The sequence below is a fragment of the Catonella morbi ATCC 51271 genome (assembly GCF_000160035.2).
Taxonomy (GTDB): Bacteria; Bacillota; Clostridia; order Lachnospirales; family Lachnospiraceae; genus Catonella; species Catonella morbi.
Genome location: NZ_KI535366.1, coordinates 593,125 through 708,467, shown reverse-complemented (window position 1 = coordinate 708,467; position 115,343 = coordinate 593,125). Strand labels below are relative to the sequence as shown.

At 37.7% G+C, this 115,343-nt stretch carries 120 protein-coding genes, 2 tRNA genes, 4 pseudogenes and 1 other annotated feature (2 of these 127 only partly in view); of the genes and pseudogenes, 116 read left to right on the top strand and 10 right to left on the bottom strand.

The genetic code is table 11. The features are described from left to right. Positions 1–11, top strand: the 3' portion of a protein-coding gene (locus tag GCWU000282_RS03255; protein WP_051384110.1) for a DEAD/DEAH box helicase. It extends 1,165 nt beyond the left edge of the window; the window shows 11 of its 1,176 coding nt (coding positions 1,166–1,176); its start codon lies beyond the left edge, outside the window; the stop codon is at positions 9–11. Further along, the gene (locus GCWU000282_RS03250; protein ID WP_023353576.1) at positions 1–309 is read left to right on the top strand and encodes a tetratricopeptide repeat protein; all 309 of its coding nucleotides are present in this window, start codon (positions 1–3) and stop codon (positions 307–309) included. Before GCWU000282_RS03255 ends, GCWU000282_RS03250 begins: the two co-directional genes overlap by 11 nt. Before the next feature lie 218 nt (positions 310–527). On the opposite strand, the gene rpoD is transcribed toward GCWU000282_RS03250, so the two are convergent. Beyond that, positions 528–1,757: an RNA polymerase sigma factor RpoD gene (gene rpoD, locus GCWU000282_RS03245; protein ID WP_023353574.1), complete on the bottom strand. Its 1,230-nt coding sequence runs from the start codon at positions 1,755–1,757 to the stop codon at positions 528–530. A gap of 166 nt (positions 1,758–1,923) precedes the next feature. On the opposite strand from rpoD, the gene GCWU000282_RS15735 reads away from it, so the two are divergent. From GCWU000282_RS15735 to GCWU000282_RS03010, 49 genes are all read left to right on the top strand, one after another. Beyond that, positions 1,924–3,057, top strand: a complete 1,134-nt coding sequence (locus tag GCWU000282_RS15735) for a P-loop NTPase (RefSeq protein ID WP_023353573.1) — start codon at positions 1,924–1,926, stop codon at positions 3,055–3,057. A gap of 114 nt (positions 3,058–3,171) precedes the next feature. Further along, positions 3,172–4,041: a class II fructose-1,6-bisphosphate aldolase gene (fba, locus tag GCWU000282_RS03235; protein WP_035039164.1), complete on the top strand. Its 870-nt coding sequence runs from the start codon at positions 3,172–3,174 to the stop codon at positions 4,039–4,041. Between the two features lie 104 nt (positions 4,042–4,145). Beyond that, a complete protein-coding gene (locus GCWU000282_RS03230) occupies positions 4,146–5,009 on the top strand; it encodes a class I SAM-dependent methyltransferase (protein ID WP_023353571.1) in 864 nt (287 codons plus the stop codon). Further along, entirely contained in the window at positions 4,999–5,118 is a 120-nt protein-coding gene (locus GCWU000282_RS16985; protein ID WP_023353570.1) for a S26 family signal peptidase, read from the top strand. Before GCWU000282_RS03230 ends, GCWU000282_RS16985 begins: the two co-directional genes overlap by 11 nt. Before the next feature lie 59 nt (positions 5,119–5,177). Next, positions 5,178–5,768, top strand: a complete 591-nt coding sequence (gene lepB, locus GCWU000282_RS03225; protein WP_035039161.1) for a signal peptidase I — start codon at positions 5,178–5,180, stop codon at positions 5,766–5,768. 14 nt (positions 5,769–5,782) lie between these two features. Next, complete coding sequence (locus GCWU000282_RS03220) at positions 5,783–6,562, top strand: SGNH/GDSL hydrolase family protein (RefSeq protein ID WP_035039158.1); 780 nt, start codon at positions 5,783–5,785, stop codon at positions 6,560–6,562. 34 nt (positions 6,563–6,596) lie between these two features. Next, entirely contained in the window at positions 6,597–7,433 is an 837-nt protein-coding gene (locus GCWU000282_RS03215) for an SGNH/GDSL hydrolase family protein (RefSeq protein ID WP_023353567.1), read from the top strand. 339 nt (positions 7,434–7,772) lie between these two features. Then, complete coding sequence (rpsJ, locus tag GCWU000282_RS03210; RefSeq protein ID WP_023353566.1) at positions 7,773–8,090, top strand: 30S ribosomal protein S10; 318 nt, start codon at positions 7,773–7,775, stop codon at positions 8,088–8,090. A 117-nt stretch (positions 8,091–8,207) separates the two neighbouring features. Continuing rightward, a complete protein-coding gene (gene rplC, locus GCWU000282_RS03205; RefSeq protein WP_023353565.1) occupies positions 8,208–8,843 on the top strand; it encodes a 50S ribosomal protein L3 in 636 nt (211 codons plus the stop codon). A gap of 29 nt (positions 8,844–8,872) precedes the next feature. After that, the gene (gene rplD, locus GCWU000282_RS03200) at positions 8,873–9,493 is read left to right on the top strand and encodes a 50S ribosomal protein L4 (RefSeq protein WP_023353564.1); all 621 of its coding nucleotides are present in this window, start codon (positions 8,873–8,875) and stop codon (positions 9,491–9,493) included. Then, positions 9,493–9,792: a 50S ribosomal protein L23 gene (rplW, locus tag GCWU000282_RS03195; RefSeq protein ID WP_023353563.1), complete on the top strand. Its 300-nt coding sequence runs from the start codon at positions 9,493–9,495 to the stop codon at positions 9,790–9,792. The genes rplD and rplW overlap by 1 nt, the downstream gene beginning before the upstream one ends. 75 nt (positions 9,793–9,867) lie before the next feature. Beyond that, positions 9,868–10,710, top strand: coding sequence for a 50S ribosomal protein L2 (gene rplB, locus GCWU000282_RS03190; RefSeq protein ID WP_023353562.1), 843 nt, complete (start codon positions 9,868–9,870; stop codon positions 10,708–10,710). A gap of 22 nt (positions 10,711–10,732) precedes the next feature. Further along, entirely contained in the window at positions 10,733–11,005 is a 273-nt protein-coding gene (rpsS, locus tag GCWU000282_RS03185; protein WP_023353561.1) for a 30S ribosomal protein S19, read from the top strand. A 36-nt stretch (positions 11,006–11,041) separates the two neighbouring features. Continuing rightward, positions 11,042–11,428, top strand: a complete 387-nt coding sequence (rplV, locus tag GCWU000282_RS03180; RefSeq protein ID WP_023353560.1) for a 50S ribosomal protein L22 — start codon at positions 11,042–11,044, stop codon at positions 11,426–11,428. Between the two features lie 23 nt (positions 11,429–11,451). After that, a complete protein-coding gene (gene rpsC / locus GCWU000282_RS03175) occupies positions 11,452–12,114 on the top strand; it encodes a 30S ribosomal protein S3 (protein ID WP_023353559.1) in 663 nt (220 codons plus the stop codon). Continuing rightward, on the top strand, positions 12,114–12,542 hold the full coding sequence (gene rplP / locus GCWU000282_RS03170) for a 50S ribosomal protein L16 (protein WP_023353558.1): 429 nt from the start codon (positions 12,114–12,116) through the stop codon (positions 12,540–12,542). Before rpsC ends, rplP begins: the two co-directional genes overlap by 1 nt. After that, positions 12,542–12,742, top strand: coding sequence for a 50S ribosomal protein L29 (rpmC, locus tag GCWU000282_RS03165; RefSeq protein ID WP_023353557.1), 201 nt, complete (start codon positions 12,542–12,544; stop codon positions 12,740–12,742). Before rplP ends, rpmC begins: the two co-directional genes overlap by 1 nt. 35 nt (positions 12,743–12,777) lie before the next feature. Next, complete coding sequence (gene rpsQ / locus GCWU000282_RS03160) at positions 12,778–13,035, top strand: 30S ribosomal protein S17 (RefSeq protein ID WP_023353556.1); 258 nt, start codon at positions 12,778–12,780, stop codon at positions 13,033–13,035. 37 nt (positions 13,036–13,072) lie between these two features. Further along, positions 13,073–13,441, top strand: coding sequence for a 50S ribosomal protein L14 (rplN, locus tag GCWU000282_RS03155; protein ID WP_023353555.1), 369 nt, complete (start codon positions 13,073–13,075; stop codon positions 13,439–13,441). Between the two features lie 12 nt (positions 13,442–13,453). After that, positions 13,454–13,759: a 50S ribosomal protein L24 gene (gene rplX / locus GCWU000282_RS03150; protein ID WP_023353554.1), complete on the top strand. Its 306-nt coding sequence runs from the start codon at positions 13,454–13,456 to the stop codon at positions 13,757–13,759. A gap of 21 nt (positions 13,760–13,780) precedes the next feature. Beyond that, positions 13,781–14,320: a 50S ribosomal protein L5 gene (gene rplE / locus GCWU000282_RS03145; RefSeq protein ID WP_023353553.1), complete on the top strand. Its 540-nt coding sequence runs from the start codon at positions 13,781–13,783 to the stop codon at positions 14,318–14,320. Between the two features lie 13 nt (positions 14,321–14,333). Beyond that, positions 14,334–14,519, top strand: a complete 186-nt coding sequence (locus tag GCWU000282_RS03140) for a type Z 30S ribosomal protein S14 (RefSeq protein ID WP_023353552.1) — start codon at positions 14,334–14,336, stop codon at positions 14,517–14,519. Between the two features lie 22 nt (positions 14,520–14,541). After that, on the top strand, positions 14,542–14,943 hold the full coding sequence (rpsH, locus tag GCWU000282_RS03135; RefSeq protein WP_023353551.1) for a 30S ribosomal protein S8: 402 nt from the start codon (positions 14,542–14,544) through the stop codon (positions 14,941–14,943). 56 nt (positions 14,944–14,999) lie between these two features. After that, positions 15,000–15,542: a 50S ribosomal protein L6 gene (gene rplF / locus GCWU000282_RS03130; RefSeq protein WP_035039146.1), complete on the top strand. Its 543-nt coding sequence runs from the start codon at positions 15,000–15,002 to the stop codon at positions 15,540–15,542. A gap of 18 nt (positions 15,543–15,560) precedes the next feature. Further along, complete coding sequence (gene rplR / locus GCWU000282_RS03125; RefSeq protein ID WP_023353549.1) at positions 15,561–15,929, top strand: 50S ribosomal protein L18; 369 nt, start codon at positions 15,561–15,563, stop codon at positions 15,927–15,929. A 17-nt stretch (positions 15,930–15,946) separates the two neighbouring features. After that, positions 15,947–16,453 carry a 30S ribosomal protein S5 gene (gene rpsE, locus GCWU000282_RS03120; protein ID WP_023353548.1) on the top strand — a complete coding sequence of 169 codons (507 nt, stop codon included), beginning with the start codon at positions 15,947–15,949 and terminating at the stop codon, positions 16,451–16,453. A 40-nt stretch (positions 16,454–16,493) separates the two neighbouring features. Next, positions 16,494–16,676: a 50S ribosomal protein L30 gene (rpmD, locus tag GCWU000282_RS03115; protein WP_023353547.1), complete on the top strand. Its 183-nt coding sequence runs from the start codon at positions 16,494–16,496 to the stop codon at positions 16,674–16,676. 19 nt (positions 16,677–16,695) lie between these two features. After that, the gene (gene rplO / locus GCWU000282_RS03110; RefSeq protein ID WP_023353546.1) at positions 16,696–17,136 is read left to right on the top strand and encodes a 50S ribosomal protein L15; all 441 of its coding nucleotides are present in this window, start codon (positions 16,696–16,698) and stop codon (positions 17,134–17,136) included. Further along, positions 17,136–18,470, top strand: coding sequence for a preprotein translocase subunit SecY (gene secY, locus GCWU000282_RS03105; protein WP_023353545.1), 1,335 nt, complete (start codon positions 17,136–17,138; stop codon positions 18,468–18,470). Before rplO ends, secY begins: the two co-directional genes overlap by 1 nt. A gap of 123 nt (positions 18,471–18,593) precedes the next feature. Further along, positions 18,594–19,235 carry an adenylate kinase gene (locus tag GCWU000282_RS03100; protein WP_023353544.1) on the top strand — a complete coding sequence of 214 codons (642 nt, stop codon included), beginning with the start codon at positions 18,594–18,596 and terminating at the stop codon, positions 19,233–19,235. Positions 19,236–19,260: 25 nt separating this feature from the next. Next, a complete protein-coding gene (gene map / locus GCWU000282_RS03095; protein WP_023353543.1) occupies positions 19,261–20,010 on the top strand; it encodes a type I methionyl aminopeptidase in 750 nt (249 codons plus the stop codon). Between the two features lie 10 nt (positions 20,011–20,020). Next, the gene (locus tag GCWU000282_RS15730) at positions 20,021–20,326 is read left to right on the top strand and encodes a KOW domain-containing RNA-binding protein (protein WP_023353542.1); all 306 of its coding nucleotides are present in this window, start codon (positions 20,021–20,023) and stop codon (positions 20,324–20,326) included. Beyond that, complete coding sequence (gene infA, locus GCWU000282_RS03085; protein WP_023353541.1) at positions 20,319–20,537, top strand: translation initiation factor IF-1; 219 nt, start codon at positions 20,319–20,321, stop codon at positions 20,535–20,537. The genes GCWU000282_RS15730 and infA overlap by 8 nt, the downstream gene beginning before the upstream one ends. A 160-nt stretch (positions 20,538–20,697) precedes the next feature. Then, a complete protein-coding gene (locus GCWU000282_RS03080; RefSeq protein WP_023353540.1) occupies positions 20,698–21,915 on the top strand; it encodes an ATP-binding protein in 1,218 nt (405 codons plus the stop codon). A 232-nt stretch (positions 21,916–22,147) separates the two neighbouring features. Continuing rightward, positions 22,148–23,500: a WG repeat-containing protein gene (locus GCWU000282_RS03075; protein WP_023353539.1), complete on the top strand. Its 1,353-nt coding sequence runs from the start codon at positions 22,148–22,150 to the stop codon at positions 23,498–23,500. Between the two features lie 163 nt (positions 23,501–23,663). Continuing rightward, positions 23,664–24,974 (top strand): alpha-amylase family glycosyl hydrolase, encoded by a 1,311-nt coding sequence (locus GCWU000282_RS03070; protein WP_023353538.1) that lies wholly within the window; start codon positions 23,664–23,666, stop codon positions 24,972–24,974. Positions 24,975–25,161: 187 nt separating this feature from the next. Beyond that, positions 25,162–25,275: a 50S ribosomal protein L36 gene (gene rpmJ, locus GCWU000282_RS16220; RefSeq protein ID WP_023353537.1), complete on the top strand. Its 114-nt coding sequence runs from the start codon at positions 25,162–25,164 to the stop codon at positions 25,273–25,275. 254 nt (positions 25,276–25,529) lie between these two features. Beyond that, the gene (gene rpsM, locus GCWU000282_RS03065; protein WP_023353536.1) at positions 25,530–25,898 is read left to right on the top strand and encodes a 30S ribosomal protein S13; all 369 of its coding nucleotides are present in this window, start codon (positions 25,530–25,532) and stop codon (positions 25,896–25,898) included. Positions 25,899–25,919: 21 nt separating this feature from the next. Further along, positions 25,920–26,321, top strand: a complete 402-nt coding sequence (gene rpsK, locus GCWU000282_RS03060; protein ID WP_023353535.1) for a 30S ribosomal protein S11 — start codon at positions 25,920–25,922, stop codon at positions 26,319–26,321. Between the two features lie 32 nt (positions 26,322–26,353). Further along, positions 26,354–26,950: a 30S ribosomal protein S4 gene (gene rpsD, locus GCWU000282_RS03055; RefSeq protein WP_023353534.1), complete on the top strand. Its 597-nt coding sequence runs from the start codon at positions 26,354–26,356 to the stop codon at positions 26,948–26,950. Between the two features lie 38 nt (positions 26,951–26,988). Further along, the gene (locus GCWU000282_RS03050; protein WP_023353533.1) at positions 26,989–27,948 is read left to right on the top strand and encodes a DNA-directed RNA polymerase subunit alpha; all 960 of its coding nucleotides are present in this window, start codon (positions 26,989–26,991) and stop codon (positions 27,946–27,948) included. A gap of 17 nt (positions 27,949–27,965) precedes the next feature. After that, complete coding sequence (gene rplQ, locus GCWU000282_RS03045; protein WP_023353532.1) at positions 27,966–28,502, top strand: 50S ribosomal protein L17; 537 nt, start codon at positions 27,966–27,968, stop codon at positions 28,500–28,502. A gap of 243 nt (positions 28,503–28,745) precedes the next feature. Next, positions 28,746–29,441, top strand: a complete 696-nt coding sequence (locus GCWU000282_RS03040) for an N-acetylmannosamine-6-phosphate 2-epimerase (RefSeq protein WP_023353531.1) — start codon at positions 28,746–28,748, stop codon at positions 29,439–29,441. Between the two features lie 140 nt (positions 29,442–29,581). Further along, positions 29,582–30,436: an energy-coupling factor transporter ATPase gene (locus tag GCWU000282_RS03035; protein WP_023353530.1), complete on the top strand. Its 855-nt coding sequence runs from the start codon at positions 29,582–29,584 to the stop codon at positions 30,434–30,436. Continuing rightward, positions 30,424–31,284 carry an energy-coupling factor transporter ATPase gene (locus GCWU000282_RS03030; protein WP_023353529.1) on the top strand — a complete coding sequence of 287 codons (861 nt, stop codon included), beginning with the start codon at positions 30,424–30,426 and terminating at the stop codon, positions 31,282–31,284. The genes GCWU000282_RS03035 and GCWU000282_RS03030 overlap by 13 nt, the downstream gene beginning before the upstream one ends. Before the next feature lie 107 nt (positions 31,285–31,391). Next, entirely contained in the window at positions 31,392–32,213 is an 822-nt protein-coding gene (locus GCWU000282_RS03025; protein WP_023353528.1) for an energy-coupling factor transporter transmembrane component T family protein, read from the top strand. A gap of 4 nt (positions 32,214–32,217) precedes the next feature. After that, positions 32,218–32,967: a tRNA pseudouridine(38-40) synthase TruA gene (gene truA / locus GCWU000282_RS03020; protein WP_023353527.1), complete on the top strand. Its 750-nt coding sequence runs from the start codon at positions 32,218–32,220 to the stop codon at positions 32,965–32,967. A 19-nt stretch (positions 32,968–32,986) separates the two neighbouring features. Continuing rightward, positions 32,987–33,937: an ROK family protein gene (locus GCWU000282_RS03015; RefSeq protein ID WP_023353526.1), complete on the top strand. Its 951-nt coding sequence runs from the start codon at positions 32,987–32,989 to the stop codon at positions 33,935–33,937. Positions 33,938–33,992: 55 nt separating this feature from the next. Next, positions 33,993–34,065, top strand: a tRNA-Thr gene (locus GCWU000282_RS03010). 52 nt (positions 34,066–34,117) lie between these two features. On the opposite strand, the gene GCWU000282_RS03005 is transcribed toward GCWU000282_RS03010, so the two are convergent. After that, complete coding sequence (locus GCWU000282_RS03005) at positions 34,118–35,035, bottom strand: DMT family transporter (RefSeq protein ID WP_023353525.1); 918 nt, start codon at positions 35,033–35,035, stop codon at positions 34,118–34,120. A gap of 151 nt (positions 35,036–35,186) precedes the next feature. On the opposite strand from GCWU000282_RS03005, the gene GCWU000282_RS03000 reads away from it, so the two are divergent. From GCWU000282_RS03000 to GCWU000282_RS02955, 10 genes are all read left to right on the top strand, one after another. After that, positions 35,187–35,750, top strand: coding sequence for a TetR/AcrR family transcriptional regulator (locus GCWU000282_RS03000; protein ID WP_035039137.1), 564 nt, complete (start codon positions 35,187–35,189; stop codon positions 35,748–35,750). A 185-nt stretch (positions 35,751–35,935) separates the two neighbouring features. Beyond that, entirely contained in the window at positions 35,936–36,580 is a 645-nt protein-coding gene (locus GCWU000282_RS02995; protein WP_035039134.1) for a hypothetical protein, read from the top strand. 223 nt (positions 36,581–36,803) lie between these two features. Then, positions 36,804–36,939: a sequence feature (ribosomal protein L10 leader region), on the top strand. Between the two features lie 92 nt (positions 36,940–37,031). Beyond that, complete coding sequence (rplJ, locus tag GCWU000282_RS02990) at positions 37,032–37,532, top strand: 50S ribosomal protein L10 (RefSeq protein WP_023353522.1); 501 nt, start codon at positions 37,032–37,034, stop codon at positions 37,530–37,532. A gap of 66 nt (positions 37,533–37,598) precedes the next feature. Next, on the top strand, positions 37,599–37,964 hold the full coding sequence (rplL, locus tag GCWU000282_RS02985) for a 50S ribosomal protein L7/L12 (RefSeq protein WP_035039130.1): 366 nt from the start codon (positions 37,599–37,601) through the stop codon (positions 37,962–37,964). A gap of 232 nt (positions 37,965–38,196) precedes the next feature. Next, on the top strand, positions 38,197–39,294 hold the full coding sequence (locus GCWU000282_RS02980; protein WP_023353519.1) for a hypothetical protein: 1,098 nt from the start codon (positions 38,197–38,199) through the stop codon (positions 39,292–39,294). A 107-nt stretch (positions 39,295–39,401) separates the two neighbouring features. After that, on the top strand, positions 39,402–40,493 hold the full coding sequence (locus GCWU000282_RS02975) for an HD-GYP domain-containing protein (protein ID WP_023353518.1): 1,092 nt from the start codon (positions 39,402–39,404) through the stop codon (positions 40,491–40,493). A gap of 448 nt (positions 40,494–40,941) precedes the next feature. Further along, on the top strand, positions 40,942–41,601 hold the full coding sequence (locus GCWU000282_RS02970) for a response regulator transcription factor (protein WP_023353516.1): 660 nt from the start codon (positions 40,942–40,944) through the stop codon (positions 41,599–41,601). Continuing rightward, positions 41,602–43,158, top strand: a complete 1,557-nt coding sequence (locus GCWU000282_RS02965; RefSeq protein ID WP_023353515.1) for a sensor histidine kinase — start codon at positions 41,602–41,604, stop codon at positions 43,156–43,158. A 5-nt stretch (positions 43,159–43,163) separates the two neighbouring features. Next, the gene (locus GCWU000282_RS02960; protein WP_035039127.1) at positions 43,164–44,036 is read left to right on the top strand and encodes an ATP-binding cassette domain-containing protein; all 873 of its coding nucleotides are present in this window, start codon (positions 43,164–43,166) and stop codon (positions 44,034–44,036) included. Next, a complete protein-coding gene (locus GCWU000282_RS02955; protein ID WP_023353513.1) occupies positions 44,033–44,794 on the top strand; it encodes an ABC transporter permease in 762 nt (253 codons plus the stop codon). The genes GCWU000282_RS02960 and GCWU000282_RS02955 overlap by 4 nt, the downstream gene beginning before the upstream one ends. A gap of 31 nt (positions 44,795–44,825) precedes the next feature. Here GCWU000282_RS02955 and gpmA read toward each other — a convergent pair whose 3' ends face one another. Both gpmA and GCWU000282_RS17480 read right to left on the bottom strand, forming a co-directional pair. Beyond that, positions 44,826–45,572 (bottom strand): 2,3-diphosphoglycerate-dependent phosphoglycerate mutase, encoded by a 747-nt coding sequence (gene gpmA / locus GCWU000282_RS02950; RefSeq protein ID WP_023353512.1) that lies wholly within the window; start codon positions 45,570–45,572, stop codon positions 44,826–44,828. Between the two features lie 280 nt (positions 45,573–45,852). Further along, a pseudogene (locus GCWU000282_RS17480) lies at positions 45,853–45,981 on the bottom strand (5-methyltetrahydropteroyltriglutamate--homocysteine methyltransferase); the annotation flags it as partial. A 216-nt stretch (positions 45,982–46,197) separates the two neighbouring features. Between GCWU000282_RS17480 and GCWU000282_RS02945 the strand changes: the two are divergent. From GCWU000282_RS02945 to GCWU000282_RS02925, 5 genes are all read left to right on the top strand, one after another. Continuing rightward, a complete protein-coding gene (locus tag GCWU000282_RS02945) occupies positions 46,198–46,428 on the top strand; it encodes an acyl carrier protein (protein ID WP_035039124.1) in 231 nt (76 codons plus the stop codon). Then, positions 46,418–47,833: an SLC13 family permease gene (locus GCWU000282_RS02940; RefSeq protein WP_023353509.1), complete on the top strand. Its 1,416-nt coding sequence runs from the start codon at positions 46,418–46,420 to the stop codon at positions 47,831–47,833. Before GCWU000282_RS02945 ends, GCWU000282_RS02940 begins: the two co-directional genes overlap by 11 nt. Positions 47,834–47,842: 9 nt before the next feature. Then, a complete protein-coding gene (locus tag GCWU000282_RS02935; protein ID WP_023353508.1) occupies positions 47,843–49,309 on the top strand; it encodes a class I adenylate-forming enzyme family protein in 1,467 nt (488 codons plus the stop codon). A 152-nt stretch (positions 49,310–49,461) separates the two neighbouring features. Continuing rightward, positions 49,462–51,171 carry a M3 family oligoendopeptidase gene (locus GCWU000282_RS02930; protein ID WP_023353507.1) on the top strand — a complete coding sequence of 570 codons (1,710 nt, stop codon included), beginning with the start codon at positions 49,462–49,464 and terminating at the stop codon, positions 51,169–51,171. 9 nt (positions 51,172–51,180) lie between these two features. Beyond that, the gene (locus tag GCWU000282_RS02925) at positions 51,181–51,822 is read left to right on the top strand and encodes an epoxyqueuosine reductase QueH (protein WP_023353506.1); all 642 of its coding nucleotides are present in this window, start codon (positions 51,181–51,183) and stop codon (positions 51,820–51,822) included. A gap of 4 nt (positions 51,823–51,826) precedes the next feature. Here the strand turns inward: GCWU000282_RS02925 and GCWU000282_RS02920 are convergent, their stop codons facing one another. Continuing rightward, entirely contained in the window at positions 51,827–52,255 is a 429-nt protein-coding gene (locus GCWU000282_RS02920; RefSeq protein ID WP_023353505.1) for a hypothetical protein, read from the bottom strand. Positions 52,256–52,509: 254 nt separating this feature from the next. Between GCWU000282_RS02920 and mreB the strand changes: the two genes are divergently transcribed. The 17 genes from mreB to GCWU000282_RS02835 all read left to right on the top strand — a co-directional run bounded on the left by mreB (position 52,510) and on the right by GCWU000282_RS02835 (position 68,047). After that, positions 52,510–53,508, top strand: coding sequence for a rod shape-determining protein MreB (mreB, locus tag GCWU000282_RS02915; protein WP_023353504.1), 999 nt, complete (start codon positions 52,510–52,512; stop codon positions 53,506–53,508). A gap of 76 nt (positions 53,509–53,584) precedes the next feature. After that, positions 53,585–54,361 carry a flagellar hook-basal body protein gene (locus GCWU000282_RS02910; protein WP_023353503.1) on the top strand — a complete coding sequence of 259 codons (777 nt, stop codon included), beginning with the start codon at positions 53,585–53,587 and terminating at the stop codon, positions 54,359–54,361. Between the two features lie 18 nt (positions 54,362–54,379). After that, positions 54,380–55,204 carry a flagellar hook-basal body protein gene (locus tag GCWU000282_RS02905; RefSeq protein ID WP_023353502.1) on the top strand — a complete coding sequence of 275 codons (825 nt, stop codon included), beginning with the start codon at positions 54,380–54,382 and terminating at the stop codon, positions 55,202–55,204. Positions 55,205–55,206: 2 nt separating this feature from the next. Continuing rightward, positions 55,207–55,590 carry a hypothetical protein gene (locus GCWU000282_RS02900; RefSeq protein ID WP_023353501.1) on the top strand — a complete coding sequence of 128 codons (384 nt, stop codon included), beginning with the start codon at positions 55,207–55,209 and terminating at the stop codon, positions 55,588–55,590. 118 nt (positions 55,591–55,708) lie between these two features. Next, the gene (gene recD2 / locus GCWU000282_RS02895) at positions 55,709–57,940 is read left to right on the top strand and encodes an SF1B family DNA helicase RecD2 (protein WP_207637272.1); all 2,232 of its coding nucleotides are present in this window, start codon (positions 55,709–55,711) and stop codon (positions 57,938–57,940) included. Next, complete coding sequence (locus tag GCWU000282_RS02890) at positions 57,927–58,658, top strand: acyl-[acyl-carrier-protein] thioesterase (protein ID WP_023353499.1); 732 nt, start codon at positions 57,927–57,929, stop codon at positions 58,656–58,658. The genes recD2 and GCWU000282_RS02890 overlap by 14 nt, the downstream gene beginning before the upstream one ends. 12 nt (positions 58,659–58,670) lie before the next feature. Continuing rightward, positions 58,671–59,522, top strand: a complete 852-nt coding sequence (locus GCWU000282_RS02885; protein ID WP_023353498.1) for a CvfB family protein — start codon at positions 58,671–58,673, stop codon at positions 59,520–59,522. Positions 59,523–59,601: 79 nt separating this feature from the next. Next, positions 59,602–59,865, top strand: coding sequence for a barstar family protein (locus GCWU000282_RS02880; RefSeq protein WP_035039116.1), 264 nt, complete (start codon positions 59,602–59,604; stop codon positions 59,863–59,865). Further along, on the top strand, positions 59,862–60,377 hold the full coding sequence (locus tag GCWU000282_RS02875; protein ID WP_023353496.1) for a YqeG family HAD IIIA-type phosphatase: 516 nt from the start codon (positions 59,862–59,864) through the stop codon (positions 60,375–60,377). Before GCWU000282_RS02880 ends, GCWU000282_RS02875 begins: the two co-directional genes overlap by 4 nt. Position 60,378: 1 nt before the next feature. After that, a complete protein-coding gene (gene aroE, locus GCWU000282_RS02870) occupies positions 60,379–61,239 on the top strand; it encodes a shikimate dehydrogenase (RefSeq protein WP_035039113.1) in 861 nt (286 codons plus the stop codon). A gap of 18 nt (positions 61,240–61,257) precedes the next feature. Further along, positions 61,258–62,019: a type I 3-dehydroquinate dehydratase gene (aroD, locus tag GCWU000282_RS02865; protein ID WP_023353494.1), complete on the top strand. Its 762-nt coding sequence runs from the start codon at positions 61,258–61,260 to the stop codon at positions 62,017–62,019. Beyond that, positions 62,016–62,525, top strand: a complete 510-nt coding sequence (locus GCWU000282_RS02860) for a shikimate kinase (RefSeq protein ID WP_023353493.1) — start codon at positions 62,016–62,018, stop codon at positions 62,523–62,525. Before aroD ends, GCWU000282_RS02860 begins: the two co-directional genes overlap by 4 nt. Before the next feature lie 172 nt (positions 62,526–62,697). Further along, on the top strand, positions 62,698–63,138 hold the full coding sequence (gene rplM, locus GCWU000282_RS02855) for a 50S ribosomal protein L13 (RefSeq protein ID WP_023353492.1): 441 nt from the start codon (positions 62,698–62,700) through the stop codon (positions 63,136–63,138). A 24-nt stretch (positions 63,139–63,162) separates the two neighbouring features. After that, the gene (gene rpsI, locus GCWU000282_RS02850) at positions 63,163–63,555 is read left to right on the top strand and encodes a 30S ribosomal protein S9 (RefSeq protein WP_023353491.1); all 393 of its coding nucleotides are present in this window, start codon (positions 63,163–63,165) and stop codon (positions 63,553–63,555) included. A gap of 237 nt (positions 63,556–63,792) precedes the next feature. Further along, a complete protein-coding gene (locus GCWU000282_RS02845; protein WP_023353490.1) occupies positions 63,793–64,521 on the top strand; it encodes a TraX family protein in 729 nt (242 codons plus the stop codon). 262 nt (positions 64,522–64,783) lie between these two features. After that, entirely contained in the window at positions 64,784–66,433 is a 1,650-nt protein-coding gene (locus GCWU000282_RS02840) for a hypothetical protein (RefSeq protein ID WP_156913105.1), read from the top strand. A 102-nt stretch (positions 66,434–66,535) separates the two neighbouring features. Beyond that, positions 66,536–68,047: a DUF438 domain-containing protein gene (locus GCWU000282_RS02835; RefSeq protein ID WP_023353488.1), complete on the top strand. Its 1,512-nt coding sequence runs from the start codon at positions 66,536–66,538 to the stop codon at positions 68,045–68,047. On the opposite strand, the gene GCWU000282_RS02830 is transcribed toward GCWU000282_RS02835, so the two are convergent. After that, the gene (locus GCWU000282_RS02830; RefSeq protein WP_023353487.1) at positions 68,025–68,693 is read right to left on the bottom strand and encodes a Crp/Fnr family transcriptional regulator; all 669 of its coding nucleotides are present in this window, start codon (positions 68,691–68,693) and stop codon (positions 68,025–68,027) included. The two genes, GCWU000282_RS02835 and GCWU000282_RS02830, sit on opposite strands and share 23 nt — an antisense overlap. Positions 68,694–68,798: 105 nt before the next feature. Between GCWU000282_RS02830 and GCWU000282_RS02825 the strand changes: the two genes are divergently transcribed. The 7 genes from GCWU000282_RS02825 (at position 68,799) to GCWU000282_RS15725 (ending at position 76,060) form a co-directional block, all read left to right on the top strand. After that, positions 68,799–69,380, top strand: a complete 582-nt coding sequence (locus GCWU000282_RS02825) for a hypothetical protein (RefSeq protein WP_035039107.1) — start codon at positions 68,799–68,801, stop codon at positions 69,378–69,380. 326 nt (positions 69,381–69,706) lie between these two features. Next, positions 69,707–71,134 (top strand): aspartate ammonia-lyase, encoded by a 1,428-nt coding sequence (locus GCWU000282_RS02820; protein ID WP_023353485.1) that lies wholly within the window; start codon positions 69,707–69,709, stop codon positions 71,132–71,134. An 18-nt stretch (positions 71,135–71,152) separates the two neighbouring features. Continuing rightward, the gene (gene fliB, locus GCWU000282_RS02815) at positions 71,153–72,283 is read left to right on the top strand and encodes a flagellin lysine-N-methylase (RefSeq protein ID WP_023353484.1); all 1,131 of its coding nucleotides are present in this window, start codon (positions 71,153–71,155) and stop codon (positions 72,281–72,283) included. Positions 72,284–72,389: 106 nt separating this feature from the next. After that, a complete protein-coding gene (locus GCWU000282_RS02810) occupies positions 72,390–73,229 on the top strand; it encodes a hypothetical protein (RefSeq protein WP_023353483.1) in 840 nt (279 codons plus the stop codon). A gap of 201 nt (positions 73,230–73,430) precedes the next feature. Next, positions 73,431–73,910, top strand: a complete 480-nt coding sequence (locus tag GCWU000282_RS02805) for an S-ribosylhomocysteine lyase (protein ID WP_023353482.1) — start codon at positions 73,431–73,433, stop codon at positions 73,908–73,910. Between the two features lie 16 nt (positions 73,911–73,926). Continuing rightward, positions 73,927–74,769: a tRNA 2-thiocytidine biosynthesis TtcA family protein gene (locus GCWU000282_RS02800; protein ID WP_023353481.1), complete on the top strand. Its 843-nt coding sequence runs from the start codon at positions 73,927–73,929 to the stop codon at positions 74,767–74,769. Beyond that, positions 74,753–76,060: a threonine/serine exporter family protein gene (locus GCWU000282_RS15725; RefSeq protein ID WP_169730260.1), complete on the top strand. Its 1,308-nt coding sequence runs from the start codon at positions 74,753–74,755 to the stop codon at positions 76,058–76,060. Before GCWU000282_RS02800 ends, GCWU000282_RS15725 begins: the two co-directional genes overlap by 17 nt. Positions 76,061–76,243: 183 nt before the next feature. Here GCWU000282_RS15725 and trpS read toward each other — a convergent pair whose 3' ends face one another. Together trpS and GCWU000282_RS02785 are read right to left on the bottom strand one after the other, a co-directional pair. Beyond that, on the bottom strand, positions 76,244–77,326 hold the full coding sequence (gene trpS, locus GCWU000282_RS02790) for a tryptophan--tRNA ligase (RefSeq protein WP_023353479.1): 1,083 nt from the start codon (positions 77,324–77,326) through the stop codon (positions 76,244–76,246). 45 nt (positions 77,327–77,371) lie between these two features. Further along, positions 77,372–77,884, bottom strand: a complete 513-nt coding sequence (locus GCWU000282_RS02785) for a hypothetical protein (RefSeq protein ID WP_023353478.1) — start codon at positions 77,882–77,884, stop codon at positions 77,372–77,374. A 247-nt stretch (positions 77,885–78,131) separates the two neighbouring features. Between GCWU000282_RS02785 and GCWU000282_RS02780 the strand changes: the two genes are divergently transcribed. The 22 genes and pseudogenes from GCWU000282_RS02780 (at position 78,132) to recQ (ending at position 111,800) form a co-directional block, all read left to right on the top strand. Beyond that, positions 78,132–78,202 (top strand) — tRNA-Gln (locus GCWU000282_RS02780). 85 nt (positions 78,203–78,287) lie between these two features. After that, positions 78,288–78,758 (top strand): transcription elongation factor GreA, encoded by a 471-nt coding sequence (greA, locus tag GCWU000282_RS02775; protein WP_035039104.1) that lies wholly within the window; start codon positions 78,288–78,290, stop codon positions 78,756–78,758. An 18-nt stretch (positions 78,759–78,776) separates the two neighbouring features. After that, on the top strand, positions 78,777–80,687 hold the full coding sequence (lysS, locus tag GCWU000282_RS02770; RefSeq protein WP_023353476.1) for a lysine--tRNA ligase: 1,911 nt from the start codon (positions 78,777–78,779) through the stop codon (positions 80,685–80,687). Between the two features lie 1,518 nt (positions 80,688–82,205). Beyond that, a complete protein-coding gene (locus tag GCWU000282_RS16215; RefSeq protein WP_084295321.1) occupies positions 82,206–82,346 on the top strand; it encodes a helix-turn-helix domain-containing protein in 141 nt (46 codons plus the stop codon). A 29-nt stretch (positions 82,347–82,375) separates the two neighbouring features. After that, complete coding sequence (locus GCWU000282_RS02765; protein ID WP_023353474.1) at positions 82,376–84,289, top strand: AAA family ATPase; 1,914 nt, start codon at positions 82,376–82,378, stop codon at positions 84,287–84,289. Then, a complete protein-coding gene (locus GCWU000282_RS02760) occupies positions 84,286–87,678 on the top strand; it encodes a DEAD/DEAH box helicase family protein (protein WP_023353473.1) in 3,393 nt (1,130 codons plus the stop codon). Before GCWU000282_RS02765 ends, GCWU000282_RS02760 begins: the two co-directional genes overlap by 4 nt. A 4-nt stretch (positions 87,679–87,682) precedes the next feature. Further along, complete coding sequence (locus GCWU000282_RS02755; protein WP_023353472.1) at positions 87,683–89,581, top strand: hypothetical protein; 1,899 nt, start codon at positions 87,683–87,685, stop codon at positions 89,579–89,581. A gap of 2 nt (positions 89,582–89,583) precedes the next feature. Further along, entirely contained in the window at positions 89,584–91,164 is a 1,581-nt protein-coding gene (locus GCWU000282_RS02750) for an NERD domain-containing protein (protein ID WP_023353471.1), read from the top strand. Positions 91,165–91,177: 13 nt separating this feature from the next. Further along, positions 91,178–94,516, top strand: coding sequence for a helicase-related protein (locus GCWU000282_RS02745; protein ID WP_023353470.1), 3,339 nt, complete (start codon positions 91,178–91,180; stop codon positions 94,514–94,516). Further along, positions 94,517–96,940 (top strand): helicase-related protein, encoded by a 2,424-nt coding sequence (locus GCWU000282_RS02740; protein ID WP_023353469.1) that lies wholly within the window; start codon positions 94,517–94,519, stop codon positions 96,938–96,940. Further along, on the top strand, positions 96,941–97,738 hold the full coding sequence (locus GCWU000282_RS02735; RefSeq protein ID WP_023353468.1) for a hypothetical protein: 798 nt from the start codon (positions 96,941–96,943) through the stop codon (positions 97,736–97,738). A gap of 4 nt (positions 97,739–97,742) precedes the next feature. Then, positions 97,743–100,889 (top strand): ATP-binding protein, encoded by a 3,147-nt coding sequence (locus tag GCWU000282_RS02730; protein WP_023353467.1) that lies wholly within the window; start codon positions 97,743–97,745, stop codon positions 100,887–100,889. Beyond that, the gene (locus GCWU000282_RS02725; protein WP_156913104.1) at positions 100,886–101,542 is read left to right on the top strand and encodes a hypothetical protein; all 657 of its coding nucleotides are present in this window, start codon (positions 100,886–100,888) and stop codon (positions 101,540–101,542) included. Before GCWU000282_RS02730 ends, GCWU000282_RS02725 begins: the two co-directional genes overlap by 4 nt. A gap of 99 nt (positions 101,543–101,641) precedes the next feature. Beyond that, the gene (gene dndB / locus GCWU000282_RS02720) at positions 101,642–102,724 is read left to right on the top strand and encodes a DNA sulfur modification protein DndB (RefSeq protein WP_023353465.1); all 1,083 of its coding nucleotides are present in this window, start codon (positions 101,642–101,644) and stop codon (positions 102,722–102,724) included. Beyond that, positions 102,724–104,337 (top strand): DNA phosphorothioation system sulfurtransferase DndC, encoded by a 1,614-nt coding sequence (gene dndC, locus GCWU000282_RS02715; protein WP_023353464.1) that lies wholly within the window; start codon positions 102,724–102,726, stop codon positions 104,335–104,337. The genes dndB and dndC overlap by 1 nt, the downstream gene beginning before the upstream one ends. Continuing rightward, positions 104,334–106,286, top strand: coding sequence for a DNA sulfur modification protein DndD (gene dndD / locus GCWU000282_RS02710; protein ID WP_023353463.1), 1,953 nt, complete (start codon positions 104,334–104,336; stop codon positions 106,284–106,286). Before dndC ends, dndD begins: the two co-directional genes overlap by 4 nt. Next, complete coding sequence (gene dndE / locus GCWU000282_RS02705) at positions 106,283–106,663, top strand: DNA sulfur modification protein DndE (protein ID WP_023353462.1); 381 nt, start codon at positions 106,283–106,285, stop codon at positions 106,661–106,663. Before dndD ends, dndE begins: the two co-directional genes overlap by 4 nt. A gap of 2 nt (positions 106,664–106,665) precedes the next feature. Continuing rightward, the gene (locus tag GCWU000282_RS02700; protein ID WP_023353461.1) at positions 106,666–107,814 is read left to right on the top strand and encodes a cysteine desulfurase family protein; all 1,149 of its coding nucleotides are present in this window, start codon (positions 106,666–106,668) and stop codon (positions 107,812–107,814) included. A 261-nt stretch (positions 107,815–108,075) separates the two neighbouring features. Then, positions 108,076–108,216 carry a DUF6756 family protein gene (locus tag GCWU000282_RS17620; protein ID WP_408605477.1) on the top strand — a complete coding sequence of 47 codons (141 nt, stop codon included), beginning with the start codon at positions 108,076–108,078 and terminating at the stop codon, positions 108,214–108,216. Positions 108,217–108,454: 238 nt separating this feature from the next. Then, complete coding sequence (locus GCWU000282_RS02695; RefSeq protein ID WP_023353459.1) at positions 108,455–109,252, top strand: HEAT repeat domain-containing protein; 798 nt, start codon at positions 108,455–108,457, stop codon at positions 109,250–109,252. A 71-nt stretch (positions 109,253–109,323) separates the two neighbouring features. Further along, positions 109,324–109,668, top strand: coding sequence for a nitrous oxide-stimulated promoter family protein (locus GCWU000282_RS02690; RefSeq protein ID WP_035039408.1), 345 nt, complete (start codon positions 109,324–109,326; stop codon positions 109,666–109,668). A 59-nt stretch (positions 109,669–109,727) separates the two neighbouring features. Continuing rightward, positions 109,728–111,800, top strand: a pseudogene (gene recQ, locus GCWU000282_RS17475) (DNA helicase RecQ). 73 nt (positions 111,801–111,873) lie between these two features. Here the strand turns inward: recQ and GCWU000282_RS16560 are convergent. After that, positions 111,874–112,014: a hypothetical protein gene (locus GCWU000282_RS16560; RefSeq protein WP_023353455.1), complete on the bottom strand. Its 141-nt coding sequence runs from the start codon at positions 112,012–112,014 to the stop codon at positions 111,874–111,876. Between the two features lie 241 nt (positions 112,015–112,255). Here GCWU000282_RS16560 and GCWU000282_RS02680 point away from each other — a divergent pair, with 241 nt between their 5' ends. Then, a complete protein-coding gene (locus tag GCWU000282_RS02680) occupies positions 112,256–112,942 on the top strand; it encodes an ABC transporter ATP-binding protein (RefSeq protein ID WP_023353454.1) in 687 nt (228 codons plus the stop codon). Positions 112,943–113,206: 264 nt separating this feature from the next. Here GCWU000282_RS02680 and GCWU000282_RS02675 read toward each other — a convergent pair. Beyond that, positions 113,207–113,564 (bottom strand): annotated as a pseudogene (locus tag GCWU000282_RS02675) (IS30 family transposase); the annotation flags it as partial. A 13-nt stretch (positions 113,565–113,577) separates the two neighbouring features. Between GCWU000282_RS02675 and GCWU000282_RS16210 the strand changes: the two are divergent. The 3 genes and pseudogenes from GCWU000282_RS16210 to GCWU000282_RS02670 form a co-directional block, all read left to right on the top strand. After that, positions 113,578–113,922 (top strand): integrase core domain-containing protein, encoded by a 345-nt coding sequence (locus GCWU000282_RS16210; RefSeq protein WP_408605479.1) that lies wholly within the window; start codon positions 113,578–113,580, stop codon positions 113,920–113,922. 342 nt (positions 113,923–114,264) lie between these two features. Then, positions 114,265–114,495: pseudogene (locus tag GCWU000282_RS16205) on the top strand (type II toxin-antitoxin system YafQ family toxin). Positions 114,496–114,592: 97 nt separating this feature from the next. Further along, positions 114,593–115,343, top strand: the 5' portion of a protein-coding gene (locus GCWU000282_RS02670) for an alpha/beta hydrolase family protein (RefSeq protein ID WP_023353452.1). The gene runs 452 nt beyond the window's last position; only the first 751 of its 1,203 coding nucleotides appear in the window; it begins with the start codon at positions 114,593–114,595; its stop codon lies beyond the right edge, outside the window.

Below are 115,343 nucleotides of genomic sequence, written 5' to 3'. Positions count from 1 at the left end.
ATGACGGCTGAACTTTATGTAACAAAAGCATCATTGCAGATTTCCAAAGGTGAGATTGAGAATGCTTTACATAGTATGGAAAAAGCCATTGAGATTGATGATGATATTGCTTCAGTGGTTCAGGCTCGTTGTTTTCTGGGAGAGTATTATTTTGTTAATCAAAACTATGCTTTATCAAAAGAAAATTTAGAATGGATTGTTGAAAGGCAGGAGGAATTTGAAGCTGATTATGATGATTTGCTAAATGATGAAATTGATAAAGCAAATATGCTCTTAGAGATGATGGGGAAATTTGGTCTGGAAAAATAGGTGTGCATATCATATGCCATTGTTGTTTTCATAAAATGAGGTAAAAAATAGGACATTTTCAAATTGAAGATGTCCTATTTTTTTAATGGGAAATTTCTCCAAAATTTCCTATTAAATAAAAATCTCTCCGAGGGATGCGTAGCTCGCAGCAGAGAGAGTTTGCCTTACGGCACCGCTCGCGCGCGAAGTGTGTGCAAGCACACACTTTTTATTAAAATTTAATAAGAATCAAATCCTCTTAGCATCCTTGCCCTGTTTGGATGGCGGAGTTTTCTGAGAGCCTTGGCCTCTATCTGTCTGATACGCTCTCTGGTTACATTGAATTCCTTGCCTACTTCCTCAAGAGTTCTGGTTCTTCCGTCAAGAAGACCGAATCTGAGTATGAGTACTCTCTGCTCTCTTTCGGAAAGGGTGGTGAGGAGTTTTTGTATCTGGTCTTGTAACATAGTGTAGGCCGCAGCATCCTCAGGCCCCATAATGGTATCATCCTTTATAAAATCACCGAGATGACTATCATCCTCTTCTCCGATTGGTGTATCGAGAGAAATCGGATCGGCGGAAATTTTCATAATCTCACGTACCTTTTCAACAGGAAGATTCATTTCCTTGGCAATTTCTTCCTCGGTAGGTTCGCGTCCCAATTCCTGAAGCAGACTTCTGGAAATTCTGTAAGCTTTATTTATTACCTCAGACATATGAACCGGTATACGTATAGTTCTTGACTGATCTGCTATAGAACGTGTAATAGCCTGTCTTATCCACCAGGTAGCATAAGTACTGAATTTATATCCTTTTGAATAGTCAAATTTGTCTACAGCCTTTATAAGCCCAAGGTTTCCTTCCTGAATCAGGTCAAGAAACGAAAGTCCGCGTCCGACATATTTCTTTGCTATACTTACCACAAGTCTCAGATTGGATTCGGTGAGCCTATCTGTAGCATACTGGTCACCCTCCGCAATTTTCTTTGCGAGCTCAACCTCTTCATCCATGCTTAAGAGCGGATAGTTACCTATTTCCTTAAGATAAATTTTGACAGGATCATCGGACATAATTGAAAGTGTTATATCATCGCCTATCTCAAGGTCAGCCTCATCATCTACTTCAGGAAGGGTATCATCAAAAAGATCGTCATCAATATCATTGATGTTCATTATTGTGATACCGTTGCTTTCGAGGTAATCATATATTTTTTCGTAGTGACCGGAATCGATATTCAGGCTTTTAAAATAATCATTTAATTTGTCTGACTCAATTACGTCTTTATTTTTTCTTGCAATTTCAACCAATCCTTCTAATTTTGTAAGAAAGTCGTCCTTGGGTACGGTCGCATTATCAGTCTTAGAATTTTCGGCTGTTTTAGCGGTTTTTTTTGATGTTTTCTTTACAGAAGTTTCTTTTTTCAGAGCTTTTTTGTCTTTATCTTTAGCGTTGGAAGCCATTAGCACCATTCCTTTCAAATCATTCTCTTGTTAAAGAGCGTAAACTTTTGTAATTATATCATAAATACAAATTAAAATCTATTGTAAAATTTTAAAATTGAGCAGGAAAAATTGAATATTTTGTACAAAAGTGGTAAGATATAAAAGATTAGTGAAATTATGCTTGGAGGTATAAATGAGTAGAAACGATGATAACAGTCAGATTATTGACTTAAAAAATGAAGGTTCGGTAAAACGAGTGATAGGTGTAGTCAGCGGTAAAGGAGGAGTGGGTAAGTCATTTGTAACTTCAAGACTAGCTTCTATCTTCTCTAAAAAAGGTTACAATTCAGCGGTTCTTGATGCGGATATTACCGGTCCTTCCGTACCCAGATGTTTTGGAATGAAGGAAAAGGCTGAAGCAAATGAAAATGGCATACAGCCTGCAATAAGTAAGGGCGGGGTACAGGTTATGTCTGTGAATCTGCTCTTAGATGATGAGTCTACACCTGTAGTTTGGCGAGGCCCTATTATAGCCGGTACTGTAAAGCAGTTTTGGTCTGAGGTGGACTGGAAAGATGTAGAGTATATGTTTGTGGATATGCCACCCGGAACAGGTGATGTGCCTCTTACAGTATTTCAGTCACTTCCGGTTGACGGAATTATCATAGTTACGTCTCCTCAGGAACTGGTATCTATGATAGTTGAAAAGGCCGTAAATATGGCAAATGCGATGGAGATTCCCGTACTGGGCATAGTAGAGAATTACAGTTATATTAAATGCCCGGATTGTGGCAAGATAATCTATCCTTTCGGAGAAGGAAAAACAGATGATGTAGGCCTTAAGTATGGGATTCCGGTACTTTCGAGACTTCCTATGGATAACAGGATTGCCGATGCTATGGATAAAGGCCTGGTAGAAGAACTTGATATGGATGTTCTCGGTGAGACTGCCGATACAATAGAGTTTTTGCTCAGAAATGTGGATCACAGTGTAGACAACAATGATTATGGAGAAGCTCACAAGGTAGCAATAGCTCTTGATTCAAATGAGAAGATGATAGGAAAGCTTGCTTCTGTCGTGAAGTTTGTAATTGCGGATACCAAGGGCAGAAAGATTTTAGACAGAAGTTATTTGGAGGTAAAATCTGTAGATGAGGCAATTTCTCTGCTTAAAGAAGCCGGTGTGGATATGGTTATAAGCAACGGAATTGATAAAAAACTCAGGAACCTGCTTCTGGAGAAAGAAATAGCGTCCATTCCTGTGCTTAGAAGCAGTGTAGAAGATGTAATTGCAAATTTCTTGGATGGAAAGTACAATAAAGCCTGATTTTTTAATTATAAAGTAACTTTTATTTTACATTTATACTGTGTTGTGATAAAATGTGGACAGCTAAGTAAACACATTATTAAAGAGCATCGAAAGATGCGGATTGGAGATTATATGTATTTAGTATCAGCAAGAGATATGTTAGTTAAGGCAAAAGCAGGCCATTATGCAGTAGGTCAGTTCAATATCAATAACCTTGAGTGGACAAAGGCGATACTTTTAACTGCAGAAGAGCTTAAGAGCCCTGTTATCCTCGGTGTTTCCGAAGGTGCAGGAAAGTATATGGGTGGTTACAATGCAGTAGTAGGTATGGTAAACGGTTTACTTAAAGACCTTAAGATATCGGTTCCTGTAGCGCTTCACCTTGATCATGGCTCATTTGAAGGCTGCTATAAGTGCCTTGAGGCAGGATTTTCTTCAATCATGTTTGATGGTTCACACTATCCTATAGATGAGAATGTTGCTAAGACTACAGAACTTGTAGCCGCAGCTCATAAGATGGGTGTTTCTATCGAAGCGGAAGTTGGTTCTATCGGTGGAGAAGAAGACGGTGTAATCGGTATGGGTGAATGTGCGGATCCTAATGAGTGCAAGAGAGTGGCTGACCTTGGTGTAGATTTCCTTGCAGCCGGCATAGGAAATATTCATGGAGTATATCCTGCAAACTGGAAGGGACTTTCATTTGAGACTCTTGATGCTATTCAGAAAAAGACAGGAGTACTTCCTCTCGTACTTCATGGCGGTACAGGTATACCGGCAGACATGATTAAAAAGGCTATAGAGCTTGGTGTATCTAAGATCAATGTTAATACAGAATGCCAGCTTTCATTTACAGCAGCCACAAGAGAATATTTTGAAGCAAATAAGGATAAAGCAAGCAAGGGATTTGATCCTCGCAAGGTACTTGCTCCGGGCTTTGAAGCTATCAAGGCTACAGTTAAAGAGAAGATGGAACTTTTCGGTTCAGTAGGAAAAGCTGAATAAAACAGCCTGTGCTTTAGATTAAAATTGAATTTTACTTTGCCACATCAGGTTAAAATTTAGCCTGATGTGGCAGTTTTATTAGAAAATATAGGAGCCATACATTAATGTGGATTGCTGATAATTGGAAAGAATACGAAGTTTTAGACTGTTCTTCGGGGGAAAAACTGGAAAGCTGGGGCGGTTATACCCTGATTCGTCCTGATCCTCAGGTGATTTGGGATACCGAAAAAGATATTAAAGAATGGAAAAGACCGTCTGCACATTATCACCGCAGTAATCGCGGTGGCGGTGAATGGGAATTTTTTAACCTTCCCGAACAGTGGAACATCCATTACAGGGATTTGACCTTCAATCTTAAGCCTTTCAGTTTTAAGCATACTGGCTTATTTCCTGAACAGGCGGTAAACTGGGACTGGTTTTCGGATATCATCAGTAAAAGTAACAGAGAATTGAAGGTGTTAAATCTTTTTGCATACACGGGCGGAGCGACGGTGGCAGCTGCAAAGGCCGGAGCTGAAGTTGTACATGTGGATGCGGCTAAGGGCATGGTTACCTGGGCTAAAGAAAATGCAAAGCTTTCGGGACTTGAAAATGCGCCTATTCGTTATATAGTAGATGATTGTGTTAAGTTCGTGGAAAGGGAAATAAGGCGCGGCAATCATTATGATGGAATAATAATGGATCCTCCTTCTTATGGCAGAGGGCCAAAAGGAGAGATTTGGAAAATAGAAGAAGCTGTTTATCCTTTTATAAAGAAATGTACAGAACTCTTGCATAAGGATAGCGAGTTCTTTCTTATTAATAGTTACACTACCGGACTTCAGCCTGCAGTACTCAGTTATATGTTAAATACTGCAATAACCGGTAAATTTGGTGGCAAGGTAATGGCTGAGGAAATCGGACTTCCGGTTAAGAAAAACGGCTTGGTGCTTCCTTGTGGGGCATCAGGAAGGTGGATTGGAAAATAATGAAAAAAAGAATTATCTGAAGCGTATTATAGGTTTGCCGGGTGAGAAGCTTGAGATAAGAGCCGGACTCATATACATAATTATGTTCTGCAGAGTATTAGGAAAATAAAATAATAACCGATAACTATAATAGAGACTTGCGGCATCAGGAAGGTGGATTGGAAAATAATGGAAAATAAGACAGAAAATAATAAAGAAAAAAAGAAATGGGATAAAAAGTCTGTTATTAAGGAAGTAAGAGATTATGTTTTCCTTATAATACTGGCTTTTGTCTTAGCATTTTTAATGAATAAATTTGTGTATGCGAATGCTGAAGTGCCTACAGGATCTATGATTCCGGTAGTTCAGCCGAATGACAGGCTCATAGTAAACAGGCTTGCCTATTTATTTGAAGAACCCAAAAGGGGAGATATAGTTATGTTTGCTTTCCCGGATGATGAAAAGGATAATTATCTAAAACGAATAATAGGACTTCCGGGGGAGAAGGTAGAGATAAAAAACGGACTTGTGTATATTAATGATAGTGAAAAACCTTTAGATGAGCCATATATCAATGATCCGCCAAACGGTAACTATGGTCCTTATAACGTGCCTGAAGGCTGCTACTTTATGCTTGGTGATAATAGGGACGAAAGTAAAGATGCAAGATTTTGGGATAATACATATGTAAAGAAAGAAAAAATTGTAGGCAAGGCCTGGCTTAAGTATTATCCTAATATAACTGTTTTGCATTCAGCAGAATATTCAGAAAATAACTAACTATGGAGGATGCTATGAGAGGGGACTCTGATAAAAAGCTTATTTTCTTCTTGTTTGGAATATTGATAGCTTTAATCTTAGGTGGACAGATTTTTTGCGTAAAGGCGGAAATAAAATCGGAACCTAAAACTACATTGATTATTGGTGACAGCATTCCGTACGGGATGTCACTTGGCAAAAAACGCGGTACCGGTGTGGATGAGGCGGATAAAGTATATTGGCTTACTGAAGGCGGTGTTAGTATCAACCTTTTATGTCCGGACTTCAAGGTTAATCTGGGTCAGGTGATGCCGAGGGCTGTGGTTAATACCCTTACTGATTCTAAAAAATTTGACTTATTAAAGGAAATTAAGAAAAAGAAGATTGAAGACATTGTTGTTATGTTGGGTGCGAACTGGCCCGGTGAAGAAGCGGCTAAATTAATTGTGAGCACTCTTAAAAAACTTGCAAAGAAAAGCGGCTGCAGAGTATATTATGTAAATATCCTCCCTTATGTGGACAAGGGAAAATATAAAAACAGAACTGCGGTGCTGACATATCATAACAGGCTGACTAAGGAAGGTTTTGAAGATACCGATATAATATATATAGATGCCTATAGTATTGCAAAGTCGGTAAAGAACTATCAGAATTATACCTGGGATGGGATTCATTATTCTAAAGATGTTTACAATGTTGTGTTCGAAGAAATTTTATCTGTTATAGAAGAAGAAAAGGAAGCGGAGAAACTTCCCGAGGAAGAAAAGACAGAGAAAAAAGCTAAAGCAAAACAGGACAAGAAAGCTAAAAAATAAAATTCTGTAAATGAGCTTAAGGAGGTACGTATCTATGGATGATAATAAAAGATACAAACTTTTTAAGCTCATTTTAATATTTACAATACTGAATGTATTCGGGATATTCTTATATGAAAATATATATGAAAAAGGATTATTTAGGAAAAGGCCGGAGTTTTACGTAGAGTCCATAAAGTCGGAACCGTCTAAAACCGAGATTTCTAAAAAAACAGGCAGCAGTATATTAAAGGGTGAAGGTGAACAAACTGAGGTTACAAGGGATGAAAAGTCTGTCGTAAGAAAAATTCTTTTTATCGGAGACAGTAATGTCTATCTTATGAGCCAAAATGATGAGTATTATAAGAGTAAATACAAAAACACTATTTACTGGCTGGCAGAAAGTGGTGTAACTACTGAGTTTATAGATGAAAATCTGAAAGTAAGCTTTGGAAAATTAAATTCGAATTATGCAAAGAATTCATTGAGTAAAGCAAAAGATATATCACTGTTAGACGAAATTAGCGGAAAAGAAATAACCGATATAGTGGTTTTTCTTGGAGTGAACAGTTTGGAAGAGTCTTACGCAAAATCATTATGTGATAAGCTGATAAAACTTAAAGAGCTGAGTAAGGCCGAGGTTTATTATGTTTCTGTACTTCCTTATGTAAATAAAGCAAGATATAAGATAAATAGCGTTGATATAGTTAAATTTAATAATGCTATGAAAAAAATACTTACATTAAGCAAAATAAATTATGTAGATGCTTATGGGCTATTGACTGAAACGGATGAGTATAAAAGTGAAACTACAGACGGCATACATTACAGTTCTATAATATATGATAAGATATTTGAGAAAATTATGGCCGGTCTTGTGCAGAATAACTAAAATGATTTTTTATATAAATAATGCTTGAAAAAAGATAATAAATAGCGTATAATAACAACGTTGTGGCATGATAGCTAAGAAGCGGAGGTTGCCGAGAAAACTGTGAATTCAGGTTTTTGGGTTTTTCGTGGAGCGAATGTCAAGAGACCGAAAGGTCTGTAAACCTGGCGACAAGTCACTGTACAGAAAACAACTAATATGTTCTACAAAGTAGGGCGTGGTGTGAGTAAAAATATTTGCGTTTATTATTACGAAACACCCGGGTGTGTGTACAGTCACCGCTTGTCGTACTAAATACGTGAGAATTCACGAAAGTGCGAAAAGGAGGCGACTTTTTTTATGGCAAGTCAAGTAATGAGAATTACATTAAAAGCGTATGATCATCAGCTTATCGACAGTTCGGCATCAAAGATCGTTGATACTGTAAAGAAGGCTGGAGCAAAGGTTAGTGGTCCTGTACCTCTTCCAACAAAGAAAGAGATAGTTACAATACTTCGTGCGGTGCACAAGTATAAGGACTCCAGAGAGCAGTTTGAGCAGAGAACCCACAAAAGGCTCATTGATGTTTTCGAACCTAACCAGAAATTGGTTGACGCATTATCAAGACTTGATGTTCCTGCAGGTGTTGAAATCAAGATCAACATGAAAAATAAGTAGGAATTAAACTAATTTAGCAAGATCCTTAGGGTTATGGATAGAGAGAAAACTCCTATTTAAGCCATCTAGGATGACCGGCTGGTTCCGGTCCGCTGTAGATTAACAGGAGGTAAAGAAATGAAGAAAGCAATACTTGCTACAAAAATCGGTATGACACAGATTTTTGCTGAAGACGGTTCATTAATTCCTGTAACTGTATTAAAGGCTGATCCTGCTGTTGTAACTCAGGTTAAGACAGTAGAGAACGATGGCTATAGCGCAGTTCAGGTAGGTTTTGGCGATATCCGCGAGAACCTTGTTAATAAGCCAAAGAAAGGACATTTTGCTAAGGCAGGTGTTCCTGTAAAGAGATTCTTAAGAGAGTTTAAGCTTGAAGATGCTGAAAACTACAAAGCCGGAGATGAGATTAAGTCAGATGTATTTGCAGCCGGAGATAAGGTTGATGCAACTGCTACATCTAAGGGTAAAGGTTTCCAGGGTGCTATTCACAGACACGGTCTTCACAGAGGACCTATGGCACACGGTTCCAAGTATCACAGACATGCCGGTTCAAACGGTGCCTGCTCAGATCCCAGTAAGGTGTTCAAGGGCAAGAAGATGGCCGGACATATGGGACATGTAAAGGTTACAGTCCAGAATCTTGAAGTTGTAAGAGTTGATGCAGAGAAGAATTTAATCCTTGTTAAGGGAGCGGTTCCCGGTGCTAAGAAGGCACTTGTAATGCTCAAGAGCACAACAAGGACAAATAAATAACAGAACCTGACGGGAAGGAGGAAAGATAAATGGCAAACATATCAGTATTAAATATGGAAGGCAAAGAAGTTGGCTCATTAGAACTTAATGATGCAATCTTTGCAGTAGAAGTTAAAGAGCATCTGATGCATAGAGCAGTTGTTTTACAGCTTGCTAACAACCGTCAGGGTACACAGAGTGCAAAGACACGTGCGGCAGTTCGCGGAGGCGGAAGAAAGCCTTGGAGACAGAAAGGAACCGGTCATGCCAGACAGGGTTCTATCAGAAGCCCACAGTGGAGAGGCGGCGGTGTTGTTTTCGCACCACAGCCAAGAGATTATTCATTTAAGATGAACAGAAAAGAGAAGCAGGCAGCTATCTGCTCTGCACTCACAACAAAGTTAAACGAGAACAAGCTTATCGTGCTTGATGAGTTCAAGCTTGGTGAGATTAAGACAAAGGCTGCTAAGAAGGTTTTAGAGGACATTAAGGCTAATAAGGCTCTTATCGTTCTTGGAGAGAAGGAAGAGAATGTAATTCTTTCAGCAAGAAACCTTGAGTCAGTTGAAACAACTTTGACCAATAGCATCAATGTATACGATATCTTAAATCATGACAGCCTTGTTATGACTAAGGATGCTGTTTCAAAGATTGAGGAGGTATACGCATAATGGCAGATATTAAATATTATGACGTTATTTTGAAGCCTATCATCACTGAGAAGAGTATGAACGGTATGGCAGAGAAGAAGTATGTATTCTCTGTAAATCCTGAGGCTACCAAGACTCAGATTAAAGAAGCTGTAGAAAAAATGTTCGCCGGAACAAAGGTTGTTAAGGTAAACACAGTAACTGCAGACGGAAAAGTTAAGAGACGCGGAGTAACTTACGGAAGAACAGCTAAAACAAAGAAGGCTTATGTAAAGCTTTCAGAGGATAGCAAGGATATCGAAATCTTCCAGGGATTATAATTAACAAACAGTATGGCGCGCAGCCGATAACAGCGACTTAAGGCTAAAGCCTTGAGAATTGAAAGGAGTTTTATAATGGGAATTAAGAAATTCGGCCCATATACACCTTCCAGACGTAATATGACCGGTTTAGACTACGCAGAGATTACAAAGTCAACTCCGGAAAAGTCTTTGTGTGTATCACTTAAGAAGAATTCAGGCCGTAACAATCAGGGTAAGATAACAGTAAGACATAGAGGTGGCGGTTCTCGCAGACTTTATAGAATTATTGATTTCAAGAGAAGAAAAGACGGAATTCCTGCAAAGGTTGTTGCTATTGAGTACGATCCAAACCGTACAGCCAACATAGCACTTTTACATTATGCAGACGGTGAGAAGGCTTATATCCTTGCTCCTGTAGGCTTAACTGTGGGAACAACACTTATGAACGGCTCAGGTGCTGAAGTAAAGGTTGGTAACTGTCTTCCTCTTTCAGCTATTCCGGTAGGTTCAAATATTCACAATATAGAGTTATATCCCGGTAAGGGTGGACAGTTAGTTCGTGCAGCAGGTAATGCGGCTCAGCTTATGGCTAAGGAAGGCAAGTATGCTACACTCAGAATGCCATCCGGTGAAATGAGAATGGTACCTGTAGAGTGCCGTGCAACTATCGGTCAGGTTGGAAATATTGAACATGAACTTGTAAATGTTGGTAAAGCAGGACGTACACGTAATAAAGGTTTCAGACCTACAGTTCGTGGTTCTGTCATGAACCCTAATGACCATCCACACGGTGGTGGTGAAGGTAAAACAGGAATTGGTCGTCCGGGCCCTGTTACACCTTGGGGTAAACCTGCTCTTGGTCTTAAGACAAGAAAGAGCAATAAGAGGTCCAATAAGTTAATCGTAAGAAGACGCGATGGTAAGGGACTTAAATAATAGATTATAAGGAGGTTTAATCATGGCAAGATCACTTAAAAAGGGACCATTTGCTGATGGACATTTATTAAAGAAAATAGATGCTCTTAACGCTGCCGGTGATAAGAGCGTAGTTAAGACTTGGTCACGTCGTTCAACAATTTTCCCTTCATTCGTTGGACATACAATAGCTGTTCACGACGGAAGAAAGCATGTGCCTGTATATGTTACAGAAGATATGGTAGGACACAAGCTTGGAGAATTTGTACCAACAAGGTCTTACAGAGGACATGGTAAAGACGAAAAGAGAATGTAATAGAATATTTCCACAAAACTGAAAGGAGGTACATCCATGGCAAAAGGACATAGATCCCAGATCAAAAGAGAGAGAAATGAGAACAACAGAGAAATGAGACCACACGCAAAGTTATCTTATGCAAGAGTTTCAACTCAGAAAGCTTGTTTCGTTCTTGATGCGATCAGAGGCAAGGATGTAAATACAGCACTCGGTATATTAGCATACAATCCAAGATATGCTTCAACAGTAATAGAAAAGTTACTTAAATCTGCTATAGCAAATGCAGAGGTTAAAGGTCTTAACCGCGACAACCTTTTCGTTGAGGAGTGTTTCGCAGGAGATGGCCCAATCATGAAGAGAGTACAGCCAAGGGCAAGAGGAAGCGCATACCGCATCTTCAAGAGAATGAGTCATATAACTGTAATTCTTAACGAGAAGTAATACGAAAGGAGAGTTAAGGCCAAATGGGACAGAAAGTTAATCCTCATGGTATAAGAGTTGGTGTAATCAAAGACTGGTCATCGAAATGGTATGCCGGTAAAGATTTCGCAGACTTCCTTGTAGAAGACTATAAGATTAGAGAATTTCTTAAAAAGAAACTCTATGATGCAGGAGTAGGCAATATTGATATAGAGAGAACATCTGACAGAGTTATCGTTATTGTAAGTACATCACAGCCTGGTATCGTAATCGGTAAGGGCGGTGCTGATGTTGACAGATTAAAGGTAGAAGTTCAGAAGTTAAGCAAGCAGAAGGTAGACCTTAAGGTTAAAGAGATTAAGAAGGCTGACTTAAATGCACAGTTAGTTGCAGAGAAGATAGCTAAGGATCTTGAAGCCCGTATTTCCTTCAGACGTGCTATGAAGTCTGCAATGGGCAGAACTATGAAGAATGGTGCTAAGGGTATAAAGACAAGCGTATCCGGTCGTCTTGGCGGTGCTGATATGGCTCGTACAGAGTTCTACAGCGAGGGAACTATTCCTCTTCAGACACTTCGTGCTGACATCGAATATGGTTTTGCAGAGGCTGACACAACTTATGGTAAAGTTGGTGTTAAGTGCTGGATCTACCTTGGAGAAGTTCTTCCTACAAAGGGAAACAACAAAAAGGAAGGGAGCGATAAATAATGTTAATGCCTAAAAGAGTAAAGCATCGTAAGCAGTTCCGTGGCTCTATGAAGGGCGCTGCTCACAGAGGCAATACTATAACAAACGGAGAGTTCGGTATCGTTGCGACTGAGCCATCTTGGGTTAAGTCAAATCAGATAGAAGCAGCCAGAATTGCTATGACCCGTTACATTAAGCGTGGCGGTAAGGTATGGATTAAGATATTCCCGGATAAGCCGGTTACCATACAGCCTGCTGAAACCCGAATGGGTTCCGGTAAAGGTTCCCTTGACTACTGGGTAGCAGTTGTTAAGCCTGGCAGAGTTATGTTTGAAATTGGTGGAGTTGATGAAGAAATCGCAAGAGAGGCACTTCGTCTCGCTATGCACAAGCTTCCGCTTAAGTGTAAAGTAGTATCCAAAGCAGATTTAGAAGGAGGTGCTGAATAATGAAAAGTACAAAGTATGTTCAGGACCTTAATGGTAAGACACAGGTTGAGCTTAATGAAGAATTAGTTGCTGCAAAGAAGGAACTTTTCAACTTAAGATTCCAGAACGCAACTAACCAGCTTGACAATACAAGCCGTATCAGAGAAGTTAGAAAGAATATCGCAAGAATTCAGACTGTTTTAACAAGACAGGCTAACTAACTTAGGTAATCAATCCGAAGAAAGGAGACATACTCGTGGAAGAGAGAAATCTTAGAAAAGTGCGTACCGGCAAGGTAGTTAGCGATAAGATGGACAAGACTATCGTTGTTGCAGTTATAGATAATGTAAAGCACCCACTGTATGGTAAGATCGTTAAGAGAACTCGTAAGCTTTACGCTGAGGACGCTAACAACGAGTGCCATGTAGGTGACAGAGTTAAAGTTATGGAGACCAGACCTCTGTCAAAGACAAAGAGATGGAGACTTGTTGAAATAGTTGAGAGAGCAAAATAATTATCCCATCTTTTAATATTTGAAAGGAGTGCTAGTAATGGTACAGCAGGAAACCAGATTGGCAGTTGCTGATAATACCGGTGCAAAAGAGCTTCTTTGCATTCGTGTTATGGGTGGCTCAACCAGAAGATATGCCGCTATAGGCGATATAATCGTTGCCAGCGTTAAAGATGCAACACCAGGCGGAGTTGTTAAAAAAGGTGACGTTGTAAAGGCTGTTGTAGTTCGTACTAAGAAGGGCTGCCGTAGAAAAGACGGTTCTTATATAAAGTTCGATGAGAATGCAGCAGTAATAATAAAGGAAGACAAGACACCAACCGGAACTCGTATATTTGGACCGGTAGCAAGAGAGCTTCGTGAGAAACAGTTCATGAAGATTGTTTCACTTGCTCCGGAAGTTTTATAAGGAGGTGTAAGAGTGGCTACCAGTAAGATTAAAAAGGGTGATACCGTTAAGGTAATCACAGGAAAATATAAAGGCACCGAAGGAAAGGTTATCTCCGTAAAGGAAGGTAAGGTAATCGTTGAAGGTGTTAACATGGTAACAAAGCATAAGAAAGCATCGCAGAGCAATCCTAACGGCGGACTCGTTCATGAGGAAGCTGCTATAGATATCTCTAATGTTATGTATGTTGCAAAGGGCAAGGTAACAAGAGTTGGATTTACTATGCAGGGCGATAAGAAAGTCCGCGTAGCTAAGGCAACAGGCGATATCATTGACTAATACTGAGAGGAGGTATTCATAGTGAACAGGTTAAGAGAAACCTACGATAAGGAAATTGCACCTGCTTTACAGAAAAAGTTCGGTTATAAGAATGTAATGCAGATTCCAAAGCTTGATAAAGTAGTTATTAATATGGGCGTTGGTGAGGCTAAAGAGAATGCAAAGATTCTTGAGACAGCTGCTAATGACCTTGGAATAATTACAGGACAGAAAGCTGTATTTACAAAGGCTAAGAAGTCTGTCGCAAACTTTAAACTCCGTGAGGGTATGCCAATCGGATGTAAAGTAACTCTCAGAGGTGACAGAATGTATGAGTTCGTTGATCGTCTCATCAATCTTGCACTCCCACGAGTTCGTGACTTCAGAGGTGTTAATCCTAATGCTTTTGACGGCAGAGGTGATTATGCACTCGGTCTTAAAGAGCAGCTCATTTTCCCTGAAATTGAGTATGATAAAGTAGACAAGGTAAGAGGTATGGACGTAATTTTCGTTACTACCGCTGAAACAGATGAAGAGGCAAGAGAGCTCCTTAGAGCATTCGGAATGCCTTTTGCAAAGTAATTAAGGAGGAAACATGGCTAAGTTATCAATGAAACTTAAGCAGGAAAGACCTGCAAAGTTCTCTACCAGGGAATATACACGTTGCAAAATCTGTGGCCGTCCTCATGCTTATTTAAGAAAGTACGGAATCTGCAGAATCTGCTTCCGTGAATTAGCTTATAAAGGACAGATCCCGGGCGTGAAGAAAGCCAGCTGGTAATATTAGGAAGGAGGTTAGATAAATGACAACAAGTGATCCAATTGCTGATATGCTTACAAGAATCCGTAATGCAAATACGGCTAAACACGATGAGGTTGATGTACCTGCTTCCAATATGAAGGTATCAATCGCAGAGATCCTCTTAAGAGAGGGATATATAAAGAGTTTTGCAATCAATGAGGTTAACGGCTTCAAGAATATCCATATCGAACTTAAGTATGGTAAGGATAAGAATGAAAAAGTTATTAACGGCTTAAAGAGAATTTCAAAACCGGGTTATAGAGTATATGCTAACTGTGCTGACCTTCCAAGAGTTCTTGGTGGTCTCGGAGTTGCTATCGTATCTACAAACAAGGGAGTTATTACTGACAAAGAGGCCAGAAGCTTTGGCGTTGGCGGAGAAGTTCTTGCGTTTGTTTGGTAATTAGTATCTGATAACAGGCAGAATAATCTGCAAAAAATAAAAATGGAGGTGCGGGCATGTCACGTATAGGAAGAATGCCTATCGCAGTACCGGCAGGTGTTACTGTTGATATTGCAGAAAATAATAAAGTGACTGTAAAAGGTCCTAAGGGAACACTTGAGAGAGTGCTTCCTAAGGAAATGATAATCAAGCTTGAAAATGGTGAGATTGTTGTTACAAGACCTAACGAATTGAAGAAGATGAAGTCTCTTCATGGACTTACAAGAACACTTATTAATAACATGGTAGTTGGTGTAACTGAAGGTTATACTAAGACACTTGAAGTAAACGGTGTAGGTTACAGAGTTTCTAAAGCCGGAAAAGAACTTACCCTTAACTTAGGATATTCTCATCCGGTAGTTATGACTGATCCTGAGGGAATTGAGTCAACAGTTGAAGGTACAAACAAGATTCTTGTTAAAGGTATTGACAAGGAGAAGGTTGGACAGTACGCAGCTGAGATCAGAGAAAAGAGAATGCCGGAGCCATATAAGGGCAAGGGTATTAAGTATGATTATGAAGTTATCAGACGTAAGGTTGGTAAGACCGGTAAAAAATAATTAAAGGAGTGAAAAAGAATGGTTCGTAAAGTATCAAGAAGCGCTATTCGCGAAAAGAAACATAGAAGAATGCGTGCACATCTTTCCGGTACAGCTGCAAGACCACGTCTCGCTGTATTCAGAAGTAACAGCCATATGTACGCACAGATCATTGACGACCAGGCTGGAGCTACTTTAGTTGCTGCATCCACACTTGAAAAGGATGTTAAGGCCGGTCTTGAGCATACAAATGATGTAGCTGCTGCTTCTGCAGTAGGTACAGCTATAGCTAAAAAAGCACTTGAAAAAGGAATTAAGGAAGTCGTTTTCGATAGAGGTGGTTTCATTTATCAGGGAAAAGTACAGGCACTCGCTGACGCTGCTAGAGAAGCAGGTCTTGAATTCTAAGAGAAGGAGGAATAAACATGAATCGTTCAGTAGATAATAATACTGAGAACAATGAGCTTTTTGACAAAGTTGTTGCCATTAAGCGCGTTGTCAAGGTTGTAAAGGGCGGACGCAACATGAGATTCTCAGCTCTCGTAGTTGTAGGAGACAAGAACGGCAGAGTTGGTGCAGGTCTTGGAAAGGCTGCTGAAATCCCTGAAGCTATCCGTAAGGGTAAAGAAGACGCTATTAAGAATATGGTTTCACTTCCGATTGATGAAAACGGAAGCGTACCTCATGATTTTATTGGTAAGTTTGGAAGTGCAGAGGTTCTTCTTAAGAGAGCACCTGATGGTACCGGAGTAATTGCCGGCGGTCCTGCTCGTAATGTACTTGAGCTTGCAGGTTACAGGAACATCAGAACTAAGTCTCTTGGTTCAAACAATAAGCAGAATGTTGTACTTGCAACAATCAATGGTTTATCTAAGCTTAAGACTCCTGAAGAATTTGCTAGGCTTCGTGGCATTTCCGTTTCTGATCTGTAAATGCTAAGATATAGTAAATATAAAATAGGAGGATAATATAATGGCTGATAAATTAAAAGTAACATTGGTTAAGTCTGTTATCGGACGTATACCAAAGCACAGGAAGACAGTTGAAGCTCTTGGTCTTAAGAAAACAGGCCGTAGCAACACCCTTCCTAACAATGAAGCAACAAGAGGAATGATCAAGCAGGTTGCATATCTGCTTAAGGTAGAGGAAATCTAAAAGAAGGGGAGGTGTGAACATGAACTTAACAGACTTACAGCCTATAGCCGGCTCTCATCAGAGCAATAATTTCAGAAGAGGCCGTGGCCATGCTTCCGGCAATGGTAAGACTGCCGGTAAGGGACATAAAGGACAGAAGGCTCGTTCAGGAGCTCCAAGACCTGGGTTCGAGGGTGGTCAGATGCCGCTTTACAGGAGAATTCCTAAGAGAGGTTTCACCAACAGAAATTCCAAGGAAATCGTAGCTATCAATGTATCTGAGCTTAACCTCTTTGAAGACGGAACTGAAGTAACAATTCAGGCTCTCCTTGATGCAGGTGTAATTAAGAAGGTATGTGACGGTGTAAAGATTCTTGGCAATGGTGAACTTACTAAGAAGCTTACAGTTAAAGTAAACGCTTACAGTGCTTCGGCAGAAGAAAAGATTAAAAGTCTTGGCGGGATTGCTGAGGTGATCTAATGATAAAAGCGATTCGTAATGCTCTTAAGGTAAAGGATATAAGAGAGAGGATTTTATTCACTCTCTTGTGTCTTGCAGTAGTCAGGCTTGGATCACAGCTTCCAATCCCGGGAATTGATCGTAGCAAGATATCTGAGTTCTTATCTCAGATAACACAGCTTTCATTTCTGAATGCCATTACCGGTGGATCATTTGAACAGTTATCAATATTTGCATTAAGCATTACTCCTTATATCACATCTTCCATTATTATGCAGCTCCTTACAATAGCAATTCCAAGGCTTGAGGAGATACAGAAAGAGGGAGAAGACGGCAGAAAGAAAATTGCGGCTGCAACACGTTATGTAACCGTGGGCCTTGCTCTTATAGAGAGTGTGGCTATGTCAATAGGCTTTGGCCGTTCAGGATATCTGGAGAATTATTCAGTACTTTCGATTATAGTTATAACACTTACTCTTACAGCCGGTTCAGCCTTCCTTATGTGGATAGGTGAGAAAATTACCGACAGAGGAGTGGGTAATGGTATATCAATCATCCTTCTTGTAAACATAGTTTCAAGAATGCCTGCAGATGTGATTAACTTGTTTAAGACATATGTTATAGGCGGAACTACTGTTATCAATAAGGTTATAGCAGCAATTATGATAGTAGGTATCATTGTTGCGCTTACAATTTATATAATTGTATTAAACGATGCAATCAGAAAGATTCCTGTGCAGTATGCACAGAAACTTCAGGGAAGAAGACTTGTAGGTGGTTCAGGCTCAAGTATTCCGCTTAAGGTAAATACCGGCGGTGTTATGCCTATCATCTTCGCAAGTTCAATCCTACAGACACCGATTATTATCTGCAGATTCCTTGGAATCCAGCCAAAAAGCGGTGCCGGTGCAACCCTCGGAGAGAAGATATTAAAGGTATTGAACCAGGGTGCCTGGTGTAATTTCAGCAGCTTAGGTGAGGCAAAGTACACATTAGGTCTTGTACTTTATGTGATTATGATAATATTCTTTGCTTATTTCTATACCTCGATAACCTTCAATCCGCTTGAGATAGCAAATAATATGAAGAAGTCGGGTGGATTTATACCGGGTATAAGACCGGGCCGTCCAACAAGCGATTATCTTACAAAGGTGCTTAACAGCATAATCTTTATCGGAGCTTGCGGCTTAACAGTTGCAGCGCTCATTCCGATTATATGCTCAGGAGTATTCGGTGCAGATGTATCATTTGGCGGAACATCCCTCATCATCGTAGTAGGTGTTATACTTGAGACAATGAAGCAGATTGAGTCAATGATGCTTGAGAGACATTATAAAGGTTTCTTAAATGATTAAAGATACCATATAAATATGGAGCTGTAGCAGGTTATGACAGATGAATGTTATAGTCCGGCTACAGCTTTTATTTTAATAGGAAATTCCTCTGGAATTCCCTATTAAATAATTAAGGAGGTCTATATGAAAATAGTTATGCTTGGTGCTCCGGGTGCGGGCAAAGGTACACAGGCAATTAAAATTGCTGAAAAATACGGTCTTCCACATATATCTACAGGAGATATATTCAGATATAATATTAAAAATAATACAGAGCTTGGCCTTAAGGCTAAGGAATATATGGATAAGGGACAGCTTGTTCCTGATGAACTTACTGTAAGTATTCTTTTAGACAGGGTTGCAAAGGACGACTGCGCTAAGGGATATATTCTGGATGGTTATCCAAGAACTATACCACAGGCTGAAGTTCTTGAAGAAGCTCTTAAGAAATTGGGCGAGAACATTGACTTTGCCGTAAATGTTGTTGTTCCTGATGAAAATATCATTGAGAGAATGTCAGGAAGAAGAACCTGCCCTAACTGTGGAGAAACCTACCATATCATTTACAATAATACCAAGGCGGAAGGTATTTGTGATAAATGCAGCGGAGACTTGATTCAGAGACCTGATGATATGCCTGAAACAGTTAAGAAACGTCTTGAGGTATATCATGCACAGACTAAACCTCTTGAAGAATTCTACCGGAGTAGAAATGTCTACAAAGAAGTAGACGGAACTAAGGCTATGAATGAGGTATTTGAGGATATCTGCAAGATTTTAGGCTAACAAGATAAGAATAAAAGGAGAAGCTATGGTTGTAGGGATTAAATCCGAAAGTGAGACAGCCTTGATGAGAGAAGCCGGTAAACGTTTGGCTTATGTACTTTCAGAACTTGAAAGCTATGTAAAGCCCGGGCTTTCCACTTTTGACATAGATAAAAGAGGGGATGAACTTATTCGCAAATGCGATGGTATTCCTTCCTTTCTTGGCTATAACGGTTTTCCTGCTTCCATCTGCGTCTCCGTTAATGATCAGGTTGTACATGGAATTCCCGATAAGGAGCATTTCATAGAAGAAGGCGATATTGTAAGCCTTGATGCAGGTCTTATCTACAAGGGATGGCATGCAGATGCCGCAAGAACAGTACCTGTAGGTAAGATTATTCCTGAACTTGCTGACTTGATTGAGGTTACAAGGCAAAGCTTCTTTGAAGGAATAAAGAAGGCGATTCCGGGTAACCACATAAATGACATATCCATAGCCATACAGGATTATGTAGAGAGTCACGGCTACTCTGTAGTAAGGGATTTAGCCGGACATGGCATAGGACAAAGCCTGCATGAAGCTCCCGATATTTATAATTTCAGGCAGAAAACCAAGGGAATTAAGATTGAGAAGAACATGACCTTTGCCATAGAACCAATGGTAAATATGGGAGGTTATGAAGTGGAATGGGGAGAGGATGGCCAGACAGTATATACAGCAGACTATTCATTTTCAGCCCACTATGAAAATACAATTTTGATTACGGACGGCGAGCCGGAAATATTAACTTTATAGAGGTAAGGTTATGGAATTAAAATCAGGTATGCTTGCGATATCTAAGGCGGGGCATGATAAGGGTGAGCTGTATGTTATAAGCTCTGTTGAAGGGAAATTTGCTTTCCTGATAAACGGTAAAAAATATACTAAGCTTCACTCTAAAAAAAAGAATCTTCTTCATATACAACCTATACATATAGATTATAAAGATGTAATTAAGAATGCAGGGAAACAGTTTAAAAGAGAGAACTTTAATAATGAAGATGTGGCTTTTGCCATAAAGCTTTATAAAAGAGAGATGGTGGCAGACACCGGAAAGGAGACAAATGTCTAAGGCAGATGTACTTGAAATTGAGGGAACAGTAATCGAGAAGCTTCCAAATGCAATGTTCCAGGTTGAACTTGAAAACGGGCATAAGGTGCTTGCACATATCAGCGGTAAGCTCAGAATGAATTTCATTCGTATCTTACCGGGCGATAAGGTAACACTTGAAATGTCCCCTTATGATTTGACTAAGGGCAGAATAATTTGGAGAGATAAATAAACAACGTGATATTAAGGGCAGAGGCAGATGGCTTCTGTCTTTTTTTTGTTGACTTGCGCAAGGTATGCTTGCACAAATAATAATTAAATATAGTTTGTGAAAGACATATTTGCACAAAATATCAAAATATACTATAATGTGCAAGTAGGAGGTGCACATTATGAGGTTAGTAAGAGAAACATATCTTGAACAGATTCGTCCATATTATGATTCAGACATTATAAAGGTAATAACCGGAGTAAGGAGAGCCGGTAAATCTATGCTTTTAGATACGATAAAAGATGAGCTGCTTGAAAATGGGATAGCAGAAGATAAAATAATTTATCTTAATCTGGAAGATATGGACTTTGATTATATAGTAAATGCATCAGATTTGAATATAGAAATTAAAAGCAGGATTTCAAATGATGGGAAATATTATGTATTTTTAGATGAGGTACAGCAAGTAGAAAACTTTGAAAAGGCACTGGCTTCTTTTCGTGCTACCCTTAATGTATCCCTTTTTGTTACAGGAAGCAATTCTACACTTTTGTCAGGTGAACTTTCCACCCTTTTAACGGGAAGAACAGTGGAGTTTGAAATATTGCCATTTTCATTTTATGAAATGAAACAATACTATGAGCTAAACAAAATGGAATGGAGTGAGGAGCTTTTTACTAACTATTTGAAATGGGGAGGCTTTCCGCTTCGCTTTGATTATAAAGATGATGAGGCTATACAGAGATATTTGACAAATTTATATAAGGGCATTGTTAACAGGGATATTGTTGGAAAAAGTAAAAGTGCAGACAAAAACAGCTTTATGGATATTTCGCTGTATATTCTTGCAAATGCAGGAAAAGAATTATCTATAGAAAATATTATTTCAGCATATAAAAAGAATGGCAAAGAAATATCTAAAAGAACAGTTTACAATTATCTGGAGCGGATGAAAAAGGCTTATCTGATACATGGAGTAGGAAAATATAATATTACAGGTAAGACGGCACTTAGCAATCGTGAAAAACAGTATGCTGTAGATATGGGATTTAGAACTATTAATACTAATACGATTAACTTTGAGGATACATTTTTTCTTGAAAATATAATATACAACGAGCTGCTTACAAGAGGCTACACTGTTTTTGTAGGAAAGACATATAAGGGAGAAATTGATTTTGTAGCAATAAAAGACGGTAAAAAATGCTTTATTCAGGTATCGTACCTGTTGGCATCTAAAGAAACCATACAAAGAGAGTTTGGGGCATATAAAAATATTACAGATGCTTCCCCCAAATATGTAATGTCACTTGATAGAATTGATTTAAGTCATGATGGTATTGTGCACTTAAATATAATAGATTTTCTGCTTAGAAGAAAAGATTTAATGCTGACATAACAATATTTACGTCTAAATAAAACTTTTACTTGTATAAAATTAAAAGAAGTGTCAATCTGTGCAAGATAGTCTTACACTAAAATAAGAAAATACCTAAATTGTGTAAGATGGTTTTGCTAAAATTAAAAAAAATCTATAAGTTGTGAAAGATAGTAGTGCAAAACTCACAAAAATATACTATAATATGATCATAGAGGGTTAAATAATTAACTTCAAAAGGGGGGAAAGAATTATGTCAAACAAAATTTTAACAAAAGCACTTTTATTAGCACCTTTAACAGCAGTTTTAATCAATCCGTCTGTAGCTTTGGCTAAAGAAAAGACGAATAATATTTCTGTGATGAAGCAGGAGGCAATTGTTGCCAAAAAAGTTAAATACGAAGAAGAAAAAGAGGCATTTAGTGCTGTAAAAGCTGTAAAATACAAGGGGAAATGGGGATTTATAGACGATGAAGGAAAGATGCTTACTGCTTTCAAGTATGATGATGTATGGGTAAATGAAAAAAATTATCTTGAGGGAGCAGTAGTTGTTGCGGTCAAGAGAAATAATAAATGGGGGTTTATCGGTGTAGAAGGAAAAGAAGAAGTTTCTCCGAGATATGATGATATCAGAGAAGTTTTAGCCGTTGGAGTTGAAGTAAAAAAGAATGGAAAATGGGGACTTGTATATCCCGATGGTAAAATTATAGCACCTTTTAAGTATGATGATATTATAAGTTATAATAATGTGGCGGCAGAAGTTGAACTTGACGGAAAAAGAGGAGTTGTTGTTGACGAAAAAGAAATTATACCTGTAAAGTACGATGAAATCAAAGACATAATTACTACACCATATCAGGTAAGACTTGGAGATAAGTGGGGTTTTATCAGTGAAGAAGGAAAAGAAATTACACAACCAAAATATGAAGAAGTAGGATATTTCAGTGAAAGGCTTGCTCCTGTGAAAGAAGACGGTAAGTGGGGATTTGTTAACTTAGAAGGAAAGACAGTTATCGAACCTAAATATGAGGATGCGATTTCTTTTAATGAAAACAGAGCTAAAGTTAAATTAAATAACAAGTGGGGGTTCGTAGATAGTACAGGTAAAGAAGCGGTACCTCCTAAGTATGATAATGCGGAAATATTTAACAACGGACTTGCTGCTGTGAGTATGAACGGAAAATGGGGACTGATTGACAAAAACGGTGAATCAAAAGGCAAGATTGAATTTGATGAGGTTTTTAACAATGAAGGCGAACCGCTGATTAAAGTCAGAATTGGTAAAAAGGTTGGATTTGTAAATAGAAAAGGCAAAATTGTTGTGCCTGTAAAATATGATGATGTAATACCGTACGGCAATGAAGCTGTTGCGGTAAAACTTAAGAAAAAATGGGGAGTTGCCGATACTACAGGTAAATTGGCTGTTCCTGTTAAATATAAAGAAATAACAAGCATCTATATACACCATGATGATAAAAAAGGAGTTACTGAATTATACGTAGATGTAATAATAAAAAAAGAAAATGCTTTATTAGTGTATGAAACTAAAAGTAAAAAAAGTCCTAATGGTGAATATAGTTATAAAAAATGGAAAAAATCAAAGTAAAAGAATTGGTGGTAAAATCTGATAAAATGGGATATAATGTGAACACTTAACGACGACACACCGCAGGTGCTAGTGCCATGCAAAACAAGCTTGAAAAGCGAAGTTTGAACTTAGTACTTATGATATAATTGACAGATATTGTCATTACAGGAGGAAATTATAAATGTGGGCTTATGAAAAAGTGTTTTATCAGTTTTACCCGATGGGATTTTGCGGTGCACCCTTTGAAAATGATGGAAAGTTGGAGCATAGAATACTGAAGGTGCTTGATTTCATTCCACATCTTAAAAAGATGGGTATAGGAGCAGTATATTTTTCACCGGTATTTGAATCAGACACACATGGCTATAATACAAGAGATTACAGAAAAATAGATGTAAGGCTCGGAACTGATGAGGATTTTAAAAAAGTCTGCGAAGAACTTCACAAAGAGGGAATTAAGGTAATTCTTGACGGTGTATTCAATCACGTAGGCAGAGGCTTCTTTGGTTTCAAGGATGTACTTGAAAAAAGAGAAAATTCTCAGTACAAGGATTGGTTTAATATCAATTTCGGAGGAAACAGTAACTACAATGACGGACTGTGGTATGAAGGATGGGAAGGTCATTATGACTTGGTTAAGTTGAACCTCAAAAACAGCGCGGTAACAGACTACCATATAGAAAGTGTGAGAGGTTGGGTAAAGGAATTTGATATAGACGGTCTCAGACTTGATGTGGCTTATATGGTTGACAGGGATTTCTTAAAGAGGTTAAGACAGGAAACAAGTCAGATGAAGCCTGATTTCTTCCTTGCAGGAGAGGTGATAGGCGGGGACTACAATCAGATAATGAATGATGAAATGTGCCACTCAGCCACAAACTATGAGTGCTACAAGGGTATTTATTCAAGTCTGAACAGCTTAAATCTTTTTGAGATAATGCACTCTCTTAACCGCCAGTTTGGTGAGGAAAACTGGACCTTATACAGAGGCAAACATCTTTTAAGCTTTGTAGATAACCATGATGTATCAAGGCTTGCAAGTATTCTTACAGAGGAGAAACATATTCCGCTTGCCTATGCTCTTATGTTTACAATGCCGGGTATACCTATGATTTACTATGGAAGTGAATGGGGCTTTAAGGCAGATAAAAAAGAAGGAGATCCTGCACTCAGACCTGCATTTGAAAAGCCTGAATTTAATGAACTTACAGAGTATATCTCTAAATTAGCTAAGATATATAATGAAGCCCCTGCGCTTTGGTACGGAAGTTATAAGGCTCTGCAGATAGCAAATAAACAGTGTGCGTTTTTAAGAGAAAAAGACGGAAAACGCATTGTGGTTGCAGTAAATGCAGACAGTGGAAATGCAAGGCTTAATTTTAACCTTGAGAGTGTAAGCGAAAGCCTGACAGATTTAATTACAGGAGATAAGGTGGAGTATAATTCAGGAATTGAGATGGATGGCTTTAGAGCTTATATATTTGAGATTTAGAGCCCGTTGTATGAAATAATAACCTGTATTCAGTAAGAATGCAAAAAATTGCAGATTGATTGAATACAGGTTTTTTATGGGTATAAATTTTACAAATTTCTAAAAATATTTCAAAATTTATACTTGAAACTTGCTGTAGACTGTGTTAGTATATAAAGTGGACTTTATTCAGAAAGGAGTTTTCGAAATGAAAGTTAGGTCATCTGTGAAGCCAATTTGCGAAAAATGCAAGGTTATCAAGAGGAAGGGTGCTATCAGAATCATCTGTGAGAACCCAAAACACAAGCAGAGACAGGGATAATTCTGATTAAGATTAATAATTAGAGGTCTTGCTTTCTGCGTTATGGATATCACCGGAAATGTGAGCCGGTCATATCTGTGATACCGTATTTATAAGCATATGCTTATATTATGAAGATAAATTTTTCTTCGCCTCGAAATTCATCATTTCGTTGTACGGTTTAAAGCGGCTGGGTAGAGGAAATCATCATTCCGATACCAAATTTCACATATATTGTTACTAATAATTGAAAAAATAACGGAGGTTAAACGCTAATGGCTCGTATTAGTGGTGTCGATTTACCAAGAGAGAAGCGTGTAGAGATTGGTCTTACTTATATCTATGGTATTGGTAGAGCTAAGTCTAATGAAATTTTAACAAAAGCAGCTGTTGATCCGGACATTCGTTGCAAGGATCTTTCTGACGAACAGGTTGGAAAAATTCGTGATGTGATTGAAGAATCCGTTCTGGTTGAAGGTGATCTTCGCCGTGAAGTAGCTATGAATATCAAGAGACTTCAGGAGATCGGTTGTTACAGAGGTGTTCGTCATAGAAAGGGACTTCCTGTTCGTGGACAGAACACAAAGAACAACGCAAGGACAAGAAAAGGTCCAAAGAAGACCATCGCAAACAAGAAGAAATAAATAAAGGAGGATTCTTAGGTCATGGCTAGTGCAAAAGGTGCAGCAAAGAAAGTGACAAAGAAGCGTGTGAAAAAGAATGTCGAACGCGGACAGGCACACATTCAGTCATCATTTAATAATACAATAGTTACATTAACAGATTCTGAAGGCAATGCTCTTTCATGGGCAAGTGCAGGCGGACTTGGTTTCAGAGGATCCAAAAAGTCTACCCCTTACGCTGCTCAGATGGCAGCAGAGACTGCAGCAAAGGCTGCTGTTGTTCATGGATTAAAGTCTGTTGAGGTTATGGTTAAAGGACCTGGTGCAGGAAGAGAAGCAGCTATTCGTGCTTTAGAGGCTTGCGGAATCCAGGTAACAAGCATTAAGGATGTTACTCCGGTACCTCATAACGGATGCAGACCACCAAAACGTAGAAGAGTTTAATTCCAGGTAGATTATTTTAGGAGGAAAAATAAATGGCAAGAGATATGGTGCCTGTATTAAAGAGATGCAGGGCTCTCGGCATAGAACCAATGGTTATGGGACTTGATAAGAAGTCCAACAGAACTGCAGGTAACAGCAGAAGAAAAATAAGCGAATACGGTGCTCAGCTTCGTGAGAAGCAGAAAGCTAAATTCATCTATGGCGTATTAGAGAAGCCTTTCCGTAATAACTTTGCAAGGGCTCAGAAGCTTAAATATGGTACAACAGGTGAGAATCTTATGATTCTCCTTGAGTTAAGACTTGATAATGTTATTTTCCGTCTCGGACTTGCAAGAACAAGAAAAGAAGCAAGACAGATGGTTGGTCATAAGATGGTGCTTGTAAACGGCAAGCAGGTAAATATTCCTTCTTATACCGTAGCTGTAGGCGATAAGATCGAAATCAAGGAGAAGAAGAAGTCTATCCAGAGAATCAAGGATGTTCTTGAGGCTACAAACGGAAGACTTGTTCCTGCTTGGCTTGAGATGGATCGTGAGAACCTTACGGCAACCGTTAAGGAGATTCCGACAAGAGATCAGATTGATGTTCCTGTAGATGAGGTGTTCATTGTCGAGTTGTACTCTAAGTAATTAATTCGAATAACACACTTAAAGGAGGAGCCTGGTAAATGTTTGATTTTAAAATACCGAATATTGAAATTGCTGAGATTTCTGAAGATAAGAAATACGGGCGCTTCGTAGTTGAGCCACTTGAGAGAGGCTATGGAACCACTCTCGGGAATTCGCTCAGAAGAATTATGCTTTCATCTCTTCCGGGAGCGGCAGTAACAACTGTTAAAATTGAAGGAATTAAGCATGAGCTTAGTTCTATTCCCGGAGTAAAAGAAGATGTTACGGAAATTATTATGAACATCAAGAGCCTTGCTATCAGAAACGATAGCGAGACTGATGAACCTAAGACCGCATACATTGAATTTGAGGGAGAAGGGGTTGTAACCGCTGCAAACATTCAGGCAGATTCAGACATTACAATTACCAATCCTGATCAGGTGATAGCTACTCTTAACGGTGGTAATAATTGCAGATTATATATGGAGCTTAATATAGGTCGTGGTCATGGCTATGTTTCTGCTGATAAGAACAAGAGTGATGACTTAGCGATAGATGTTATTCCTATTGACTCAATCTATACACCTGTTGAAAGAGTAAATATCAATATTGAAAATACCCGTGTAGGACATATGACTGATTATGATAAGCTCACTTTGGAGGTATATACCAATGGTACTATGGGACCTGATGAGGCAGTAAGCCTTGCAGCCAGAGTAATGAGTGAGCATCTCAATTCTTTCATTGACCTATCTGAAAATGCTAAAGTAGTAGATGTTATGGTAGCTAAGCCTGACAATGAAAGAGGCAGAGTACTTGAGATGAGTATAGATGAACTCGAACTTTCGGTTCGTGCATTTAACTGTCTTAAGAGATCCGGCATCAACACTGTTCAGGAATTAGTTGGAAAAACGCATGAAGATATGATGAAAGTCAGAAATCTTGGTAATAAGTCTCTTGAGGAGATTAAGGCTAAGATTAAGGCACTTGGACTTTCACTTAATGAAGGCGATGAATAATTTAGGAGGATATAGGAATGGCTGGCTATAGAAAGCTTGGTAGAACATCAAGTCAGAGAAAGGCTTTACTCAGAAGTCAGGTAACAGAGCTTTTATATCATGGCAAGATTGTTACCACAGAAGCTCGTGCTAAGGAGCTTCGCCGTATAGCTGAGAAGCTTATTACACTTGCTGTTAAAGAAAAAGATAATTTTGAGACAGTTACAGTTAAGTCAAAGGTTGCCCGCAAGGACGCTAATGGCAAAAATGTAAGAGAAGTTGTAGATGGAAGAAAAGTAACTGTATTTGATGAAGTAGAGAAAGAGGTTAAGAAAGACCTTCCTACCCGTCGTAATGCAAGAGTTCAGATGAACAAAGTGCTTTATTCTATAACTGAGCGTCCTGAGAAGGCTGCCGGAAGAAGGAAAAACACCAAGATTGTTGATCTTTCTAATAAGCTTTTTGATGAGATTGCGCCAAAGTATGTTGACCGTAAGGGTGGATATACAAGAATAGTTAAGATTGGTCTCCGTAAGGGAGATGCTGCTATGGAAGTTCTTATTGAGCTTGTGTAAGCAGAATAATTATATAGGGATTAAAGGGAAACTGTAACAGGTTTCTCTTTTTTTGATAATCGAAAATATTTTCAAATAATTGTTTATATTGTATAAAAATATAATGATTATATTGAAGAAAACAACGAATTAATATAAGTTAGTGAAAATACTTTCTAAAATATAGTTTAATCTTGAAGATAATTTTAACTGAGTTATAATACTAGATAGATTCAAGAATATATAAATATAAAGAGGCATATTATGAATGAAAGAATAAGTTCACTAAAAGGTAAGTTGATTGTTTCCTGTCAGGCTCTTCCGCACGAGCCACTGCATTCTTCTTTTATCATGGGAAGGATGGCGTTGGCAGCCAAGGAGGGCGGAGCAGCAGGGATAAGGGCAAATACTAAAGAGGATATAGCAGAGATACAAAAAAATGTTGACCTTCCCATTATCGGCATAGTAAAGAGAGATTATGAAGACTCGGATGTGTATATCACTCCTACAATGAAAGAAATAGAAGAACTGATGGAAGTCAAGCCTGATATAATTGCGATGGATGCAACTATAAGCAAAAGACCGGGTGGACTTACCATAGATGAGTTTTTTAAGGAAGTTAAGGCTAAATATCCTGACCGGCTTTTTATGGCAGACTGTTCTACCGTAGAAGAGGCTATTCATGCAGATGAACTTGGATTTGATTTTGTAAGTCCTACTATGGTGGGTTATACAAAGCAGAGTGAACATCTTAAGATAGCAGATAACGATTTTGAAATCCTCAGAGCTATAATTAAAAATGTGAAGCACCGTGTAATTGCCGAAGGTAATATTAACACACCTGAAAAGGCTAAAAGAGTAATTGAGTTGGGAGCTTTCAGCGTTGTGGTCGGCTCTATCATTACAAGGCCTCAACTTATAACAAAATCTTTTGCGGAAGCATTGGTGGAATCAAAATGATATTTCTGTATTAACATCAGACTGTAAAGATATTTTTATAATTATATCTGTCATTTTACTTATCATTTTACTTCTTTTGTGTTATACTTTCATTCAAAACAAATTATATTAAAGACCTGTGAAATGAAAAGGATAACCAAATGGGAATAATAGATATTAAAAATCTTGTATTTGAATATATAAGGCGGGACGAGGAAGGCAATACTGAGGAAATAGAACGTGCCATAGACGGAGTGGAGCTTGAGGTTAATGAAGGCGACTTTATCGCTATTCTTGGGCATAACGGTTCAGGTAAGTCTACTCTTGCAAAGCATTTGAATGCACTTTTAGTACCTACCGAGGGTACGGTATGGGTAAATGGTTTTGACACGAGGGATGTGTCTAATCTGTTAAATATCAGACAAAGTGCAGGCATGGTATTTCAGAATCCTGACAATCAGATAATTGCTTCTGTAGTGGAAGAGGATGTGGGCTTTGGTCCTGAAAATATGGGGGTGCCGACAGAGGAAATCTTAGAAAGAGTAAAAGAAAGTCTTGATGCAGTAGGTATGTCAGGCTATGCAAAACATTCTCCGAATAAACTGTCAGGTGGACAGAAACAAAGGGTTGCCATAGCAGGGATTATGGCTATGAAACCAAAATGTATAGTTTTAGATGAACCTACTGCTATGCTTGATCCGATAGGAAGAAAAGAAGTGCTCAAAACTGTTCATAAACTGAATAAAAATGAAGGCATAACCATAATACTTATTACACATTATATGGATGAAGTTATAGATGCGAACAAGGTCTTTGTAATGGAAGGCGGGAAGGTAGCTTTACAGGGAACTCCAAGAGAGGTATTCAGCAAGGTAGACGAGCTTGAGGGATTAAGACTGGATGTGCCTCAGGTTACAAAGCTTGCCTACGAGCTTAAAAAAAGCGGTTTGCCAATAAATGAAACAGTACTTACTGTAGAAGAATTCAGGGAGGCTATCAGAAAATGTTACTCATAGCAGATCATATAAGCTACGTATACAGTGCGGGTACGGCTTATGAAAAGAAGGCTTTAAATGATGTTAGCCTCACTATAAACAAGGGAGAATTTATCGGTATCATAGGGCATACGGGGTCAGGCAAATCTACCCTCATCCAGCATTTTAACGGACTGGAGAAGGCAACAAGCGGAACTATATACTTTAACGGACAGGATATCTACGATAAAGATTTTAATATGAAAAGCCTCAGAAGCAAGGTAGGACTTGTATTTCAGTATCCCGAACATCAGCTTTTTGAAACAACTGTGCTTGAAGATGTAAAGTTTGGCCCTAAGAACTTGGGACTTGATAAGCTGGAAGTAGACCTCAGGGCTTTTGAAGCCATAAAGCAGGTAGGACTTTCTGAAAAATCTTATGATGCCTCGCCTTTTGAACTTTCCGGAGGACAGAAGAGAAGGGTGGCTATAGCAGGTGTACTCGCAATGAAGCCTGAAATTTTGATTTTGGATGAACCGACAGCGGGACTGGATCCAAGGGGCAGAGATGAGATACTTGACCAAATAGCAAAGCTTCATAAAGAAGGCCTGACTGTAATTCTGGTTTCACACAGTATGGAGGACGTGGCTAAGTATGCAGACAGGATAATAGCGATGAACTCCGGGAAAATTGCTTTTGACGGAACACCAAAGGAAGTGTTCAGGCATTATAAAGAACTTGAAAGAATGGGGCTTTCAGCACCTCAGGTTACTTATGTAATGCAGGAAATGAAAGATTTAGGTTTGCCTGTGGATACTGATGTTTCTACTGTGGAAGAGGCAAAGGAAGAAATCTTAAAGGCTTTTCATAATTCTAAAAATATAAGATAAAACTAATATTATTTGAAATTTTTACAAGACAGAGGTTTAATGAGATTGTAAAAATCTGTTTGATAAAACTCTGTTTTGTGAATATTTTAACATAGATAGGATATAAAATGATTAGAGATATAACAATAGGACAGTATTATCCGGCCGATTCGGTGATACATAAACTTGATCCGCGGGTGAAGCTTGCAGGCACAATAATATTTATTGTATCACTGTTTTTATTTAGCAGCTTTACGGGTTATATAGTGGTAGCTTTATTTTTGGGCACCGTTATCAAGCTTTCCAAAGTACCGTTTAAGTTTATAGTAAAGGGACTAAGGGCAGTATTTATTTTGCTTATGTTCACCGTGGTTTTCAATATGTTTCTGACTCCCGGTAAAGAACTGGTACATTTTTTCGGAAATATCAGAATAACCGAAGAGGGCTTAAGAGTAGCTGTCTTTATGGGAATAAGGCTTATTCTTCTTATAATAGGTTCATCTTTACTCACGCTTACCACAAGCCCTAACCAGCTTACAGATGGTATGGAGAAAGGGCTTTCCGTATTTAAAAAGATAGGACTTCCTGTGCATGAGATAGCTATGATGATGTCGATTGCGCTCAGATTCATTCCTATATTATTGGAAGAAACCGATAAGATAATGAAGGCTCAGTCTGCCAGAGGTGCGGATTTTGAGACAGGCGGTTTTATAAAGAAGGCAAAGGCTTTAATTCCTATTTTAGTACCGCTTTTTGTATCTGCCTTCAGGAGGGCTATTGATTTGGCTATGGCTATGGAAGCAAGATGCTACCATGGAGGCGAGGGCAGGACAAAGATGAAACCTCTTAAGTATAAAAAACGTGACAGCATGGCTTATTTTACCTGTTTCGCCTATGTGGGAATCATTATAGCTGTAAATATTATAGCTAATAAATTTATCGGAGTCTGAATATATGAAAAGATTTAAACTGGTGGTTGCCTATGACGGAACTGCCTATTGCGGATATCAGTACCAGCCTGAACTGCCCACTGTTGAAGGCTTTGTAAATGATGCACTTTCTGAGCTTCTTGGAGAGAACATAGTAATTATAGGGGCAAGCAGGACGGATGCGGGAGTGCATGCCTATGGGAATGTAGCGGTATTTGATTCTGATACAAGAATTCCTGCCGAAAAACTTGCCTTGGCATTGAATACCAAGCTGGCAGACGATATTCGAATAATGGAAAGTTTAGAAGTGGCAGCAGACTTTCATCCCAGAAAAAATGTAATAGATAAAACTTATGAATACCGTATAAATACAGCTAAGATTTCGTTTCCTACAGATAGATTGTACAGTTACAATGTAAAACATAATTTAGACATTGAAGCTATGAGAGAAGCGGCAAAGTATATTGAAGGAAGGCATGATTTCACCTCTTTTTGTTCGGCCAAGACGGACAAAGAGGATAAGGTAAGGACAGTATTTCAGATTGATGTAGAAGAAACACTGAGGAGCGAACTTATAATCAGAGTAAGAGGAGACGGTTTTCTTTACAATATGGTAAGGATAATAGCGGGAACTCTGGTGAAGGTGGGAGAAGGAAAGATAAGTCCTAATGAAATTCCTTCTATAATTGAAAGAAAAGACAGGGGGCATCTTGGTACAACCTTGCCGGCAAAGGGATTATTTTTAATGGGAATAAGGTATAAGGAAGAGGGCTAATGTTTGAAAGGGGCAATCAATGACTGACAGAACTTATCTGGGGATAGACATAGGCGGTACAGCCGTAAAATTTGGACTTGTAAATGGAGAAGGTGTGATAGTTAGCGAGATTTCGGAATATCCGGTAAAGTTTGATAATTATGAAACTCCCATCATAGAAACTGTAGTTAAAAGCGCCAAAGAATTTATGAGTAAAAATAATAAAGCTTTCTTTGATATTAACGGCATAGGAGTATCTGCCACAGGAGGAATCAATTCTAAGCTTGGGATAGTGGAAGGCTCGGCAGGTCATATAAAGAACTGGGAAGGCACGAATATAAAGAAAAGGCTTGAAGCAGAATTTGGAATGAATACGGCAGTTTTAAATGATGCTAATGCGGCGGCACTCGGAGAAATGTGGAAGGGAGCTGCAAAAGGCAGGGAAAATGTGGTTGTTATGACCATAGGTACAGGAGTAGGCGGAGGAATCATAGTTGATTCAAAGATTTTACTCGGTAAAAAGGGATTTGCCGGGGAGATAGGTCATATACCTGTAAATGTAGACGGAGAAGAATGTTCCTGTGGAAATACGGGCTGTATAGAACACTATGGCTCTACAAGTGCCCTTGTAAGAAATGTAAAAAATGCGGTCATTTCAGGTGAAATTACCGGAATTAATGTAGATGAGACAGACGGAAGACTTATATTTAAGGAAGTGGCAGCAGGAAATAAGACTGTAATTAAATATGTGGATGAATGGATTAATTATATATCAGCAGCACTTATAGGCTTGGTTCATACTTTCAACCCTGAAATGGTTATTTTAGGTGGAGGAGTATCCAAACAAAAGGAACTTTTTGTGGACAAAGTTCGTGATAAGGTGCTTCATGGTGTAATGCATAATTTTGCACAGGGCTTAAGCATAGAGGCAGCAGAGCTTGGAAATAATGCAGGAATTATAGGGGCTGTTAAATTCTTAATTGATGCTTGACATTTAACTTAAAATTTAGTAGAATGTCTAAGGTTGCTCTTAAGAGTAACGTGTTGCTGGCGTGGCTCAGGTGGTAGAGCGTCGCATTGGTAGTGCGGAGGTCACGGGTCCGACTCCCGTCGCCAGCTTATACAAATTAGGATAGAAAGACCGTTCGAATGGTGGACGGTCTTTTTTTATTTATTTTTTAACCTTCAGTTTTGTTTTCTTCCTGATTAGCGGTTTATCTTGGGAGGAAAGCCAAGCCCCTATAATCATTAACGCAAGCGCAAAATAGTAAGCTATATCCGGTACTTCTCTGAGGATAATCAATGAAAGAATTGTTGCTATAAATGGTGCAACTGCATAATAAGCACTTGTACGTGCTGCACCAAGCAGCCTTTGTGCATATACATAAAAATAAATACTCAATCCGTATGCTATAAATCCTATCCAAAGAACAGCAAAGATGCTCCAAAGTGACGATGTACGTTCTCCCATATACAAGCCGATGATGAGAGAACCGATACCCGAGAATATTCCTTTTAGTAAAACAATCTGTAATGGATCTTTTGAAGAAATTTTTCGAGTACAGTTATTCTCAAATCCCCAACAAATGGCGGAAAGTAAAACAAACAACGAACCATAGGAAAAATGCAGACTTGATACATCTTCAAAAGATAGTATTCCACAGGACAGAGTTATAAACAATATCCCAAACCACAATCTTGGACTGATTTTTTCTTTGAATACCATAAGAGCAATTATCGCTGTCGCTACAATTTCAAAATTATTAAGTAACGATGCATTTGCAGCAGTTGTTGCGTTTAGGCCAAACAGCAAACAAATCGGAGCCGCTATGTCTAAAATTATCATTGCAATGGTATATGGTAATTCTGATTTTGTTAATTTTAGCTCTTTTGTTTCGTGTTTTTTCATTTTACGAATAAGAGCAATAAATGTTATTCCTATACCCGCGCCAACATAAAGAAAACCGGCCATTAAAGTAGGCGGCATAAATTCAAGTAATATCTTTGAAAAAGGAGCATTTATAGCGTATAGTGATGCCGCAAGTATTGCAAATGCAATTCCTTTATTAATGTTTGGTTTAATTTCCATTTTATTGACACTCCTAAAATAATACGATATAATTTATATGTTATCTAACACTTTGTTTGATTATATCATAATACTGATTTTTGAAACAATGACTAAATCAAAATAAATGTTAGTTACCGAACATTTTTACATATTTGTACGGAGGAAGATAATGGATAGACGGCAGCAAAAGACACGTGGAGCGATTTTTCAGGCATTCAGTACTTTGCTTGAAAAGAAAAGCTACAATCGTATTACAGTACAAGAAATACTTGATACCGCGAACATAGGAAGAAGTACATTTTATGCACACTTTGAAACTAAAGATGAATTGTTAAACGCTGTTTGCAAGGAACTGTTCGAACATATTATCGTCAGTGCCAAGGATAAAACACATAAACATGGGCTTTATTCAAATGAAGAATCACCGCAATCTGTTTTTTGTCATCTTTTGCAGCATTTACAGGAAAATGACAATAATATTTTGGGGTTACTATCTTGTGAAAGTAGCGAAATTTTTCTTCGTTATTTCAAGGAAAGCCTAAATGAATTGATAAAAACACAACTCGTTAATCACAATCGCAAGCGAAATAACAACTTACCTCAAGAATTTCTTGTCAATCATATTTCGGGCAGTTTTGTAGAAATGGTTTTATGGTGGTTGAAAGCCGGGAAAACATATTCACCGGAAGAATTAGATTGTTATTTTCGCGCTGCTATTGAACCGATTTTATAATATATCATTAGGTTATATCTTCCGTTTTTATTTAGCTTTCAATTTTGTGTAAACCGCACTTTCTGAACAATAACCTAAATTAGGCTGAGATAATTGACTGTATGGGTTCTTATGTGGTAAAGTACAAGAGACACTTTAACAAAATAACCGATATTCGGTTAAATCACAGACAGGAGAAAAATAAGATGAACAAAGGATTTAAGATGTTTGCGGCAATGGCCTTACTCATTTGTGCGATGTTTATTACCCCGCTGAAAGTTGAGGCAAAGACAGTTCAATTTACTGATAGTTTAGCTAAGGATATAGAAAAAGCTGTCAATAAGTATAATGTTGTTACTATGGAACAGGTAAGCAACTTTGATGCCGGTGGTATGAAATCTAAATCAAATATAAAGTATAAGTTCAATATTAAAAAACAGATTGTTACAATGAAATTTTATGCTGAATCAACTTTAAAAAACACTAAGACGATACAAAGTTATATAATTACCAAGAATGTAAAAACAGGTAAAGTAACATATAAAGAGAAAGGGAATACTATTCCTCTGACGGAAAATACTGTAAAACTCATTACAAACTCTATTAAGACAGGTGCATATAATAAAATGTCCGATGTTTGGAAGACATTTTTATATGGTTCATATATTAAGAACGGAACAAAAGGAACATCAACTTCCGGAAAGATGACGTTCAAGTCTGCAAAAAAGATACAGAAGGTAGTAATAGACACAGTACATTATATAAATGATAAGAAAAAGCTTCCTGAAAAAGTGTATATAAAAATAGAGGGAATGGACATATATGTTAAAAATATAAAGTTTTCTAAATAAAAAACATACTGTCACTTTACAGTAAAAATGTGTAAAGTGACAGTTTTTAATTTAATAGGAAATTTTGAAGAAATTTCCTATTAAATTAAAGTCTCTCCGAGAGATGCGTAGCTCGCGGCAGGGAAGTTTGCCTTACGGCACCGCTCGCGCGCGAAGTGTGTGCAAGCACACACTTTTTAATTAATGCTTGACAATATATCACAACTATGTTATAAATAATATCGTTCGTTAAGAACAGCTGCCGAAGACAGCAGGTACATCAAAGATGTGTAAGTGTGAACGCCTGCCGAGGGATGTAATTATTTTTAAGAATATTACGGTCTGAACTCTAGCAGTTTCAGGTCTTTTTTTATCGTAATTCATCTGACTTCAAGCAGTAAGGGGATATTACTAGAAACACTCTATCCCAATCGGTTAACTGATTAAAGGTGTTTCGGAATGGAGGAAGATTATGCCTAAAGTTGAAATCAAACAGCCAATAGTTGACGAAATCAAAGGACATGTGGGAAAAGCAAGCTCTATAGTTTTAGTTGACTATCGCGGACTTACTGTTGAGCAGGACACAAAGCTCCGTAAGGAGTTGAGAGAGGCAGGAGTAGTATACAAGGTATACAAGAACACTCTCTTAAAGCGTGCGTTTGAAGGAACTGATTTTTCACAGTTAGATGTGGACTTAGAAGGACCTTCAGCTGTTGCGTTTTCTTATGAGGATGCTACTGCCGCTGCAAGAATTATTTCTAATTTTGCAAAGCAGGCAAAAGCACTTGAAATCAAGTCCGGCGTTGTAGAAGGAACCTACTACGATGCTAAGGGAATGAGCGTTATCGCAACCATCCCTTCAAGAGAGGAGCTTATTTCCAAACTCCTTGGCAGCTTACAGTCACCTATTACCAACTTTGCTCGTGTGCTTAAGCAGATTGCAGAGAAACAGGGTAGTGGAGCTGAAGCGTAAAACCGTTTATCAGATGGTCAAAAGAATTGACCAAAATATTATTTAATTATTATGGAGGTATTAAAAATGACAACTCAGGAATTTATCGATGCTATTAAAGGCATGAGCGTACTTGAATTAAACGATCTCGTAAAGGCTTGCGAGGAAGAGTTTGGCGTATCTGCAGCAGCAGGCGTTGTAGTTGCAGCAGCAGGAGCAGGCGCAGCAGCAGCTGAAGAGAAGACAGAATTTGATGTAGAGCTTACAGAAGTAGGCGCTGAGAAGATTAAGGTTATCAAAGTTGTTCGTGAGCTTACAGGCCTTGGTCTTAAGGAAGCTAAGGAAGCAGTTGAGGCTGCTCCAAAGGTTATCAAGGAAGCTACAACTAAGGAAGATGCTGAGTCTATCAAGGCTAAGCTTGAAGAGGCAGGAGCTAAGGTTACTCTTAAGTAATCAAAGATTGAAGATTATAGAGGCAGGTATTGCATATGCGATATCTGTCTTTTTTTAGTTGCCGGAGAAATCATATCACAATCACGCCAAGCATAAAAAATTGACAATAAGATGATAAAGGTATATTCTGAGCCTATAAAGTATGTTTCATCTATTTTAGAAACCTGCTTTATGTGTAGTGACATGTACAGAACGATATTGAAGGTCAATTTTAACTTAAGGAGTAGAGAAGATGAAAAAGACTATCCGGCTCAGAAGAAGGATTCAGGTGTTGTTACCGGCAGTCACCCTGATGTTTGCATCAATACAGATTACACCGGTAAATGCCGGTACACGGACAGACCGTTATTCTACTGAAAAAAGCGGACTGAAGTGTCTTATAGCAGACCAAGCCACGGAGTACGTTGAACTGAAAGACGGAAAGATAGATAAAGCTTATTTGTACCGCGCAATATATCCGCGGCTGATTATGGATGGAAAATCAATAGATGACGTAAGGCTTGCGGATGATTTTGACGAAGACGGGCTTACACTTGCGGAGGAATATGAATACGATACCAATCCGTTCTCTAAGGATTCGGATGAGGACGGATTAAGTGACCGAGATGAAGTAAGCAGTTACAAAACAAGCCCTATTAAATGGGATACGGATGAAGATGAGATGGGAGACGGTACCGAGATAAAAAGCGGTCTTAATCCGTTAAATAAAGATACCGATGGGAACGGTATAACAGACAATCTGGAAAAAATAACACAGATATTAACATTTGAAGAAGGATATTCAGACCAATTAAAAGACGTGGATAATCTGCCGATTGTAAAACTTAGGGGTGTAGGGGATTTCAGTGAAAAACTATCCATAGAAAAAATAACATATGACGCAACTATCTTAAGCATTAATTCGCTTGTCGGTACGGCATATGACTTTATTTGTAAGGATGATTCGAAATTTGAACAGGGCGAGTTGTCATTTAAGATAGGCGGTAAACTGCTTAAGAATAATAAACTTAAAGACCTGGTAATCGCTCATTTTGATAAAAATGGAAATATACTTAAACTTCTTAAGACGGCACATAATAAAACAGAAAATACCTTAACGGCAAAAATCAGGCATTTCGGCATATATATGCCGGTAAATTCGGTGAAATACCTACGCAGCATTTTCCCGGAGTATAAGAGTATTGTGATAAAAAAAAGAAAAGCAGGTGCTTTATCTTCCCTTAATCAAATATGGGCAAAGGATGTTCACACTGTTATTGATTTGACGAAAACACTGGGAACTGTTCTGATATTACCGATAATAGTTGTAAAAATAGGAACTGCTCATTAGTCATAACGAGTATCTTTTAATTAAATATTCGGAGGAAGCTTGTTGATATTAATCCAAAAAAAAGTTATAATGAATAGGTAACGATTAACTATTAACGAGGGAAAATTATGTTATTAAAAAGATGTGGGGAATTGCAGCCTGGAATGGTTATAGCGAAGGATGTTCATACAAGGGCCGGACTTCTGCTTCTTAATTCGGGTGAAGAAGTAACTGCAGATAGCATAGAGAAACTAAAGAATAATGATGTTTCATTTGTATTTATAAAAGAAAAGAAGGATTTTGAAAAAAAACCTGCAAAAGCTGTATCATATTCGGATGAGAGATATTCATACTATGAAAGAGTTCAGCAGAGTCAGGATTATAAAGTATTTAGAAGTAAATTCTCATCCGGAGTAGTTAAATTAAGAGGTACCTTGAACCGTATTGTTGACGGTAATCCGGATGCAGATTTGGAAACTACGGCAAGAAAGATAATGGGAGACCTGGTTATGCCTGAAGGAAGTCTTCCTATCTTTGATTTGCTTGCCAATTTGCGCCGCTTTGATGATGTATGCTTTGTACATAGTCTCAATGTTGCAATGCTTGCGGGTTTACTTGCTGAGTGGCTGGGCTGCTCTCCTAAGGAGATTTCACTGGCTCAGCAATGCGGACTTTATCATGATATCGGAAAACTTACAATCCCTAATGAAATTATTTCAAAGCCGGGTAAATTAACCGATGAAGAGTTTGAGATTATGAGAAATCATCCTATGGCAGGTTACCAGCTGCTTAAGGAAATGAATGCCAATCCTCATGTACTGAATGCTGCACTTCAACATCATCGGAAATTAGACGGAACCGGATATCCGGGACCGTTTGATCCTAAAAAAATTGATCCGTATGCGAGACTTATATCTTTGGTAGATATTTATGATGCAATTACCTCTGCAAGGTCTTACAGAGGTATGGTATGCCCGTTTAAGGTTATTAAGATGTTTGAAGATGATGGAATACAGAAATATGATGCGGGAATGTACACTGTATTCTTGAAACATATAGCGGATAACTTTATCGGTACCAGGGTTATGTTAAATGACGGAAGAGAAGCCAAGGTACTTATGACCAATAAAGTTTATCTGTCTAAGCCTATGGTGGTTTCCGGCAGTGATTTTATAGATCTTTCAAGAAGAAAAGATTTGTATATTGATGAAGTGATTTAATGATACAAGTGTCAAAAGTATAAAAATTCGATGCAAGCTTGCTTGCAGGAGAATTTATTATCTTTTGACACGCAAAAAATATGAGTAAGTAGCCATTTTTTGTAAAAAAAATGAGCGGATTACGAATATTTTTGCAAGGATTGCGTGAGGTGAAGCCGAAGCAATCCTGTATCATTGGGTGTCAAATACTTTTGACACCCACATCATTTAATGGGGAAAATATGAAATTTATTAAAAGGCTTATAAAAAGACTGAATTTTAGTTATAATAAAGATGTAAGAAATCAATGATATGCATTTGGTGCCAACCTCCAAGGTGTGCTGACCTTGGGGGTTCTTCATTTTAAATATGAAAGCAATACAATGTTATACAGAAAAAGCACACGGTCTTCATACGAAATTCATACGACTGTGTTAAGATGTGTACATAAAGAAAGAGGAGATACGAGATGGCAGAAATATTATTTTTAGAAGATGAAGTAACTATAAGAGAAGTAATTACTGAATATATGAATGTAGCGGGACATAAGGTTACTGAGTGCGGTAACGGAGATGAAGCGGTAGAAAGACTTAAAGAGAGAAAATATGATCTGGCGGTACTTGATATAAGAGTGCCGGGAATAAGCGGACTGAAGGTACTTGAATACATCAGAACAGAGCTTAAATCAGATATGGGAGTGATAATGCTTACTGCATACGAAGATATAAACACACAGGTTGAAGCATTTAACTTCTTTGCAGATGATTACATAACCAAACCGGCATCTCCTATTATTCTTCTTAAAAGAATAGAGGTATTGCTTAGAAGAATAAGTGATGATGTGAAGATGAAAGACAGCTCATTGGTTATAGATGATAAGGCATACAGAGCATATTATGAAGGAAAAGACTTAAACCTTACGGTAAGCGAGTTTTTACTGATAAAAACGCTTCACGACTCACCTAACCGGGTGTTGTCAAGAGAACAGCTTATTCTTAGTATATTTAATGAAGATTACATAGGAAATGACAGGATAATAGATGCACATGTAAAGAACCTGAGAAAAAAACTTCCCGTAAATGTAATTGATACAGTTATAGGAATAGGATACAGATGGAAGGAGGAATAAATGAAACTTGCAAATAAAAACCTGTTATACAGTATAATCCTGGCCGGGGTTGTAGGAATTTTTATAATAGGATATCTTCTTTTAATGCTGCCGTCGCTTTATACAGATTATAAAAAAGAGTTAAATTATAATGATTTCAAGACATCATTTAAAAGTTTTGTAGAAAGCGAAGGAAATTCTGCAGAAGGCATTCCGACTAAAAGTATTGGAATCAAAATTCCGTTAGAAGGCTATAAAATAGAATTTTCAAATAATTCTATGAAGAGTAACGTAGAAATCAATGATAAAGATTTAAGAGATATATTGGATCAGCTGAGGGATGCATTAAAAAACAATAAAGATTTAGGAAAGAATAAAAGTGAGTTAAAGGATTACGGAAAAAAATTTGAAAAAATTTTTGAAAAACTTAAGGGAAAGTTTGGAGATAATAATTTTGCCGGGAAGGATATGATTTCCGTGGATATGAAGTTAAAGGACAATGTCACAGACTTCTCTGAGGAAAATGCAAAGTTTTACAGTCTCAGCGAGAGATCTTTTATAATGGAAATGAGTGTTAAAGACAATCTCAGTGATACAAATTATACTACATTTTTCGGCATAAACAGAGGGGAAAAAGCATATCTGATTGAAGTAACCGGAGTGGTTGATCCTTCTGTAACAGACATAATTCCGGTAATACTGAGTGTGCTTCCCGTAATAATTCCGGCAATTATATTACTCATTTTCATAACGTCGGGACTCTATTCCAAAAATATAGTTTGGCCTATCACCCTTCTTTTGCGGGATGCGGATAACAGGAGGGGAGGAACCGGCTATATCGAGCCGATAACGGTAAAAGGAAATGATGAGATAGCGGGGCTTGCCCAGTCGCTAAATCTCTTGTACAAGGCACAGGAGGAGGCCTATGATAAGCTGAATAAGGAAAGTGAAAGAAAAGAGATATTTATGAGGTCATTTTCACATCAGTTAAAAACCCCTGTGGCGGCAGCTTCACTTCTTACGGACGGAATGATATCCAATATAGGAAAATTCTCGGATAGAGACAAGTATCTGCCTGAAGTCAAGAAACAACTGATGGCTGTAAAACAGATGACGGATGAGATACTCAGGATTAATCATATAGCGGACAATATCAGCCCTATAAATGTGGATGTAAGAGAGCTTACAGAAAATGCACTTAATTCTGTAAAGATAGAGGCGGAAGCTAAAAATATAACAACTTCCTGCGAGGGAGAAGCAATATGGTATTGTGATCCGAATATGTTTGAACAGATTCTCTTTAATCTCATAGGAAATGCGGTGAAATACACGGGGGAAGGAGGGCAAATTAAGGTCAGGATTTCAAATGAAAATATAGCTGTAACTAATTATCCTGCTCACATAGATGAGAGTATAAAAGAATCATTATTTGAAGCCTTTGTTACAGGAGGAGAAAGTACAGGAGGGCATGGGCTCGGACTTTATGTGGCAAAATATTTTGCAGAACTTTTAGGATTAGAGTTAGGTTGTGAAAACTTAGATGATAAAGTGAAATTTACACTACAAAGAAAGGAATGACTATTATGTTAACATTAGACAGAGTGACAGTTAAATTTAAGGATAAGGTAGCTCTTGATTTGGGACGCACCATAGAAATAGCGGACAATGACAGGGTAGGTGTCATAGGCAGTAACGGAGCGGGTAAAACAACACTTATAAAGTGTGTGCTGGGTATAGTTAATTACCGGGGAAATATTAAGAGGGGAATAGATATAGATAAAATTGCGGTTCATATGCAGCAAAATGACTATATAGATACTGTTCCTATAAGAATAATTCTTGAAATGCTGATAGGAGGACCTATCAAGGAAAACAAGAAGGTTCAGGAAATGATAGAATTCTTTGAATTTGAACCTTGTCTGAAAAGGCGATGGAAACATCTTTCGGGCGGACAGAAGCAGAGGCTTACACTCATCCTCGTTATGTGTTCCGAAAGCCCACTTACGCTTCTCGATGAGGTAACATCCGGACTTGACTTTGAAACCAGACAGAAGCTTATGAAGAAGCTGGTAGAATGGTATAAGGAGAGAAATACCACCCTGCTCGTAACCTCGCACTATTATGAGGAGCTTGAGCATTTGGTAAACAAAATCCTTTATCTTGACAACGGAAAGGTAATTGATTTCGGAAATAAAGACGAGCTGTTTACGAGGTATTGCGGAAAGGCAGTAATTCTTTGCGAAGAAAATAATCAAACAAAAGAGATAGCAAAGAATCATAAACAGATAATAGCACCTGACGGTATGATAGCACTCAGATGTGATGAGCCTCAAGATGAGATAGCTATATCCGAGGCTTTAAGTAACATAAATGTAAACTACAGAAGAAGCAATAATGATATTGAACTTATGACTATCAATGCTAAGGCTGTATATTATAAAGGAGGCAAACAATGAAAAAATCAATGTTTTATCTTGTGAAATATGAATTATTAAATAATCTGTACAATGGATATTCATTCTTCTTCGGAGCGGTATTTCCTATCTTTCTTATGATAATGATATCTAAGGGAGCTTTGAATGACGTTCCGGCAGATGCAAAACTGGAGGCAACCGCAAGTATTTTAGTAGGCATGTCAATGATAATTCCGCTATCCACTATGTTCTTAGGATATGCTGCCTCTTTTTCCAATGAGCTTGAAAAGGATGTGCCTACAAGATTAAGTCTCTTTGGACTTTCGGGAACAAGACTTTTTCTGGGGAAACTGATAGCTAATTTTATATTCTTAACTTTCTGTCTTGCATTATATCTTATAGGAACACTCAGCTTTGTAAAAGTTGCCACACCAAAGCCGGTTGCGGCAGTTGTCTGGATTGCATCAATATACCTGGTTTCTGCTTTATGTCTTGCACTTGCACATGGAATAGCAAATATGATAAGAAGATTCGGAATTACTTACGGTATAGTTATGGCAATATATTTCACTATTATGGGACTCGGAGGTATGATGGGAGTAAGGCTTAAAGACCTGCCTGTAGGACTTCAGACAGTAAGTAAACTCTTCCCGTTTACACATTTTGGAAATGATTATATAGACTTCTGGATGGGAAAAACTTATAACTTTGCTCCGCTTGTACAGTCACTTATATTCTTTACGGCAGTAAGTATCGGAATTATGATGATTTCATTTAGAATAAGAGGAAGGAAGGCATAAGCCTTCCTTTAATTATATCCCTGCTAAAAAATTACTTTGCCTTACCCTGATTTGCTACAGCATTCATCTTTGCATTAAGTTCTTCTTCATTGGCAAGATAATAATGCTTCAAAACCTTGAAATCATTATCAAATTCATATACCAAAGGAACAGCTGTAGGAATATTTACACCCATAATTTCGTCTTCACTTAAATTATCAAAATACTTTACCAAAGCACGAAGTGAGTTTCCATGTGCGGCAATGACTATCCTCTTTCCTGCCTGCATCTGAGGCTTTATCTCACTTTCAAAGTAAGGAACAACTCTTGCTACAGTTTCCTTAAGGCTTTCTGTAAGAGGGAGAGTTTCCTTATCTTCAACTTCACGATATTGCTCCTGTGTACGTGGATTTCTTTCATCCTGTTCTTCCAAGGCAGGAGGCATAACAGCATATGAACGTCTCCAGATTTTAACCTGCTCTTCACCGTATTTAGCTGCGGTTTCAGATTTATTAAGTCCCTGCAATGCACCATAATGTCTTTCATTAAGCTTCCATGACTTTTTAACCGGAAGCCACTCCCTGTCAAGACCCAACAGCACTTCGTTTAATGTATGAATTGCTCTTTTTAAATAACTGGTATAACAAAGGTCAAAGTCAAACCCGGCTTCCTTAAGCTGACGTGAAGCTTCCTTAGCCTCATCTACACCCTTTTCGCTAAGTTCAACGTCTGTCCAGCCTGTGAATAGATTTAATTTATTCCATTCACTCTCGCCATGGCGAATCAAAACTAATTTCATGATTTTCACTCCTTTGATAAATTATAGTGTATGGTAATCTGTTCTGGTACAACAGTCCGGCATATATAAATAATGTTTCATTTTAAGATAGTCATAACTAACCATATCATAAAATTATACATACTTATCTGAACTGCTGCCTGTTACTGAATCACAATTTGATTATAACATAAATTATCTTTATTACAATCTGTAAATTAACTTAAACTTAGAAAATTGTTTAATTTTATGGGCAGATACACCGAAACCGCATCTGCCCATTTATAACTATTGATAAGTTTTATTTGCCCCAAACTTCTTCAGCAACTTCCTTTACAAGTTTAAGCTTAGCCCATTGTTCGTTTTCGGTAAGCTTATTACCTATTTCGCAGGAAGCAAAACCACACTGAGGACTGAGACACAGTCTTTCCGTATAGACAGGCAAGACTGCCTATACGGTAATTGTCACAGGGCGTTTCACTAAAGTAAGTATAAGCTTTAAGGGGGTTCTTGTAAAATACTTATAAATATGAACAGGATATAGGATTTATATATAACGATATTGAAGTGATTAAAAAATATAAATTAAATGCCGATATATAAACTGGAGTATGTCTAAATAAAAATAAGAATAATGGGAGATAGTATGGAAAAGTTACAAGTAATACTTAACGAGAGATTTCCTGAAATTGATTTTAATAAAGAGAAAACTTTGGTTGATTCAGGGCTTTTAGATTCGGTAGATGTAGTGAATATAATTGCAGATATCGAAGAAAAATTTGGAATAGAAGTATCTATGGAATATATTGACAGTGAAAATTTTAATTCGATAGAAAATATTTGGAAGATGTTGGAGGAAATAAAAAATGAACAGTAGGACAATTAAGACATTGTTGGGGCCTGTGCTCTGTGCCCTGGTATATTTTTTACTTCCTAAAAGTATATTTGCAGAACCGGGAGCAAGACTAGCGATTGGAACAGTTGTCTGGATGGCATTCTGGTGGATAACGGCACCTGTTGAGTATGCAGTTACTGCCTTCCTCCCTATAGGACTTAATGCTTTATTTGGAATGACAGAAATGCAGGCTGTTATTGGTAACTATGCTTCAGAAACCATTCTGCTACTGCTTGGGGCTTCCGTACTTACGGTTTCCTGGGGAGAGGTCGGTCTGGATAAGAGAATAGCGGCAGGCTTCCTTTCCCTGGTTGGAGGAAATCTGCGTACACAGTTGATTTTTTGGTTCATATTGTCAGCATCTTTATCCGCTATACTTCCAAATGCCGTGGTTTGTGCTACCATAACACCTATAGCGGTTTCCATGCTTAATTATGTGGGAGAAAAGAATATAGGGGAAAGTAAGACAGCCTCGCTCGTACTGCTAACAATAGTTTATGCAACAGGAGTAGGCGGACTTGCCTCCCCTCTCGGCGGAGCCATGAATCTTGTGGCGGTTGATTATATTGAAAAAGTTACCGGACAGGAATATATGTATACATCCTGGGTAGTAAGATTTTTACCTATAATGATAGTGCTTATAATAAGTAATTTGGCCTATCTTTTATTAGTATGTAAAAAAGGTACTACTTTGGGTGGTTCGAAAGAATATTTTAAGAAGCAGTTTGAAGCCCTGCCTAAGATGACAAGGGAAGAAAAGTGGTCATTTGTCCTTTTTGCGGCAGCAACAATTATGTCATTTACCAGACAGTTTTACCAGAGCTTTCTTCCGGGGCTGAAGCCTGCTTATGTTTTTATTATCTGTGCAATAGTAGCATTTTTTATTACGCATAAAGATGGAACAAGGCTTATGATGTGGAAAAATGCAGAGAAAAAAATAGTATGGGAGCTTATGTATGTGTTTGCCGGCGGACTTGCAGCGGGAACCCTTATAAACGGAAGCGGAGCTGCAGAGGCTATAGGAAAGGCCATGGCTGCATCTGATATGGATGGAGGCTTTATGACAGTGTTTGCCATAGTCACACTTACCGTACTGCTCTCGGATGTAACCAGCAATACAGCTACAGCGGCGGTTTCCCTCCCTATAGTAGTAAGTATAATTCAGGGCATAGGCAAGAATCCGATTCCGTATATTTATATAGCAGCCATAGGTATCAACCTTTCATACCTTTTACCTACTTCAATCAGAGCTATTCCTGTAGGTTATGGTTTGAAGCCTAAGTATATGCTTAAACATGGAATTCCTGTTACAATTATGGTGATTATTCTGATGTCGGTTTTAGGTTGGATATTACTTAAGTATTGGGCTGCATTCAGTACCGTTTAAGGAGAGGTTATGAAATCAATAGTAGAGGCGGTTTTTACGTACGCAAAGGAAACTCCCGATAAGCTCTGTGTAGCAGATGCCGGGAGTTCGTATACTTATCTGGAATATAGCGGGAAAATATCAAAGATAGCACGATTACTGATAGAGAAAGCTGTGGGAGCGGGAGATAAAGTAGTGGTAAAATGCACCCAGAATGTGGATTATCTTGCTCTTGGGCTTGGAATACAGCTAATCGGAGCTGTCTTTGTGCCTGTTGAAAAAAGCTGTTCGGAAGAAAAGTTAATGCATATCGCTGAAATATGCAGAGCAAAGCTTGCATTTACAGATAAAACAGGTGATTCGACTGATGAAGTTCTGCTCTTAATAACTGACTTTATAAGAGAATCGGAGACTTTAGAGGAATTTGCCTTTCTGCCTGAGAATTTTCCCGGGAACAATGAAATCTGTGAAATTCTTTTCAGTACAGGTACGACAGGAAAGGAAAAGGGAATTGAAATTACCAATGAAAACAATATAGCCCTTGCAGAAAATGTAATATATGGGGTGGAAATGAAGGATGACAATGTAGAGTTGATTCCTTCGCCTATGAATCACTCACATGGTCTGCGCAGGTACTATGCCAATATGTATAAGGGTGCATCGGTAATTGTGCAAAACGGAGTTATGAATGCAAAGCTTTTATTCAACCTTATGGATAAGTATAAAGTTAATTCAATAGACCTTGTACCGACAGCACTTTCGGTGCTGTTAAAGCTTTCCAAAGATAAGTTCGGAGAATATAATGAGATACTTCGCTACATCCAGCTGGGTTCTGCACCCCTTATGGAGGGAGATAAAAACAAGGTAAAGAGCCTGCTGCCTAATACCAGACTTTATAATTTTTACGGAAGTACGGAAAGCGGCTGCATCTGTATCTATGATTTTAATTCAGGAAAAGATAAACCGAATTGTATAGGAAGGCCTACTCATAATGCTGAGATTTTTATGGTGGATGAAAACAGAAAAACTGTTTTGTCATCAAAAGAAAATACAGGACTTCTGGCAAGCAGGGGAGGGCAGAACAGCCCGGGGTATTTTGAAGATGAAGAAGAAACTAAGCTTGCGATGGAGCACGGAGTAGTATACTCCAAGGATGAGGCTTATTTTGATGAGGACGGAGACATTATACTTTTAGGCAGAAAAAATGATGTAATAAATGTGGGCGGAAATAAGGTATCTCCTGAAGAAATAGAAAATGAAGTGCTTAAAATAGTAGGAATTAAGGATTGTGGCTGTATAGGGGTAAAAGATGCGGTAAAAGGAGAAGTTCCCAAGCTTTTTGTAGTTATGGAAGCGGGCAGAGAGCCTGATATAAAGTATATAAAAACTGTACTTATGGACAAGATGGAAGCATTTAAAGTGCCGCAGTTTATTGAAATCATAGATAAAATTCCGCGTACCTTTAACGGTAAAATACTCAGAAGAGAGCTTGAATAGTTAAAAAAATATCATATTAAAAGAGGTTTATACAGAGTATTTCCTGAAAAATTCCCTAAATAATTTTAGATAATTTTATAATTAGGGTTTAAAATTTTCTTTGCCTGGTATAAAATGTATTCAAATGTGAAAAACAAGAAAGGCAATAGATTATGAAAGAAAATTGGAAATTCAGTGAATTGGAATATGTGCGTCCGGATTTTGAAAAGGTAAAAGAAAACTTAAAAGCAAGTATTGATAAAATGAAAGCTGCAGAAAGCTTTACAGAAGCCTTATCTGTATATACAGAGTCGGATAATGAAATAAATGAACTTATGATGCTGTATACTATAGTATATATAAGGCATACTTTAGATACTTCAGATAAGTTTTATGAAGAAGAAAAGAAAGTATTTGATGCGGAGTTCCCTACCTTTGGTCCGTTAATGGTTGAATCGGGAGATGCAATAAGTGAGAGCAAATTCAGAGCAGACTTTGAAACGAAGTTTGGTAAACAGTTCTTTGCTAAAATTGAGTTAACTAAAAAAAGTTTTTCAGAGAAGAATATACCTCTGTTGCAGAAGGAAGCTGAACTTACAAGTGAATATCAGAAGATGATGGCTTCCTGCAAGATTAACTTTGATGGTAAAGAGTTAAATCTTTACGGCATACAAAAATACTTCGAGCATGAAGACAGAGAAGTAAGAAAAGCTGCATTTAGAGCATATTCTGACTTTTATCATAATAATGAAAAGCGTCTTGAAGAGATTTGGGACGAACTTATAAAGCTTAGAAATGAAATGGGACGAAACTTAGGTTTTGAGAATTTCATTCCTTTAGGCTATATGAGGCAGGGAAGGACTGATTATGGTCAGAAAGAAGTAGAGTCTTTCAGAAAACAGGTAGAAACATATCTTGTACCGCTTTGTAAGGAACTTTATGAAGCTCAGGCAAAGCGTATTGGTGTAGATACTTTGTACAGTTATGATGAAAGCAGAACTTTCAAAGACGGAAATGCAGTTCCTGCCGGTGACGATGACTTTATGATGGAAAAGGCAAGGGAGATGTATCATGACTTAAGTCCTGAGACTGCTGAGTTTATTGACTTTATGATGGAGCATGAATTGCTTGATCTTAAGAATAAGCCAAATAAAGCTTCGACAGGTTATATGACGAGCCTTCCTCCGTTAAAAGCACCATATGTATTCTCCTGCTTCAACGGAACCATCTTTGATATGCAGGTACTTACCCACGAGCTTGGACACGCCTTTGCCGGATATATGGCTATGAGAACCCAGCCGATAGCGGAGTATTATTCGGAGTCTACCGATATTGCGGAAATACATTCTATGAGTATGGAGCAGTTTGCCTATCCTTATGCGGAGAAATTCTTCGGAAAAGATGCAGACAAGTACCGTTTCCAGCACTTACAGGAGGCAATTACCTTTGTGCCTTTCGGGGTTGCGGTTGATGAATTCCAGCATATATGTTATGCCCATCCTGAGCTTACTCCAAAAGAAAGAACTTATGAATGGCATAAATTAGAAGAAAAATACATGCCTTGGAGAAAATATGATGAGAGTGATGAATTTATGAACAGAGGCGGATATTGGTATCATAAGCTCCATATTTTCCAGGAGCCGATGTACTATATAAATTATACTTTAACCACTATGGGAGCTATGGAGTTTAAGAAGAAATATGCCGAAAATAAAGAAAAGGCATGGGAAGATTATCTTAAACTCTGCAAGGTCGGAGGAAGCCTAAGCTACCTTGAAACACTTGAATATGCTAATGTTTCCAATCCTTTTGAAGCCGGCTCGGTTGAAAAGTCCTGTTCCTATGCTAAAGAAATCTTAGAAGAGCAGATGAAGAAGATGTAGGAGAATAAATTGAATAAAGTCAATTACCAGAAACTATTAGATGAGAAAATAGAAGAATTTGTAAAAGAGGGCAGGGTTCCTGCTCTCTTTCTCCATGCCTGTTGTGCGCCTTGTAGCAGTTATACCTTAGAGTATTTAAGTAAATATTTTAATATAACTATATATTTTTATAATCCTAACATAGATACAAAAGAAGAGTATGAGATGCGCATACAGGAATTAAACAGGCTGATTAAGGAGATGCCTCTGAAAAATGAGGTTAAACTTATAAGTGGTACTTATGAACCTGAGAAGTTTTATGAGATTGCCAAAGGAAAAGAGAATTTACCTGAGGGTGGTGCGAGATGCTATCGCTGTTATGAACTTCGTATGGAAGAGGCTGCAAGGGCTGCTAAAGAGAATAGGGCGGATTATTTCACGACCACTCTTTCTATAAGCCCACATAAAAATGCGGATTGGCTAAACAGCCTCGGAGAAAAATTCGGAGAAAAGTATGATATTCCTTACCTTTATTCGGATTTTAAGAAAAAGGGAGGATATCACAGGTCTGTGCAGTTATCCAAAGAGTACGGGCTTTACAGACAGGATTATTGCGGATGTGTATACTCTAAGGAAGAAGCTGAAAGAAGAAATGCGGGCAGAGAAAATTAAAGCCTTACCCGTTCTTTCTGCCAAAGTTATTTTTGATATAAAAATAACTTATATAACGAAAGAGTGTAATAAAAATTATTAAAGTAAAAGGAAGAGTTTTCAGATCTGCTATTTTAATAGAAAGTTTATACATAAAGCCGTAGCCGAGTAAAAAGTGCAAGAGGATGCCGGTCGGAACGGTAATCCTGAGTACAGCCAGCTCCGCCAAATCACAAGATGAGTCAGAGCCTGCTGTCTTTTTTGTTGTATCTTTTTTCCTGTTAAACAGAAGCAGCCAATGCAGAGCATTATAAAATATCATAGCAAAGGCACCGGCAGGATTGTAATTTCCCCAAAAAAGAAGCACAAGAAAAATAATTAAAAAACTTATATTGGTCAGACTTCTTGTCAATTTAAGACTTTTATATAAGACTTCATTATTATCATTTTTCATAAATTAAATCCTTTCTATAATCGAAGCAATAACGTTTTCGGCATTTATTGCTTTATTTTAAAATAATTGTAACTTTTCGGTATTAATATTAACTATACTACAAACCGCCCAAAGAATACAAATAATATTCCTAAATTTCTACTATCTTTTTTTACAATAAAAGGTTATAATAGTTAAGTGTGACCTTAAAAAGAGAGAGATTTAGAAGCTTGATTATAGATAGATTTTCAGAATAGGGAAAGGAGTCATTGTTTATGTTGGGTAGTGATATCGGAATTGATTTAGGTACAGCAAGTGTGCTGGTTTATATAAAGGGTAAGGGAGTTGTATTAAAGGAGCCTTCGGTTGTGGCTATAGACAGAGATACAAAGAAGGTAAAGGCTATAGGTGAGGAAGCCAGATTTATGCTCGGCAGGACTCCGGGCAATATAATGGCGATTCGTCCTCTCAGACAGGGAGTTATTTCAGATTATGATGTAACCGAGAAAATGATGAAATACTTTATCCAGAAGGCAGGAGGAAAGAGATTCTTCAGAAAACCGAGAATAAGTGTATGTATACCTTCAGCTGCAACTGAAGTTGAAAAGCGTGCGGTTGAGGAGGCTACCTACAATGCGGGTGCGAGAGAGGTTGCCATTATAGAGGAGCCTATTGCGGCAGCTATCGGAGCCGGTATAGATATTTCCAAGCCTTGCGGCAATATGATAGTGGATATCGGAGGTGGTACAAGTGATGTTGCCGTAATTTCACTTGGCGGCTCTGTTGTAAATGCATCTGTAAAGGTTGCAGGCGATGACTTTGATGATGCAATTATTAAATACATGCGTAAGAAACACAGTCTTCTTATAGGTGAAATGACTGCGGAGGAAATAAAAATTAAGATAGGTTCAGCCTTTAAGCGTCCTGAACTTGTAACACTGGATGTAAGAGGAAGAAACCTGCTTACAGGGCTTCCGAATACAATTACCGTTACATCGGATGAAACTCTTGAAGCCCTTGAACTGCCTTGCAAGCAGATAGTTGACTCTGTACATCAGGTACTTGAGAAAACCCCTCCTGAACTTGCTGCTGATATCGCAGACAGAGGAATTGTGCTTACCGGTGGTGGTGCCCTGCTTTGGGGTATGGAACAGCTTCTTGAGGCTAAGACGGGCATTAGTACCGTGACAGCAGAGAATCCTATGAACTGTGTAGCTATAGGCACAGGTAAGTTTGTTGAGTTCTTAAGCAACACAACAGGATTTAGGGAGTAATAGGGGTTAAGTCTTATTTAATTATTGCCGATATATTTACGTGAGGAAAAATCTGCCCAATAACGGAGGGACTTAAATGCTTAGAAGCCTTTATACAGCCTATACAGGCATGGTTAATGAACAGAGAAGAATGGATATTATGACTAATAATCTTGCAAATGCAACTACAGCGGGATTTAAAATGGAAAGCTCTTCAAGTCAGTCATTTGACAGGGTGTTAGGCATAAAGATAAGGGATGTATCCGAAGCTTTTAATGACCATAGTATAGGTCAGATGAGCCTGGGAGTTAAGGTAGGTGAGGTATTTACAGACTACTCGCAGGGTGCGCTCAGAGATACTGCCGGAAAATATGATTTGGCACTTTCAGGTGAAGGTTTTTTTGCCGTAAGATATGTTGATAAGAACGGAAATGAGTCTACCAAGTATACCAGAGACGGTAACTTCAGACTTACTAAGGATGGTCATGTTACAGATGTATATGGAAATCAGCTCAGAACTGAAAGCGGAGTTTTACGGGTGCCGCTTGACTCTGAGGATATTTCTGTAGGTATAGACGGTACGGTTTCGGTAAATAATCAGGTTATAGATAAGATTAAGATAGTTGATTTTGAGAATTATGACTATATAGAAAAATTCGGGGACAACCTTTATCAGACTGTAGAGGGAGCCACTGAAAAAGAATCGGAGGCTCAGGTTTTGCAGGGATATATAGAACAGTCAAATGTTAATTCGGTTCGTGAAATGGTTAACCTGATAACCATAACCAGAGCTTATGAAGCAGGACAGAAGATGATTCAGAGTTCGGATTCAATTATGGAAAGTGCGGTCAATTCAGTTGGCAGGGTTGGATAAGGCTGAAGGAGGTTAATTATGCTTAGATCGTTGTGGAGTGCCGCGTCAGGAATGATGGCACAACAGGTGAATCTTGATACTATTTCAAATAATATTGCAAATATAAATACAACAGGATTTAAAACTCAGAGTATGGAGTTTAAGTCCCTGCTTTATCAACAGCTTAAAACAAAGTCAACTGACAGTGAAGGCAATCCGAAGCCTATCGGAGTACAGGTCGGGCTTGGTGTGCGTAATGCTTCTATTACCGCCAAGTTTACCCAGGGTGCAGCTCTTGATACCGGAGAGATGCTTGACCTCTTTATTCAGGGGAACGGTTTTTTTGCGGTAAAGGTAGGTGAAAAAACCGCCTATACAAGAAACGGTCATATGGTGTTTTCATCAGTTGCTGATGGTTGGGAGCTGACTACTTCGGACGGTAATCCGATTCTTAGTACAAAGGGAACGCCTATTAAAATAGACAGCAAATGGGATCCTAAAGATATAAGTATAGATTTGAGCGGAAATGTACTACACAGAGTAGATGATAAGGAAGCCGGTACAACAAAGTATGATAATTTTGGTAAAATAGCGCTTTACCAATTCAATAACCCTGCAGGACTTAATAGGAGTGGTGGAAGTCTTTATTATGAGACTCCTGCTTCGGGAGAGGCGAGAAGTGAGGATACAGATGCAGGACTTAACAAGAGTCTTATTAAATCGGGTTATCTTGAGGGGTCCAATGTGTCCGCTGCGGATGAAATGGTAAATATGATAGTTACACAGAGAGCATATCAGCTTAATTCAAAGGCTATAACCGCTTCTGATGAGATGCTTGAACAGGCTAATAACCTTAGGAGGTAATAATGGATTTCCTTTCTATAAACAATAACTATTACAATGGGCTTATGGAGAATACCACCAACGGAATGGTTACGAAGAAGCTTACCGATTCAGTGAAAAGAGCTGAGAATACTACTGATGATGAAGAGCTTATGAAAGCCTGCAAATCCTTTGAATCTTATATGGTAGAGCAGATTATGGCTAAAATGGAAGAAATATCTCACATAGACGGAGTAGATTCCGAGAAGGACAATGAATATATGTCTATGTTTAATGATACTTTTATTAAAGACAAGGCTGAGATTCTTACAAAGAATACAGACTTGGGGATAGCTAAGATGTTATATGAGTCCATGAAGAGAAATACCGCTGCTTCAGTACCTGCCAAAGGCGGCTCTGAGAAGTAAATTGATATAATAAGGATATTATTTACAGATTACTTTGCAAATAATATGACCTAAATCGCCTGCATATGGTTAATAACTGTATGCAGGCTTGTTAAGTATAGGAGATAGTATTTTGGAAATAGAAACTATTAATGGTTATGTGGAGAAAATCATTTTTAGAAATGAGGAGAATGCTTATACGGTTGCAAGCCTCAGCGTAGAAGGCGATGAGGTTATGTGTACCGGATATTTTGCTGATTTAACCGAGGGAGACGGGATTATAGCAGAAGGAAATTATGTAGAACATAAACAGTATGGCATACAGTTCAGCGTTAACTCTTATGAGATAAAAGAACCTGAGACTTCAATGGCTATGGAGAAATACCTTGGTTCAGGCATTATAAAGGGCATCGGGCAGGCTTTGGCTGCCAAAATAGTAAAGAAATTTGGGGATGAAACCTTTAATATAATTGAGCATGAGCCTGAAAGACTGGCTGAGATAAAGGGAATTACTGAGAAAAAAGCCATAGAGATAGGCACTCAGTTTGAAGAAAAAAGAGAGTTTAGAACAGCCATGCTTTTTCTTAATCAGTACGGAGTTTCCAATGCCCTTGCTATGAAGATATATAAAGAGTATGGAATTAAAGTTATGAAGGTTGTACGTGAAAATCCGTACAGGCTTGCGGATGATATTGCAGGAGTGGGATTTAAGACTGCAGACGAAATTGCAATTAAAATGGGTTTTCCACCTGAATCTTCCATGAGAATGAAGGCAGGAATTTTATATACATTAAGTATAGCTGCATCGAACGGACATACCTATCTTCCTTTTGAGAGTTTGTTGGAGGAAACTAAGAGGCTGCTTGGAATTTCTGAGACCGAATTTGAAAATGATATTTATGAACTTACTATAGAAAGAAAAATAGTTCTAAAAGAGATTAATGGGGAACGCAGGGTTTACAATAACAATTTATATTATATGGAGCTTACGGTTGCAAGAAAGCTGTTAGACTTAAATGCCAAAAGTGAAAATAATGTTAAGGTCATGGAAACCAAGGTAAAAGAGGTTGAAGAAAAGGTTGGAATAAAGCTTGAAGATTTACAAAGAAAGGCTGTGTATGAAGCGGTAGAGAGCGGACTTGTTATCATTACGGGAGGGCCGGGTACGGGGAAGACAACTACAATAAATGCTATAATCAAGCTTTTTGAAACTCAGAATATGGAAATCCTGCTTGCAGCACCTACAGGCAGGGCAGCAAAGAGGATGACTGAAACAACGGGCATGGAGGCGCAGACCATACATAGGCTTTTAGAGCTTAACGGGGATCCGGAAGAGGGCGGTTCCATGCGCTTTGAAAGAAATGAAGCCAATCCTCTTGAGGCTGATGTTATAATTATAGATGAGATGTCCATGGTGGATATTTATCTTATGTATTCCTTACTTAAGGCTATAACTGTAGGCACAAGGCTGATTTTGGTAGGAGATGTGAACCAGCTTCCCAGTGTAGGACCGGGGAAGGTGCTTAAGGATATAATCAGTTCCGAAAAATTCAATGTGGTAAAGTTAAATGAAGTATTCAGACAGGCAGCGGAAAGCGATATTATAACCAATGCACATAAAATCAATGCAGGAAAGAGCATTAAGTTAGACAATAAAAGCAAGGATTTTTTTATGCTTTCAATGAATAATGCTTTGCAGATACAAAGAGCCCTGGTAAGTCTGATTGCAGAAAAACTGCCTCCTTATGTAGCTGCCACAAAGTATGATATTCAGGTTTTGACTCCTTCAAGAAAGGGAGAATTGGGAGTTGAAAATTTAAATAAAATCCTGCAAATGTACATTAATCCTCCGTCTTTTGATAAAAAAGAGAAACAATGGGGAGAAATGATTTTTCGTGTAAATGATAAGGTGATGCAGATAAAAAATGATTATCAGATAGAGTGGAAAATTGTTACAGCCAGAGGGATTACGGTTAAAACAGGTATGGGAGTTTTTAACGGAGATTGTGGAATTATAAGGGATATAAATGAATTTGCGGGAACCGTTACTGTGGAATTTGATGAAGGAAAACTTGTAGAATATACTAACTCAACCTTAGAGGAATTAGACCTTGCCTATGCGGTCACCATACATAAATCGCAGGGGAGCGAATATCCTGCTGTTATAATTCCGCTTTTAAATGCGCCTAAGCCATTGCTTAACAGAAATCTTTTATATACAGCAGTTACAAGAGCAAGAAAATGTGTTACAATCGTAGGAAGTGAAAGTTCGGTATATGAAATGATTCAAAATGAGAGCGAGATGAGAAGAAATTCGGGGTTGGTGGACAGCATAATAGAAATGGAGGAAGCCGACAATGTATACATTTAAAAGTAAGGTGAGATTCAGCGAAACAGGAAAGGACAGTAAACTTACCATTCCACATCTTATAAGTTATTTTCAGGATTGCTCTACCTTTCATGGAAATGAGGCGGGACTTGACAGGGAAAAACTTATTAAGATGGATAGAGCCTGGTTTCTAAGTTCATGGCAGATTGTAATTAATTCAAGGCCTAAGATAGATGAGGAAATAGAAGTTGAGACCAGGGCTTATGAGATTAAAGGCTTTTACGGACTTAGGAATTTCATTATGTATAATGAAGCCAAAGAAGTATGTGCCTACGCAAATTCTATCTGGTTTTATGTGGATACGAAGAAGGGCAAGCCTGTAAAATATGAGCAGGAAGAGGGCACAGGCTTTGAAATAGACGAAGAATTTCCTATGGAAAAGGCTGACAGGAAGATAGTTATACCGGAGAATGCAGAAAAAATCATAAAAGCAGAAGGGTTAAAGGTAAAAGAGTCACATCTTGATTCAAATTACCATATGAATAACAGAGAATATGTAAGAATAGCACTTGATTTTATGCCTGAAAGCTTTGAAATAAACGACCTTAGGCAGATAAGGGTTGAGTACAAAAAAGCTGCGGTTCTAGACGAGATAATGGTACCCGTTTATTATTTTGATACTGAAAATAAAAAAATATTTGTTTCTTTGGAAAATGAAGCAGGAGAGAATTTTGCGAAAGTTGAGTTTGAATTCAGATAGAGAGGGAAGAAAATGAGATTAGGCTGTACACAGACGTTGGTGGTGGTTAAAAAGACGGACTTTGGCCTGTATTTAACGGATATAGAAAAAAAAGATAACAAAAACAGGGATGTCAAAGATGAGGTGCTGCTTCCTAAAAATCAGGTGACAGATGATATGAAGCCGGGCTCTGAAATAGAGGTATTTCTCTATAAAGATTCGGAAGATAGGATGATAGCTACCAAAATTGAACCGCTTATCAAGGTTGGTGAAATAAAAAAATTAAAGGTGAAGGAAGTTACAAAAATAGGAGCCTTCCTTGATTGGGGACTTCCAAAGGACTTGCTTTTACCTTTTAAGGAACAGATTTATGATATTAAAGCAGGAGATGATATCCTTGTAACAATGTATGTTGATTTAAGTGACAGACTTTGTGCAACCATGGATTTGTATTCAAGACTTTCTCTACTGCCTCCTTACCGGAAGGATGATATGGTAAAAGGAACGGTCTATCAGATACATGAGCAGTTTGGGGCCTATGTGGCAGTAGATAATAAATACTCTGCTTTAGTTCCAAAGAAGGAGCTTCATAAAGAACTTAAGGCAGGAGATGAGATAGAGGCGAGGGTACTTGAGGTAAAAGAAGACGGAAAGTTAGACCTTTCACTCAGACAGAAAGCCTATGTACAGATGGATTCGGACTCAGAGGTGATACTTCGGAAATTAAAGGCGGCAGGAGGAAACCTGCCTTATCAGGACAAGAGTGATGCTGAGGAAATAAAAAAAGAATTTAATATGAGCAAAGCTGCTTTTAAGAGGGCAATCGGAAGGCTGTATAAAGAGAGAGTTATTGTAATCGAAAAGGATGGAATAAGATTAGTGTAATAGTTATTGACAAGCATACATGATTGTGGCATAAATTATGTATACAAAGTATTTTGATTTAAAAAGGAGAGCGGTAAGTATGGAAGAAATTGTTATTGATTGCGGAGAAATGGCCACAAAAGCTATGGCTCATTCATATCTTGAAGGAGTTTTTAATCTTGAGGAAGATAGTATTACAGACACAGACACACTTTTGGAGTATTTGCTTTCAATAGAGGATTCAACAGAGATTACTTTTGAAGATGTTGACCTTCTTGAGATTAATCTGGGAGAATATGGTCAGGAAATTTTAGATACCTTTGAACAGGCTGAGCAGTCAAACGAGAACATTAAACTGGTATGATGAAAGCTTTTAGAAAATTTTATCCGGATTTAAGGAAAAATTCAATTTATGAGATTGATTTTAGCGGATTGTATAAGAAAGGTATAAGGGGGTTGATATTTGATATCGACAATACCCTTGTACCCCATGGTGCAGACGCTGATGAAAGAATCGAAAAATTGTTTGGTGAACTGAAAAAGATGGGATTCAAGACATTTTTACTGTCAAATAATAAATTAGAGAGAGTGAAAAGATTTAATGTAAATATTCGTTCTCTCTATATTTATAAGGCAGGGAAGCCAAATCCCGCAAACTATATCAAAGCCATGCGGATGATGGGCACAAAGAAAGAAACGACAGTATTTATAGGAGATCAGCTTTTTACAGATATCTGGGGAGCAAAAAAGGCAGGAATCGTATCTATTTTGCTTAATCCGATTGATAAAAAAGAAGAGATACAGATAGTTTTAAAAAGATATCTTGAAAAGATTGTATTAAATGCCTATGAAAAGGAAAGAAAATCAGAGGGCTGATATGAATATTACGGGACGTACAAGATTGCTTGCTTTGTTTGGTTCACCGGTGAAACATTCAGGTTCGCCGGCAATGTATAATTACAGTTTTGAAAGACTCGGACTGGACTATGTATATGTTGCGATAGATGTGGGCAGAGAAGGGCTGAAAGAAGCTGTTTCGGCTGCAAGGCTTTATAATATGCGCGGATTTAACCTGACAATGCCATGCAAAAATGATGTAATGTCTTATATAGATGAATTGTCTCCTGAGGCAAGACTTATAGGTGCGGTAAATACGGTAGTTAATGAGAACGGCAGGTTGATAGGCTATAATACAGACGGAACGGGTTTTGTAAAGAACCTCGAAGCTCATAATATTACCGTAAAAAATAAAAAGATTGTGGTTACCGGAGCGGGAGGTGCTGCAACATCAATTGTAGTACAGTTAGCCTTAGACGGTGCGCGTGAAATATGCATTTTCAATAAAAAGAGTGAATCTTTTAAGAGGATGCTTGAAACCATAGAAAGAATTAAGAAAGAAGTTCCGGATACAGTTATAAACATCTATGACATTTTAGATGAAACTAAATATACAGAAACTATTAAGCAGGCTGATATTTTTGTAAATGCCACTGTAGCCGGGATGAAACCGCTTGAAAATGAATCTGTGATTAAAGATATATCAGCTTTTCATAAAAATCTTGTTGTGGCCGATGTGGTCTACAATCCGATAGAAACCAGGCTTTTAAAAGAAGCCGGTAACGCAGGTTGTATCTGTATAGACGGAAAAGGGATGTTGTTGTGGCAGGGTGTATATGCTTTTAAGCTTTATACAGGGAAAGATATGCCGGTTGAAGAAGTAAGAAGCAAGTTCTTTTAGAAGAAAGGAGAGCCGACTATGGACGTAACTGTAAGAAACTTAACTATTGGTGAGGGCAAACCTAAAATCTGTGTCATTGTAATGGGAAGAAGCAAAGCAGAGGTGCTTGAAGCGGCAAAAAAGGCAGTAGAAAGCAAGGCGGATCTCATTGAGTGGAGAGCCGACAGTCTTACTGAGGGCGAATTTGATGAGGATTTTCATAATGATATTTTGACTGAAATGCGGGAAATTATCGGAGAAATGCCAATAATTTATACATTCAGAACCCTGCTTGAAGGCGGTAAGGAAATTGAAAACGAGAAATACAAGGATTTGATTCTTTCTGTTGCCAATGCAGGAATTATCGACCTTATTGATGTTGAAGTATTTTCATTTAAGTTAAAAGCAAGAGATATAATAGATGAAATCCATAGTTTCACAAATGTGAAGGTAATCGGTTCTTATCATGATTATGAGGGCACTCCCGATACTGCTGAATTGGTCTACAGGCTTTCTGTTATTGATAATTGTAATGCTGATATTCTTAAGATTGCAACCATGCCTCATAAGAAAAAAGATGTAATGAGAATAATGACAGCAACTATTCTCACTTACACCCGCCCTAATCCAAAGCCTATAATCAGTATAGCTATGGGAAATATGGGAAGAGTAACAAGACTTCTCGGAGGATTTACAGGCTCATCCATTACTTTTGCCAGTATAGGAAGGTCAAGTGCTCCGGGACAGATGGATATTGAAGAGGTAAGAGAAATATTAACTAAGCTGGATGAAGTATTATGATGAAAAACATAGTGCTGATAGGTTTTATGGGTTCGGGTAAGACTACGATAGGGAAGTCGTTGGAGGAAAAGACCGATATGGTCTTTGTGGATACCGATGAACTTATAGAAGCTTACGAGGGCTGTAAAATAAGTGAGATATTTGCAGATAAGGGAGAGGCATATTTTAGAAGGCTTGAAAACGAAACCCTTAAAAACCTGTTGGCAAGTACCGATAATAAGGTAATTTCAACCGGAGGCGGCATTATTATCAATCAGGCGAATATTCCGCTTTTAAAACAGCTCGGTAAGGTATTTTATCTAAGAATTAAGCCTGAGACAGTATTGGAGAGGCTTGAAGGAGATAAGACCAGACCTCTTCTTATCGGCGAAGATAAGCTTGTTAAGGTAGAACAGTTAATGACTGACAGAAAAGAATTGTATGAAATGGCTGCGGATAAAACTATTGACACTGACGGTCTTTCGGTAAGTGAAATAGTGGGCAAAATTTTGGAAGATTTTACTTGACAAGATGTGTGTATAGCTGTATAATAAATAGCTGTGACGGAATAACTATGCTATTATTCAGACAGGCCCGGACATCCTGTCAAGGTGATACATATTTTTTCTGACATAATAACAGACGAAGCAGCACATACTCCTTAATGTGCTTTTAACAATATTTTTGGGAGGAATAACCATGAAGACATTTATGGCTAACCCTAACAGCGTTGAGAAGAAGTGGTATGTAATCGATGCTGAGGGACAGACACTTGGACGCCTTGCAACAGAAGTGGCAAACCTTTTAAGAGGTAAGAGAAAGCCTGAATATACACCTTTTGTAGATACCGGTGATTATGTAATCGTTATTAATGCAAAGGGAATTAAGGTAAGCGGTAAGAAGCTTGACCAGAAGATTTACTATCGTCACAGTGATTATGTTGGTGGACTTAAGCAGAAAACTCTTAGGGAAACTCTTAATACAAAGCCAGAAGATGCTATTACTCACGCAGTAAAGGGCATGCTTCCAAACGGAACTCTTGGTAATAAGATGCTTACTAAGCTTCACGTTTATGCAGGTGCTGAATATGCACAGACAGCTCAGAAGCCTGAAGTTTATGAAATCAAGAGCAGATATTAATTAGAGTGAAGGGAGGATATTACATTGGCTACTGTTAAATTTTATGGAACCGGAAGAAGAAAAAGCAGTGTTGCAAGAGTATATCTTGTAGCAGGAACAGGTAAGATTGTAGTAAATAAGAGAAATATAGATGATTATTTCAGTCTTGAGACATTAAAGACTATAGTTCGTCAGCCACTTGCACTTACACAGACTGTTGAGAAGTTTGATGTTCTCGTTACAGTTCATGGTGGTGGAACTACAGGTCAGGCTGGTGCTATTCGTCATGGTATTTCAAGAGCTCTTCTTGAGGCAGATGCAGACTATCGTCCATCTCTTAAGAAAGCAGGTTTCCTTACTCGTGATTCAAGAATGAAGGAAAGAAAGAAATACGGACTTAAGAAAGCTCGTAAAGCTCCACAGTTTAGCAAGCGATAACTTATTATTAAAATTACATCCCATAAATTCAAGAGAAATCTTGAGTTTGTGGGATTTTTCTTTGACTGCGTTTCTTGACGTTTCTCTTTGATGGTAACACACTAGTAACAAAGTGAGGTGCTAATTTGTAATAAAAATAAAGTAAGATAACTTATTGATTTTAATTGTAAAGTTAGGTATGATATAGCAGGTTATAAATGAACTAAAATATCTTATTGCTTGAGGAGGTAAATATGTATGAAAAAATTTGGCTTTAATCAATTTCAAATTAAAATATTTATGGCATTACTTATGGTAACGGACCATTTAAGCCTTGTACCCGGGCTGATTTCCGGTGATTTAATCGGAATATTTCATATATTAACCAGATGTGTGGCGGTTTGGTTTGCTTATGGAGCTGTAGAAGGAGTGCTATATACCCACGATATAAAAAAATATATATACCGCTTATATGGGGCGGCAGCAATTATGTTTTCGGGAAATATTTTACTTGGACTTTTATTTGCCTCAAAGCAGATTATGATTTCTAATAATATTTTCTTAACGCTTGCAATCGGAGTAACTATAGTGGCGGCATTGAAGTATATAGACACTAAATCTACCAGATACATTGTAGTTGCAGTGAATTTTGTTGTAGGTTTTGTAATTGGAGAAGGCGGCTATCTGATACTTCCGTTTATGATAATCACCTATTATACCTATAAAAACGCGAAGCTCAGAAATATCTTATATATAGTACTTGCAGCGGTTATTTGCGCTATATTCTTTGTTCCTTATGATACTGTGACAGCGACGGTGAAAATGCTTGCCTATAATTCTGATTTTATGTTTATAACGGTAATTCCGTTTCTATATCTTTACAATGGAGAACATGGACCGTACACCAAGTTTAGTAAATATTTCTTTTATGTATTCTATCCGGCACATTTATGGATATTGACTATAATTGCATACTTTGTTTCTTGATTTTAAAACACATAATCCGGCTTGATATCAGAGTTAGATTATGTGTTTTTGTATTTTGATAAACAGTGGTATAATTTACTAAAAAATGATATAATCAGCACATATATATGACACAAGTATCAAAAGTATAAAAATTCTGTACAAGCTTGCTTGCAAAAGAATTTATTATCTTTTGACACGCACATCATATATATGAGATTATTATACAAAAATCTCAGTATTGAAACTAAAGTATAACTTTGAAAGGGGAAGCAATCATAGATTGCACAAAATGAGTATGGGGAAAGAAATATTAAATATCTCTTGTCCGAGTTGCGGCTCACCGGCAAAGTTTGATATTGTTCATCAGATTTACAGGTGTGCCTCTTGCGGAGGTAAGGTAGAGATTGAAAAGGCGCGTCAGGACAAACTGGAATTTCAGGATAATCAGTTTAAAAGATTGAAAGAGTCTGCTAAGGACTATTCCATGTCCACCACATCCTGTACAGGCTGTGGAGCTACATTGGTATTTGAAAAGGATGAAGCTGTATCAAATTGTACATTTTGTGGGCGAAGTCTTGTCCGAAAGGACTATGTCTTTGATGAAAAAATGCCTCAAAATATTATACCGTTTGCGGTCACAAAAGATGAAGCTGAAAATATTCTTAAAAAATGGTGCAACGAAAATAAACATAAGCCTGAATCAAAATATTTGATGAAGCGAATAAAAGATTTAAAGGGCTATTATTTACCTTATGAGATGGTTAGAGGCCCTGTGAGATGTAAGGTAAGCAGAGCCGGAGAAACCGGTTATTTTCAAGCTGACGGATATTTAAATGATGAATTTGTTAACTGCTCTTCGCAGATGGATAACAGAGTTTTAGACTGCATGGAGCCATTTAATCTTGATAATCTTCAGGAATTTGATTTTTCTTATGTTGCAGGACAACGTATAAAGATTTCCGATATAGACGAAAAAGAGATTGATAATAGACTTGATAATGAAACTTCCGAGAATTACAGGGGAGGAATGGCGAAAATCTGGGGGACAAAAAGCCTTACAATACACTCTAAGGTAGATAAGGTGGTAAATATACCTGTACTTCTTCCTGTGTACTATATTTCAGATAAAAAAAGCATTGTTGCAATAAACGGACAAACCGGGAAAATTAGTGTACGTGCCGAAAAAGAATCAAAATATGTAGCATATCCATGGTGGATTGGGGGACTTTTGACCTTTATCATAACCTGTGCGGGGCTTTATACTGCTGTTACTTTAGGAAGCGGAGATTCAAATTCTGCACTGGCTATAACCGGAATGTTGGGACTGATTTATCTTCTTATATTTTTTGCTATGTTTGAGAGTGACGGAAACAACTGGTTCAGTATAAAACATTATAGAGCTATCTTCACTTCGGGTGAGCAGACTTATAAAAGAGAAGGAGAAAAACTGGTTCTTAGAGAAGACATAATTAAGCGTAAGATAGAAGAACCGGTATTTAAGTTGATATTAGGAGGTAAAGAGAAGGTTGTCACCTTGGTTTTCAAATCTTTTCCGAGAATATTTACTATGATTATGAAAGCCCTTTTGGTTCTTTTCCTACCGGTAATTATTGCCCTGGTTATAAACGGATTTGATTTTGAAAGGCTTTATCTTGCGGGTTCAGGAATCTGGTTTTGCATTGCAGTGCCTACTATACCGGTATATTTTATAAAATTCGGAATTCAGGCTCTTTACTCAGATCCTTGGGTATATTTCATAGATGAGAAAGGGAAAAAGAAACGCTATAAAGAAAAAAAAGAAGTCAATGCAGAAGAGGTTGTAAAAGACATATTCTTTGCACTATTTTCATTTCCGCTTTGTCTTATTACCTGGTTTGCCTTACTCAGTTTTGTTATGACAATATATTTTACGGCTTTTGGAGCGGATTAATATTTGAGAATGATTTTTAATTATTCGTTGTTAAAACAACATACTCTTCCTGCAGATTATATTATTCTTAGCATATAAAATCACAAGTAGGAGGAAGATACAATGTCAAAGAAAATAGATTTTAGTAAAACAGTATTTGAATTAACCAATGAATACCCTGAAATAAAAGACATAATGGTAGAACTTGGTTTCACGGAAATAGTAAAAGAAGAACTGAGAAATTCGATGGGAAAGATTATGACTATCCCTAAGGGAGCTATGGTTAAGGGTATTCCGATGCCTGATATAATAGCTGCATTTATGGCGCATGGTTTTGAACTTACAGGTGAAATGCCTGTTATGGCAGGAAAAGCGGAAGCTGAACAGCCTGTATCAAATGAAGAAAAGCCTAAGACACGTACAGAGCAGTTGAAAGATTATCTTAAGAGACTTGGAAAAGGTGAAGATCTTGAGGCAGTAAGAGCGGACTTTGTCAAGAATTTTGCTTCTGTAGAGGCTTCTGAAATTATGAGAGCAGAGCAGGAACTTATAAAAGAAGGAACTCCGATTACAGAAATTCAGAAGCTTTGTGACATTCATTCAGCGCTTTTTCATGGAGCGACCAAAGAAGAGAAGATTGCCAATGCTGAAAAAGCTGTAGAAGCTTCTCTTATGAAGGAGAAAATAGCAGCCGAACTTGCAAAGCGTGATTCATTTCCTAAGAAAGATTACTCAGATAAACATGAGCGTGCGGCAGAGCTTGTAAAAATTACAGGTCATCCGCTCTATACATTTACAAAGGAAAATGAAGCTCTTACAGCTCTTTTGGAAGAATATAAGACTACAAGGGCTGAAGAAACCTTTACTAAGATTCGTGATATTTCAATCCACTATGCGAAGAAGGGGGATTTATTATATCCTCATCTTAAGGTAAAATATGGGGTTTCGGGACCTTCAGCCGTTATGTGGACAGTAGATGATGAGATTCGTGATGAACTGGGAAAACTTGCTAAAATAACCGAAAGAAATGAAGAGTGGAATAATCAGACAGACGCTGTACTTAAACGTGCAGAGGAGATGATATACAAAGAGCAGAACATTCTCTTCCCGATTTGTGCGGTGAATTTCACGGAAGATGAATGGTTTGGTATTTACCAAGATTCAAAGGATTATGCTCTATGCTTCGGTGTTGAAAATGCTCAGTGGGAAGAAGCTGAAAATGTTAAAACAGAAGTGAAAGCCGGCTCAGAAAATGAGATAGTAATGCCCGGAGGACATATGACGGTGCCTCAGCTTACAGCTCTCTTAAATACAATTCCGGTGGAGATTACTTTTATAGATGAAAATGATATCAATCGTTTCTTCAATGAAGGCCCTAAGGTATTTAAACGCCCGGGGATGGCGATTGACAGAGATGTGTATTCCTGCCATCCGCCTAAAATAGAGCCTATGGTTCGCTCTATTTTAGATGATTTTAAGAGCGGTAAGAGAGACAGTGTACAGATTTGGATGGATAAAGGCGGCCGTACAATGCTTGTAACCTATATGGCAGTCAGGGATAAGTCAGGAAAATATCTTGGCACTACAGAAGTAGTCCAAGATATGGAATTTGCTAAAGAGCATTTTCAGAAGTAAGGGTAAATTCATTTTTCTTAAATGAAATAAGCCCGTCTTTCTGCATTTTACTAAGTTCATTTGAAAGGGCACTGCGGTCCACCCCTAAGTAGTCAGCAAGCTGCTGGCGGTCGAAAGGAATGGTGAAATGAGAGTTACCGTTGACCATAGCCTGCTCAGACAGGTAGGACAGCAGTTTGTCACGCATGGATTTCGGAGCGGTATGCATCATTCTGGTAGAAAGATTTAAGCTTTTCTGAGCTGATATGCGAAGAAGGTTATGTATCAGCCTTTGATGAAATACGCAGCCGTGGCTGCAGGTAGTAAGGAGTTTGGTTAAGTCCAAAAAAAGAACTTCGCAGGGCTCGGCAGCAACTACATCACAGATTAATTCCCTGCCGGGGATGGCAGCATAGTTTTCGGCAAATATCATTCCCTTTTCTACATGGCCGAAGATATTGCTGTTTCCCCAGTAAAAATTAACCACGATATTTACACTGCCGGATTCTACCAGCCCGATTTCATGCACCACACTTCCGGCTCTGAAAATTATCTCATTTTTTTTATAGGACTTTTCTCTTGCGCCAAGGCAGGAGAGAAGTCCTTCAATTTCGTTTTCTTTTACTCCATGAAAAAGAGGAGTATTGGAGAGAAAAAAATTATTCATATATCCACCTTTTAGTTGTTATAACAACATAATTTTTTATTGAATTATAGTAGAATATAAAGATTAAGTCAAGAATCAAATAAAATGTCGAAGGGAGACAAAGATATGAGTTTATTTTTAGGTCCTATTCACTATTGGTTATATAATAAGATTGGAAATCAGGAGAGGCTGACATCTGTAATTGCTGCAAAGGCTAAAGAAAAGGATTGGATTACAGATACTGATTCTTATACTAAAGAACTTCCGGATTTGGAAACAGCTATTGATGAAAGCAATATTCATGGATGGCTTCAGGAGCAGATAATAGATGCTGAAAGCCGTTTTGCATCATTAGTTATTGAGATTAAAAAGCAGGGAATAAATTTAGAGGAATTGGAAAGTATAGCCTTTGATTTTGGAAAGGAAAATTTACCTGGTTCAAAAGCTGATGTAACTGAAATTTACAGGCATTTTGAAGATTTTTTTGTAAACGGTATGCCTTGTGATCACATCAATATCGTTACTGATAAAAGTGAGAATCAGCTTTCATGGGAAATGGATCAGGATATTCATGGGCAGTATTGGATCGGCGGAGATGTTGCAGATTACTATAAACTACGTAAGGCGGTAATGGATGGAATGCTTGCGGAACTTGACTATGTGGTGGAAGCAAGTGATTTGTATCATTACACTATTCGCAGAAGATAATTATCGGGTAGAATTATGTTAAATTTACAAAGCATTATTGAATAATTTATTAAAAGAGACTAGAATGGTAGAGGGTGTAGATTCTTTACCATTTTATTTTATGATACAAGTGTCAAAAGTATAAAAATTCGATGCAAGCTTGCTTGCAAGAGAATTTATTATCTTTTGACACGCAAAAAATATGAGTAAGTAGCCATTTTTTGCAAAAAAATGAGCGGATTACGAATATTTGTGCAAGGATTGCGGGAAGCGAAGCTGTAGCAATCCTGTATCAATGGGTGTCAAATACTTTTGATACTCACATCATTTTATAAGGAGACAGGAAAATGATAGAAGAACAAGCTGTACTTAGGACGGAAAGTGACTCCATAGGTGAAAAAAAGGTGCCTGAGAACGCTTATTATGGGGTGCAGTCTTTAAGGGCTGCAGAAAACTTTCATATTACAGGCCTTAAAATGCATCCTGAACTTATAAGAAGTCTTGCATTTATAAAAAAGGCTGCGGCAATATCCAATCACAGAGTAGGTCTTTTAAGTGATGAAATTGCGGATTCAATAATAAAAGCCTGTGATGAAGTAACACAGGGGAATTACTGGAAGGATTTTATAGTAGATCCTATCCAGGGAGGAGCGGGAACTTCTATTAATATGAATGCCAATGAAGTTATTGCAAACAGAGCAATAGAACTGCTTGGCGGAAAGAAGGGTGATTATTCTTTTGTTCATCCCAATGATCATGTTAATTATGGACAGTCAACCAATGATGTCATACCGACAGCAGGTAAAATGACTACTTTACGTCTGTTAGACAGGTTAAAGAACGAACTTTTAAGACTGCATACCGCTCTTTGTAATAAGGCGATGGAGTTTGACCATATTATCAAAATGGGAAGAACACAGATGCAGGATGCGGTTCCAATTAGGCTCGGACAGGAATTTAAGGCTTATTCCGTAGCGGTAATGCGTGATATAAACCGCATGGAAAATGCAAAAGAAGAGATGCGTTTGGTAAATATGGGCGGAACGGCTATCGGGACGGGAATTAATGCGGATAAAGGTTATATGGAAATAATAACGCCCGTGCTTTCTGAGGTTTCGGGAATCAAGTTTGAGCAGGCGGGTGACCTTATAGATGCAACTCAAAACATAGATTCATTTGTATCTGTATCAGGTACAATTAAGGCCTGTGCGGTTACACTCTCAAAGATGGCCAATGATTTAAGGCTTATGTCATCAGGACCTCGTGCGGGTTTTAATGAAATTAACCTTCCCGCAAAGCAGAATGGTTCATCCATTATGCCGGGTAAGGTAAACCCTGTAATTCCTGAGGTTGTAAATCAGGTTGCCTTTAAGGTAATAGGAAATGATATGACTATAACCATGGCGGCAGAGGGAGGACAGCTTGAGTTAAATGCGTTTGAACCGGTTGTTTTTTATTGCCTGTTTGAGTCAATAGACATACTTGCAAGTGCGGTTCAAACCTTTGTAGATAACTGCGTAACAGGAATTACGGCTAATGAAGCCCGTTGCCAGGAGCTTGTAGACCACAGCGTAGGGGTAGTTACTGCCCTTTGTCCGTATCTTGGTTACAAGAAATCGGCAGAACTTGCAAAGAAGGCACTTCAGTCCAATAAGTCAGTTAAAGACCTTATACTTGAGGAGAAAATTCTTACCGCCGAAGAAGTTGACAGTATCCTTGATCCGGTTAATATGACTGAACCGATTTCTTTAAAGGCTAAAAGCATTAAGGTTTAACCGGAATAAAGGAGATAAATGAAACTAAGAGTACCGGATTATTTTGATAAATTCAAATGTATAGGCGGAAATTGTACGGATAGCTGTTGTATTGGCTGGGAATTGGATATAGACGAGGAATCCTATGAAGCTTACAAAAAAGTAGAGGGAGAATTTGGAAAAAAACTTCGCGAGTCCATGGTTGATGGCTCAGACGAGACTGATGAGTGCAATACTTTTCGGCTAAACGGAAACAGGTGTCCGTTCTTAAATGAAAAAAATCTCTGTGAAATATATATCAATCTTGGAGAAAAATCTCTTTGTAAGGTATGTACCGAGTATCCGAGATTTACTGTAGAATATAATAATACTAAAGAAAAAAGTATGGCCTTATCCTGTGAAGTCGTAGGCAGGCTCATCTTTGGCAGAGAAGACAAGATTAAATTTGTGGAAAAAGAAATTCCTGATGAAGAAATATCTGAAGAATGTGTTCCTTTATTTGTAGAAGAAATTGAGTATATAAGGGATAAAAGCATAGCTATTTTGCAGAACAGGTCAAAGGATATATATGACAGAATAAAAGAGTTTTTGTCTTTTGTGTCAGAGGCACAGGAAGTTATTAATGAAGGCGAAGAAGGCACAAATTTAATAAAAGTACTTGAGACTCTGCCTGTTGTTAATACAGACTCTTCAAAGGCAGATATTGCTGAATTTTTGGAAGAAGTCTGTTATCTGCTTGAGGGGCTTTATCTGCTGGGTGAAGAATGGGAAAAGGATTTCTCCGAGTTTAAATCCGATTTGAATGAAGAGGTAATGAGAAGATTTGAAAAATGCAGACAGGATATTAAAATGCTTGATATATGGTATGAAAATATCATGGTATACTTTGTTTTCAGATATTTCACCAAGGCGGTATACGACTGTGATGTGATTTCCAGAGCTAAATTTGCATTTTTAGGTTTCTTTACTATAAGAGGATTGGCAGCTTTAAGATATAAAAAGTCCGGCAAGTTTGATGCTCACGATATGATGATGGTGGCCAAATCGTATTCTAAAGAAGTAGAACATTCGGAGGGCAATATTGCTTATCTTATGGAAGAGTTTTTGTTCTCCGAGAAGTTTGAAACGGAGAATCTCCGGAATGTAATAAATAGTATGGTTTGTTGTTAATTATTTTTGACTTTTTGCCGATATATATGATAGGGAGTATTGTAACTATCAGTATTTCCTAAGAAGCAAAAGGATTTGCGAATATGTTCAAGGAAAGGAGAACAAAATGAGTAGTATTATTCCGGGCATTAGTCCCATCCAGAAACCGGTAGAGACTGCTGAGAAGATAGTCCAGAAGGCTAAAGAATCAGCAGGTTCTGCCATAACAGCCAAGTCGCCGAGTGAGCAGAACACTACACTGGATCCAAAGTCTACAAGTAAAGTGGCTGCTACTGCAAAGACTAAGGAGACTAACAAGGCAGCAGTTTATGAGAAAGCTCAACCTACAGACAGTAAAAAGGAACCTTACAAAATCAATAAGATGAGTAAGGAAGACAGAGCTGCTCTTGTTAAGGCACTGAAGGAAGAAGTTGAAGCAAGACAGAAGCAATTCTTGGATCTTGTTACAAAGACTATTTCAGGTCAGGGCGAGAAGGCGGCCATTGCGAACGGCAATATGGATGATATCTGGAAAAAGCTTGCAAAGGGTGACTTTACTGTAAGTGAAGCTGCTAAGAAACAGGCTCAGGAAGAAATCTCCGAAAAGGGTTATTGGGGAGTGGAACAGACATCTAAGAGAATGTTTGACTATGCTTCAGCTCTTGCAGGAGATGATGTAGACAAGATGAAGGCTATGCAGGCTGCAATGGAAAAGGGCTATAAAGAGGCTACAAAGGCTTGGGGCAAGGATCTTCCTGAGATTAGTAAAAAAACCTTAGAAGCGGCTAATAAGCTTTTTGAGGATTACTACAAGTCCAAGGGAGTAACCAATGAACAGGCTATGGCGGCTCAGGCTTCATCCGAGCTTACTTCTCAGGCGGTAGCACAGGCTGCGTCTACAGCTAATTCGGTACAGAAGCAGCCGGATCAGGCTATAAAAGGAGTTCAGTCAATTTCTAAGAGCTAATGCAAAGAATTAACAGATTATTTACATTTTAATGATGTGTAAAAGGGTTAAACCGCAACTTTTTTATATGCACTGAAAGTAAATGGTTTGTAATTAAAAACTGGAAACGCTTTCAGAAAAGCTGTTGCATATTGCAGCAGCTTTTCGTATACTAATGGATACGAATATTTTTGAAAATGAATTTAGATAAAAGGAGAGATTATGGATAAAATAGCAAGCTTTACAGTGAATCATTTAGTGCTTGAACCGGGAGTGTATGTATCCAGAAAAGATATGGTAGGTACTGAAATACTGACAACATTTGACTTAAGGATGACAACTCCAAATAAAGAGCCGGTTATGAATACAGCCGAACTTCATACTTTGGAGCATATTTGCGCAACTTTTTTAAGAAATCATGAAGATTATAAAGACGGTATCATATATTTTGGCCCGATGGGATGCAGGACGGGATGTTACCTTATTATGGCGGGAGACCTGGAGTCTAAGGATATAATTCCGCTTTTAATTGAAATGTTTAGATTTGCAAGGGATTTTGAAGGAGATATTCCGGGAGCCAGTCCTATAGAATGTGGCAACTATTTAGACCAGAATCTTCCTATGGCAAAATGGCTTGCTGACAGATATCTGAAAAATACTTTAGAGTGCATAGATGAAGCCCATATGCACTATGTAGAATAACTTAGAAAAGGTGTATATGAAGGAATTAGACAGAGTAAAAGAGATAGAGAGAAGTATAGTAAAGAAGTATCATAAAGAGATTTGGACAAATTTTGTAAAAGCAGTTAAAGAATATGAATTAATTAAAGAGGGAGACAGAATTGCTGTCTGTATTTCAGGCGGAAAGGACTCATTTTTACTTGCAAAGCTTATGCAGGAGCTTAAACGACACAGAAAATTTGAATATGAACTTAAATTCATAGTTATGGATCCCGGCTATAATTCCGAAAACAGTAAACTTATTGAAGAAAATGCTAAACTGCTTGAAATACCTGTTGAAATATTTCACAGTGAAATATTTGACGTAGTTGTGGATATAGAGAAAAGCCCTTGTTACCTTTGTGCAAGGATGCGAAGAGGCCATCTTTACAGTAAGGCGAAAGAACTCGGATGCAATAAAATAGCACTTGGTCATCATTTTGATGATGCCATAGAAACTGTGCTTATGGGAATGTTTTATGCGGGAAAGTATGAAACAATGATGCCTAAGTTGCACAGTCAGAATTTTGAAGGAATGGAACTAATCCGCCCTTTATACATGGTAAGGGAGGAGTATATAAGAGCCTGGGTTAAGTATAATAATCTCAGATTCCTAAGATGTGCCTGCCGTTTCACGGAAGAACAGGAGAAACTTGGAGATGAGGGTACCTCAAAACGGGCTGAAATGAAGGAACTTGTTAAAGAAATGTCAAAGGTGAATCCAAGTGTAGCTACAAATATATTTAACAGCATGTCGCACGTGAATCTTGAAACTGTAATAGCTTATAAATACGGCGGAAAGAAACATAGTTTTTTGGATGGATATGATGAAATTAAATAAAATAAATGCAGAAAATAATAATGATCCCGGCAGTAAGAGGCATGAATGGGAAGAAAGGCTTGCTTTGGTACTTGATATTGCTGAGCAAATGGTCATATCGGGAGCTGAAGTTGCAAGAACAGAATACAGTGTAAGACGAATCTGTAAGAGTTTCGGTGCGGTAAGAACGGAGGCATTGTCAATAACTACAAGCCTGATAGTGACTGTGTACTATGATGAATACGGATCTGTAACACAGACCAGGAGAGTGGATAAATTTGCCTACAATATGGACAGGCTTGAAAAAATGAATGAACTTTCAAGGGAAATATGTGATAAGAAACTGAGTATAGAAGATGGTAGAAAGAGATTTTCGGAGCTGATGGCAGAAAAATACTATTCATTCCACACTCAGATATTATTTTTCATGTTAATAGCCTTTACCTTCACCCTTTTCTTTGGAGGAAGTATAAAGGATGCGCTGGTTTCATCTTTTATTGCAATTATATTTAAGTATATTGATGAATTTGCGAGAAAAATAGAGATTAATAAGTTCATCCCTATCGTAGCTTCATCATTGTTAGGAGGCTTTCTTGCAATTATGGCAGTAAGGGCAGGACTTGCTGATTCTGTGGGAAAGGTAAGTATAGGCGATGTAATGCTGCTTATTCCGGGAATTATGCTTACCAATTCACTAAGGGATATGTTCGGCGGAGATACAATTACCGGAGGAATCAGATTTATAGAAGCTACCTTGATTGCAATTATGATAGCGGTAGGCTTTTCAGCATCTTCTAAATTTTATGAAGAAATTTTTTCAAGCGTAGTAGTTTCAACTGTGCGGGAATGGCCTGCCTGGATAACGATTATTACTGCGCTTGTTACTTCATTTTTTGGCTCCATAGGATATGCCTGTACGTTTAATATAAGAGCCAAAAGACTTGTGGCAGCCGGCTTTGGCGGACTCATAGGCTGGGCGGCTTACCTTATAGCAGGATGTTTTATGTTTTCTGAGCCTATGAAGTATTTTGTGGCTGCTTTAGTAATTAATATTTATGCTGAAATTATGGCTGTAACTGAAAAAGCACCATCAACCGTATTTCTGGTATCGGCAATTATGCCCCTTGTACCGGGAGGAATGCTTTACAGGACTATGCGATTTGCAGTCACAAAGGAATGGGGGGATTTTGGAAAACTTGGAGTAGAAACTCTTTCGATAGCCCTCGCCCTCGCACTCGGTATGCTTATTGCAAATTCTGTGATTAAAAGTATGAGAAAAAGAAGAAGAAAAAGATTGGGGATGCAGGCATAAATTATGCTCGCCTAGACATTTATCATTAGGGGCTGATAACTAAAAAGCTTATTGATAAATCTTAAGTATATGATATTTAAGATAACAGCAAAAACTGATAATGCCTAAGCGAGCGCATTAGGCGTAGCGAAGCGGATGCCGGAGCGAGTCTGGACATTTATCAGTTTTTGCGTAAACTTAGTCTTATTTAAATCTTTCAGATTGTTCTTTTATAAGTTCTACATCATCAAAGTAATTGATTTTCATAGCTGATTTTACATCTGCAAGAGTGTTTGCAGCTACTCTTTCAGCCTTTTCACTGCCTTTTTTAAGAATCTCATATACAGCAGGAATGTCTTTTTCATATTCTTTTCTTCTGGCTCTGATTGGTTCAAGCTCTTCTTCAAGTACTGCATTTAAGAAACGCTTAACCTTAACATCACCAAGTCCGCCTGCCTGATAATGAGCTTTAAGAGCATCAAGGTTTTCATACTCAGGAAGATATTTAGTAAAGCTGTCAGGCTTTACAAAGGCATCAAGGTAGGTAAATACTGTATTTCCTTCTATTTTACCGGGATCACTTACTTTTATGTGGTCAGGATCTGTATACATACTCATAATCTTAGTTTTCACATCCTCTGCACTATCTGAAAGATAGATGCAGTTTCCGAGAGACTTACTCATCTTAGCCTTACCGTCAGTTCCCGGAAGACGTTTGCAGGCTTCATTGTCGGGGAGCATAATATTTGGCTCAACAAGAGCTTCATTGTATGTAGAATTGAATTTTCTTACTATTTCACGAGTCTGCTCTATCATAGGCTCCTGGTCTTCGCCTACAGGTACGTGTGTAGCCTTAAACGCTGTAATATCAGCAGCCTGACTGATAGGATAGGTAAAGAAGCCTACAGGTATGCTGGTTTCAAAGTTTCTCATTTGAATTTCAGACTTTACGGTAGGGTTTCTCTGTAATCTTGAAACTGTAACCAAATCCATATAATAGAAAGAAAGTTCACAAAGTTCAGGTATCTGAGACTGAATAAAAAGAGTGCATTTCTCCGGATCAAGCCCAACAGAGAGATAGTCAAGAGCCACTTCTATAATGTTCTGTCTTACCTTCTCAGGATTTTCAGCATTGTCAGTAAGTGCCTGTGCATCAGCAATCATAATATATATTTCATCAAACTCACCGGAATTTTGTAATTCAACCCTTCTTTTAAGAGAGCCTACATAGTGACCTAAGTGGAGCTTTCCGGTTGGTCTGTCACCGGTTAAAATAATTTTAGACATTTTAAATTTCCTTCTTTCATTAGTTATATATAATCTAAGCTTTTACTATCTGGACATAAGCTGGATAACTTCACCTATGTACATATAATGATAGTCTTTGTCGCCGTAGAATCTTTCATCAATAGTCGGATCGATAAAATCCTCAGGATTGATTTTGGTAACAGAAAGCTTTTTCATAATTACGATATCACGCCCCTCATCAATGTAAGGAGTGCCGTTGTGATAAGATACATGGAATTTTGCATTATTAATCTTATCCTCATTTCTGCCTGAAATGCTTCCTATATATTTGAGCATAAGTCCGGTAGCTTTATCAGGTGCAAAATGAGTTACTGAAAAAGTATCGTATTTATCAAGAAATTCCTTTGTATATCTGCTTCCCCTTACAAAGACAAAGCCAACATCTTTATTCCATATTACTCCCATTCCTCCCCAAGATATAGTCATAGTATTGACATGACCTTCTTCACCGCAGGTAAGCAGGGCAGGCTCTTCATTAATCTTGAACGGATTTATGGTAAGTATATCATTTGTATAAGTCTGAAATGAATGTAACATTCTAAACCTCCTATTAATAAGGTAAATTTTTTTTATAATACATAGTATATCAAAAATAACTAATACTTTCTATACCTTAATAAAGTTTTAGCTGATTTAAAAGGATGCCTATAAGTTATGGTTAACAAATTTACCGTAATATAAGGAAGCATAAATTCTAAATAATCAGAAAATTACGAAAATAAAAAAATTTTAAAAAGTACTTGAATATTTTATAAGACTGTGCTATACTTCTTATCGTTGTTGATGGGCTATCGCCAAGCGGTAAGGCAACGGACTCTGACTCCGTCATCAAAGGTTCGAATCCTTTTAGCCCAGTTACAATGAAAGCACTCATATGGAGTGCTTTTTTGTTAGTTCACATATAAAGCTAAACCTAAGTTTGGGTAAAGTAGGGGGTATTATGACCAAGAATGTAATGACTTATGAAGGACTTCAGGAGCTTGAAAAAGAGCTGGAGCATCTTAAAGTAAACCGTAGACGTGAGATAGCGGAAAAGATTAAAGAGGCTCGCGAGCAGGGAGATCTTTCAGAAAATGCAGAATATGATGCAGCAAAAGACGAGCAGCGCGATATAGAGGCAAGAATTGAAGAAATAGAGAAAATACTTAAGAATGCAGAAGTATTCTTAGAGGAGGATGCTGAAAAAGGTACTGTTAATCTTGGCTCAACATTTACTCTTCTTGATATGGAATATGATGAAGAGATAGTTTATAAGCTTGTCGGTGCTACAGAGGCAAACAGCCTTGAAGGTAAGATTTCCAATGAGTCACCTGTAGGAAGAGCGCTTAAAGGAGCTAAAGAAGGTGATATAGTAGAAGTTGAAACACCTGCAGGAACACTTCAGTATAAGGTAATTAAGATACATAAGTAATAGGTAAGGAGAAAAATAGTGGCACAGGAAAATCAGACACTTGACACTAATGAACAGGTTGAAATTCGTAAGGAAAAGCTTGCGACTCTTAAAGAGGCGGGAAAAGATCCTTTTATAACAACTAAATTTGATGTTACAAATCATTCTGTAGATATAAGAAATGATTTTGAAAATTTTGAGAATAAACAGGTAACTATAGCAGGCAGAATGATGTTTAAGCGTATTATGGGTAAGGCAAGCTTTTGTAACTTATCCGACAGATACGGAAGCATGCAGTGCTATGTAGCAAGAGACTCTATCGGTGAAGAGGCTTATGCGGATTTTAAGAAATATGATGTGGGCGATGTAATCGGAGTTAAGGGCTTTGTATTTAAAACAAAGACCGGTGAAATTTCAGTACATGCGGAAGAAGTTACCTTACTTAGCAAGAGTCTCAGGCCGCTTCCTGAAAAGTATCACGGACTTAAGGATACAGAGGCAAGATACCGTCAGAGATACCTTGACCTTATTATGAATCAGGATGTAAGAAATACATTTGAGAAAAGGTCGCAGATACTTAAAGAAATTCGTTCTTTCCTTGCAGAAAAAGACTTTATGGAAGTAGAGACTCCACTTCTTGTTGAAAATGCAGGCGGAGCTGCGGCAAGACCGTTTTTCACACATTACAATGCTCTTGATGAAGAAAGAAAGCTTAGAATTTCTCTTGAGCTTTATTTAAAGCGCCTTATAGTCGGCGGTTTTGAAAGAGTATTTGAGATTGGCCGAGTATTTAGAAATGAAGGTGTAGATACCAGACATAACCCTGAATTTACACTTATGGAGCTTTATCAGGCTTATACAGACTATAACGGAATGATGGATCTTACTGAGGAGATGTTCAGATATCTTGCTGAGAAGGTTTGCGGAAGTGCTGTTATATCTTACAACGGAATAGAGCTTGATTTCAGCAAGCCATTTAAGCGTATAACTATGCTTGATGCAGTTAAAGATTATTCAGGCGTAGACTTCAGTGAAATAACTACAGATGAAGCAGCTAAGGCTATAGCAAAAGAAAAAAATATAGCTTTTGAGCCTCACCATAAGAGAGGCGATATCATTAACCTTTTCTTCGAGGAATTCTGTGAGGAGAAGATGGTACAGCCTACATTTGTTATGGATCACCCTGTTGAGATTTCTCCGCTTACCAAGAAAAAGCCGGGAGCAGAGGATAGAGTAGAACGTTTTGAGCTTTTCATAAATACCTGGGAAATGTGTAACGCTTATTCAGAGCTTAACGATCCTATCGACCAGAGAGAGCGTTTTGCTGCTCAGGATGCTCTTGCTGCTGCAGGTGATGAAGAAGCAAACCATACAGACGAGGATTTCCTTACAGCCCTTGAGTACGGCATGCCTCCTACAGGCGGTATTGGTTATGGTATAGACAGACTTGTAATGCTCCTCACCGATTCAGCTTCAATCAGGGATGTACTCTTATTCCCTACACTTAAGAGTCTTAACCCTGACAAGAAGACCTCTTCAACTGTAAATACAGAGACAAAACCGGTCGAGAAGATTGATTTCTCTAAGGTTGAAATAGAACCGTTTTTTGCCGATACAATAGATTTTGAGACTTTCAGTAAGTCTGATTTCAGAGCTGTTAAGGTAAAAGACTGCGTGGCAGTGCCAAAGAGCAAGAAGCTGTTACAGTTTACTCTTGATGATGGTACAGGCACAGATAGGACTATTCTATCCGGAATTCACGCATATTATGAGCCTGAGGAACTGGTTGGAAAGACTCTTATAGCTATCACAAATCTTCCACCAAGAGCTATGATGGGAATTGAGTCCTGCGGTATGCTTCTTTCAGCTATACATAGTGAAGAAGGCGAGGAGAGACTTAACCTTCTTATGGTGGATAACAGGATACCTGCGGGGGCGAAGTTGTACTAATCGGACGCGAGACTTCTGTAGCAAAATTGAATGAAAATGGCTGTAACAAAAGCCTGCTTGCAATAAACTGACAACAAAATCCTTTCTAAGCTTACTTTGTGTTAGCTTTTTGTATAAATATGATAGTCGTAAGACTGCTCCAAAAGGAGTTGCTTTTCTTAAAAGAAATTTTAAGAGGAGTGGCTCCTTTTTTGTGTTCAGCGAGTACTTCTTTTGACCCAGATGACCCAATAAGTGGCCTGATAAGTGACCCAATAAATTCAGAAGGTGGAAATTTATAGATTTAGAGAACGGCGACTATTGCAACGTAGCAGGGTGAAAGGAAGGACGTGTGGAATCAAGAAGGCTCAGAAAGATGTTCCAGTGGTATTAGGAAGCAGAAATCGTGTATAATATTCAGCATAAGAAGCTGTAGGAAATCTATACAGAATCGTAGGTTAGCAAAGAACCATAAGAAGAATGTATAGGCTTTAGAAATGGTTAAGCAGATAAAGACTATTAAGGCAAAGCGGAGTAAGCATATGCGTTATCGTGAGGCAAGACTTTATTACTGTCTGGGATTAAACACGATTCCGAGACTTTAGAAGGAAGCGGGAACGATAGTCTGGATTGGCCACTGTATGCTGATTGACACAGAGATTTTAGCAAAGTATCTTGATTCATTTAGAGATGAATAGAGGGAGGAAAAGAAAATGAGCAAAGTTATGCTGTAGCAAGTCAAAAGGGTGGAGTTGAAAAAATAACTTCTGTAATGAATCTTGGTACTATCCCAGCCATTATCAAACCTATGACTATCGATGAAGCTACTATAGCTATGATTGATAAGGATATTCAGTGCGAGGAGATTCTTCTATGTTAGTGTGCATTCTCGTTGAAAATGAAGATGGATGCCATGCGTAGGTAGGGGACAAGTATGATCTTGAAGACTGAAAGAGCTTTATTCCAGTAAACACTGCCAGCCAAATCAAGCTTAGCCATGGAAAGAATCAGGACATATGCAAGAGGTTGTCTTAACTACTATGGAATCACAAGTATGAAGAATAACTAGGGTGACGTCAACGGATGCTCATCACAGAATTCGTATGAGTATATGGAAACAATGGAAACGTGTGAGAATTAGATGCCGAAACCTGATGGGTAAGGAATTCCTAAAGACCTAGCGTGAAAAACGGTAAACAGTAGAAGTGGTTATTAGTTTACAATACACAGCAGCTAACACTAACAACTACACTTTTGTAGTATTAAAATATGCAAAAATTGGCTTAGATAAAATAATGTGGAGTTTTGTAGTTGTAGGGAAGTGTCAAACTTCCGATATACTATGTATTGAATTTGGTTAAAGTTTCACCAAGCTATTGTTAACCTATTCACAGCCTAGTTAAAGTTGCATAAAAAGTTGTGAGATATCTGGTTGAAATCAGGGGCTTGTTAGAATATAATATAATTTGAGCTGCTATACACTAGAAACGTGTACAGGTCTGATGAGGTGTTTAAAATGAAGATAAAAAAGCTGTAGATATTTTTCCTAACACTATAACAAAGATAAGAAGAGATGAAGAAGTATCTATGAGCATGTTATTAAAAATTACTGAGTATCTAAATTGCGATGAAGGCGAGATAGTTGAGTTTATTCAGGATAATACCATCGGTTATGAATAAAAATATAGAATGTAAAAGGTGAATGTGTTATGGAACATCGTATGTGGCCAACTGGAAATGACGCGACAAGTAATTTTGCAGAACTAGAAAAGAAAGTCTATTCTGCTTTTTCAAATTGCGGGATGGACGCATGGTTTCTTGTGGATATAGATCCAGTTGGATTTAGCAATGAAAAGGTACGAATGGCATCGGTTATTTCTCAGAAATTTGGAGTCTTAACTCTATCGATTCATGAAGAAAATAGTATAGAACAGTTTATTTCCATAGTTGATTTATATACGAATATGATCGAAGAGAAAATTTACAATCTTCTTTTAGAATCAGCCGTTTTGATAACTAAGAAAGATAATAAAAAGGTGCTGAAGTTACCGTATTGTCACCTAAATGTATTTAAAAGCCTAAATGGTGTCGAGAATAATCGATGTGTAGATATAGATATGCTTACTCGGGAAGATGTATTCGCGACGTTGCTTTCAGAAAAAAACTGTAAGCCATTTGATAAATCATATGGTGGATTATCAGATGCGGAGGCTATAGCTATAGTTAGTAAAATAGCACCAGAGTATACAGTTATAAAACCGCAAATTATTAAGAGTGAAGCTGATAGTTTGATTGATGAAAATATTGATGTTGAATCACTTCCGTTTATTACGGGCAAGGAGGTAGAGTACAGCACATTTTTACTAGACGAAGATCAAGTTAAGTATATAAATGAAATGGGTACTGGACATAGAGTACTGCTTGCTAATGCGGGAGCAGGAAAGAGCGTATTACTTCTTTCAAGAGCGTATAGATATGCAAGCACACATAAAACAGTAAAAGTATTGATTACTTGCTTTAACAATAATCTTGCCGACTCGTACAAGTTTAAAAATAGCTGTTCTAATTTTGGCGATAATAACAACTTGTTCATAATGACTTTTCATAAGTTGATGAAGAAGATTTACAACGAGTGCCTGAAGACAAACATTGCTAGAGAATATCCAACGGAACAAGAGCTCCAAGATTTATTGTTATATATAAAAAAGGGAATGGTGGATTTGAAGTTCACTGCAATATTTATCGATGAGGTACAGATTTTTAGTCCGCTATATCTCGATATATGTTACGCATTACTTGATTCCAAAAAGGATGCTGTGTTCTTATTAGCAGGTGATTTAAATCAGACTGTAAGGAAACAGATTAGGAGGAGAGATGCTCCGTGGAAAAAGATAGATGGAGGAAAACTAAACTTTAGAGGACGAGTTAAGTACTTCTCTAAGAATTACAGGAATAGTCCGCAGATAGGTGGTTATTTAAACGCTATGCTGACATATATGAATTTAAAGCTCTCACAAAATGGACTAATTGATATGCAGGAGTTTGACTATAACATTTTCGGAGTTGGACCTGCTCAAAATATTGCTTTGGAGGTGCAGAGGAGAATTTCAAGAATGGATATATGCGGTATAATAATCGAAGCTATTGAGGAAATAACGAAAAAATATCAAGTTGGTTATTCTGATATAGCAGTTTTATTCCCGTATAAAGAGAATCGATTTTTGAAATATTATTTTTTGTTTTGGATAACAAGCGAGATGAAAAAAAGAGGAATACAATACTCGTTGATTTTCTCAGATGATCAGGAAGAAAGGTCTCAGTACAGTCGAACGAATGGAGTGGTTTTATCTACGATTGATTCGTCGTTAGGACTGGACTTTAGAGCTGTAATTTTAGCTGGACTGTATCCTTACGAGTATATTTACACGGAGGATAAGAAAACAAAGAAGATAAATGACTGGACTCAACTTGCTAAATTGCCATCCGATGAGCAAGAAAGTGTTAAGGTTCAGTTGAGAAAACTGTATACAGCATGTTCTAGAGCTAGAGAAGTTTTATATGTTCTTAGTGACATTGAAGCGAGTAGTCCTTTTGATGATGTTTTGGAGGATAGAAGTAAATGAATAACTATAATATTGTGGCTGATCACATTGCCCAAAAATATATTTCGGGAATTTCCGGTGATCATTTGAAAGAAAGAATTGTCGGGGATGAACCAATAGATTATGTAATGACGGGTCTTTTGGCAGAAGATCGAATTGAGCAATCCTTTGAAGGAAAGTATGTAGAGAATCTTGAGACCAAATATCAAAGCATTCCTTCAATAGGGCTTAAGTTTGGCGTTCAGGCAGGGGACAAAACGAGCATTACTATATTTCCGAGAGGACTATTTTTCTACACTGTTAAGCCACAATATGAGGAGACGGTAGATTATTTTTTACGTCTAGAGAGCGGTAAGAGTGGAGAAACTTTTACGAAAATCGAACAGTTAGCGGAGAATTATCCGGATAAAAAGTTCTATCTTCCAAAGGTTTATAAGAAGGTTGCAATTCAGGATGTTGTCACTGACGGAATTCAGATAGATATTGATAGTATTCCGGAAGAAGGGGTTCATTTACAGGACGAATTGGTTAAGCGGATTTCTGCGTATGCAAAAAGCATCAGTAATGAAATCCAAATTATGCATGAGGATCAAATTTCTTATTCTGATCTTCAGCATGAGGATTTGTTTTCTGTTGTATGCACTCCCAAAGATCAAAGAGTTATGCCTCTCTGGAAATTTGACTTATTTGTTTCCGCTAAAAAGATAGGCGAGAATACGAATGTATTCGTGCAAATGGTTAATAGGACAGAAAAATTAAATGGAAACAATTGTGGTTATTTGCCTCAGATATTCGCTGCTGGATTTGACGTTAAAGGGAGTGATGGCACGGTCTTTATGCCTATCGAACTTGATTATTTCAAGGATAATTATAAGGACAGGAAACAGTGCTTTTCTATAGCTGAGAACTCATCAAGTTCATTCGATAAAGCAACGAATACTCTGTCTACTGTGAACGTGCCTGTATTTTATCAGTATAGGACAAAGACAAATGATGAATATAATTCCTATATAGAGTTCGATAAATTGATTAACAATCCAGTGGAAAACTTAGAAGCTATTCATAAGTGCATGCTAAAGGATCTGGAAAAGAGAGAGAAGGAGTTTGCTGAATGCAAGTCGAACCTTTCTGAGAATGCAAGAGAAAAATTTGAACAAGCCTTGGAGGAATTTGAGCAAGAAATAAAACGGTTTAGTTTTGGAATAGAGCAGATTAAATATAAGGATCTAGTGTATAAAGCTTTTGTGCTGATGAACAAAACGTTCTCAACCAAAGTTGATGGAGACCACAGAACTTATAAAGGTTGGAGACTCTTTCAGATTGTATTTATTGTTTCTTTGATATGCGAAATAATCGAAAGCGAGTATCCTGATGACCTTTCCGTGAAGAATGCCACAAAAGTTGAAACAGCGAATCTACTCTATTTCCCGACGGGTGGTGGTAAAACGGAAGCTTTCTTGGGTGCTTCGGTCTTCACAATGTTTTTTGATCGACTGAGAGGGAAGAATGAAGGGTTAACTGGTATTTTAAAATATCCGTTAAGATTGCTCGCGGTTCAACAGCTGGATCGTGTTTTAGCTGTAACCATGAAAGCCAATATTGTTAGGGAATCTACTCTTGAGCTAAAAGATACGACTCCTTTCGCAGTAGGATTTTTAATTGGATCCGGTAATACCCCTAATAAGATATATGAGAATGATACTTTTAACACTGGAAGCAAGGCTATCATTCATGGAGATCAAGCTTCACTCAATGAAAACTATAGATTTGTAGATACTTGTCCGGTATGTGGTCAGAAGTCCATAGAGGTGTCTTTTGATCAAGAGGATTGGAGATTAAAACATGTCTGTACTAATCCGGCATGCTCCGCAAAAGTATTACCATTAATGATTATTGATAATGAGATTTATAGATATCTTCCGTCATTGGTAGTTAGTACGGTTGATAAAATGGCGGCAATAGGTTTTTCCGATGACTTCAAATTGTTAATGGGTCAAGCTAGACATAAGTGCAGTAAGCATGGGGTTGCATGGAAAGGACAGTGCACAGCAAAATACAACTGCGAGTATGATATGGTCGCAATCGATACACTAAAAGACCCTATTCCAACCTTGTTTATTCAAGACGAAATGCACTTGGTTAAGGAAAGTCTAGGAACATTTGATTCTCATTATGAGGCTTTTTTTAAGTATTACGCTGAGAATCTTGTGGCAGATGAGAATAGGAAAAGAATAAGATTTATTGGTGCAACAGCTACTATTTCAATGTATGAGGATCATATTAGACACTTATACCATATGAGAGGTAGACGATTCCCTTGCGAGTATCCATCAAGAAATCCAAACAAAGACTTTTATTCCTATATTGATGGAGATGATATCACAAGAATAATAATGGGCTTTGCGCCTTATGGACGTTCTATAACCAGAGGCATTTGGGAAGCTGTCTATAATATGCGTTTGCAAATATGTGACATGATGGAAAACACAACGGAGTGTTACACGAAATTATGTGAACAAGGCTTCTCGGGTACAGAAGAAGAGTTGAAGGATATTTTGTATGATTATTGGATTGAACTAGTTTATAACAACCGCAAGGAAGATGTTATGAACTTAGATAATGCCTTTATGAATCAGGCGAATGATCGACTGCAGGATAAGGGACTACCTCCTTTTGTTTCTGCACAGATGACAAGTGACAACAATTTCCAAGAAGTGAGGAAAGCGTTGTTTGGAATTCAGTCTAATAGGAAGAATCTCGGAAGCGTGAATTTGATTTTGGCAACAAGCACGATTTCACATGGTGTAGATGAAGACTCCTTTAATAATATGTTCTTTTATGGAATTCCAAATACTAATGCCGAGTATATTCAAGCATATTCAAGAAGTGGAAGAAAATATACGGGATTGGTTGTTGATGTTATTCGACTGCTTAGAGTAAGAGATAGGGCATATCTAAAGAACTTTGTTTTATTCCATGAGAATAAGGATGACTTGGTTGAAAGCGTTCCTATTAACCGTTGGGCAAAGAATGCAATTTACAATACGTTCCCAGGAATTCTTAATGGATTGTTCTTACAGTATTATGCAGTTGAGCTTGGCGTTGATTCATTGAATAAAACAAATGATGTTAAAAAATTGTTGGTAGATGGAGACATCGAAATTGAAGACGTAATTAAAAATGTAATTGGGATATATGGATGCGTAGCGACAGAAAAGATGTCTATCAACTATGAAGAAATAATAAAGAAAGAGGTATTCAATATCCTTTCAAGCATCAAGAATGGAATTTTTGATAATAACGATAAACTTTCGGATTCCATTAAAGCAGCTCATAGCAAGCATTTTTCGCCAATGACTAGTCTGAGAGATACTGAAGAACAGATTGAAGTGGCAATAGTAGAGAGGTAAGCAAATGAAGCGAAGTAAGAGTCAGGCAGTATACAAAATATTACCTGGAATGTGGATCTCGGATAAAGATAGTCACGGAAATAATGTTACTGCTCAGGTAACAAGCTGGAACTATAAACCGATGGAGGGTATATATGCGAACTTCATTGAGTCTGAGATAAAAAGACAGGTTAGGCTGTTCTCCATGCATGGAGGAGACATAGGTGATTACAATCTTGATGATGAAAAAGGTGGCTTTTCTGTAGTCGAATCGGCATGTAGACCAGGAATACCCGATATAATCGCTGAACTTTCTCCACTTATGTATTATTGTCCGGAATGTCATAGGGCAACACAATTTCAGAATGGCAAAGCGGTACTACAAACATGTCCGATATGTAAAAAGGGTAGACTAAAGCAGTTACAGCTTGTCTATCCATGCGAGTGTGGGTATGCCAGCCCTATATTTATTCCTAAAGTCCGCGGAGTTAACGAGTATTATTACTACCCGGTTGAAAAACAATATGGTGTGTTTTACTACCAGGGAAAGAATAGAGTGTTTAAGGAATTTGGCATCAAATGTCCTAACTGTGGTCAGATGGTGCAAAGAGATAGTGCATCAGCGGGTTCAAACTATAAGGCATTTACAGCTAATGTTATCAATCTGATCAGCCCTGAACTGGGGGCGTTTTATCAGAAGGGTGAGCCTGCTCGTAAAATAATGATATCCAAATGGTTTGGTCGAGTTAGTGAAGATAATTTTACCAAAATACTCGAAAATATTGATTCGGCGTTTAGTAAGAAAACAACCAAATCTGCTATTGAAAGCGAAGCAGAAAAACAGGCAAAACAGCTTTTGGCTGCAGGGTTAATTAATGAGGATCAGCTAGAAGCCACAATAGCATCACTTTCAAAGAGCAGTTCAGATAACGATTCGAGTATAGAACAATATGTAAATGCCTGCGATGAACTGTTTGCTAAAGAGAAGAATGATTCCGAAGAAGAATATATTTTGTGGGTCAACAATTTTGCGTTCAACTTAATGCAATACGAAACAGTAAAAAAATCTAGGGGCGCAAAGAGTATTATTTCCCTTAAGGAAGCCATCGACAAACAAATGGCAGTTGGTTTTATTGATGATGAATCAGAAATTTACGATTTGCATGAAAAACTTGGTATTGCCAATATGCAAGCTTCATGTGACGTTGAAATTATCGGTTGTTCATATGGGTATACCAGAAAATTGACAGATCCACACAATGCGAAAAAGAGCCTGAAGCTTGTTGCATATGACAAAGATGGTGATTCAGATAAGAATTTAGCATTTGGTACAAAACTGGAAACAGAAGGAATCTTGTTTGATATCGACCGTGTAAAAATACTGAAGTGGTTGGTAGCAAATAAGATTATCACGGAAGAACAACTTCCGGATTTAGACGATGAGGAAGCAATAAAGAAGTGGTTTGCCCGAAATGTTCACGGTGATAGGATTAGCACTTTTGGAGAAATAAGTGAAGATGATTTAATTATGAGAAATGTGTTTATGTTTTTACATTCATTTTCGCATGCGCTTATAAAAACTGCAGGTGAAATGAGTGGTTTATCATCTAATTCTATTACTGAATTGATTTTTGTCGATACATGTAGCATTTTCATATATTCACAGTCTAACCAAGGACAAGTTTTGGGATCTCTGTCTGGAATGGTTGAGTCAGTTTATGCGAGATTTTTGAAAAGAATATATGTCGATAATCGTGAATGTGTATTTGATCCGATATGTGTAGACAGAGATGATTCTGTATGCCAGGGATGTTTAGTAATAGCAGACAGTTCATGTAAGTTCTTCAATATGAATCTTGGACGCAAATACCTTTATTCATTGGAATTAGATGCAGAAAACAGAATTGGCTTTTGGGAGATGTAGATATGGCAACAATGTATCCGAAAAATATTAACGAGTATATGCCGACATACTCTGAGCGGCTTGTTTATGATGAACTCAAAAAACAATTACCTGATTCATATGTGGTGTTTTACTCTGTGGAATGGTCAAGAAATAATAACGGAAAAATGGAGAAATCAGAAGCGGACTTCGTTGTTACACATCCTGACTATGGATATATATGCCTTGAAGTAAAAGGTGGGAGACGCCTGTTTGTCCAAGATGGCGACTGGTTTCTTGAGGATGATGTGGAAACCAGAAAACTGAAGCGTTCGCCATATACGCAGGCGGAAAAGAGCATGTATTTCTTTAAGGATGTGTATAGGAAAAGCGCCAATATATCCTACAAAGGGATTGCCGCTTCGGGTGTTATTTTCCCGTTTTTTAATGTAGGCTCAATTACTACAGAAATAAGCAACCGTCAATCAGAATGTACGATTGACGCAACAAAAATGCAGAACCTTCATGCATCCATCAAAGCCATGTTTAAAACATGGGGTGGTTCCAAGTTTGGTGTAAGCATGTATTCAAAAAGCGAGCACGAGGCGCTAATGGAGCTGATTAAGAAGAGAATCGCTATTTCTGCAGCAGCAGGTGCACTTGTAAAGTATAAAGAGCAGCAGCTCGATATGATAAATCGAGTGCAGGATAATTACATTCAGTTCATTTCAAATTATCACCAGTTCTACTTGCGTGGAGGGGCTGGAACTGGAAAAACATGGATTGCCATGAAGATGGCAAAAAAAGAAGCCTCAAATGGAAAGAAGGTTCTTATTACATGTTGCTCTAAGCCTTTGGCAAAATTTATCCGTGAGTCTGTATCAGAAGAAGTTGAAGTCGCTGATATTGAATCATTACTTGCGAATATTGTAAGTGATTTTGAAACGATAGATAGAAGCTCCTATGAGGGAGTATTAAGTAAAGTAAAAGATGAAATCCCTAAGTATGATGCAATATTTATTGATGAAGCACAGGACTTATGTGAAGAAGTCGCATGTGTAATAAAGTTTCTGCTAAAGGATGAAAAAGAATCGACTATTGGCATCTTTTATGATGATGTTCAAAAGATTCAAGAAGAGAGTTTTGGGGATGCTTTTATGATAGATTTCCCACCGTTCTTGCTAAGGGAAAACATCAGAAATACTGCTAATATATACCGTTATGCCATGGAGAATACCAATCTAGGCACGGATGTCATAAGGAATCCGGTTGAAGGTCCAAATCCTGCAAAGGAAAAAATCATTGATAAGAAACACCTGACACAGCGATTAGGGAATTTATTAAAAGAGTTTGTGGTTGACGAGGAACTAAGTAATAAGTCAATTGTTATCTTGTTCGATGATATAGAAGAGGCAAAGGATTATATAGAGAATGGGCTGGCGCAGTGGAGATTTACTTTCGAAGAGCCTAAAGAGGATAACGAGATTCAAATTAGCAGCGCATTCGATTATAAAGGCCTAGAAGCAGATATGGTCATATATATTCATGATGCGAATGCTTCTCAGAATATAAACTACATTGCCTACACACGAACTAAGTATTATTTATATGAATTAATCAGATAAGGATGAGATAGAAATGGATTTAAAAACCAACGTATACGTTAGATGTCCAATTCTAGATAGAGAATATATTTTTGATCCGCGTGACTTTGTTGTAGGGCGTATTGTCTCTATAGACGAATACGCTGAACAATTGACGGTTCGTTTTTTCGATCCATTCGGATATCGTGCGTATTATGATGACATACCTAAGGAGCACCGATATGCTATTAGTATGGTTAATAGGTGTGAGCTTCTTAAAGGCACCAAAATTAAACATAAAGGGCAAGCTGGGAAAATTATTTGCGTGGAAAGTAAGGACGATGATGAATATCGTTACTTTGTGCAGGTCGATGATACGAAAGACGTGTTTGTTTGTAAAGAATCTGAAATAGAGGCTCCCTTCACGGGAGGACGAGTATCGCCAACCGTACAGTTGAGCAAGTACGAATTTCAGAACCCTAGCTGGTATTTGGGGCGAAGTGTTGTGAATCGTGTCAACAAAATCCTGGACAATTCTATATTGGGTTTTAAGGAATTAGCAGGATGCAAAATATACTTGATGCCTCACCAGCTTAATACAATTATGCGGTGTAATCAGGAAAAACACTGCAGATATATGCTCACAGATGAAGTTGGTATGGGAAAAACCATTGAGGCATCGGCGGTATTAAAGTTATTTTTGCTTAACAATTCAAATAAAAAAGTTTTGATAATAGTTCCAGACGGATTAAAAGAGCAGTGGAGAGTTGAACTGTTTTTGAAGTTCGACATAGCACAAGGAAAAGATGCCAATGGAAATAATGTGAGTTTGGAGAGCTTCTCTGAATTCATTAATGTGAACGATGATAAAGCTTATGATTTCGTTGTGGTAGACGAGGTACATAGGCTTCTTAGCGATGATTATTATAGTAAATTTCATACTATCAGCAGAAAGGCAGATAACATACTCTTGCTTTCGGCGACTCCATTACAGCGTCGAACATCAGATTACTTAAACTTACTACGGTTACTAGATCCGTATAAATACGATGATTACTCGGATGAATCATTTGAAGCGTTGGTAGAACTACAAAGCAAGATTATCACGCAAATAATGGGCGTAATTGATGACGTTGATGATTTGCAAGATGAGATTAATGACAATGAAGACGGAGATGTGAGACAAGATAGAAAATGCCTTGATCTCTTTGATGATATCACGGATGGCTTAGAAAACGTCTCAGATCTTATCAATGACAAGGCATACGATAAGTTGGTGGAAGATATTAGCGCAGAAGATGAGGGCCTTGGCATTAATAAAATGTATATTGCCATATCATATGTATGCGACAACTATCAAATAGAGCGTTGCATTATAAGAAACAGAAGAAATATTTTATATAGAGATGACTACGCTTCACATACTAGACCGGTAAGGAAACTATATAGTGAAATCACGTATCAAAGCAGAGCAAGCGAGTATGCTGTTTATCAACTTATTTTGGAATTAATGGAGACCGAAGAAAACCTAAGTGTTGAGAAGTTAATGACAGTATATAAGCCATTGCTGAGCTCATACTTTAGTTCCGCGTCTGCATTTCGTAAAGAATTAGAATTAAGTGATATTACCAGCAAAGATCTAAAAGATGCTGTTTACAAATGGTACGCTGAAGAAAAGTATAATGCAGAAAACATCTTAGAAATACTTGATAATCCCGAAGATTATGAAGACAGGATGTTGAAAGTAATAGATTATCTTGATCAAGAGCTATATAAGGGAAAAATTGTCATATTTACAAGCTTTCAGGAGACATTTGAGTTATATCGTGACGTTTTAGAGCAGATTTATAAAGAAGAGGAATTGTCATTTTTCAACTCAGATATGTCCTCAGATGAATTAGAGTTGAATGTCTACCGTTTCCAAAATGAAAAAACTTGTCGTATTCTTTTATGTGACAAATCCGGTGGAGAAGGAAGGAATTTTCAGGTTGCTGACTATATTATTCATTTGGATCTTCCTTGGGATGCTAATGAGATTGAACAGAGAATTGGTCGATTAGACAGATTGGAGAGAGATCCTCAGAGACCCGAGGTTAACTCTGTTGTGGTAGTTTCAGAGGAGTCTTTGGAACAGCAATTGTTCGAATTTTGGAATAAGGGACTCAATGTATTTGAGGAATCATTGAGCGGATTGGAAATTGTACTTGAAGATATTAACAATCAGATGTTTAGTGCCATAGCAAGCGATATAAGGTATGGCTTATTTAATGCGGTTTCTAGTATTCTTGAGACAACTACTCAGTTGAAAAAGGAGATTAAGAGAGAGCAGAGATTTGATACAGTAGGATACTTATATAAACCAATTAATAGACAGATTGCTCGCCTTCTTAGGTATTATAGTAAAAACGAAAATGAACTTTTTTCCAAAACAATGCTTAACTGGGCTTCCTTAGCTGGATTTAAGCCTAGTGGGAATGAGGAAATAATAAGGTTTAGCGTGAGTGAATTTCAATTGAATTCGGCTAGGAATACGCTACTTATTCCGCCGGACTGGACATCATATTTACAATCAAGGCAGATGGAGTTTGCAACAAGGATAAATGAGTTGTATAGCAAATATAAAGCAAAAAGATTAAGTGATGGTAAGGAGATAAAAGGCACATTTAATCGGAAAACTGCGATTGACAATGATTACCTTCATTTCTTTGCACCGGGTGATGCTATTTTTGATTGTATTGTCGATAATGCAATCCATTCAACCAAGGGTCAAGCAACTGCTTTTGCTATGCAGGCTGATATAAACTGGGAAGGTTTCATCTATACATTCTCAGTTATGCCAAATGAGCGGTTACTATTGTCCAATGGAATCTTGCCGTCGGAGATAGCATACTTCAGAAATTTCTTGACTTCAGATATGGCTGTCGTGCCGGTGGCATTTGATAAGTACCAAGATGTACCTCGCGATAGAGTCATTGAAGAGTACGAAAAACTAGTCGAAGTGGGCTTCAAAGCCGTACATTCATGCCTCGATCATTTGGGCAGAAGAGGAAAAGGTGGCGGAGGATTTCTTCATATTTCTCAACAATTTGGAGTTTCAAATCTTGAGTGGTTTAAGAATAGATTTCCTGCGGATTTATGGAAATCCTTTGTTGAGGGTTCTTACTCTGCTGGAAGAAAGCAAGCCTTGAAGGATCTTTCTCGCAAGTCTCATTTGAGTGATGCTAAAGAAGAAATACAGAGGCTCATCGCTGCTCGTGTTTCAGCTGATACTTTCTATGGCAGGGAAGGCGAGAGCGTTGAGGAGCTTGAGGCAAAGTACAATATTATTCTTGAAAGCCTTAAAAAGCCACTTATATCGCTGGAATCTGCTTGTTACGTTTGGATGGTGAAATAGATGAATAATAGCGAAATAGTATCTCTGGTAGAACAATATATTAATGGTGACACAGAGGAATTTGACTGGGGATACTTCGAAAAATTACTTGCTGGGGTTGAACCTTATTATCGCAACTTGGTTGAGAGACTGATACGATTTTACGATGCGTATCTGGATGATAATCAAGAGATAACGGAGTTTTTATCGGCTCTCCGTTGCTTTTTAATATCCTTTCAATCAGATATAGAGATTAAGGAGGCTGAATGGATTACAAATAATTCTTTTGGCTTGAAGTATAATTCCGACAAAAAGATTTATGCATCCATAATGTGTCCGAGTTACTTGAATGAAAGATTTGTTTCAGAGGCATTTCAGGTTACTGGGGTTACTAAAGAGAATAAGGATCAACGCTATAATCTTAAAACAAACGATTATATTGAAGAACTTACTGGTAACCAAACCTTTTACTCTGAAGCACAAAAGCTCTGTGTTATGGGTGTCTTGAAAATGCCAAAGGGTTTTTCTGCGTTGGCAGTTTTGCCTACAGGCGGTGGAAAGAGCTTAATCACTCAAACGCTTGCGTATAAAGAAGACGGGCTGACTATAGTAATCGTTCCGACGATTTCTTTGGCCATAGACCAAGAAATATCTGCAAAGAATGCTATATGCCGGCTGACAATACAGGAGATATTTAGTTATTCAAGTGGTGCTGACAATGGTGATTTAATTATTAATTCAATTAAGAATAAATCGGCAAAGCTTTTATTTATTTCGCCAGAAGCTCTAATTAAAAACGAAGATTTTGCAAATACTATCGCTGAGGCTAATGAAGCGGGCTATCTTAAAAATATTGTAATAGATGAGGCGCACATTGTAGTCGAATGGGGTGATTTTTTTAGAACAGACTATCAGGCATTAGAACCGTGGCGTAAGCAGTTACTTGCGGTTAACCGTGATCTTAAAACAGTATTACTTTCTGCGACAGTAGATCGTAATACCGGTTTGATGCTTAAGAACATGTTTTCTGAAGAGGATAAATGGATTGAATTCCGGTGTGATTCACTGCGAAGAGAGCCTAGATACTGTATAGCAAAAAGCAACTCTTTCCGAGAGAAAAAGCAGCGTTTATTGGAAATGGTGAATTTAATGCCACATCCAATGATTATATATACTATGAAGCCGGAAAGAGCGGAGATTATTAAGGAATGGATAAAATCGGCAGGATATGACAAGGTTGAAACATTTACTGGCGATACTCATTCCAAAGATCGAGATGAATTAATTCGTCGTTGGAAAAACAACGAGTTCGATATTATGGTTGCCACTTCTGCTTTTGGAATGGGAGTAGATAAACCAGATGTCCGTACGGTGATTCATGATTTTGTTCCGGATACCCCAAACCTGTACTATCAAGAGTTGGGTAGAGGAGGAAGAGATGGCCTTCCATGTCTAAGCATTATGTCCATATATCCAGAACAGGATTTAGATGTCAGTACTCGAAGTAAAGTACTAAAAGTTGATACAGCATTAGGGCGTTGGCTAAGCATGTACCAGAGCCCTAAGTCTGAGAGAATCGAAGACTATGTTCTGATAGATACTAAGATTAAACCAACATATAACTTGAACTATGTATATGATGAAGCCAATGCTCGGGATGTACAATGGAACATTTATCTGCTCTTGCTTCTTCGAAGATACAACCTCATTGAGATTCTCGATATGAAATACCTTAAGGCCGAGGAGCGATATGTATTTAAGATTAAGGTATTAGACAAAAGGCTGTCACTTCCTGACAGAGGGGTTGAAAAGTTATTAGATGACGTTAGAACACAGGAAAAGTCCAGGTTTTCAAAGGAATTCACGGTAATTACAAAAGGTATTGTAAATGCTGATAAGATATGCATTTCGGATATGCTTTTAAGGACGTATCCATATGTTTTGGAGTACTGTTCTGGATGCAATAGTCACAATAAGGTTGTGGATGAGGAGGATGATCGATTTTCACTAGTGAAAAGAATAAAACATCTTTCGGAACCGATGAAAGGATTGGCGGATTTTGAAGAAGAATCCCTGATTGAAACGGATAAGTCAGAAGCGCATTTGGAAAAACTAATTTCTATGGGAATTAGAGTGGTTGTGACCGATAATGAGCTTGAGTTGAGCGGATTTCCCGAAGTGTCGGATTTAATGGTCGTAAATTTTTATGAGTTCAGAAGGCTTTTAGCAGAAAAGCAGCTCTATTATTTTGGGGGAATCTGTTGCATAGTTTACTCGGATAAAAAAGATTTGTTTTTAAAGGAGTATGCAGTTTTGAACCGGAGCAACTGTAGTGGATTTAAACGGATTCATATAGTCAAATCGGATTTTGAAATCAATGCGGATGGTAAGAAATTCTCTGCAGTAATAAGTAACAATATAACGGATAAGATGATGGAGGCGTAAATGTTTGATAGTAATATGAGGACTGAAGCAATTCCAGAAAGAGTGTATTCTTTATGCCAAATACTTAAAAACGGCAAGATGGAAGAAAAGGAATTGCGAAGTTTGGTTGAACCAAAAAAAGAGTCCACTTCATACTTTGGTATGATAAGAGACGCGGCCAAACAATTGAGTCTAATCAATTATGATGAGGATTCTAAACAACTCGAATTGGTTGTAGATGAGGGAGATGTTGCAAGCTTCTCTGATTTTAGGAGATATGTGAATAGAAACATCGAAAAGCTTTCCTCTGGCCAGTTTTATAAAACCGTTCAAATCTATATGTATAACAGTGACAATCTCTTCAAGATTGAAAAAGATTTGCAGAGTGTATCAAAACTCGTAGGAGTAATTAATGAATATGATGCCACTGTGAATCTTAACGAGGAAAACATGAGAGCTTGGAGATTTTGGGCCACCTTTTTAGGTTTCGGATTTCTCCATGACATGTTTTTCCTGCCGAATGCGTCAACATTCTTAAAAGATATCATAAGGAATTCATCTGTTGAAAAGGGAAAAGCATATACGATTGATGAGTTTATTACCATGCTTCATCCCTCGATAAGTATCTGCTTGAGTCAGGAAGATGAGAACTCGAGGAGAATGAATTTAGCATTGTCAAACGCATTTAGGACGCTTAATGATTTGGGCGTAATAGAACTTAAAACCGTAAACGATAGAAGCGATGAATGGAATATGACCAATATGAACTTGCATCCGTTTTCTTCAATCATTACCGACGTGGTATATAAGGGGGAGTGATTAGATGAATACAGAAATAGCAAAAAAAAGAATAAATGAAGTTCTTCGCCCGGATACGATGACAACGTCACGATCTGATTTTTTGGCAACCCATGTTGTAGTCAACAATATTGAACTGTATTCGAAGTTTGATCCTACAGATTCTTCTAGATCTGTAAGGTTTCAGGAGGCAAAAAGTGAGGAAGATGTAATTTCACGGTTTATTTTTCGTCCAGACGATAATCATCAGCTTTTGTTGGTTGTAGGTGAAAGTGGTGCAGGTAAATCACACCTTATAAGGTGGTTTAACGAGAGGCTTCTCAATGAGAGACCTGAAGATGAAGTAATTCTTTTTGTAAGAAGAAGTGATAATACTCTAAAAGGCACCATAAAGCAGTTGCTGGATAAGCCAGAGATATCTGCAATTGCTAATAAAGAAGTATATAAAAGACTAGTAGAAGCTACAGCTGTTATTGACGAGAACAAACTTAAGGGTGAAATACTGTCAAAGTTCATATTGGAAGTTGAACATGATGAGGATCAATATGAGGATGATAATAGCGAAGGCGAAGATAAGGCAGATATTAGCCCTAATGAGAAAAGAAAACTCGTTGCTTTTCTGAAGTATAAAAAAGTACAGAGCAGAATGCTTGAGATCGATGGACCGATAGATAGAATCTATATGAAGGTCGCACAATCAGGTAAAGTTGCCAGTGATATTGATGCATTTTTCTTGGCTGAAGATTTTGATTTTAACGACGATGATATAGAAGATATTGAAGAAAATGCCGACAAAGACACTATTAAAATGGCTAGAAAATTATCATTGAATCCCGAAAAAAAGGATGCAATAGCAAAGTATTTGAATCAGTTTCTAGACGTTGTGATTCAACGCTGTTCTGGCTTGGAGTCAGGTGACTTTGAGGAGATCTTTAAAGATATAAGAAGGGCACTTAAAAATGATGGGAAGCGTCTTACGATTCTTATTGAGGATATTACATCCTTTACCGGTGTTAATGCAGCGCTACTTAATGCGTTGACAACAGAACATACCGGATATGGAAATGAGGATCTGTGCCGCATTTCTTCGGTAATTGGTATAACATCAGGATATTTTAAGGATACTTTCAAAACAAACTACAGAGACAGAGTGTCTTTATATATCAACCTGCCCAATGATGTGTTCAATGACGATTACTTATATGAATTTGTTGCTCGTTACCTTAACTCTATGTCTCTTGAAACTGAGGCATTACAGCAATGGATTTTAGAAGGGGCATCGTCTGAGAAATATCCTGTTCATAGTGTTACAGAGGGAAAAGACTGGGAATGCTATACAACTAGTTCTGGAAAGAAGTTGTGTTTATATCCGTTTACAAAATCGGCAATTCGAAACTTATATAACTTCAGGTTGTCGACGAAGCAGCTGAGAACTCCAAGATACATTTTACAATATATCATTGAACCGATTGTTAAGGATGCTTTATATCGTTTGGACAGTTTTCCGAACATTGAACTTAAACCGTATAACGGAAATGACTCGTCTGCTCTTAGAACTAGAATCTTCAACTTGACGAATGTTGGAGACGATGTAAAAGAGAGATTATATTTGTTCACGTGTCTTTGGGGAAATGCTAAAGATAACGTAATAGTTTTGGATGACGGCACAAGATTAATTGCTGGAGTTCCTGAGAACATCTACAGTGAGTTGGGTTTGCCGATTTTGTCTAATATGACAATTATTAAAGCTTCGGCTGTTCAGCCTACGGTAAAACCCACTGTAGCTCCAAAGCCTGATAAAACAACTCCACCATCACCGGTGGAGCAAGTGAATGCGACATCGGTAAAACGAATAAACAATGCCATAGATGCTTTAAATAAATGGGTTGGTGGTTCAAAGATTAATGTAGGTGCCACTACCGACAATGTTGTTTTACTTAGCAATGCCAGAGATGAGATAACTAAGTATATTGTGTCCGCTATAAACTGGCAGAGTGAAGGAGTTTCACTAGATACACTTGATAAAATAAGCAATTCAAAATATAAGAACTTTATTGGTTTCCAGAATCAGTCAAGTGGTTTAGATAGAGTTTTATATGTTATTGAAGCAACGAGGAAAAACCAGGAAATAGTAGAAGCGTTCATAAGATGGACGGAGCTAGGTAATAAAACCTGGAATTTTGAAAACGGTGATTACTTTGCATTAGTAGTTGAAACATGGACAGAAAAGAATAAGGGAGCCATTGTTAATGCTGTCAAATCATTTGACAAAAGCGAGTGTATTTACCAAGAATATGCTTTCGGATCGGAATTGTTCCGGCAAATCTTTTTTGGCCAAATTGATTGTCGGTGGAAAAAGTATTCCTCTGAGCTATTCTTAGAAAATGACTTATGCGCTAAAGCTGAGTTGTCTGAGCATTCATTGGATTGGAATAGATTGCTTGATACTATTCTAAGTACAGATAAACATAAAGAAAATCGAAAGGTTGTATTACAGTATTTTAATCTTATACAGGGTACAAGGGGCGGCTCAAAGATATATTTAAACCGACCTGAGTTTGATGCGCTCTTTAACAAGGTTAAGAAGGCATTGCTGACTCTGGAATGTGATGAGAGTAGTAAAAAGGATAAAGTCACTACCAGAGACGAGTTTAGAGTTCAGTTTGAAAAAATAGTCACTAGAGTCGATAAGGCATATCAAAGCGAATTGCAAAAAATAACCGAAGTCCATGATGAGCTAAAAGCTGTGCTTGGTGTTTCTTCAATGAAATCAACGGAGCTACTAGAACTTGTTGAAAAGATAAAAGGATATTATGACGAAGTGAATAAGGCGCAATTATTCGCTGCTTATGACGCTAATCTTATTAACAAGGTTAAGACCAAAAGAGGTGATATTAGTAGGGCATTAGAGGACATAGAGAAGATAATTGAAGAAAAGGATATGATAGAGGTCTTAATTCTGATGTCACACGACCCGCTTCAGGTCATTAGCGACTTTAGGACCTTGGTGAATAAGGTAGTCAAAGATATGGAAAATGTAAATGGCCAGATTAAAAAGAAGAGTGGTGGCTTTGAATCTGGTACAGAACAAAAGCCTGACTTGCCTTATGAAAATGAGAAGAAAATAGTAGAAGAATGCATCGGACTATATGAAAGGGCGGTGAATAAGTGATGTTGATAGATTTGATTGAAACAAATACTGCCGTTGTGTCTGATTTCAAAGTAAGGGATGAGGAAGCTCAGAAGAGTAGTGAACAGCATAACATTGATGCTAATTTTACAAACGCCATTAATGGTGTAAAACAGACAGTCACACATTTATGTGGTGTGAGAGAAGGGGCTGATTTCGAAGAAACTCAAGAAGTTTCTAAGAAAATTGCTGAGATGCTTGAAACATGCAAGATGGCTATAGCTCAAAGGCATGTCAAAGCGGCTGATACGGCCAGAATAAATGGTATGAACCGAGAAATAAACGGAGCACTTGTAGAAGAGTGGAAGACTTATCATACCGGAAAAACATCCTCGATTAGAGAAATCTTGGGCATTGCTAGAAATCTATCAGATGCTGAAGCAACGTCATTGATAAGTGACATTAACGCAACGGCAAGTTGGAATGCTAACGTTAATGATGTCATTAGAATGACGGAAGCGTTAGATGAAGCTAACGAACTAATTGGGAAATTGGAGCTTAATGATTCAATAGTAGAGTTCTTAAAAAAGATGATGGAGCATCGGGCTTCATTGGAGGATTTGACATCTGATGTCCTGGAGTGGATAGAGAAAGAAAACCTTAAAAAACGGATAAAACTTACATTTGGGCAGTAAAAATAACACAAGATTTTATTTGACGATCATACGATAGAATGGTATACTTAAGTAGCTACTTACGTAACTACTTAAGTATATTTTTTATGGAGATGAAAGATGGATTTCACGTACAATTTTCCTGCAGTTAAGGGTATCCAAGCGGGACGCGAATACTATATCACGATGATACCGTTAAAGTATCTTGTAAAACTCTTGCCTGAACCAATCGAATATATCCCGCCTGAGTTCAGAGCACAGAGAAGATTGAATGAATCAAGAATACCGGAAATCAAGACTTACATTTTGGAGAATCGTGATTCATACATCTTTTCATCACTTACGGCATCAATTGATGGTAAGTTCAGCTTCCAAGAGAGCAAGGAATTAGAAAACACCGGTCTGCTGAAAATTAGTATGGATGCAAAGATGTTGATCAATGACGGACAACATAGGCGTGCAGCTATAGCTCAGGCACTGGCAGAGGATGAAACACTGGAAGACGAAACGATTTCAGTTGTGCTATTTGAAGATCGGGGGCTTGAAAAGAGCCAGCAGATGTTTACGGATTTGAATATGAATGCTCAAAAAAGTTCGAATTCAATCAACACATGTTTTGAGACTAGAGATCCTCTTGCTGTTCTGACAAAGGGAATTGTCAGAGATAATCCTTTTTTAAACAAGTACACGGACTTAGAGAAGGATAACTTAGGAAAAAACTCGTCTAAACTGTTTACGTTATACACAATTTTCCGTGTGAATAGGAAAATCATAGGTGGCTCTGAAGTTACGCTTGAGGACGAACGTTTTTTGCATTCTTTTTGGAATAACGTTACATGTAATATTCCGGAATTACAGGAACTTGAAATCAGAGCAATAACCAAGGCTACTTTGAGAGAAGAGTATGTTGTTACTTTAGGGGTTACGTTGCTGTCATTCAGTAGGATTGGAGTATGGCTTTATCAGACCCAAGGAGTAAATATTGAGAAGTATCTAAAAAAATTGTCAAAAGTTGACTGGAGTAGAAATAATCCAGCCTGGAATGGGCGCATTATACGTGAGGATGGTAAAATCATGAATAATGAAAACGCGATTATTCTTGCAGGAAACTATTTAAAAAAATGTTTGGGAATTCCACTGTCGAAAGACGAGGAAAAACGTGAGGAACTCATGATAAACGAAAGTAAAGGTGGTATAAAGTAATGGCATCTGGAATAACAATAAATAAAGATAAAATCGAAGGCCTAAAAGATACAATACGCAATCTGTACCTTGCGGATGATATACCCTGGGTCATAGGGTATTCGGGAGGAAAGGATAGCACTGCAACCTTGCAGCTCGTGTGGTATGCACTTCGAGAATTACCAGCGGAAAAACTGACTAAAGTTGTTCATGTAATCAATACAGATACACTTGTCGAATCTCCGGTTATAGAAAAATGGGTTGAAAAATCCTTGAAAATGATGGATGAGAGCAGCTCAAAGATTCCATCAAAAGTAAATACGTTATTTGTGACTCATAGATTAACTCCTGCGGTTGATAATACTTATTGGGTTAACTTTATAGGACGAGGATATCCTTTTCCGAGGAAAAAACTTCGCTGGTGTACTGATAGATTAAAGATTCAACCGGTCAACAAGTTCGTTAAGGATAAAATCGCTGAGCATGGCGAAATTATACTAGTTTTGGGAACGAGAAAAGCAGAAAGTGCGGCTCGTGCTAGGACAATGACTTATTATGAAAAAAAGAGAGTTAGAGAGCTTTTGAGTCCCAATCCTACTTTAGCAAACGAGCTTGTTTTTTCGCCTTTGGAGGATTGGACCAATAACGATGTTTGGGTGTTTTTGATGCAGTATGAGAATCCATGGGGCTTATCCAATCACGAATTACAAACACTATATATGAGTGCAACTGAGGATAAAGAATGCCCTATGATGACAGAGAAAAATCAACCTACTTGCGGACAAAGCAGATTTGGATGTTGGGTTTGTACTATGGTTGAAAAAGATAAGTCAATGGAAGCAATGATTTCTAATGAAGATGAAAAGGCATGGATGACTCCGCTGCTTGAGTTTAGAAATCGCTTTGGTGACGAGGATAAAGACAGAGGTAGAAGAAGCTTTAAAAAGATGCAGGGGTATTTGCAGGGAAGCTATGAACAGCTCCACCATGGGCCTTATTTGAAAGAATGGAGAGAACAATGGTTAAGAGAACTGTTGGAAAAGCAGGTTGAAATACAGAAATATGGTCCAGAAGAGTTTTCTGATTATGAATTGATATCTATCCCTGAATTACGATGCATTAGACGCATTTGGGTATTTGATAAGCATGAGTTTGATGATTCACTTCCGAGGATATACGAGGAAGTCATAGGGAAAGATTTTGATGATCCAGAGTGGATTGGTTCGGAAGCTTTTGGCGAAAACGAATGGAATTTGTTGGGGCAAGTTTGCGATGAGGTTTTAGGAACTGAGCAGTTTTCTAATTCTCGAGATACGAAAGAGGCTATGGTTACTGGGGCGAATGCAGAAAAACTTGAGACTGTAAGGGATAATCTTGCTCTGGATATGATAGCTAGTCTAATAGATGTAGAAAGTAGAGCGACTGGGATGCATGACAGGAAAGGAATCCTCGATATGTTAGAACAGTGTATGAAGAAAGACTTTTATTCGGATGAAGAAGATGCTACAGACTATTATCGTAAACAGCTTCAGCGAAAAAAAGATATGGGCGGTAAATATAATGAAAGATTCTTTATTAACGTCAAAGATGAAGGTGAAGAATTTGAAGATGTACCAGAAGGGGCAGATCAATGATAATTAAAGAACTCAAATTACATAACTTTGGCGTTTATGCAGGAACAAACGTATTTGAATTTAAAGCAAATAAACCGATTGTATTAATTGGCGGATTAAACGGACGAGGTAAGACAACATTTCTGGAGGCAGTTCTTCTTTCACTGTATGGGAAGAACTCCTTTGCGTACTCTGAAGGAAGCGGACAAACATATGGTCAATACTTAAAATCATACGTAAATGTCGCAGATGGGTCTAAAGAAACATATGTAGAATTAACCTTTTGCATGAATGCAAATGGAACTGATAAATACAGGATAAAAAGAGAATGGAATGGTAATGGCGCGAGAACATCAGAGTCAGTTACGGTTTATAAAGATGGAGAGTACAACCAATTTTTGACGGACAATTGGGCTATGTTTATGGAGAATGTACTTCCTAGCGCACTTTCAAGCTTTTTCTTCTTTGATGGCGAAAAGATTGCAACTCTCGCAGGTGAGAGTACAAGTGCGCAGATGAAAGAGTCTATCAAAGCGTTACTGGGAATAACTGTTTTGGATCATCTGGAAAATGATTTGAATCGTGTTATCGCAAGGGCAGCAAAGTCTAGCGTTGATGCTGCGGAGGCTGAGGAGCTGGAAAAATTGCGAAAAGCTAAAGAGGAATCTGTAGAGAAACTTGCTCGTTCCGATGAGAAAATTGCCAGTTTATTAGCAGATTTGTCAGATGCGCAACGTAGTATTGATAAGTCTAATGAAGAGTATATTGCAAAGGGCGGGGATATTGTCAATCAGCGTCAAGGATTGATTGAGCAAAGATCTCTATTACGTGCTAAAACCCAAGGTATAAATGATGAGCTCTTAAATGCAGCAGCATCAGAATTACCACTTTTATTGGTTAGAGATTTGCTTTTCAACATCAGGGAAAAATCTGAAATTGAGCATAATCAGAAAACAATAGGTGTCGTACTAGAAAAGATGCTGAAAGCACTTCCGGCCTATATTAGCGATAAAGGTGGCCAAGAAAAAGAAATAAAGGCTTTTCTGAATTATTTCAAGAAAAAAAATACTGTGAAGGGCAAGGATGTTACATTTGATTTGTCAGATGCAGCATTGGCTCAGGTACAACTGTTACTAGATCAGCGTCTTGTTGATAAAAAATTGGCTACACAGGCTGCCCAGGATCGGATGGAGAAAAGTAGGTACGAAGTTGATCAAATAGACAGCTATCTTTCTGTGGATATTGATGAAATGGCTATAAATGCTTTATACAAAAAGATCAAGAAGCTGGAACAGAAAAAGACGGAGATTGAAGCAAAGTTAGAGCTTGAACAGGAAAAACGAAAGAGCCTTAATGGAGCAATGATACAAGCAGCTTCTGATTTCAATCGCAAGGTTGAGGCATATCTTAAGAAAGTTGAACTTAATGATGATCGAGATCGAATCATAAAATACGCAAACCTGGCAACAACGATTATTGAAAAGTATCGAGTTGTTTTACAAACAAGCAAAGTATCTGAAGTAGCTAGGACAATGACAAAATGTTATAAGCTGTTAGCTAGTAAGAAGACTTTGATTGATAGAATAGAAATGGATCCGGTTTCGCTTGATATGATTTATCTGAATAAAGAGGGTGTGGAAGTACCAGGAAAATCATTGTCTGCCGGAGAAAAGCAAATGATGGTGATTGCATTGCTATGGTCATTGGCTATTTGCTCTAATAAGCGACTACCGGTCATTATTGATACGCCTCTTTCAAGATTGGATTCGGTTCATCGGCAGTCACTAATTAAAGTTTATTTCCCTAAAGCAAGTGATCAAACTATCATTTTGTCTACTGACTCTGAAATAGACAACACTTATTACAATATGATGAAAGGTAATATAGGGGATGAATTTACTCTTGTTTATGATGAAAACAGTAAATCGACTACCATTAACACAGGGTATTACATGGAGGAAACAAAGTGATTGTTAAACAAATAAAGCTGTCGAGCCAATCTAAAGAAAAGCTATCAAGACTTAAAGGAAAAACAGGTATAAAGAACTGGAATGTACTATGCAGGTGGGCATTGTGTTACTCGCTTCATGAAAATACGCTACCTACAGACATTCCTATTAATGCAGATAGTAACTTAGAGATGTCCTGGTATACCTTTGCAGGCGAGTTTAATGAGTTATATGAGGCAATTGTTGTTGAATGGTGTATCGAGAAAGATATTGAACCAACAGAAGAAAATGTATCTAAATATTTTAAACTACATCTCGAACGTGGAATATCGTATTTGGCGGGAACAAATTTTATCAAGTCAATTGACGACTTGCTGAATTTGGCAATGGAGGCGTGATTATGGGTATTTATCTGGATTATAACGCTTCTTCACCGATTGACGAGCGTGTTTTAGAGACTATGGTAGATGTTTATCGGAATAAATATGGTAATTCTGATAGTCGTACTCATGAATATGGTGACGAAGCGAGAAAAATTGTTGAAGCAGCCAGGACAAGCGTGGCTTCAGTTCTTGAAATCAATAAGAATGAAGTCTTTTTTACAAGCGGAGCAACAGAAAGTAATAATATGGTTATTCAGGGGCTTCGTGAGTATGGAATGGAGAATGGTAAGAAACACATAATTACTACAGCTATTGAACACAAGGCTGTGTTAGAGTCTGTTAAAAGTATGTCACGTTATGGCTTTGAAGTTGAAATTGTGGATCCAGATAAATCCGGAAGAGTCTCAAGCGAAGATGTCATTTCACGTGTCTGTGATGATACGCTATTAGTCTGCGTGATGCATGTAAATAATGAAACGGGGATTATACAGCCAATTAAGGAGATCGGGGATTTTCTGGCTGAGAAAGAAGCTTTCTTTCATGTCGATGCGACTCAAAGCTTTGGCAAATTGGTGGATGAACTTCGAGAAGTAAAGTATGACACATTGGCAATGAGTGCACATAAGATATATGGACCGCAGGGTATAGGTGCGCTTATTCTTAGAAAGAAGCATTATAAACTTCCGCCTATTAAGAATCTTATGTTTGGAGGTCAACAAGAGCGTGGGTTGAGACCAGGAACGGTTCCCATTGCATTAGTCGCGGGACTGGGCAAGGCTAGTGAATTGTCTGTCTTGGAATGTGATGATTTAAAAAAACATAATAAAGAGTGTAAGACTATAATTCTAAAGCTCTTGGATGAATCTGGGTTAAGGTATGGTCTGAATGGAAATCAGGAGTACTGTGTGGATTCGACATTGAGTTTGTATATTGAAGGGGTTTCTTCAGAGGCACTGATGTTAGCTACAAAACAGTTCTGTGGAATCTCAAACGGAGCTGCTTGTAATTCTAACTCTTACAAGCTTAGCTACGTGTTGGAGGCGATGGGATTGGATGCTGACACAATAGAAAGTACGATTAGAATCAGCTGGGGGAGAAATACCGAACTGAAGGAACTAGAAGAATCATTTAATGCATTATTGCAGGTGGCTAAAGAATTAGTTTAAGGAAGATGATATGGCAGGCTGGGATTTGAAAAGTGGAGTGCTTAAAGAATATGTGGTGTCTGAATACAGAATCTGTTCTTAGTTTAATTATGTATTCTCGGATTAGTGTCGTAAGAGGGATACATACAGGATTGGTTGATATTGAATTTCTGCGTACTTTAGGTCTCAGATGAAGAATTTTAATTTAGACAAGTGCCTAATCAATATAAACTATAGTGTTATATTTCATTACAATTCAGTATACGAACTGTGTATTCATAATTGATTTGTATTATTGGGAATGTGAATTGCTTAGATGATTTTTATATTGTATCGAAAAAATTTGAGTGGTTAATCAGTGAAAATCATGAGGATATTGTATCATTTGTAGGTGATACACTTGATATTTCTTGTTTCGGATAAGATGAATTTGCAGAAATTTTAAAGAAATTAAAGTTTTTTTGAAAGAAGGCATAAGTTTCTAATTAGGGAATGTAGTTCCATAATCAGAAGGAGTCTATGTAAAATGGACTGAAGTCGCATAAGTTTATGTATATAAATAAGTAAAGGTATAAAAAAGACAATGAACTATGATATAATCATATTGTTACCCAAAGAACTAAAAAACTGATAAAATAGCCTTACCAAGGAGATAAGAATAATGCCAAATTCAACAGATAAAATCATAAATGAGATAGAGGCAGAGAGGCTTTGCAGGGAAAATCTAACACTGGAAGAATTACAGGAAATTTACAATAAATTGGCGGAACAAAATTTTCCCGATATAGAGAGAATCAAATTCATTGCTGATTTGGGTGTTTGTAAAGAGATAACTTATCACTATGAGCTTGTTTGCAAAGACTGGGAAGAAGGTAAAAATCTGCGACTGGAAAGCAGTTTTGATAAACATGGGGCAGAAGGACTTGAGTTTTTGTTTGACCGGTTGGCTCAGCCTAAAGATGAAAAGCTAAGGGTATTTACTGCTTTTCTTATAGCAGAAATTCTTACTAAATTGAAACATAAAGATTTTTATGTGGTTTTTTGCGATAAACTTATTCCTATTCTGGCTTTACTCATAGAAACTAAGGACAGTAATCTACGCCAAAAGGTAATCATAGCCTTTGGCTGGGTAGGCTCATCAGAAGAGATAGATATTTTAACAAGGCAAATGTTAAGTGATAATGATGCTCTTTGCCGAGCTTGGTCTGCATCAAGCCTTATGCAAATGTCATTTCATAGAGTAAAGGCAGAAATAATAAAAAAAGAAACAGCAAAAACATTTGCTCAGGCTATTGAAGGTGAAAAAGACTTGTATGCCTGCGGTATTATGATAGAAGCGTCTCAAACCTTGTTTGGAAAAAGATGGCTGTCTTCATCTGATTTAGAAAATAGAGAAATTTCAAAAATAGAAAAGGCAGGAAATTCTGCTGTAAGGTTTTTAAGCAAGTATGGTGTGTGATTATTGATTAAATGATGTTGTACAGTTATTATCCGGAAGATGTATTGCAAGTGAAGGAGAAAAAGGAAATAATGGATAAAACAGAGGCAAAAAGACAGCAGGAAAAAGAGCTCGTTACTCTTATGATAAAGCTGTACTGTAAAAAGAAGCATGGAAGCCAAAATTCACTTTGCCCTTCTTGCAGGTCATTATATGAATATGCTATGCTTCGTAGCAGTAACTGTCCGTTTATGGAGACAAAGACATTTTGCTCCGGTTGTAAAGTGCATTGTTACAAGCCTGAGATGAGAGAAAAAATAAGGGAAGTAATGCGCTTTTCGGGGCCACGCCTAATATTCTATCACCCGGTTGTGGCAATCAGGCATATGTTGGAGAGTGTTAAAAATAAAATACAAGATAAGTGGCACAAATCTTGAAAAATATAGATATATATCTAAACTATCAGTAATATAAGGTAAGAAAGGCAACAGTTATAATGAATGCTGTAGAAACACTAAAATTCTATTTTGGTTATGACTCATTTAAAACAGGTCAGGAAGAGATTATCAGTGCAATTTTGAGTGGCAGAGATACTCTGTCAGTTATGCCGACAGGAGCAGGGAAGTCAATCTGCTACCAGGTACCAGCACTGATTTTGCCCGGAATTTCTATTGTGATTTCACCACTTATTTCATTAATGCAGGATCAGGTAAAAGCATTAAATGAAGCAGGTGTTCATGCAGGATATATTAATTCTTCACTTACAGAGGTACAGATTTCTAAAGTATATGAATATACTATTGCAGGAAAATTTAAAATCCTTTATGTGGCACCTGAAAGACTTGAAAGTTCCGGTTTTATGGATTTTGCCGGTAAGGTTGATATTTCAATGATAACAATTGATGAGGCACATTGTATATCACAGTGAGGACAGGATTTTAGACCAAGTTATTTAAAAATTATTGATTTCATTGATTCATTAAATAAAAGGCCGATTGTCAGTGCATTTACGGCAACAGCCACAGAAGAAGTGAAGAATGATATTTATTGTATATTAAAATTACAGGATCCTAAAGTGACTGTAACAGGATTTGACCGTGAGAACTTGTATTTTAATGTTGTGAATACTAAGAAAAAAGCTGATTTTATCACTAACTACATAGAAGAACATCCGGCTGACAGCGGAATAATTTATTGTGCTACGAGAAAAAATGTAGATATGCTTTATGAATTGCTGGTTGATAAAGGGATTAGAGTAACCGGATATCATGCAGGAATGAATAATGATGACAGAAAAAAGAGTCAGGAAGATTTCATATATGACAGATGTCAGATAATAATTGCAACGAATGCTTTTGGAATGGGTATAGACAAGTCCGATGTTCGTTTTGTTATACATTATAACATGCCTCAAAGCATGGAAAATTATTATCAGGAGGCAGGGCGTGCAGGGAGGGATGGTGAACCATCACAGTGTATATTGCTTTTTTCTGCTCAAGATATGGTTCTTTGTAGATATCTTTTGGAGCACAAGGATTTTATAGATCTGCCTTATGAAGATATTGAATTAATTAAACAACGTGATATTAAAAGGCTTCAGATTATGGAAGGTTATTGTAGAACGTCAGGCTGTCTTCGTAACTATATACTGGAATACTTTGGTGAAAAAAGAGGAGAGCCTTGTGAAAATTGCGGAAACTGTGATAGTGATTTTGATAAAACTGACATGACTTCTGAGGCGAAAACAGTAATCAACTGCGTGTATGAAACTAAAGGAAGATATGGACTTAATATTGTATTAGGGACACTTCTTGGAGCTAATCGTGCAAGGATAAAAGAACTTGGAACAAATTCATATCGTACTTACGGTGCACTTAAAGAACATTCAGAAGCAGAATTAAGGTTATTGATTAATCAGATGTTAATGGACGGATATCTGTATCAGACAGCTGATAAATACAGTGTAGTTAAAATGGGCAATATTGAGCCTTTGAAGGATGAAAATACCCGTGTTATCGTTAGAGCCTGCAAAGAAAAAGAAGTTGAGAAAAACTTGAAAAAGAGCCAAAAGAGAAGCAAAGATTCTCTAACAAAGATGGGATATGAGTTATTTGAAAATCTAAGACAATTAAGACTGAATATAGCCAGAGAAGAAGCTTTGCCGCCATATATTATATTTAGTGATAAGACTCTTGTAGATATGAGTTCCAAGGCTCCTCGTAATAAATCGGAAATGTTAAATGTTATGGGAGTGGGAGAAGCGAAGTATAGTAAGTATGGAGATAAATTTCTTGAGGCTATATGCAGATATTTCAATGATAATCCAAATGCAATTACAAGTATAAAAGATGAAGATGAAGCCAAAGAAGAGGTCTATTCAAGCAGGGTGGACTATAACAGAAAAATGAATCGTCCGAATGGTGCGGGAGCAGCCTGGACAGAAGCTGAGGATGTTCAACTTGATGCTGAATATAAATCAGGCATGAGAATTTCTGAAATTGCGAAGATTCATGATAGAACAAGCGGAGGAATTCTTGCCAGATTAAAAAGGCATGGCTTGATAGATTAAAACCTCAGATGCTTCAAACGGCAGATAGGTCAAACTAGACCTATCTGCCGTTTAGCTAGAATAGTTTTAATACTTAATCTTCATCTTCGGCAATATCCCTAATTGTATACTTACCTCTTCCGTTTACTGTTAGATAAACAGGGGAGCCGACAGAGACTTTTTCCAGTACGGTATTGTAATTGCGAAGATCTGAAACAGGGCTGATATTAGCCATCAAATCACATCCTTTCAAGGATATTTGACTATTTTGTATTGCAAATTGCAAGACTTTTGTGCTGTCTGTATCGCAGTGTATTTACTGAGTTTTATTTATATTGATTATTTCTTCATCGCCCTTGTCTAAGCCCAAATCTATATAAACAACAGTATGAATTATAATAGATATTTTTGTTATACTTTTATATAATAGAATTACATATACACACTATATAAGTTCAAATGTGAGGAGAAAATAAGTGCTTAAAATAACCAACCTGCGCAAATCTTTCCGCAGCAAAGAAGTCCTGAAAGATGTATCTTTTGAAGTAAAAAAGGGAGAGATAGTCCGTCTTTTAGGCAACAACGGAGCAGGAAAAACGACTATTATAAACTGCATATTAAAAATGCTTAAGCCTGACTCCGGAGAGATTGAGCTTGATGGAAAAGCTATAGATAAATGCAAAAATAGTGAATATTTTAACAAAGTAAGCGCTCTGCTTGAATCCAGTACCAATGTGTATGACTATCTTACCGGTAGGCAGAATATCAAGTATTTTGCAAGCTTATCAAATATTGACAGTAAAAGTGAGGATATAGAAAAATACATAGATGATTTTGAACTTAGAGAAGCTATAGATAAGCCTGTCGGGGAATACTCAAGAGGAATGCAGCAAAAACCGGCTCTTATAATCTCCCTTATGCAGTCGCCAAAGCTTCTCTTATTAGACGAGCCAACGCTTGGCTTAGATATAAAAAGCAAAAATTCAGTTATCGACAACCTGAACAGACTGATAAAAGAAAAAGGCATGGCTGTGATACTTACAACGCATCAAATGGAAGTGGTACAGAAGCTAAGCGGCAGGGTCTTAATCCTAAAATACGGGGTAGTCAAGGATTTCCCTGAGACTGTCAATGACAAAAATCAAATTTATATAGTTTGGTGAATTGAAAAAGTAACTTCCACACTTGAGTTTAGATTTTTTATTTTAGCCAAAGGGTGGAAGTTACTTTTTACAAATTTTGTATAAATTAAAATCCGATGTATACATTGTCTGAAAAAAATGCTATAATCAGCCTTGCAGGAAGAGTATGACCTAATTTTTTGCATAACAAACAGGAGTCGAGTTTACCTTCCAAAATCCGGAATAAGTAAAATCCACCCTTTATGCATGGGTTAGAAGTTCATCTTTTAACCGGCGATTTCCGCCTTATTTGCCTAAAAGCTTAGGAGTTAGGGTAATTTCATCCGGTGAAATTTTTTTGGATACCTAAACTCTTTAATATTTTTTTGCCATATTGAAATGCAAAAATATCATAAGAGCTTTTGTTTCCATGCTTCGCCCTTGAATATGAATTGATGTGGCTCATCATAAGGTTTATGTCTTCCTGTGTATAATTAGTAAAATCCACACCCTTTGGTATTATTCTTCTTATCATTTCATGGTTGTTTTCACAGCCGCCCTTTTGATAAGGGGAAGACGGCTCGCAGTAAAAGACCCTTAATCTCCTGTTGCCCTGAGCATCAAATTCAAGTGCCTGCGGATTTGAAAACTCGCTTCCATTGTCAAAGTTGTCCTGAATTCGGGATAACTCTGACAATGGAAGCGAGTTTACGGAGCGTTTTAAGGCCAACTCCACTTCAAACCTCACCTTATTCCAAAAACGTCTGCATGAGTACGGGATCACACATAAGCAAATCCGACCCTATACGCCAAGACATAATGGAAAAGTTGAGCGGAGTCACCGCAAGGATAACGAGCGATTCTATGCTACCCATAGCTTCTATTCCTTTGAGGACTTTTCTCAGTGGCTTAAGCGCTACAACCAGAGGGATTACAACAACTTCCCTATGCGTCCTCTTGGGTGGAAATCACCTCAGTCTATCCTTACGGAGTTCATTCAGCTGGGTGTAACATATGTTTGACAAACCTACAGTTGGAGTAGATGAACACAAAATTCCTTTGGAGTTATCTCACGCACTCGGCTTTTTGCCCCTCTTGACCGGATAACAAAGGGGAAATGCTGGCAGATAAGATTTGTTCTGCTGGGGTAGGCATAGGCGGTTAATCGTGGCTATAGTGAAGTGAGATGACTATAATAACAGAGATTAGTCAAGTACAGCTATAGGACGGTGATGATAACAATGAGTGTACGACGATATGAGCACGCCCTAAACAGATGATTCATCTGTTTAGACGAGTAGAAAACAATTAAACAAATACAAATAATTGACAATGTAAATTATATGGTTTACAATAGATAACGGATTAAAAAGCGAGGCTTAGAGATGGCACTCTTAGATGAAGTGATTGAAAAACTCCGTCTATGACAGACACTAGATGAAAAATACCGTGACCACGAACTCAAAGGAAACTTTGTTAGCTTTAGGGAATGTCATATCAAACCAGATTGGCTCTTGATTTATCTGATTGAAGATGATATTTTGACCCTAACGTTAGCCGATACAGGCAGTCATGCGGATTTGTTTAAGATGTAAAGACAGTTCAATTTGCGTTTGTCCTTTAATTAATCCACCCATAAATAGTTCTCAGGCAAGTTATAATAAATTAGGAAAATAAGAATAGAGGTAAATCATGAAGGAAAGTGAAGTCATCCTAAAACGACAATCAACTAGATTATTTTTTAAAAATGGTGATACAGATTTTTTCTTTAATTGGTTATTAGGAGTTGGTGAAATTTTTGGTTTTTCACATGGAGAGCTTTATTACCTTGCACAAAAGCTGGGAAAATCGCCAAAACCAAGTGCTTGGAAAGAGGTTTTTTTATCTCATGCTAACTACCTTGCACAAAAATTAAGTAATCCAGATTTAAGTGAACAAACTAAAGCTCAATACTACCTAGCACAAACCTATTCTATCCGTTCGGCTATCCAATTTATCAATCCCTTTTCTGAGGAATATCTACCTACTGTTCAACAGATGGAAAATGCTTTTAAAGGCGCTATTCGTTCATTAAAAGCGCCTATTGAGGATTTGACTATTCACTATCAAGAATCCTATTTACCCGGTTATTATCTACATAATGGCGATGATTGTCCAACCTTAATTATGATTGGTGGTGGGGATACGTATCGGGAGGATTTGTTTTATTTTGCAGGATACCCCGGCTGGAAGCGAGGTTATAATGTTTTAATGATTGATCTTCCTGGTCAAGGCTCTAATCCAAGTAGAGGACTAACCTTTGATGTGAATGCTGCTACTCCAATTTCATTATGCATTGATTGGTTGCAAAATAAGAATCCTAAATTAAATCGATTAGCTATTTATGGTGTTAGTGGAGGCGGTTATTTCACTGCTCAAGCTGTTGAACAAGATGTAAGGATTC

Coding starts and splice junctions, on each gene's coding strand:
- greA (WP_035039104.1), top strand. CDS start 78,288: ATGACCAAGAATGTAATGACTTATGAAGGACTTCAGGAGCTTGAAAAA.
- rpmJ (WP_023353537.1), top strand. CDS start 25,162: ATGAAAGTTAGGTCATCTGTGAAGCCAATTTGCGAAAAATGCAAGGTT.
- GCWU000282_RS03075 (WP_023353539.1), top strand. CDS start 22,148: ATGTCAAACAAAATTTTAACAAAAGCACTTTTATTAGCACCTTTAACA.
- GCWU000282_RS03040 (WP_023353531.1), top strand. CDS start 28,746: ATGAATGAAAGAATAAGTTCACTAAAAGGTAAGTTGATTGTTTCCTGT.
- GCWU000282_RS02745 (WP_023353470.1), top strand. CDS start 91,178: ATGGATTTAAAAACCAACGTATACGTTAGATGTCCAATTCTAGATAGA.
- trpS (WP_023353479.1), bottom strand. CDS start 77,326: ATGTCTAAAATTATTTTAACCGGTGACAGACCAACCGGAAAGCTCCAC.
- GCWU000282_RS02930 (WP_023353507.1), top strand. CDS start 49,462: ATGAAAGAAAATTGGAAATTCAGTGAATTGGAATATGTGCGTCCGGAT.
- aroE (WP_035039113.1), top strand. CDS start 60,379: ATGAATATTACGGGACGTACAAGATTGCTTGCTTTGTTTGGTTCACCG.
- GCWU000282_RS03140 (WP_023353552.1), top strand. CDS start 14,334: ATGGCTAAGTTATCAATGAAACTTAAGCAGGAAAGACCTGCAAAGTTC.
- GCWU000282_RS02835 (WP_023353488.1), top strand. CDS start 66,536: ATGTCAAAGAAAATAGATTTTAGTAAAACAGTATTTGAATTAACCAAT.
- GCWU000282_RS15725 (WP_169730260.1), top strand. CDS start 74,753: ATGATGAAATTAAATAAAATAAATGCAGAAAATAATAATGATCCCGGC.
- GCWU000282_RS16560 (WP_023353455.1), bottom strand. CDS start 112,014: ATGGCTAATATCAGCCCTGTTTCAGATCTTCGCAATTACAATACCGTA.
- GCWU000282_RS02975 (WP_023353518.1), top strand. CDS start 39,402: ATGTTATTAAAAAGATGTGGGGAATTGCAGCCTGGAATGGTTATAGCG.
- GCWU000282_RS02735 (WP_023353468.1), top strand. CDS start 96,941: ATGTTTGATAGTAATATGAGGACTGAAGCAATTCCAGAAAGAGTGTAT.
- GCWU000282_RS02880 (WP_035039116.1), top strand. CDS start 59,602: ATGGAAGAAATTGTTATTGATTGCGGAGAAATGGCCACAAAAGCTATG.
- GCWU000282_RS02875 (WP_023353496.1), top strand. CDS start 59,862: ATGATGAAAGCTTTTAGAAAATTTTATCCGGATTTAAGGAAAAATTCA.
- GCWU000282_RS03005 (WP_023353525.1), bottom strand. CDS start 35,035: ATGGAAATTAAACCAAACATTAATAAAGGAATTGCATTTGCAATACTT.
- rpsC (WP_023353559.1), top strand. CDS start 11,452: ATGGGACAGAAAGTTAATCCTCATGGTATAAGAGTTGGTGTAATCAAA.
- GCWU000282_RS03015 (WP_023353526.1), top strand. CDS start 32,987: ATGACTGACAGAACTTATCTGGGGATAGACATAGGCGGTACAGCCGTA.
- GCWU000282_RS02690 (WP_035039408.1), top strand. CDS start 109,324: ATGGATAAAACAGAGGCAAAAAGACAGCAGGAAAAAGAGCTCGTTACT.
- rplL (WP_035039130.1), top strand. CDS start 37,599: ATGACAACTCAGGAATTTATCGATGCTATTAAAGGCATGAGCGTACTT.
- rpsE (WP_023353548.1), top strand. CDS start 15,947: ATGAATCGTTCAGTAGATAATAATACTGAGAACAATGAGCTTTTTGAC.
- rplW (WP_023353563.1), top strand. CDS start 9,493: ATGGCAGATATTAAATATTATGACGTTATTTTGAAGCCTATCATCACT.
- GCWU000282_RS02960 (WP_035039127.1), top strand. CDS start 43,164: ATGTTAACATTAGACAGAGTGACAGTTAAATTTAAGGATAAGGTAGCT.
- GCWU000282_RS02755 (WP_023353472.1), top strand. CDS start 87,683: ATGAAGCGAAGTAAGAGTCAGGCAGTATACAAAATATTACCTGGAATG.
- GCWU000282_RS02695 (WP_023353459.1), top strand. CDS start 108,455: ATGCCAAATTCAACAGATAAAATCATAAATGAGATAGAGGCAGAGAGG.
- rplQ (WP_023353532.1), top strand. CDS start 27,966: ATGGCTGGCTATAGAAAGCTTGGTAGAACATCAAGTCAGAGAAAGGCT.
- rplC (WP_023353565.1), top strand. CDS start 8,208: ATGAAGAAAGCAATACTTGCTACAAAAATCGGTATGACACAGATTTTT.
- rplF (WP_035039146.1), top strand. CDS start 15,000: ATGTCACGTATAGGAAGAATGCCTATCGCAGTACCGGCAGGTGTTACT.
- rplV (WP_023353560.1), top strand. CDS start 11,042: ATGGCAAAAGGACATAGATCCCAGATCAAAAGAGAGAGAAATGAGAAC.
- GCWU000282_RS02905 (WP_023353502.1), top strand. CDS start 54,380: ATGCTTAGATCGTTGTGGAGTGCCGCGTCAGGAATGATGGCACAACAG.
- rpsJ (WP_023353566.1), top strand. CDS start 7,773: ATGGCAAGTCAAGTAATGAGAATTACATTAAAAGCGTATGATCATCAG.
- GCWU000282_RS02965 (WP_023353515.1), top strand. CDS start 41,602: ATGAAACTTGCAAATAAAAACCTGTTATACAGTATAATCCTGGCCGGG.
- mreB (WP_023353504.1), top strand. CDS start 52,510: ATGTTGGGTAGTGATATCGGAATTGATTTAGGTACAGCAAGTGTGCTG.
- GCWU000282_RS02900 (WP_023353501.1), top strand. CDS start 55,207: ATGGATTTCCTTTCTATAAACAATAACTATTACAATGGGCTTATGGAG.
- GCWU000282_RS02810 (WP_023353483.1), top strand. CDS start 72,390: ATGAGTAGTATTATTCCGGGCATTAGTCCCATCCAGAAACCGGTAGAG.
- GCWU000282_RS02940 (WP_023353509.1), top strand. CDS start 46,418: ATGAACAGTAGGACAATTAAGACATTGTTGGGGCCTGTGCTCTGTGCC.
- GCWU000282_RS03035 (WP_023353530.1), top strand. CDS start 29,582: ATGGGAATAATAGATATTAAAAATCTTGTATTTGAATATATAAGGCGG.
- rpsM (WP_023353536.1), top strand. CDS start 25,530: ATGGCTCGTATTAGTGGTGTCGATTTACCAAGAGAGAAGCGTGTAGAG.
- GCWU000282_RS03025 (WP_023353528.1), top strand. CDS start 31,392: ATGATTAGAGATATAACAATAGGACAGTATTATCCGGCCGATTCGGTG.
- GCWU000282_RS03080 (WP_023353540.1), top strand. CDS start 20,698: ATGAGGTTAGTAAGAGAAACATATCTTGAACAGATTCGTCCATATTAT.
- rpsH (WP_023353551.1), top strand. CDS start 14,542: ATGACAACAAGTGATCCAATTGCTGATATGCTTACAAGAATCCGTAAT.
- GCWU000282_RS02935 (WP_023353508.1), top strand. CDS start 47,843: ATGAAATCAATAGTAGAGGCGGTTTTTACGTACGCAAAGGAAACTCCC.
- rpsD (WP_023353534.1), top strand. CDS start 26,354: ATGGCAAGAGATATGGTGCCTGTATTAAAGAGATGCAGGGCTCTCGGC.
- GCWU000282_RS02825 (WP_035039107.1), top strand. CDS start 68,799: ATGAGTTTATTTTTAGGTCCTATTCACTATTGGTTATATAATAAGATT.
- rpmC (WP_023353557.1), top strand. CDS start 12,542: ATGAAAAGTACAAAGTATGTTCAGGACCTTAATGGTAAGACACAGGTT.
- GCWU000282_RS02805 (WP_023353482.1), top strand. CDS start 73,431: ATGGATAAAATAGCAAGCTTTACAGTGAATCATTTAGTGCTTGAACCG.
- GCWU000282_RS03000 (WP_035039137.1), top strand. CDS start 35,187: ATGGATAGACGGCAGCAAAAGACACGTGGAGCGATTTTTCAGGCATTC.
- rplJ (WP_023353522.1), top strand. CDS start 37,032: ATGCCTAAAGTTGAAATCAAACAGCCAATAGTTGACGAAATCAAAGGA.
- GCWU000282_RS02920 (WP_023353505.1), bottom strand. CDS start 52,255: ATGAAAAATGATAATAATGAAGTCTTATATAAAAGTCTTAAATTGACA.
- rplN (WP_023353555.1), top strand. CDS start 13,073: ATGGTACAGCAGGAAACCAGATTGGCAGTTGCTGATAATACCGGTGCA.
- GCWU000282_RS03050 (WP_023353533.1), top strand. CDS start 26,989: ATGTTTGATTTTAAAATACCGAATATTGAAATTGCTGAGATTTCTGAA.
- map (WP_023353543.1), top strand. CDS start 19,261: ATGGTTGTAGGGATTAAATCCGAAAGTGAGACAGCCTTGATGAGAGAA.
- GCWU000282_RS02995 (WP_035039134.1), top strand. CDS start 35,936: ATGAACAAAGGATTTAAGATGTTTGCGGCAATGGCCTTACTCATTTGT.
- GCWU000282_RS03100 (WP_023353544.1), top strand. CDS start 18,594: ATGAAAATAGTTATGCTTGGTGCTCCGGGTGCGGGCAAAGGTACACAG.
- GCWU000282_RS03220 (WP_035039158.1), top strand. CDS start 5,783: ATGAGAGGGGACTCTGATAAAAAGCTTATTTTCTTCTTGTTTGGAATA.
- rplB (WP_023353562.1), top strand. CDS start 9,868: ATGGGAATTAAGAAATTCGGCCCATATACACCTTCCAGACGTAATATG.
- GCWU000282_RS02700 (WP_023353461.1), top strand. CDS start 106,666: ATGGGTATTTATCTGGATTATAACGCTTCTTCACCGATTGACGAGCGT.
- GCWU000282_RS02955 (WP_023353513.1), top strand. CDS start 44,033: ATGAAAAAATCAATGTTTTATCTTGTGAAATATGAATTATTAAATAAT.
- GCWU000282_RS02845 (WP_023353490.1), top strand. CDS start 63,793: ATGAAAAAATTTGGCTTTAATCAATTTCAAATTAAAATATTTATGGCA.
- GCWU000282_RS02765 (WP_023353474.1), top strand. CDS start 82,376: ATGGAACATCGTATGTGGCCAACTGGAAATGACGCGACAAGTAATTTT.
- fliB (WP_023353484.1), top strand. CDS start 71,153: ATGAAACTAAGAGTACCGGATTATTTTGATAAATTCAAATGTATAGGC.
- gpmA (WP_023353512.1), bottom strand. CDS start 45,572: ATGAAATTAGTTTTGATTCGCCATGGCGAGAGTGAATGGAATAAATTA.
- GCWU000282_RS02820 (WP_023353485.1), top strand. CDS start 69,707: ATGATAGAAGAACAAGCTGTACTTAGGACGGAAAGTGACTCCATAGGT.
- GCWU000282_RS03215 (WP_023353567.1), top strand. CDS start 6,597: ATGGATGATAATAAAAGATACAAACTTTTTAAGCTCATTTTAATATTT.
- GCWU000282_RS02760 (WP_023353473.1), top strand. CDS start 84,286: ATGAATAACTATAATATTGTGGCTGATCACATTGCCCAAAAATATATT.
- dndD (WP_023353463.1), top strand. CDS start 104,334: ATGATAATTAAAGAACTCAAATTACATAACTTTGGCGTTTATGCAGGA.
- GCWU000282_RS02945 (WP_035039124.1), top strand. CDS start 46,198: ATGGAAAAGTTACAAGTAATACTTAACGAGAGATTTCCTGAAATTGAT.
- truA (WP_023353527.1), top strand. CDS start 32,218: ATGAAAAGATTTAAACTGGTGGTTGCCTATGACGGAACTGCCTATTGC.
- dndC (WP_023353464.1), top strand. CDS start 102,724: ATGGCATCTGGAATAACAATAAATAAAGATAAAATCGAAGGCCTAAAA.
- fba (WP_035039164.1), top strand. CDS start 3,172: ATGTATTTAGTATCAGCAAGAGATATGTTAGTTAAGGCAAAAGCAGGC.
- rpsS (WP_023353561.1), top strand. CDS start 10,733: ATGGCAAGATCACTTAAAAAGGGACCATTTGCTGATGGACATTTATTA.
- infA (WP_023353541.1), top strand. CDS start 20,319: ATGTCTAAGGCAGATGTACTTGAAATTGAGGGAACAGTAATCGAGAAG.
- secY (WP_023353545.1), top strand. CDS start 17,136: ATGATAAAAGCGATTCGTAATGCTCTTAAGGTAAAGGATATAAGAGAG.
- GCWU000282_RS03070 (WP_023353538.1), top strand. CDS start 23,664: ATGTGGGCTTATGAAAAAGTGTTTTATCAGTTTTACCCGATGGGATTT.
- GCWU000282_RS03250 (WP_023353576.1), top strand. CDS start 1: ATGACGGCTGAACTTTATGTAACAAAAGCATCATTGCAGATTTCCAAA.
- GCWU000282_RS02970 (WP_023353516.1), top strand. CDS start 40,942: ATGGCAGAAATATTATTTTTAGAAGATGAAGTAACTATAAGAGAAGTA.
- GCWU000282_RS02785 (WP_023353478.1), bottom strand. CDS start 77,884: ATGTTACATTCATTTCAGACTTATACAAATGATATACTTACCATAAAT.
- GCWU000282_RS03230 (WP_023353571.1), top strand. CDS start 4,146: ATGTGGATTGCTGATAATTGGAAAGAATACGAAGTTTTAGACTGTTCT.
- GCWU000282_RS02750 (WP_023353471.1), top strand. CDS start 89,584: ATGGCAACAATGTATCCGAAAAATATTAACGAGTATATGCCGACATAC.
- rplD (WP_023353564.1), top strand. CDS start 8,873: ATGGCAAACATATCAGTATTAAATATGGAAGGCAAAGAAGTTGGCTCA.
- GCWU000282_RS02740 (WP_023353469.1), top strand. CDS start 94,517: ATGAATAATAGCGAAATAGTATCTCTGGTAGAACAATATATTAATGGT.
- GCWU000282_RS02830 (WP_023353487.1), bottom strand. CDS start 68,693: ATGAATAATTTTTTTCTCTCCAATACTCCTCTTTTTCATGGAGTAAAA.
- rplP (WP_023353558.1), top strand. CDS start 12,114: ATGTTAATGCCTAAAAGAGTAAAGCATCGTAAGCAGTTCCGTGGCTCT.
- dndB (WP_023353465.1), top strand. CDS start 101,642: ATGGATTTCACGTACAATTTTCCTGCAGTTAAGGGTATCCAAGCGGGA.
- aroD (WP_023353494.1), top strand. CDS start 61,258: ATGGACGTAACTGTAAGAAACTTAACTATTGGTGAGGGCAAACCTAAA.
- rplO (WP_023353546.1), top strand. CDS start 16,696: ATGAACTTAACAGACTTACAGCCTATAGCCGGCTCTCATCAGAGCAAT.
- rpoD (WP_023353574.1), bottom strand. CDS start 1,757: ATGGTGCTAATGGCTTCCAACGCTAAAGATAAAGACAAAAAAGCTCTG.
- GCWU000282_RS02860 (WP_023353493.1), top strand. CDS start 62,016: ATGATGAAAAACATAGTGCTGATAGGTTTTATGGGTTCGGGTAAGACT.
- rpsK (WP_023353535.1), top strand. CDS start 25,920: ATGGCTAGTGCAAAAGGTGCAGCAAAGAAAGTGACAAAGAAGCGTGTG.
- rpmD (WP_023353547.1), top strand. CDS start 16,494: ATGGCTGATAAATTAAAAGTAACATTGGTTAAGTCTGTTATCGGACGT.
- GCWU000282_RS02890 (WP_023353499.1), top strand. CDS start 57,927: ATGTATACATTTAAAAGTAAGGTGAGATTCAGCGAAACAGGAAAGGAC.
- GCWU000282_RS15730 (WP_023353542.1), top strand. CDS start 20,021: ATGGAATTAAAATCAGGTATGCTTGCGATATCTAAGGCGGGGCATGAT.
- GCWU000282_RS02885 (WP_023353498.1), top strand. CDS start 58,671: ATGAGATTAGGCTGTACACAGACGTTGGTGGTGGTTAAAAAGACGGAC.
- GCWU000282_RS02730 (WP_023353467.1), top strand. CDS start 97,743: ATGAATACAGAAATAGCAAAAAAAAGAATAAATGAAGTTCTTCGCCCG.
- GCWU000282_RS03030 (WP_023353529.1), top strand. CDS start 30,424: ATGTTACTCATAGCAGATCATATAAGCTACGTATACAGTGCGGGTACG.
- GCWU000282_RS15735 (WP_023353573.1), top strand. CDS start 1,924: ATGAGTAGAAACGATGATAACAGTCAGATTATTGACTTAAAAAATGAA.
- GCWU000282_RS02800 (WP_023353481.1), top strand. CDS start 73,927: ATGAAGGAATTAGACAGAGTAAAAGAGATAGAGAGAAGTATAGTAAAG.
- GCWU000282_RS02910 (WP_023353503.1), top strand. CDS start 53,585: ATGCTTAGAAGCCTTTATACAGCCTATACAGGCATGGTTAATGAACAG.
- rplR (WP_023353549.1), top strand. CDS start 15,561: ATGGTTCGTAAAGTATCAAGAAGCGCTATTCGCGAAAAGAAACATAGA.
- GCWU000282_RS02980 (WP_023353519.1), top strand. CDS start 38,197: ATGAAAAAGACTATCCGGCTCAGAAGAAGGATTCAGGTGTTGTTACCG.
- lepB (WP_035039161.1), top strand. CDS start 5,178: ATGGAAAATAAGACAGAAAATAATAAAGAAAAAAAGAAATGGGATAAA.
- rplM (WP_023353492.1), top strand. CDS start 62,698: ATGAAGACATTTATGGCTAACCCTAACAGCGTTGAGAAGAAGTGGTAT.